Source organism: Caballeronia sp. LZ033 (assembly GCF_031451265.1).
GTDB lineage: Bacteria > Pseudomonadota > Gammaproteobacteria > Burkholderiales > Burkholderiaceae > Caballeronia.
Window position 1 is genome coordinate 225,424 of the sequence record NZ_JARUXQ010000001.1, and the last position, 110,046, is coordinate 335,469.

At 64.9% G+C, this 110,046-nt stretch carries 116 protein-coding genes, 1 tRNA gene and 1 pseudogene (2 of these 118 cut by a window edge); 70 read left to right on the forward strand and 48 right to left on the reverse strand.

What is annotated here, in order from left to right; all coding sequences use genetic code 11:
• The 5 genes from QCE62_RS01095 to QCE62_RS01115 form a co-directional block, all read right to left on the reverse strand.
• Positions 1-159: the start of a homocysteine S-methyltransferase family protein gene (locus QCE62_RS01095; protein ID WP_309913349.1), read on the reverse strand. The gene continues 900 nt to the left of window position 1, outside the view; the window shows 159 of its 1,059 coding nt (coding positions 1-159); its start codon is at positions 157-159; the stop codon falls past the left edge of the window.
• Positions 160-393: 234 nt separating this feature from the next.
• The gene (locus tag QCE62_RS01100) at positions 394-651 is read right to left on the reverse strand and encodes a DUF3567 domain-containing protein (protein WP_309807037.1); all 258 of its coding nucleotides are present in this window, start codon (positions 649-651) and stop codon (positions 394-396) included.
• 133 nt (positions 652-784) lie between these two features.
• Positions 785-1,573 carry an alpha/beta fold hydrolase gene (locus QCE62_RS01105; protein WP_309913351.1) on the reverse strand — a complete coding sequence of 263 codons (789 nt, stop codon included), beginning with the start codon at positions 1,571-1,573 and terminating at the stop codon, positions 785-787.
• Positions 1,574-1,702: 129 nt separating this feature from the next.
• A complete protein-coding gene (locus QCE62_RS01110; RefSeq protein WP_309913353.1) occupies positions 1,703-2,911 on the reverse strand; it encodes a DUF3108 domain-containing protein in 1,209 nt (402 codons plus the stop codon).
• A gap of 119 nt (positions 2,912-3,030) precedes the next feature.
• Positions 3,031-3,864 carry an IclR family transcriptional regulator gene (locus QCE62_RS01115; RefSeq protein ID WP_309913357.1) on the reverse strand — a complete coding sequence of 278 codons (834 nt, stop codon included), beginning with the start codon at positions 3,862-3,864 and terminating at the stop codon, positions 3,031-3,033.
• Between the two features lie 89 nt (positions 3,865-3,953).
• On the opposite strand from QCE62_RS01115, the gene QCE62_RS01120 reads away from it, so the two are divergent.
• From QCE62_RS01120 to rfaE2, 7 genes are all read left to right on the forward strand, one after another.
• The gene (locus QCE62_RS01120) at positions 3,954-4,940 is read left to right on the forward strand and encodes a fumarylacetoacetate hydrolase family protein (RefSeq protein ID WP_309913361.1); all 987 of its coding nucleotides are present in this window, start codon (positions 3,954-3,956) and stop codon (positions 4,938-4,940) included.
• 111 nt (positions 4,941-5,051) lie between these two features.
• Complete coding sequence (locus tag QCE62_RS01125) at positions 5,052-6,218, forward strand: ABC transporter substrate-binding protein (RefSeq protein ID WP_309913363.1); 1,167 nt, start codon at positions 5,052-5,054, stop codon at positions 6,216-6,218.
• A gap of 19 nt (positions 6,219-6,237) precedes the next feature.
• On the forward strand, positions 6,238-7,065 hold the full coding sequence (locus tag QCE62_RS01130; RefSeq protein ID WP_309913365.1) for an enoyl-CoA hydratase/isomerase family protein: 828 nt from the start codon (positions 6,238-6,240) through the stop codon (positions 7,063-7,065).
• A gap of 46 nt (positions 7,066-7,111) precedes the next feature.
• On the forward strand, positions 7,112-7,867 hold the full coding sequence (locus QCE62_RS01135; RefSeq protein ID WP_309913368.1) for a PhaM family polyhydroxyalkanoate granule multifunctional regulatory protein: 756 nt from the start codon (positions 7,112-7,114) through the stop codon (positions 7,865-7,867).
• A gap of 392 nt (positions 7,868-8,259) precedes the next feature.
• The gene (locus tag QCE62_RS01140) at positions 8,260-9,192 is read left to right on the forward strand and encodes a MerR family transcriptional regulator (protein ID WP_309913370.1); all 933 of its coding nucleotides are present in this window, start codon (positions 8,260-8,262) and stop codon (positions 9,190-9,192) included.
• Between the two features lie 464 nt (positions 9,193-9,656).
• Positions 9,657-10,535, forward strand: a complete 879-nt coding sequence (locus tag QCE62_RS01145) for a ferritin-like domain-containing protein (protein ID WP_309913372.1) — start codon at positions 9,657-9,659, stop codon at positions 10,533-10,535.
• Between the two features lie 180 nt (positions 10,536-10,715).
• Positions 10,716-11,198, forward strand: coding sequence for a D-glycero-beta-D-manno-heptose 1-phosphate adenylyltransferase (gene rfaE2, locus QCE62_RS01150; RefSeq protein ID WP_309913375.1), 483 nt, complete (start codon positions 10,716-10,718; stop codon positions 11,196-11,198).
• Between the two features lie 11 nt (positions 11,199-11,209).
• On the opposite strand, the gene QCE62_RS01155 is transcribed toward rfaE2, so the two are convergent.
• The 6 genes and pseudogenes from QCE62_RS01155 to QCE62_RS01175 all read right to left on the reverse strand — a co-directional run bounded on the left by QCE62_RS01155 (position 11,210) and on the right by QCE62_RS01175 (position 13,929).
• Complete coding sequence (locus tag QCE62_RS01155; RefSeq protein ID WP_309807047.1) at positions 11,210-11,449, reverse strand: hypothetical protein; 240 nt, start codon at positions 11,447-11,449, stop codon at positions 11,210-11,212.
• Between the two features lie 29 nt (positions 11,450-11,478).
• Positions 11,479-12,288: a type III pantothenate kinase gene (locus QCE62_RS01160; RefSeq protein ID WP_309913377.1), complete on the reverse strand. Its 810-nt coding sequence runs from the start codon at positions 12,286-12,288 to the stop codon at positions 11,479-11,481.
• Complete coding sequence (locus QCE62_RS01165) at positions 12,285-13,181, reverse strand: biotin--[acetyl-CoA-carboxylase] ligase (protein WP_309913380.1); 897 nt, start codon at positions 13,179-13,181, stop codon at positions 12,285-12,287. Before QCE62_RS01165 ends, QCE62_RS01160 begins: the two co-directional genes overlap by 4 nt.
• Before the next feature lie 52 nt (positions 13,182-13,233).
• A pseudogene (locus QCE62_RS35240) lies at positions 13,234-13,467 on the reverse strand (helix-turn-helix domain-containing protein); the annotation flags it as partial.
• Positions 13,464-13,748, reverse strand: a complete 285-nt coding sequence (locus tag QCE62_RS01170) for a type II toxin-antitoxin system RelE/ParE family toxin (protein ID WP_309913383.1) — start codon at positions 13,746-13,748, stop codon at positions 13,464-13,466. The pseudogene QCE62_RS35240 and the gene QCE62_RS01170, both read right to left, overlap by 4 nt.
• Positions 13,738-13,929, reverse strand: coding sequence for an antitoxin (locus QCE62_RS01175; RefSeq protein WP_309913385.1), 192 nt, complete (start codon positions 13,927-13,929; stop codon positions 13,738-13,740). The genes QCE62_RS01170 and QCE62_RS01175 overlap by 11 nt, the downstream gene beginning before the upstream one ends.
• A gap of 183 nt (positions 13,930-14,112) precedes the next feature.
• Between QCE62_RS01175 and QCE62_RS01180 the strand changes: the two genes are divergently transcribed.
• From QCE62_RS01180 to QCE62_RS01225, 10 genes are all read left to right on the forward strand, one after another.
• Positions 14,113-15,240: an ABC transporter permease gene (locus tag QCE62_RS01180; RefSeq protein WP_309913387.1), complete on the forward strand. Its 1,128-nt coding sequence runs from the start codon at positions 14,113-14,115 to the stop codon at positions 15,238-15,240.
• 6 nt (positions 15,241-15,246) lie between these two features.
• Complete coding sequence (locus QCE62_RS01185) at positions 15,247-16,125, forward strand: ATP-binding cassette domain-containing protein (RefSeq protein ID WP_309913390.1); 879 nt, start codon at positions 15,247-15,249, stop codon at positions 16,123-16,125.
• 54 nt (positions 16,126-16,179) lie between these two features.
• Entirely contained in the window at positions 16,180-17,139 is a 960-nt protein-coding gene (locus QCE62_RS01190; protein WP_309913393.1) for an MlaD family protein, read from the forward strand.
• 13 nt (positions 17,140-17,152) lie between these two features.
• Positions 17,153-17,791: an ABC-type transport auxiliary lipoprotein family protein gene (locus QCE62_RS01195; protein WP_309913396.1), complete on the forward strand. Its 639-nt coding sequence runs from the start codon at positions 17,153-17,155 to the stop codon at positions 17,789-17,791.
• A 49-nt stretch (positions 17,792-17,840) separates the two neighbouring features.
• Positions 17,841-19,004: a VanZ family protein gene (locus tag QCE62_RS01200; protein ID WP_309913399.1), complete on the forward strand. Its 1,164-nt coding sequence runs from the start codon at positions 17,841-17,843 to the stop codon at positions 19,002-19,004.
• A 76-nt stretch (positions 19,005-19,080) separates the two neighbouring features.
• Positions 19,081-19,410 carry a (2Fe-2S) ferredoxin domain-containing protein gene (locus QCE62_RS01205; protein ID WP_309913401.1) on the forward strand — a complete coding sequence of 110 codons (330 nt, stop codon included), beginning with the start codon at positions 19,081-19,083 and terminating at the stop codon, positions 19,408-19,410.
• Positions 19,407-20,033, forward strand: a complete 627-nt coding sequence (locus QCE62_RS01210) for an alpha/beta hydrolase (protein ID WP_309913404.1) — start codon at positions 19,407-19,409, stop codon at positions 20,031-20,033. The genes QCE62_RS01205 and QCE62_RS01210 overlap by 4 nt, the downstream gene beginning before the upstream one ends.
• 417 nt (positions 20,034-20,450) lie before the next feature.
• A complete protein-coding gene (locus QCE62_RS01215) occupies positions 20,451-21,653 on the forward strand; it encodes a D-alanyl-D-alanine carboxypeptidase family protein (protein WP_309913408.1) in 1,203 nt (400 codons plus the stop codon).
• Between the two features lie 27 nt (positions 21,654-21,680).
• A complete protein-coding gene (locus QCE62_RS01220; RefSeq protein WP_309913411.1) occupies positions 21,681-22,592 on the forward strand; it encodes a D-amino acid aminotransferase in 912 nt (303 codons plus the stop codon).
• A gap of 11 nt (positions 22,593-22,603) precedes the next feature.
• On the forward strand, positions 22,604-22,927 hold the full coding sequence (locus QCE62_RS01225; protein ID WP_309913414.1) for a DUF493 family protein: 324 nt from the start codon (positions 22,604-22,606) through the stop codon (positions 22,925-22,927).
• Here QCE62_RS01225 and QCE62_RS01230 read toward each other — a convergent pair.
• Positions 22,911-23,864, reverse strand: a complete 954-nt coding sequence (locus QCE62_RS01230) for a transcriptional regulator GcvA (RefSeq protein WP_309913416.1) — start codon at positions 23,862-23,864, stop codon at positions 22,911-22,913. The two genes, QCE62_RS01225 and QCE62_RS01230, sit on opposite strands and share 17 nt — an antisense overlap.
• A 123-nt stretch (positions 23,865-23,987) precedes the next feature.
• Between QCE62_RS01230 and QCE62_RS01235 the strand changes: the two genes are divergently transcribed.
• The 6 genes from QCE62_RS01235 (at position 23,988) to QCE62_RS01260 (ending at position 31,332) form a co-directional block, all read left to right on the forward strand.
• Entirely contained in the window at positions 23,988-24,314 is a 327-nt protein-coding gene (locus tag QCE62_RS01235; protein WP_309913419.1) for a DUF2917 domain-containing protein, read from the forward strand.
• 89 nt (positions 24,315-24,403) lie between these two features.
• A complete protein-coding gene (gene lipB, locus QCE62_RS01240; protein WP_309913422.1) occupies positions 24,404-25,195 on the forward strand; it encodes a lipoyl(octanoyl) transferase LipB in 792 nt (263 codons plus the stop codon).
• The gene (gene lipA, locus QCE62_RS01245) at positions 25,192-26,193 is read left to right on the forward strand and encodes a lipoyl synthase (RefSeq protein WP_309913425.1); all 1,002 of its coding nucleotides are present in this window, start codon (positions 25,192-25,194) and stop codon (positions 26,191-26,193) included. Before lipB ends, lipA begins: the two co-directional genes overlap by 4 nt.
• Before the next feature lie 454 nt (positions 26,194-26,647).
• The gene (locus QCE62_RS01250; protein WP_309807068.1) at positions 26,648-27,937 is read left to right on the forward strand and encodes a dicarboxylate/amino acid:cation symporter; all 1,290 of its coding nucleotides are present in this window, start codon (positions 26,648-26,650) and stop codon (positions 27,935-27,937) included.
• 45 nt (positions 27,938-27,982) lie between these two features.
• On the forward strand, positions 27,983-29,965 hold the full coding sequence (locus QCE62_RS01255; protein ID WP_404987111.1) for an ATP-binding protein: 1,983 nt from the start codon (positions 27,983-27,985) through the stop codon (positions 29,963-29,965).
• A 32-nt stretch (positions 29,966-29,997) separates the two neighbouring features.
• The gene (locus tag QCE62_RS01260; protein ID WP_309913432.1) at positions 29,998-31,332 is read left to right on the forward strand and encodes a sigma-54 dependent transcriptional regulator; all 1,335 of its coding nucleotides are present in this window, start codon (positions 29,998-30,000) and stop codon (positions 31,330-31,332) included.
• A 56-nt stretch (positions 31,333-31,388) separates the two neighbouring features.
• On the opposite strand, the gene QCE62_RS01265 is transcribed toward QCE62_RS01260, so the two are convergent.
• On the reverse strand, positions 31,389-31,925 hold the full coding sequence (locus QCE62_RS01265; RefSeq protein WP_309807071.1) for a TlpA disulfide reductase family protein: 537 nt from the start codon (positions 31,923-31,925) through the stop codon (positions 31,389-31,391).
• Between the two features lie 55 nt (positions 31,926-31,980).
• Here QCE62_RS01265 and QCE62_RS01270 point away from each other — a divergent pair, with 55 nt between their 5' ends.
• Entirely contained in the window at positions 31,981-32,697 is a 717-nt protein-coding gene (locus QCE62_RS01270) for a hypothetical protein (protein WP_309913436.1), read from the forward strand.
• Positions 32,698-33,074: 377 nt separating this feature from the next.
• On the opposite strand, the gene QCE62_RS01275 is transcribed toward QCE62_RS01270, so the two are convergent.
• On the reverse strand, positions 33,075-34,619 hold the full coding sequence (locus tag QCE62_RS01275; RefSeq protein ID WP_309913438.1) for a YifB family Mg chelatase-like AAA ATPase: 1,545 nt from the start codon (positions 34,617-34,619) through the stop codon (positions 33,075-33,077).
• Between the two features lie 94 nt (positions 34,620-34,713).
• Positions 34,714-34,983: an accessory factor UbiK family protein gene (locus QCE62_RS01280; protein WP_309913440.1), complete on the reverse strand. Its 270-nt coding sequence runs from the start codon at positions 34,981-34,983 to the stop codon at positions 34,714-34,716.
• A gap of 444 nt (positions 34,984-35,427) precedes the next feature.
• On the opposite strand from QCE62_RS01280, the gene QCE62_RS01285 reads away from it, so the two are divergent.
• The 7 genes from QCE62_RS01285 to ptsP (QCE62_RS01315) all read left to right on the forward strand — a co-directional run bounded on the left by QCE62_RS01285 (position 35,428) and on the right by ptsP (QCE62_RS01315) (position 42,919).
• A complete protein-coding gene (locus QCE62_RS01285) occupies positions 35,428-35,766 on the forward strand; it encodes a P-II family nitrogen regulator (RefSeq protein ID WP_014190273.1) in 339 nt (112 codons plus the stop codon).
• Between the two features lie 31 nt (positions 35,767-35,797).
• A complete protein-coding gene (locus tag QCE62_RS01290) occupies positions 35,798-37,264 on the forward strand; it encodes an ammonium transporter (protein ID WP_309913443.1) in 1,467 nt (488 codons plus the stop codon).
• A 312-nt stretch (positions 37,265-37,576) separates the two neighbouring features.
• Entirely contained in the window at positions 37,577-38,866 is a 1,290-nt protein-coding gene (gene gshA, locus QCE62_RS01295) for a glutamate--cysteine ligase (protein ID WP_309807077.1), read from the forward strand.
• 52 nt (positions 38,867-38,918) lie between these two features.
• Positions 38,919-39,875: a glutathione synthase gene (gene gshB, locus QCE62_RS01300; protein ID WP_309913446.1), complete on the forward strand. Its 957-nt coding sequence runs from the start codon at positions 38,919-38,921 to the stop codon at positions 39,873-39,875.
• A gap of 265 nt (positions 39,876-40,140) precedes the next feature.
• Positions 40,141-40,632 (forward strand): PTS sugar transporter subunit IIB, encoded by a 492-nt coding sequence (locus QCE62_RS01305; RefSeq protein WP_309807079.1) that lies wholly within the window; start codon positions 40,141-40,143, stop codon positions 40,630-40,632.
• A 36-nt stretch (positions 40,633-40,668) separates the two neighbouring features.
• Entirely contained in the window at positions 40,669-40,938 is a 270-nt protein-coding gene (locus QCE62_RS01310; RefSeq protein WP_008351787.1) for an HPr family phosphocarrier protein, read from the forward strand.
• A gap of 220 nt (positions 40,939-41,158) precedes the next feature.
• Positions 41,159-42,919: a phosphoenolpyruvate--protein phosphotransferase gene (ptsP, locus tag QCE62_RS01315; RefSeq protein WP_309913449.1), complete on the forward strand. Its 1,761-nt coding sequence runs from the start codon at positions 41,159-41,161 to the stop codon at positions 42,917-42,919.
• A 6-nt stretch (positions 42,920-42,925) separates the two neighbouring features.
• On the opposite strand, the gene QCE62_RS01320 is transcribed toward ptsP (QCE62_RS01315), so the two are convergent.
• From QCE62_RS01320 to gpmA, 3 genes are all read right to left on the reverse strand, one after another.
• Positions 42,926-43,684, reverse strand: a complete 759-nt coding sequence (locus tag QCE62_RS01320) for a molybdopterin-synthase adenylyltransferase MoeB (RefSeq protein ID WP_309913452.1) — start codon at positions 43,682-43,684, stop codon at positions 42,926-42,928.
• A 148-nt stretch (positions 43,685-43,832) separates the two neighbouring features.
• Complete coding sequence (locus QCE62_RS01325) at positions 43,833-45,416, reverse strand: S41 family peptidase (protein ID WP_309913454.1); 1,584 nt, start codon at positions 45,414-45,416, stop codon at positions 43,833-43,835.
• Between the two features lie 327 nt (positions 45,417-45,743).
• The gene (gene gpmA, locus QCE62_RS01330) at positions 45,744-46,490 is read right to left on the reverse strand and encodes a 2,3-diphosphoglycerate-dependent phosphoglycerate mutase (protein ID WP_309913457.1); all 747 of its coding nucleotides are present in this window, start codon (positions 46,488-46,490) and stop codon (positions 45,744-45,746) included.
• A 183-nt stretch (positions 46,491-46,673) separates the two neighbouring features.
• Between gpmA and QCE62_RS01335 the strand changes: the two genes are divergently transcribed.
• The 5 genes from QCE62_RS01335 to QCE62_RS01355 all read left to right on the forward strand — a co-directional run bounded on the left by QCE62_RS01335 (position 46,674) and on the right by QCE62_RS01355 (position 49,561).
• Entirely contained in the window at positions 46,674-47,099 is a 426-nt protein-coding gene (locus tag QCE62_RS01335) for a rhodanese-like domain-containing protein (RefSeq protein ID WP_309913458.1), read from the forward strand.
• Positions 47,096-47,356, forward strand: coding sequence for a glutaredoxin 3 (gene grxC, locus QCE62_RS01340; RefSeq protein ID WP_309913461.1), 261 nt, complete (start codon positions 47,096-47,098; stop codon positions 47,354-47,356). Before QCE62_RS01335 ends, grxC begins: the two co-directional genes overlap by 4 nt.
• Positions 47,357-47,427: 71 nt before the next feature.
• Complete coding sequence (secB, locus tag QCE62_RS01345) at positions 47,428-47,898, forward strand: protein-export chaperone SecB (protein ID WP_309807086.1); 471 nt, start codon at positions 47,428-47,430, stop codon at positions 47,896-47,898.
• Positions 47,899-47,931: 33 nt separating this feature from the next.
• Positions 47,932-48,930 carry an NAD(P)H-dependent glycerol-3-phosphate dehydrogenase gene (locus QCE62_RS01350; RefSeq protein ID WP_309913464.1) on the forward strand — a complete coding sequence of 333 codons (999 nt, stop codon included), beginning with the start codon at positions 47,932-47,934 and terminating at the stop codon, positions 48,928-48,930.
• 64 nt (positions 48,931-48,994) lie between these two features.
• Positions 48,995-49,561, forward strand: a complete 567-nt coding sequence (locus QCE62_RS01355) for an O-acetyl-ADP-ribose deacetylase (protein WP_309913466.1) — start codon at positions 48,995-48,997, stop codon at positions 49,559-49,561.
• On the opposite strand, the gene trmL is transcribed toward QCE62_RS01355, so the two are convergent.
• A complete protein-coding gene (gene trmL / locus QCE62_RS01360; RefSeq protein WP_309913469.1) occupies positions 49,534-50,004 on the reverse strand; it encodes a tRNA (uridine(34)/cytosine(34)/5-carboxymethylaminomethyluridine(34)-2'-O)-methyltransferase TrmL in 471 nt (156 codons plus the stop codon). The two genes, QCE62_RS01355 and trmL, sit on opposite strands and share 28 nt — an antisense overlap.
• Positions 50,005-50,025: 21 nt before the next feature.
• The gene (locus tag QCE62_RS01365; RefSeq protein WP_309913471.1) at positions 50,026-50,766 is read right to left on the reverse strand and encodes a ComF family protein; all 741 of its coding nucleotides are present in this window, start codon (positions 50,764-50,766) and stop codon (positions 50,026-50,028) included.
• A 213-nt stretch (positions 50,767-50,979) separates the two neighbouring features.
• Here QCE62_RS01365 and QCE62_RS01370 point away from each other — a divergent pair, with 213 nt between their 5' ends.
• The 8 genes from QCE62_RS01370 (at position 50,980) to QCE62_RS01405 (ending at position 58,041) form a co-directional block, all read left to right on the forward strand.
• The gene (locus QCE62_RS01370) at positions 50,980-51,960 is read left to right on the forward strand and encodes a methyltransferase domain-containing protein (protein WP_309913473.1); all 981 of its coding nucleotides are present in this window, start codon (positions 50,980-50,982) and stop codon (positions 51,958-51,960) included.
• A gap of 244 nt (positions 51,961-52,204) precedes the next feature.
• Complete coding sequence (locus QCE62_RS01375) at positions 52,205-52,678, forward strand: DUF2244 domain-containing protein (RefSeq protein ID WP_309919523.1); 474 nt, start codon at positions 52,205-52,207, stop codon at positions 52,676-52,678.
• A 68-nt stretch (positions 52,679-52,746) separates the two neighbouring features.
• On the forward strand, positions 52,747-54,375 hold the full coding sequence (coxB, locus tag QCE62_RS01380) for a cytochrome c oxidase subunit II (RefSeq protein ID WP_309807092.1): 1,629 nt from the start codon (positions 52,747-52,749) through the stop codon (positions 54,373-54,375).
• Positions 54,376-54,485: 110 nt separating this feature from the next.
• Positions 54,486-56,099, forward strand: coding sequence for a cytochrome c oxidase subunit I (gene ctaD / locus QCE62_RS01385; RefSeq protein WP_309807093.1), 1,614 nt, complete (start codon positions 54,486-54,488; stop codon positions 56,097-56,099).
• Positions 56,100-56,172: 73 nt separating this feature from the next.
• Positions 56,173-56,313, forward strand: coding sequence for a cytochrome oxidase small assembly protein (locus QCE62_RS01390; protein ID WP_087047888.1), 141 nt, complete (start codon positions 56,173-56,175; stop codon positions 56,311-56,313).
• Positions 56,314-56,322: 9 nt separating this feature from the next.
• Positions 56,323-56,895: a cytochrome c oxidase assembly protein gene (locus QCE62_RS01395; RefSeq protein ID WP_309807095.1), complete on the forward strand. Its 573-nt coding sequence runs from the start codon at positions 56,323-56,325 to the stop codon at positions 56,893-56,895.
• A 5-nt stretch (positions 56,896-56,900) separates the two neighbouring features.
• A complete protein-coding gene (locus QCE62_RS01400) occupies positions 56,901-57,101 on the forward strand; it encodes a DUF2970 domain-containing protein (RefSeq protein ID WP_309913477.1) in 201 nt (66 codons plus the stop codon).
• Between the two features lie 82 nt (positions 57,102-57,183).
• Positions 57,184-58,041, forward strand: coding sequence for a cytochrome c oxidase subunit 3 (locus QCE62_RS01405; RefSeq protein WP_309807097.1), 858 nt, complete (start codon positions 57,184-57,186; stop codon positions 58,039-58,041).
• Between the two features lie 196 nt (positions 58,042-58,237).
• Here QCE62_RS01405 and QCE62_RS01410 read toward each other — a convergent pair whose 3' ends face one another.
• Positions 58,238-58,447: a twin transmembrane helix small protein gene (locus QCE62_RS01410; protein ID WP_309807098.1), complete on the reverse strand. Its 210-nt coding sequence runs from the start codon at positions 58,445-58,447 to the stop codon at positions 58,238-58,240.
• Between the two features lie 159 nt (positions 58,448-58,606).
• On the opposite strand from QCE62_RS01410, the gene QCE62_RS01415 reads away from it, so the two are divergent.
• The 5 genes from QCE62_RS01415 to QCE62_RS01435 are packed head-to-tail and all read left to right on the forward strand — an operon-like array spanning position 58,607 to position 62,693.
• Positions 58,607-59,350: an SURF1 family protein gene (locus QCE62_RS01415; protein WP_309913480.1), complete on the forward strand. Its 744-nt coding sequence runs from the start codon at positions 58,607-58,609 to the stop codon at positions 59,348-59,350.
• Positions 59,351-59,379: 29 nt separating this feature from the next.
• The gene (locus QCE62_RS01420) at positions 59,380-60,045 is read left to right on the forward strand and encodes an SCO family protein (RefSeq protein WP_404987123.1); all 666 of its coding nucleotides are present in this window, start codon (positions 59,380-59,382) and stop codon (positions 60,043-60,045) included.
• Between the two features lie 36 nt (positions 60,046-60,081).
• A complete protein-coding gene (locus QCE62_RS01425; RefSeq protein ID WP_309913483.1) occupies positions 60,082-61,191 on the forward strand; it encodes a COX15/CtaA family protein in 1,110 nt (369 codons plus the stop codon).
• Between the two features lie 9 nt (positions 61,192-61,200).
• Positions 61,201-62,106: a heme o synthase gene (gene cyoE / locus QCE62_RS01430; RefSeq protein ID WP_309807102.1), complete on the forward strand. Its 906-nt coding sequence runs from the start codon at positions 61,201-61,203 to the stop codon at positions 62,104-62,106.
• A complete protein-coding gene (locus QCE62_RS01435) occupies positions 62,103-62,693 on the forward strand; it encodes an SCO family protein (protein WP_309913485.1) in 591 nt (196 codons plus the stop codon). Before cyoE ends, QCE62_RS01435 begins: the two co-directional genes overlap by 4 nt.
• A 33-nt stretch (positions 62,694-62,726) precedes the next feature.
• On the opposite strand, the gene QCE62_RS01440 is transcribed toward QCE62_RS01435, so the two are convergent.
• On the reverse strand, positions 62,727-63,026 hold the full coding sequence (locus QCE62_RS01440) for a YciI family protein (protein ID WP_309913488.1): 300 nt from the start codon (positions 63,024-63,026) through the stop codon (positions 62,727-62,729).
• Positions 63,027-63,219: 193 nt separating this feature from the next.
• Between QCE62_RS01440 and QCE62_RS01445 the strand changes: the two genes are divergently transcribed.
• Positions 63,220-64,038 (forward strand): MetQ/NlpA family lipoprotein, encoded by an 819-nt coding sequence (locus tag QCE62_RS01445; RefSeq protein ID WP_309913492.1) that lies wholly within the window; start codon positions 63,220-63,222, stop codon positions 64,036-64,038.
• A gap of 87 nt (positions 64,039-64,125) precedes the next feature.
• On the opposite strand, the gene QCE62_RS01450 is transcribed toward QCE62_RS01445, so the two are convergent.
• Positions 64,126-65,052 (reverse strand): bifunctional helix-turn-helix transcriptional regulator/GNAT family N-acetyltransferase, encoded by a 927-nt coding sequence (locus QCE62_RS01450; protein WP_309913494.1) that lies wholly within the window; start codon positions 65,050-65,052, stop codon positions 64,126-64,128.
• 319 nt (positions 65,053-65,371) lie between these two features.
• Between QCE62_RS01450 and QCE62_RS01455 the strand changes: the two genes are divergently transcribed.
• From QCE62_RS01455 to nagE, 5 genes are all read left to right on the forward strand, one after another.
• A complete protein-coding gene (locus tag QCE62_RS01455) occupies positions 65,372-66,106 on the forward strand; it encodes a GntR family transcriptional regulator (protein ID WP_309913497.1) in 735 nt (244 codons plus the stop codon).
• Positions 66,107-66,390: 284 nt separating this feature from the next.
• Complete coding sequence (gene nagA, locus QCE62_RS01460) at positions 66,391-67,494, forward strand: N-acetylglucosamine-6-phosphate deacetylase (protein ID WP_309913500.1); 1,104 nt, start codon at positions 66,391-66,393, stop codon at positions 67,492-67,494.
• On the forward strand, positions 67,487-68,494 hold the full coding sequence (locus QCE62_RS01465) for an SIS domain-containing protein (RefSeq protein WP_309919528.1): 1,008 nt from the start codon (positions 67,487-67,489) through the stop codon (positions 68,492-68,494). The genes nagA and QCE62_RS01465 overlap by 8 nt, the downstream gene beginning before the upstream one ends.
• A gap of 12 nt (positions 68,495-68,506) precedes the next feature.
• Positions 68,507-71,104 (forward strand): phosphoenolpyruvate--protein phosphotransferase, encoded by a 2,598-nt coding sequence (ptsP, locus tag QCE62_RS01470; protein WP_309919531.1) that lies wholly within the window; start codon positions 68,507-68,509, stop codon positions 71,102-71,104.
• Positions 71,105-71,189: 85 nt separating this feature from the next.
• Complete coding sequence (nagE, locus tag QCE62_RS01475) at positions 71,190-73,013, forward strand: N-acetylglucosamine-specific PTS transporter subunit IIBC (RefSeq protein ID WP_309913503.1); 1,824 nt, start codon at positions 71,190-71,192, stop codon at positions 73,011-73,013.
• 138 nt (positions 73,014-73,151) lie between these two features.
• Here nagE and rpoH read toward each other — a convergent pair whose 3' ends face one another.
• A complete protein-coding gene (gene rpoH, locus QCE62_RS01480) occupies positions 73,152-74,087 on the reverse strand; it encodes an RNA polymerase sigma factor RpoH (RefSeq protein ID WP_309811346.1) in 936 nt (311 codons plus the stop codon).
• 378 nt (positions 74,088-74,465) lie between these two features.
• Between rpoH and QCE62_RS01485 the strand changes: the two genes are divergently transcribed.
• Positions 74,466-75,032 (forward strand): acyloxyacyl hydrolase, encoded by a 567-nt coding sequence (locus tag QCE62_RS01485; RefSeq protein ID WP_309913506.1) that lies wholly within the window; start codon positions 74,466-74,468, stop codon positions 75,030-75,032.
• Positions 75,033-75,076: 44 nt separating this feature from the next.
• On the forward strand, positions 75,077-75,460 hold the full coding sequence (locus QCE62_RS01490) for a nuclear transport factor 2 family protein (protein WP_309807110.1): 384 nt from the start codon (positions 75,077-75,079) through the stop codon (positions 75,458-75,460).
• A 39-nt stretch (positions 75,461-75,499) separates the two neighbouring features.
• Here the strand turns inward: QCE62_RS01490 and leuA are convergent, their stop codons facing one another.
• Positions 75,500-77,164 carry a 2-isopropylmalate synthase gene (gene leuA, locus QCE62_RS01495; protein WP_309913508.1) on the reverse strand — a complete coding sequence of 555 codons (1,665 nt, stop codon included), beginning with the start codon at positions 77,162-77,164 and terminating at the stop codon, positions 75,500-75,502.
• Positions 77,165-77,618: 454 nt separating this feature from the next.
• Positions 77,619-78,590, reverse strand: a complete 972-nt coding sequence (ybiB, locus tag QCE62_RS01500) for a DNA-binding protein YbiB (protein ID WP_309913511.1) — start codon at positions 78,588-78,590, stop codon at positions 77,619-77,621.
• Between the two features lie 350 nt (positions 78,591-78,940).
• On the opposite strand from ybiB, the gene QCE62_RS01505 reads away from it, so the two are divergent.
• The 3 genes from QCE62_RS01505 to QCE62_RS01515 are packed head-to-tail and all read left to right on the forward strand — an operon-like array spanning position 78,941 to position 80,923.
• Positions 78,941-79,639, forward strand: a complete 699-nt coding sequence (locus tag QCE62_RS01505) for a fumarylacetoacetate hydrolase family protein (protein ID WP_309913513.1) — start codon at positions 78,941-78,943, stop codon at positions 79,637-79,639.
• 10 nt (positions 79,640-79,649) lie between these two features.
• On the forward strand, positions 79,650-80,294 hold the full coding sequence (maiA, locus tag QCE62_RS01510; protein ID WP_309913515.1) for a maleylacetoacetate isomerase: 645 nt from the start codon (positions 79,650-79,652) through the stop codon (positions 80,292-80,294).
• Complete coding sequence (locus QCE62_RS01515) at positions 80,291-80,923, forward strand: LysE/ArgO family amino acid transporter (protein WP_309913517.1); 633 nt, start codon at positions 80,291-80,293, stop codon at positions 80,921-80,923. The genes maiA and QCE62_RS01515 overlap by 4 nt, the downstream gene beginning before the upstream one ends.
• Positions 80,924-80,985: 62 nt before the next feature.
• On the opposite strand, the gene ftsY is transcribed toward QCE62_RS01515, so the two are convergent.
• Positions 80,986-82,236 (reverse strand): signal recognition particle-docking protein FtsY, encoded by a 1,251-nt coding sequence (gene ftsY, locus QCE62_RS01520; protein WP_309913519.1) that lies wholly within the window; start codon positions 82,234-82,236, stop codon positions 80,986-80,988.
• Between the two features lie 259 nt (positions 82,237-82,495).
• Here ftsY and rsmD point away from each other — a divergent pair, with 259 nt between their 5' ends.
• The 3 genes from rsmD (at position 82,496) to QCE62_RS01535 (ending at position 84,064) form a co-directional block, all read left to right on the forward strand.
• Positions 82,496-83,122, forward strand: coding sequence for a 16S rRNA (guanine(966)-N(2))-methyltransferase RsmD (gene rsmD / locus QCE62_RS01525; RefSeq protein ID WP_309913521.1), 627 nt, complete (start codon positions 82,496-82,498; stop codon positions 83,120-83,122).
• 100 nt (positions 83,123-83,222) lie between these two features.
• Entirely contained in the window at positions 83,223-83,729 is a 507-nt protein-coding gene (gene coaD, locus QCE62_RS01530; protein WP_309807118.1) for a pantetheine-phosphate adenylyltransferase, read from the forward strand.
• A 77-nt stretch (positions 83,730-83,806) separates the two neighbouring features.
• Positions 83,807-84,064 carry a YfhL family 4Fe-4S dicluster ferredoxin gene (locus tag QCE62_RS01535; RefSeq protein WP_309807119.1) on the forward strand — a complete coding sequence of 86 codons (258 nt, stop codon included), beginning with the start codon at positions 83,807-83,809 and terminating at the stop codon, positions 84,062-84,064.
• A gap of 15 nt (positions 84,065-84,079) precedes the next feature.
• On the opposite strand, the gene hisC is transcribed toward QCE62_RS01535, so the two are convergent.
• The 8 genes from hisC to QCE62_RS01575 form a co-directional block, all read right to left on the reverse strand.
• On the reverse strand, positions 84,080-85,147 hold the full coding sequence (hisC, locus tag QCE62_RS01540) for a histidinol-phosphate transaminase (protein ID WP_309913523.1): 1,068 nt from the start codon (positions 85,145-85,147) through the stop codon (positions 84,080-84,082).
• Between the two features lie 12 nt (positions 85,148-85,159).
• A complete protein-coding gene (gene pth / locus QCE62_RS01545; RefSeq protein ID WP_309913525.1) occupies positions 85,160-85,762 on the reverse strand; it encodes an aminoacyl-tRNA hydrolase in 603 nt (200 codons plus the stop codon).
• Between the two features lie 125 nt (positions 85,763-85,887).
• Positions 85,888-86,508 (reverse strand): 50S ribosomal protein L25/general stress protein Ctc, encoded by a 621-nt coding sequence (locus QCE62_RS01550; RefSeq protein WP_309811349.1) that lies wholly within the window; start codon positions 86,506-86,508, stop codon positions 85,888-85,890.
• Between the two features lie 155 nt (positions 86,509-86,663).
• Positions 86,664-87,617, reverse strand: a complete 954-nt coding sequence (locus QCE62_RS01555) for a ribose-phosphate pyrophosphokinase (protein ID WP_309807122.1) — start codon at positions 87,615-87,617, stop codon at positions 86,664-86,666.
• Positions 87,618-87,667: 50 nt separating this feature from the next.
• Positions 87,668-87,744 (reverse strand) — tRNA-Gln (locus QCE62_RS01560).
• Between the two features lie 55 nt (positions 87,745-87,799).
• Positions 87,800-88,681, reverse strand: a complete 882-nt coding sequence (gene ispE, locus QCE62_RS01565; RefSeq protein ID WP_309913528.1) for a 4-(cytidine 5'-diphospho)-2-C-methyl-D-erythritol kinase — start codon at positions 88,679-88,681, stop codon at positions 87,800-87,802.
• 29 nt (positions 88,682-88,710) lie between these two features.
• Positions 88,711-89,331, reverse strand: a complete 621-nt coding sequence (gene lolB / locus QCE62_RS01570) for a lipoprotein insertase outer membrane protein LolB (RefSeq protein WP_309913530.1) — start codon at positions 89,329-89,331, stop codon at positions 88,711-88,713.
• The gene (locus tag QCE62_RS01575; RefSeq protein ID WP_309913532.1) at positions 89,331-91,208 is read right to left on the reverse strand and encodes a tetratricopeptide repeat protein; all 1,878 of its coding nucleotides are present in this window, start codon (positions 91,206-91,208) and stop codon (positions 89,331-89,333) included. Before QCE62_RS01575 ends, lolB begins: the two co-directional genes overlap by 1 nt.
• An 84-nt stretch (positions 91,209-91,292) precedes the next feature.
• Here QCE62_RS01575 and mutM point away from each other — a divergent pair, with 84 nt between their 5' ends.
• Both mutM and mutY read left to right on the forward strand, forming a co-directional pair.
• Positions 91,293-92,123 (forward strand): bifunctional DNA-formamidopyrimidine glycosylase/DNA-(apurinic or apyrimidinic site) lyase, encoded by an 831-nt coding sequence (gene mutM, locus QCE62_RS01580; protein WP_309913534.1) that lies wholly within the window; start codon positions 91,293-91,295, stop codon positions 92,121-92,123.
• Between the two features lie 5 nt (positions 92,124-92,128).
• Positions 92,129-93,190, forward strand: coding sequence for an A/G-specific adenine glycosylase (gene mutY, locus QCE62_RS01585; protein WP_309913537.1), 1,062 nt, complete (start codon positions 92,129-92,131; stop codon positions 93,188-93,190).
• 14 nt (positions 93,191-93,204) lie between these two features.
• On the opposite strand, the gene QCE62_RS01590 is transcribed toward mutY, so the two are convergent.
• From QCE62_RS01590 to kdsD, 11 genes are all read right to left on the reverse strand, one after another.
• Positions 93,205-93,846 (reverse strand): LON peptidase substrate-binding domain-containing protein, encoded by a 642-nt coding sequence (locus tag QCE62_RS01590; protein WP_309913540.1) that lies wholly within the window; start codon positions 93,844-93,846, stop codon positions 93,205-93,207.
• Positions 93,847-93,880: 34 nt separating this feature from the next.
• Positions 93,881-94,777, reverse strand: a complete 897-nt coding sequence (gene rapZ / locus QCE62_RS01595; protein ID WP_309807129.1) for an RNase adapter RapZ — start codon at positions 94,775-94,777, stop codon at positions 93,881-93,883.
• A gap of 100 nt (positions 94,778-94,877) precedes the next feature.
• Positions 94,878-95,846 (reverse strand): HPr(Ser) kinase/phosphatase, encoded by a 969-nt coding sequence (hprK, locus tag QCE62_RS01600; protein ID WP_061172712.1) that lies wholly within the window; start codon positions 95,844-95,846, stop codon positions 94,878-94,880.
• A gap of 201 nt (positions 95,847-96,047) precedes the next feature.
• On the reverse strand, positions 96,048-96,503 hold the full coding sequence (ptsN, locus tag QCE62_RS01605) for a PTS IIA-like nitrogen regulatory protein PtsN (protein ID WP_309913543.1): 456 nt from the start codon (positions 96,501-96,503) through the stop codon (positions 96,048-96,050).
• Between the two features lie 388 nt (positions 96,504-96,891).
• Positions 96,892-97,251: a ribosome hibernation-promoting factor, HPF/YfiA family gene (gene hpf / locus QCE62_RS01610; protein WP_309807131.1), complete on the reverse strand. Its 360-nt coding sequence runs from the start codon at positions 97,249-97,251 to the stop codon at positions 96,892-96,894.
• Between the two features lie 181 nt (positions 97,252-97,432).
• A complete protein-coding gene (locus tag QCE62_RS01615) occupies positions 97,433-98,950 on the reverse strand; it encodes an RNA polymerase factor sigma-54 (RefSeq protein ID WP_309913546.1) in 1,518 nt (505 codons plus the stop codon).
• 133 nt (positions 98,951-99,083) lie between these two features.
• The gene (lptB, locus tag QCE62_RS01620; RefSeq protein ID WP_309807133.1) at positions 99,084-99,851 is read right to left on the reverse strand and encodes an LPS export ABC transporter ATP-binding protein; all 768 of its coding nucleotides are present in this window, start codon (positions 99,849-99,851) and stop codon (positions 99,084-99,086) included.
• Positions 99,852-99,862: 11 nt separating this feature from the next.
• Complete coding sequence (gene lptA, locus QCE62_RS01625; RefSeq protein ID WP_309913549.1) at positions 99,863-100,570, reverse strand: lipopolysaccharide transport periplasmic protein LptA; 708 nt, start codon at positions 100,568-100,570, stop codon at positions 99,863-99,865.
• Between the two features lie 29 nt (positions 100,571-100,599).
• Complete coding sequence (lptC, locus tag QCE62_RS01630) at positions 100,600-101,202, reverse strand: LPS export ABC transporter periplasmic protein LptC (protein WP_309913552.1); 603 nt, start codon at positions 101,200-101,202, stop codon at positions 100,600-100,602.
• Positions 101,203-101,206: 4 nt separating this feature from the next.
• Positions 101,207-101,746 carry an HAD family hydrolase gene (locus QCE62_RS01635; protein ID WP_309919534.1) on the reverse strand — a complete coding sequence of 180 codons (540 nt, stop codon included), beginning with the start codon at positions 101,744-101,746 and terminating at the stop codon, positions 101,207-101,209.
• Between the two features lie 20 nt (positions 101,747-101,766).
• The gene (gene kdsD, locus QCE62_RS01640; RefSeq protein ID WP_309913555.1) at positions 101,767-102,750 is read right to left on the reverse strand and encodes an arabinose 5-phosphate isomerase KdsD; all 984 of its coding nucleotides are present in this window, start codon (positions 102,748-102,750) and stop codon (positions 101,767-101,769) included.
• Between the two features lie 161 nt (positions 102,751-102,911).
• Between kdsD and QCE62_RS01645 the strand changes: the two genes are divergently transcribed.
• From QCE62_RS01645 to purU, 5 genes are all read left to right on the forward strand, one after another.
• On the forward strand, positions 102,912-104,906 hold the full coding sequence (locus QCE62_RS01645) for a cation:proton antiporter (RefSeq protein WP_309807137.1): 1,995 nt from the start codon (positions 102,912-102,914) through the stop codon (positions 104,904-104,906).
• A gap of 66 nt (positions 104,907-104,972) precedes the next feature.
• A complete protein-coding gene (locus tag QCE62_RS01650) occupies positions 104,973-105,539 on the forward strand; it encodes an adenine phosphoribosyltransferase (RefSeq protein ID WP_309807138.1) in 567 nt (188 codons plus the stop codon).
• A 1-nt stretch (position 105,540) separates the two neighbouring features.
• A complete protein-coding gene (locus QCE62_RS01655; RefSeq protein ID WP_309913558.1) occupies positions 105,541-106,155 on the forward strand; it encodes a LysE family translocator in 615 nt (204 codons plus the stop codon).
• 18 nt (positions 106,156-106,173) lie between these two features.
• Positions 106,174-107,031: a DUF4743 domain-containing protein gene (locus QCE62_RS01660; protein WP_309913560.1), complete on the forward strand. Its 858-nt coding sequence runs from the start codon at positions 106,174-106,176 to the stop codon at positions 107,029-107,031.
• 31 nt (positions 107,032-107,062) lie between these two features.
• Positions 107,063-107,932 carry a formyltetrahydrofolate deformylase gene (gene purU / locus QCE62_RS01665; protein ID WP_309913564.1) on the forward strand — a complete coding sequence of 290 codons (870 nt, stop codon included), beginning with the start codon at positions 107,063-107,065 and terminating at the stop codon, positions 107,930-107,932.
• Between the two features lie 76 nt (positions 107,933-108,008).
• Here purU and QCE62_RS01670 read toward each other — a convergent pair whose 3' ends face one another.
• Together QCE62_RS01670 and uvrA are read right to left on the reverse strand one after the other, a co-directional pair.
• A complete protein-coding gene (locus QCE62_RS01670) occupies positions 108,009-109,100 on the reverse strand; it encodes a hypothetical protein (RefSeq protein ID WP_309807142.1) in 1,092 nt (363 codons plus the stop codon).
• Between the two features lie 120 nt (positions 109,101-109,220).
• Positions 109,221-110,046: the final stretch of an excinuclease ABC subunit UvrA gene (uvrA, locus tag QCE62_RS01675; RefSeq protein ID WP_309913566.1), read on the reverse strand. 2,048 nt of this gene lie beyond the right edge of the window; the window shows 826 of its 2,874 coding nt (coding positions 2,049-2,874); the start codon falls outside the window, past its right edge — the gene reads right to left on this strand; the stop codon is at positions 109,221-109,223.

A 110,046-nucleotide genomic window follows, 5' to 3' on the forward strand; every position in this document is an offset into this window, starting at 1 on the left:
GAAGCGCTCGCCGCGATAGGCGGCTTCGTCGAGCTTGTAGCGCTGGATCATCGTGCCCATCGCGCCGTCCAGGATCAGGATGCGCTTCTGCAGCAGTTCGGGCAGCACTGCGCCGCGCGTGTAGGCGCGCGCGGTGGTTGGAATGGCGTTCTGGGTCATGACGGACGAGGCCTGCACCAATGGGGAGAGCCTGACATTGTAGCGGCAGCGCGGGGCGGCCGCCCCGGCGCGCCGCGCGCCTGGCGGGGCAGGCCGGGGCATTGTCGGCAAAAAAAGAACCCCGCCGGTTGCGTGTTGCGGGCGGGGTCTTCGGGGAGGCGAGTGTCGCCGGAGCCGCATGACCGTGCGGCGGCGGGCGCGGCCGGCGCGATGCCGGCACGCGCGAACGGCGCATCAGTGAAGCACGACGGGCTGGTTCATCAACATGTCGAACTGGCCAAGGAATTCGTCCACGTCCTCGAGCGACGGTTCTTCCTCGATCAGCTTCTGCACGGTCTCGCGAAACTTGGCGGCGAGCGCGCCGTCGATGAAGATCTCGCGCTGCGTGTTTTTGTCGACGATCTCGTAACCGCCGGCGCGCATCGCGAGGTGATTGTCCTGCGGCGGAAACTCGACGACGCAATAATTGGGGCTGTTGTAGATCATTTGCATGGCGACACTCCTTATTCCTTGATTGCTCCTGCAGCCTGAACCTTAAGTGGAGCGAGAGAGTGGGAATTCAAGGGGTGGCCCCGATGTGATGCCGTGGTATCGAGGCGTTCTTTTGCAGCAGCTACGGTAAGAATCACGCGGAATCGCGTAGGAAATTTCCTAGAAGCGCGCTGAAACGTTGCGATTCCTCGACTGGCGTGAGGTGCGCGGCGTCGAGTGTTTCGAATTGCGCGTCCGGGATCGTGTCCGCGATCACTCTGGAAGCAGCAGGTGTCGTGCCAACATCGCCTGAACCCGCGATAACCAATGTTCGTTTCGCTACGGATGATAATCCCTCGCGGGCGTCGAAACCGCTGACCGCCTCGGCGGCCCGTGCGAAACCCTCGGCTGGCGTACGCGCAATGGTTTCCGCGATCGGCTCGACGACTTCAGGATGGGCTTTCCGAAACCCGGGCGTGAGCCAGCGCTCGAGCGTCGCTTCCACGATACTCGCGGTGCCGTTTTCGCGCACGGACGCTGCCCGTTGCGCGAAGACGGGGCGGGCGTCGTCGGGAATGAAGGCGGGGGCGCCGGCCACGGTCAGCGTGGCGACCTTGTCCGGGTGACGGATGGCCAGCTTCTGCGCCACCATTCCGCCGATCGACAGTCCCACTACATGCGCCGACGGCGCGCCGAGCCGGTCGAGCAGCTCGGCCAGGTCGTCGGCGAGATCGTCGATGGTGAAGCTGTCGGGCGATGCCGTGGTTTTGCCGTGGCCGCGCAGGTCATAGCGCAGCACGGTGAAATCGTTGCGGAAATATCCGGCCATCTGATCCCACACGGACAGATCGCCCGCCAGTTGATGAATGAAGACGATCCATGGGCCGCCTCCTTCGTTGTCGAGAACATAGCGGGTGTCGATGCGATTGATGGTCAACTGCATATCGGCTCCGTCAAGACTGCGGTTTGCGATGTTGTCGAAAGACTGCGCTTTGCTGCGTTCGATGCCTGCGCGCGGAGTGTCGATGTCACGGCGTGTTACGGCCCCCGAACCGCGAACGTTACGTCGGCGTTACGGCTTGGCCGCATCCCGGGCGTCCGGCGCGGATTCCTCTGACGCATCCGGCGTGCCCGCACCGCTGCCTTGATCCGGGGCGGCGGGCGCCGCGAGCTTGCCGGCCCATAGCAGTTCCAGCTGCATGCCGTTCGGCTCGGTTTGCAGAATCCGCACGGGTAGCCAGCCAATCGACGGCGCGAGCCAGATGTCGAGCTTGCGGCGGTCGCCTTCCTTGCGCGGCAGGCGGGTGAAATGGCGGGCGTTGGTGAAACCGCCGCGGGTCTGCACGGTTTCGTCACCGACGGTTTCGATGGACCAGATCTCGCTGCTGTCGTTGTCCGCGACGCTGAATTGCCGGGTCACGCCCGGCTTGTACCGGTCCGGCGCGCCGCGCACGAGGCTCGACAACTGCATGACGACGCTGAAACGGTCCTGCGCGCCGTCGGCGAGCGGCTGCGCTTGCGGCGTTTTGGTGTAGACGATCTGCTTCGTTTCGCGATTGAAAATGGCGACGTCGGCGGCGCGGCGGCCGCGCTGCTCGGAGTACTGCTCCGGCGCGATGCCGAAGCCATCGATATGGCCTTTGCTCGAATACACATACGGACCGACGAAAGGCAGCGGAATCGACACGACCATCTCGTAATGCGGACCGTCGTGGGTCCAGTGGATCGTGCCGGTCTGATTCATCATGCCGTTCACAAGCGTGTCATAGCGCAGCTCGCCGCTGGGCGGAACGTTGAACGTGTCGCCCGAGGCGGGGGCCTGCGCGGCTTGTGCTGACTGCGAGGCCGATGCCGGCGCGGGCGCCGCCGGTTGCGCGGGACCCGACGCGGCGGCCGGCGCCGAGGCCGCCACGCCCGATGCAGCGGCGGGCGCATCGGGTTGCGGTGTCGCCGCGCTCAGGATCGGTGCGGCAGGTGGCGCGGCGGGCGCGGGCTTCGGCGCGGGGGCGACGGGCTTCGGAACGGGTGCGGGCTTGGGCGCAGGCGCCGGCGCAACCGGTTTCGGCGTGAGCAATTCGATCTGCACCGGCGGCGTCTCCGGCGGCGGATTCTCGGGCTGCCGGTTCCGCTCGAACCATCGCACCGCGCTCCAGTGCAGTCCCGCGACGATCAGCACGGCCAGCGCCCAGCGTCCCCAGCGGCGCGGCGCGGCGGACTGCGGGGCGGCATCGGACGGCTCGCCGGCGTTCGGGCGAGGGCGGCGGAACGGAAAGAATGGCATCGGGCGAAGGGTAAGGCGCGCGTATGACAGTCAGCGCACAGTCAACGCAACAAGAAACGCGAAAGGACTACGACACGCGCGACGGAACCGATGTTCCTGCGCCCGTGCCGTAAGCGCACTCAGCGTTCGCCTTCCTTGTACCCCAGTTCGTACGACAGACTGCGGGCGCAGTCGCGCAGCGCGGTATCGATTTCACCGCCCCAGTGCGTGTCGAAAGCGCCTTCGTGCCCCAGCGCGATGAGGCCCAGCGCGAGTTCGCCGGTGGCGTCGAACACCGGCGTGCAGAACGCGTGGATGGTCGGCAGCAGCATGCCTTCGACGCGCGCCGCGCCGTGCTCACGCACCTGGGCCAGCAGCGGCTCGACATCGGCGAGGCGCTGCTTCGTTGCGGCGAGTTCGCGCTCGAGCATCGGCTGCGTCTTGCTGCGCGGCAGGTACGCGGCGAACAGCAGGCCGGTGGCGGACGACAGCAGCGGCATCACGTCGCCGAGCTTGAGCGACGCTTTCGCCGGATGGCTCGATTCCATCCAGTGCACGACCGTCGGCCCCTGATTGCCCCACACCGCGATGCCGACCGTCTGATCCAGCCGGTCGCGCAGTTCCGCGAGCGCGATCCGCGCGAGCCGCACGCCGTCCACGCGCGCGAGCCGCGCCAGACCCATTTGCAGCGCGAAGCCGCCAAGTTCGTAGCGCCCCGACACCGGATCCTGCGACGCCACGCCCAGCCGCACGAAACTCACGAGATAGCGATGCGCCTTCGCCGGACTCATGCCGGCGCGCTGCGCGAGATCGCGCAGCATCATCGCGCGGGGTTCGTTGGTGAGCACGTCGAGCAGACGGAAGCCCACCTCGATCGACTGAATGCCGGAGCGCGTCTTCTCTTCGGCGGTGTCGGGATCGCTGACGTCGAGCGTGTCGTCGTCGTCGGGCGCGGCGGAGCGGGTCGATGGCATGAATAACAAACGCAGGGAAAGCGCGGCGTTGGGGATTCACCATCGTAAAATACATTTCCCCCAACGTCATCCACGTCACTTCCCGCTCTATGAAACTCGCCACGCTGAAGGACGGCACGCGCGACGGCCAGCTCGTCGTCGTTTCGCGCGATCTGCGCACGGCGGCCATCGCCGACGGAATCGTCTCCACGCTGCAGCGCGCGCTCGACGACTGGACTTTCTACGCGCCGCAACTGCTCGACCTGTACGAGGCGCTGAACCTCGGCCGCGCGCGCAACACTTTCCCGTTCGATCCCAAAGCCTGCATGGCGCCGCTGCCGCGCGCGTTCCAGTGGGCCGACGGCTCGTCGTACGTGAATCACGTCGAACTCGTGCGCCGTGCGCGCAACGCCGAAATGCCGCCCGAGTTCTGGACCGATCCGCTGATGTACCAGGGCGGCAGCGACGACTTCATCGGCCCGGCGGACGACATCGTCTGCGCGACGGAATCGTATGGCATCGACTTCGAGGCCGAAGTCGCCGTGATCACGTCGGACGTCCACATGGCCGCGATGCCCGACGAAGCCCTGAAGAGCGTTCGTCTGCTGATGCTGGTGAACGACGTGTCGCTGCGCAATCTGATTCCCGCCGAACTGGCGAAGGGCTTCGGCTTTTTCCAGAGCAAGCCCGCGACCGCGTTCTCGCCGGTGGCCGTGACGCCCGACGAACTCGGCGATGCCTGGCGCGAGGGCCGCGTGCACCGGCCGATGACCGTGCACTGGAACGGCAAGAAAATCGGCCATCCGGATTGCGGCACGGACATGGTGTTCCACTTCGGCCAGCTGATCTCGCACGCCGCGAAGACGCGCAATCTGCGCGCGGGCGCGATCGTCGGCTCCGGCACGATCTCCAACAAGGACGCGACGCGCGGCTACTGCTGCATCGCCGAGAAGCGATGCCTGGAGACCATCGAGCACGGCGCGCCGCAGACGGACTTCATGAAGTTCGGCGACAGCGTGAAGATCGAGATGTTCGACGCCGACGGCAAGTCGATCTTCGGCGCCATCGATCAGGCGGTGGTGCAGCCGGAACACTGAAGCGCCGCGCGCCGCAACGGGTTTCGCCCGATGCGGTGCGCGCGAGCCGCGCCTTACACTTTGCCGGGCTGCTTTCGCAGCGATCAGAACAAACAAGAAAAGGAGACTCGGATGGCGGCAGGCAAGTGGAAGTTTCTGGTGGGCGCGGCAATGACGCTGGCCGCGACGGCAGCCTTCGCGCAAAGTGCGCAGCACGTGAAGATCGGCCTGGTGCTCTCGCTGACGGGGCCGGCCGCGTCGCTCGGGATTCCGGCGCGCGACACCGTCGCGCTGCTGCCGAAGGAGATGGGCGGCCGGCCGGTCGACTACATCGTCCTCGACGACGCCTCGGACACCACGCAGGCCGTGCAGAGCACCAAGAAGCTCATCAGCGAGGACCAGGTCGACGCGATCATCGGCTCGTCCATCACGCCGAACTCGCTCGCGATGATCGACGTCGTCGCGCAGGGACAGACGCCGATGATCTCGCTGGCGTCGTCGGCGAAGATCATCGAGCCCGTCGACGACAAGCGCCGCTGGGTCTTCAAGACGCCGCAGACCGACGCGATGATGGCCTCCGCCATCGCCGAACACGCGAGCAATCACGGCGTGAAGACGCTGGCCTACATCGGCCAGGCGGATGCGCTCGGCGAGACCTTCTATGCCGAAGTCGCGAAGTTCGCCGAACTGCACAAGATCCGCGTGGTCGCGAACGAGCGCTTCAACCGCACCGACCCGAGCGTGACCGGACAGATCCTCAAGATCCTCGCGACCAAGCCGGATGCGGTGGTGGTCGGCGCCGCCGGCACGCCGGCCGCGCTGCCGCCGAAGACGCTGGCGCAGCGCGGCTACAAGGGGCTGGTCTATCACAATCACGGCGTCGGCAACCGCGACTTCCTGCGCGTGTGCGGCGCGGACTGCAACGGCACCTTCCTGCCGACGAGCCCCGTGCTGGTCGCCGCGCAATTGCCGAACGATCATCCCGCGAAGCGCCTCGCGCTCGACTACATCAAACTGTACGAGGCGAAGCAGGGTGCGGGCACGGTGTCGGCGTTCGGCTCGTACACGTGGGACGCGGGCATGCTGCTGAACCGCGCAGTGCCCATCGCGATGAAGGCGGGTGCGCCCGGCACGCCGGCGTTCCGCAGCGCGCTGCGCGACGCGCTCGAAGGCACGAAGCAGTTCGCCGACACCAACGGGCAGGTCAACATGACGCCCAACGACCACATCGGCCTCGACCAGCGCGCGCGCGTGATGGTCGAGATTCGCGACGGCAAGTGGATCTACCAGCCGCGCTGACTCTTCATCTGACAGGATCATGAGCGACCTCTCCATGTACTCGGGCTATCGATCGCTCGAACTGCGCCGCCATCCGCACGGCGTGCTCGAAGTGGTGATGCCCGGCGCGGGCGCGAACAAGAGCGGCCTCTCCACCGCCGACGCCAACATGCATCGCGAACTCGCCGACATCTGGCGCGACATCGATCGCGATCCCGAGACGCGCGTCGCGCTGATCCGCGGCGAAGGCAAGGGCTTCTCGGCCGGCGGCGATCTCGGGCTCGTCGAGGAGATGGCGAACGACTTCGACGTGCGCGCGCGCGTCTGGCGCGAGGCGCGCGATCTCGTGTACAACGTGATCAACTGCGGCAAGCCGATCGTCTCCGCGATGCACGGCCCGGCGGTCGGCGCGGGGCTGGTGGCGGGATTGCTGGCGGATATCTCGATCGCGTCGAAGTCGGCGCGCATCATCGACGGGCATACGCGGCTGGGCGTCGCGGCCGGCGATCACGCGGCGATCGTCTGGCCGCTCCTGTGCGGCATGGCGAAGGCCAAGTACTATCTGCTGCTGTGCGAGCCGGTGAGCGGCGAGGAAGCGGAGCGGATCGGGCTGGTGTCGCTCGCGGTGGACGAGAGCGAACTGATGCCGAGGGCGATCGAAGTGGCGAACCGGCTGGCGCAGGGCTCGCAGACCGCGATCCGCTGGACCAAGTACGCGCTCAACAACTGGCTGCGCTCGGCCGGGCCGACCTTCGATACGTCGCTGGCGCTCGAATTCATGGGCTTCGCCGGTCCCGATGTGCACGAGGGCATGCGCTCGCTGCGCGAGCGGCGCGCGCCGGACTTTCCCGGCGGCGCGCCGTTCTGAGTCTGGGCGTTGAGCGCGAACACACACGCAAAACAAGGAGAGTCAAATGACCGATCATTCTGGCGGAACGCCGCCCTACACGATTCCCGGTTTTCCCGGATTCGGTCAGGCGGACATGATGGGCAAGATGTGGGAACTGATGCGCCTGAATCCGTTCGCCGCCGCGATGCCGGGCGGCGGGCAGGGCGTGGGACCTTCTCTCTCGATGATGTCGGACATGCTCGCGCCGCTCACCAACATCGAGGAACTCGACAAGCGCGTGACCGACATGCGCGCGGTCGAGCAATGGCTGAAGCTCAATCTCAACATGCTGCAGTCGGCGATCCAGGCGCTCGAAGTGCAGCGCGCGACGCTCGCCACCTTGCGTGCGTTCGGCGCGTACGCGCAGACGTCGGTCGAGAGCGCGCAGCAGGCGGCGGAACAGTCGCGCGGCGCGGCTGCCGGCTGGCCGATGGGCGGAGCGTCCGCCGCGAGATCCGAAACGCGAGCGCAGCAAGAGACCGCGCCCCAAGCTCCCGCGGATGAAGAAGAGCCTCGGGACAAGGAACCGGCCGCGCCGCCGCCCGGCTTCGATCCGTCGGGCTGGTGGAATGTGCTGCAATCGCAGTTCAACCAGCTCGCGCATCTGGCAATGCTGCAGCCCGGCATGACGCCGCCGCCGGGTGCGGCGGGCGCGGGCTCGGGCGAGCCGCCCGCTACGGAAGCGGGCACGCAGGCGGCGGACGAGGAGCCGGCGTCGCCGGCCGCAGCGGCGAAGAAGCCGCCGGCGCGGAAAATCCCGCCCAGGAAGAAGCCTGCCTGAGTCCCTGTAGTGGACAATTGATCCGACCAAACGAACGGCGACGCATCTTGCGTCGCCGTTTCTTCTTCCGGTGCTGAAGGCTCTCCAGCGAGACACGCCTTGCGCCGGCTTGCCTGCATTCATCCCGTAGAACACTTTTTGTCCTGCACGCATCCGAACGTCTCCCTGCGTCGTATTGAACACGGCAGCAGGGCGTTTCGACGCAGCCAATCGCGCAAATTCTGTCTATGATGAAAAGTAGACGGTGTTGAACTTTGTCCATGCAGATGGTCGAAAAGGCACGCTATTTCGACCTCATCAGAGTTGCTTCATCCATTTTGTCCATGACAACTTCGCCACAACAAGAATTCGTTTCGAAGCCGCTCCCGGATGGCGCTGGCCTTCCCGAGTCCATGCCACGGTCTGCCGCAGCCGCCGCGGGCGTGGGCATCGGCATTGGCGCGATCGCTCAGGAGATTGGTCTGACCAAGGACACGCTGCGTGTCTGGGAGCGCCGCTACGGTTTTCCGCAGCCCATGCGGTCGCCGGGCGGCGAGCGGCTCTATCCGCAGGAGCAGGTGACCAAGCTGCGGCTCGTCAAGCGTCTGCTCGACGCGGGGCATCGTCCAAGCAAGGTGCTCGGTCAGTCGATCGATACCTTGCAGCACCTCGCCGAAAGCTCAGGCATTGGCCAGGATGCGCCGGACGCCGAACTCGATCATCTGATCTCGCTGCTGCGCGCCAGCAAATACGACGACTTCCGTTTTGGCCTGCTCAAGCGCGCCACCCGCGACGGCCTGGAACGCTTCGTACTGGATGTCGTGGCGCCGTTGTCCGCGCGCGTCGGCAATGCGTGGGCCGCCGGGACCTTGCAGGTGTTCCACGAACATCTGTTCAGCGAATCGATCCAGAGCACGCTGCGCAATCTGATGCGTCCGCTCGCCGAAGCCACGCGCGGGCGCGGCAGCCGTCCGCGCGTGCTGCTCACGACGCTTTCGGGCGAAGGGCATGGCCTCGGCATCCTGATGGCGGAAGCGATGTTCGTGCTTTCCGAATGCGAATGCGTCCAGCTGGGCTTGCAGACGCCGTTGCACGACATCGCGGCCGCGGTCACGGCGCATGACGTGGATATCGTCGCGCTGTCGTTCACGGCGGTGATGCCGGCGCAGTCCGTCGCGAATGGCCTGAACGACCTGCGCAAGCTGTTGCCGCCGCATGTGCGCATCTGGGCCGGCGGCAGCAGTCCCGCGCTGCGCCGCAAGATTCACGACGGCGTGCAGCACGTGACCGGACTCACGCCCATCGACGAAGTGGTCGCCGAATGGCGGAACTCCGCCGTGCTATGATCGTTGACGCTCGTTCAGACGAGCGTCGGCACGCAATGCATGCCGGGCACGGTCGGACTGTCGGGTCCGCGGAGCCAGGCAAGCACGATCGAAGCGATTGCAAGCGTATCCAGTCAGCGTCACGTGAACTGTCACATGGATACGCCATACTGCGTCGCCGGCACGCAGGCGGCGGCAGGCTCGACGCCACTTGACCATACCTCAGGCACAGGTTTCGCTCCTCACCCACGGTAGAACAAGACGTACGACACGCGACATTTGCACGGGGAAGTGCAGTGTTTCAGGCGGGACGCAATGCGTTGCCGCAGCGCAGATCACGGCGCTTCGTTGTCGCTTTTTGTCTTTGGCCGACGGAATCCCGCGTAAAATTGAAAGCTTCGTCGTTCGCGGGCATGGATTCCGGCCTGCGAGAATCGACAGTCATTACAGATATAACGTCGCATAAGTGGCATCAGGGGTGGACAATGAACACCATGCTTTATCCGGAACTGTACAAATCGCTGGAATCCGTCCGTTGGGACATGGAGAAGGACATTCCATGGGACAGGTTCGATGCGTCCCTGCTGACCGACGAGCAGGCCAAGACCATCAAGATGAACGCGATCACCGAATGGTCCGCGCTTCCCGCAACCGAGATGTTCCTGCGCGACAACCACAACGACAGCGACTTCTCCGCGTTCATGAGTGTGTGGTTCTTCGAAGAACAGAAGCATTCGCTGGTGCTGATGGAATATCTGCGCCGCTTCAAGCCCGAGTTCGTCCCGAGCGAGGAAGAACTGCACGCGGTGCGCTTCGAGTTCGACCCGGCGCCGCCGCTCGAGACGCTGATGCTTCACTTCTGCGGCGAGATCCGCCTCAACCATTGGTATCGCCGGGCGGCCGAATGGCATACCGAGCCGGTCATCAAGCATATCTACGAAACCATCTCGCGCGATGAAGCGCGTCATGGCGGCGCTTATCTGCGCTACATGAAGAAGGCGCTCACGAACGCGGGCGACACGGCGCGCGCCGCGTTTGCGAAGATCGGCGTCCTGATGGCGTCGGCGCGTCGCACTGAAAAGCCGCTGCATCCCACGAACCTGCACGTCAATCAGGCGCTGTTTCCGCGCGATACCGTGCAGTCCCGTCTGCCTGACCCGGAATGGCTCGAACGCTGGCTGGACGACCAGATCCGCTTCGACGACAGCTGGGAGCGCAAGGTGGTCGAACGCATCCTGCACAACCTGTCCATTCTGTTCGAGCGTTCGTTCGCTACGGCGCAGGAACTGAATCGCTATCGCAAGGAAGTGGTGCAGCGTCTGCAGGCCGGGACGGCCGGCGGATCGGCTGAACAGCCTGCCTGATTCGTCAGAGACTCCGCATCGCGCAGTCATAGGGGAGCGGCCCGCCGGCACATGTCGGCGGGCCGTTTGCTTTGGGTGTCGCGCACCGTCGCACACTCTCGCGCACTCCGGCGCCACGTCATCCTTGGCAAAGCCGCCGTGGCACAATGCGCGCTTTCAGAAACCCGCAGCGAGCCCGTCATGTCCGCCATCTTCGAACGCAAGATCATCACGCGCGAGGCGCTCGCCGCGCTGCGCCCAGGCTTGACCGGTCCGGTCGTCTTCACCAACGGCGTGTTCGACATCCTGCATCGCGGCCACGTGACCTATCTCGCCGATGCCAAGGCGCTGGGCGCGACGCTCATCGTCGGGGTGAACAGCGATGCGTCGGTGCGCACGCTCGGCAAGGGCGACGATCGCCCGATCAATCACGAAGACGACCGCATGGCCTTGCTGGCCGCGCTGGAAAGCGTGGACTGGGTCGTGAAGTTCGGTGAATCGACGCCGCTCGAATTGATCGGTGTCCTGCATCCTGACGTGCTCGTGAAAGGCGGCGACTACGACATGGACAAGCTCGCCGAAGCGGCGCTCGTGCGCGGCTGGGGCGGCAAGGCGCTGGCCATCGCGTTCGAGCACGACCGCTCGACCACCGCGCTGCTCAGGAAGGTCCGCGCGCAGTCCTGACGCGCCCCGTCTTACTGTCCGAGCGGCGTGGATTGCACATTGGCGGCCGGCGCCGGACCGCCGACGCGCGGCTGGTCGAACGCTTCTTCCGGGTGGATCGGGCGCGTGTTCAGCGCCTCGGGATGCACCTGCTGCAACAGGTGATGCGGCTCGCGCGCGCCCGCGGCGGGCAGCGGCCCCACCATGCCGCGCATCACCGCGAACATCAGCAGGTTGGCGAGTATCAGTAGGGCGATCAGCCAGCGCAGCATTCGTGGGCTCCGTCCGTCGAATCAGCGAATCAGGATGAATGGCGTGCAGCGGCGTCCCGCGCGATGAGCGTCAGACCCGACAGCACAAGTGAATCGTGGCGCGTATAAGGCGCCTCGAGCGCGTCCGCGATTTCGTGCGCCGCGCCGCCGCCGAGCACGAGCCGCACTTCGGCGCGCCAGTCTGCTTTCAGATCGCGCCAGGCACGTTCGATCAGGCTCGCCTGCGCCAGCCGGCAGCCTGCCGAGAGCGCGGCGGCCGTGTCCGTGGCGAACTGGCTGCGGGTCCGTTCCAGCGCGGCCCGCGCGGCGGCGGCATCCAGTGTGGGCAGTTGCGCCGTGTGGCTGCCGAGCGATTCCATCATCAGCGACCACCCCGGCGCGATCAGCCCGCCGGTGAACACGCCGTCGGCGCGCAAGGCTTCGAGCGTCGTCGCGGTGCCGAAGGTCGCGATCAGCAGATGTTCGCCGGGATAGGCGGCGCGGGCGGCGATCAGGCCGCACCAGCGGTCGCTGCCGAGCCGCGAGGGTTCGGTGTAGCCGTTGCGCACGCCGCATTGCTCGGCCTGCGCCTTGACGATAGTGCGCGGAACGGTAGGCCAGCGCGCGTCGATCAGGCGCTGGATACGGTTCTGCACCGGCAAGCCGGCGACGTTGGAGATCCAGACAGCCGACGGCGCGGCGAGCGCGGACCAGGCGTCGAGCGCGGCGTCATCGGCGGCGGTGGAATGGTGCGCGTGCTCGAATGCGCCGTTCGCGAGCGGGGCTCCGTCTGCACTGACGAGCGACCACTTGATGCGGCTGTTGCCGGCATCGATCAGCAAGTACGGCGCAGTGTTCACGGACGCTCCCTCGCGAGCCGCAGCGTGAGTTCGCCGGTCGTGACGGTGCGCGGACCTTCGGGCGCGTCGATCAGCAACTGGCCGCTTTCGTCAACGCCCGATGCAATGCCGCGCGTCACTTCCAGACCCTGGTCGAGCAGCGCGACTTCGCGGCCGGCCCAGGCGTGCGCGTCGAGCCAGCGTTGCCGGAACGGCCGGAACCCTTCGGCCTCGAAACGCGGCAGAGCGGTGTCGAGCGCGTTGAGCAGGGCCGCGAGCGTCTCGGTCAGATTGGCGTCGGGCCATGCGCGCGCGAGGGCGGCCGGCGCGGCGCCGGGCGTGGACGACGAGGCCGCCGCGGACGACCGGTTCGCGTCCTCGACCTGGGTGGCGAGTTGTTCGGCGCCGTGCAGGTTCGTGCCGATGCCGATCACGACGGCCGTGGCGCCGGGCGTGTTCCACGCCGTTTCGATGAGAATGCCGGCGAGCTTGCCGTCATCGAGCAGGACGTCGTTGGGCCACTTCAGCGCGGGGCGCGCGGACGGCGTGAGCGGCAGGCGCGAGAGCGCGTCGAGCACGGCGGTGCCGATGGCGAGACTCAGCCCGGAGAGACCTTCGACCGGCCGCTTCAGCACGCAGCCGACCGACATCAGCAGCGCGTTGCCCGGCTCGGCGAGCCACGCGCGGCCGCGCCGCCCGCGTCCGGCGGTCTGCGAATAGGCGACGCGCACGCAGGGCGCCGGTGTGCTGTTGCGGGGCAAGGCGCGCAGTTGCGCCATCAGGTCGGCGTTCGTCGAGCCGGTTTCGTCGACGATATCGATGGTCCAGTCGCGGGCGGGACGCTCGGCGAGCGTCGCCAGCCGTGTGAGGTCGATGCGCCAGGGCGCGTCGGGGGCGAAGGGAGTCGGGTTCATGGTGGCTATTGTAGCCGCGCGCCACGCGCCGCCACGGCCGGAACGCTAATACGAAAGCGATGCGCAATGTCTTGCCGCAGGCCGCCGCGTACTTGCGGAGCGTGGCGATGGATGGCGAATGTGTTTCGCTGACCAGCAGGCTTCCGAGGTCCGCGACTGCCCACCCGGTCATGCCCATACGTTCCCCAATCTGCGCTTGATCGAGACCGGCTTCCCGGCGAGCTTGCAGGAGAGCGTCGCGCATTTCATGCCCAGCGTTCGGGATTTGATTCGCGAAGGCAGTCAATTTTCGTTCTCGCGGGGATAACGGATTCGGGCATGCAAGACGTTCAGCACGGTGACGCGGTCGCTGACTCGATTAATCACGAGGTAATTCGGGTGGACGACCATTTCACGTGTGTTGGGAACGCGTCCAGAGCGATAAATGTAAGGATTCTCGGCCAAGGTGATGACGGCTTCCCTGATCAATTCAACCAGGCTTTCAGCCGCCCCCGGGTCACGCTCTTCGATGGATTCGTAGATTTCCTTGAGCCGCCTGCGTGCGCGCGGCCTCCAGTCAACGAGCATGCCGAGCCTTGCGCTTCGCAACGATCAATGCGTCCATTTCCGCGAACACCTCGTCGTGCGGAATGGACGGTGCGGCCTCCGCAAGTGAAGCCTCATTCTCCTCGCGGAACCATTTTTGATAGCGTTCGGCGTCCTCGAAGGACTCGAATTCAGAAATACGCGGATCCAGTTTTCCGTCCATGTCATGCACCCCCGAATTGGTGAAGTCATCATAGCGCGACGCCTTGAGCGCATGGCAAGCCGAATTTTCCCAGTTTCACGCGTCATGCGATGGGTGCCTGCAAACCCCCATCCCGCGTCCCCAAACCAACCTTCGCTACAATGTCCCTTCACCCTTAACCGCGTTTTACCGCGCCATCGATCCTTGGACTTCGACACGCCGCCGCGCCTGAGAGTGGAAGCCGGTCAGCAGGGCAAGGTGGTCCGGCTCTCGGGTCAGTGGACCGCGCTCGCGCTCGCGCGCGACCGGGCCAAGAGCGGCGTCACGCGGCGGCTGCGGGCCATCGGGCGGGAGGCGATCGGCGAATGGGACTTGCTGGCCATCGAGCGTCTCGATCACGTCGGCGGCCAGGCGCTCTGGCGCATCTGGGGCCGCAAGATGCCCGCCGCCGTCGAACTCTCCGACACCCAGCGGGAGATCTTCGAGCGCGTCGCGCTGCTCGACGCCGAGCGCGAGGAGCCTGAACCCGTCGATCGCATCGATCCCGTCACGCGGCTCGGCCAGCTGATCTTCACGTTCTTCGACCACCTGCACGGCGGCCTCGCGATGTTCGGCGCCTTCGTGCTGGACCTGTTCGGTCTCGTGCGCCGTCCGCGCCGTATCCCGTGGACGGAAATCTCCGCCAACATCTACAGCGCCGGCGCCCAGGCGCTGCCGATCACCGCGCTCGTCGCGTTCCTGATCGGCATCGTGCTGAGCTATCTGTCCGCGCAGCAGCTGCGCGCGTTCGGCGCGAACCAGTACATCGTCAATATCCTCGGCCTCTCGGTGATCCGCGAACTCGGGCCGGTGCTCTCGGCCATTCTGGTCGCCGGCCGTTCGGGCTCCGCGATCACCGCGCAGATCGGCGTGATGCGCGTCACCGAGGAACTCGACGCCATGCAGGTCATGGGCATCCCGCACGGCCTGCGGCTCGTGCTGCCGCGCGTGATCGCGCTGGGCGTCGCGATGCCGCTGCTCGTCATGTGGACCAACATCGTCGCCCTGCTGGGCGGCGCGCTCGCCGCGAAGCTCGTGCTGTCCATCGACATGAATTTCTTCATCCGCTCGCTGCCCTCCGTCGTGCCGATCGCCAATCTGTGGATCGGGCTCGGCAAGGGCGTCGTGTTCGGCATGCTGATTGCGCTGACCGCCTGCCATTTCGGTTTCCGCATCAAGGCGAATTCGCAGAGTCTTGGCGAAGGCACGACCACGTCGGTGGTAACGTCGATTACCGTGGTAATCCTCGCCGACGCCGTGTTCGCCATCCTGTTCCAGAACGTGGGGCTGTAGACGCACATGTCCACGACGCTCGCCACCGCCGTCCGCCATCAGCCGCCGCCCGTCATCGCGGAGCCGGTGATCGAAGTGCGCGACCTGACCAAGCGCTACGGCCGCACGGTCATCCACGAGCATCTGGACCTCGATGTGCGGCGCGGCGAGATCGTCGCGCTGCTGGGCGGCTCGGGTTCGGGCAAGACTACGCTCGTGCGGCAGATGCTCGGGCTCGAAGCGCCGACGTCGGGCACCATCCGCGTGCTCGGCGAAGAGTGGACGCGCATGGACGAGGACACCGCCAAGATGCTGCGCTCGCGCTCCGGCATGATGTTCCAGCAGGGCGCGCTGTTCTCGTCGCTGACGGTGTACGACAACATCGCGCAGCCGTTCCGCGAACTCGGCAAGATTCCCGAGGACCTGATCCGCGAATTCGTGATGCTCAAGCTGGAGATGGTCGGGCTGTCGTGCAAGCACGCCACCAAGATGCCTTCGGCGCTGTCGGGCGGCATGGTCAAGCGCGTCGGCATCGCGCGCGCGATCGCGCTCGAGCCGGAACTGCTGTTTCTCGACGAACCCACGGCCGGCCTGGATCCGAAGGCCTCGGACGAGTTCGTCGATCTGATCGCCACGCTGCATCGCGCGCTCGGCCTGACCGTCGTGCTGGTCACGCACGATCTCGATACGATGGTGGCGCTGTCCACCCGCGTCGCCGTGCTGGCGGACAAGCATGTGCTCGTCGCGGCGCCGGTGGAGGAAGCCTGCGCGGTGGATCATCCGTTCATCCGCGAGTATTTTCTCGGCCGGCGCGGCCGCCGCGCGCTGCAGGCGCTGCCGCCGGAGCGCCGCGCGAAGCTGCCCGCGGCGGCGCTCGAGGACGCGCCGATCACCGTCAACAAGTAGCCGCATCACGCATGGACGAAGCCGGCGCCGCCGCGAAGTCAAAGGAACCTGCCGATGGAAAACAAATCACATGCGTTCTGGACCGGGCTGTTCACGATCGCCCTCGTGCTGGCCATCGCGTTCGCCGTGTTCTTCTTCAACGTGGATCGTACGGTGCGCGTGCCATACGACCTGATCGCGCGCACCAACGTGACCGGCCTCTACACGGATGCCGCCGTGCGCTATCGCGGGCTCGGCGTGGGCAAGGTGCAGTCGATCAGCTTTGACAAGGCCCATCCGGGGCAGATCCGCATCCGCATCCTCGTCGACCAGAACGCGCCGATGACGCACTCGACCTTCGCCACGCTCGGCTTCCAGGGCGTGACGGGCATCGCCTTCGTGCAGCTGGATGACACCGGCAAGGACACGAGCCCGCTGGCTTCGTCGGCGCAGCACATCGCCGAAGTGCCGATGCATCCCGGCCTGTTCGAGCAGTTGCAGCAACGCGGGGACGTCATTCTGAAGCGCTTCGAGCGCCTCTCCGAAGACGCCGACAAGTTCCTGTCCGATGACGTCCGCAACCAGTTGATGGCGACCACGAAGAGCCTGCAGGGCGCGGCGGACGGCATCGCGACGCTCGCGAGCCAGGTGCAGCCGGCGACGGCGCAACTGCCGCAGACGCTCAAGCAGCTCGACACCACACTGGCCTCGACCAATCAGCTGGTGCAGAACCTGAATCGCCCGGACGGTCCGCTCGTCACCAATCTGAACAAGGCGGGCAAGGCCGCCGCGGACGCGAGCGCCTCGCTCGCCGACATGAACGAATCGCTGCGCTTCGTGACGGCGCGAGTGGGCTTCGAGGCCTTACCGCGCTTCTATTCCTTCAGCGACGACGTGAGCGCCGCCGCGCGTTCGGTGGACCGCGCCGCCGATGCCTTCAGCACCAATCCGCGCAGCGTGCTGTTCGGCGCGCCGAAGCAGGCGCCGGGACCGGGCGAGGCGGGTTTCACGTGGCCCGCGCAGCCCGCGCATTGAGTGAGAGAACGACATGCCAGACATCGACACGAAGACCGCCTGGGTGACTCGGCTGTGCATCGGCGTGTGCGCCTGCGTCGCGCTGCTGGGGGGCTGCGCCTCGACGCCGGACGCGCTGCCGGATGCCCGCTACGACCTGGGCGCGCTGCGGATCGGGAATGCGTCGGCGGGGGCGTTGCCGCTGCCGCCGGTCAAGGTGCTGGCCGTGGCCGCGCCGCGCAATCTCGAAACGGACGCGTTCGCCTATCGCCTGAGCTACGTCGACCCGCAGCGCGTCGCCACCTATTCCGACAGTCACTGGACGATGCCGCCGGCGCGCCTGCTGACGCAGCGCCTGCGCGACGCGCTCGCTGCGCGCGGTCAGATCCTGTCGGGCGCCGATCCGGTGCGCGCCGTGCCGCTGCTCGAAGTCGAGCTGACCCGCTTCGAACAGGACTTCGATGCGCCGGAGCAGAGCCATGGCGTCGTCGACGTGCGCGCGACGCTCACGCAGCAGGGCCGCGTGGTGGGCCAGCGCAGCTTCAGCGCCAGCGTGCCCGCGCGCAGCGCGAATGCGGCGGGCGGCGCGCAGGCGCTTGCTGCAGCCTCGGACGATGTGATCGCGCAGGTCTCCGCGTGGCTTGCCGCCCAACCGCTCGCCGCCGCGCGATGACGCGCGGCGGTCCGCTCTTCCGCCCAGCACGGAGGCATCCGGGCGGCTCATGACGATCAAGCAATGGCAGCGCCGCCCGTCGGCGTTTTCCCGGCAGGCGCTCGCCGCGTATGCGGCGCTCGTCGTGTATGGCTCGCTGTATCCGTTTTCCGGCTGGCGCTCGCTGGGCCTGAGCCCGTTCGCCTATCTCACCGATCCGCTGCCGCAATACCTGACGGTCTTCGACGTCGTCACCAACGTGCTCGGCTACATGCCGCTCGGCGCGCTGATCGTGCTCGCGCTGTATCCGCGCTGGCGCGGCACGCTCGCGGTGGGCGCGGCGCTGGCGGGCGGCACGCTGTTGTCGGGCGCGATGGAGGCCATCCAGACCTATCTGCCGACGCGCGTCGCCTCGAACCTCGATCTCGCGGCCAACGCGTTCGGCGCGCTGCTCGGCGGCGTGCTGGCCGCGCCCGCGACGAGCGCGCTGCTCGACCGCGGCCTGCTGCGGCGCATCCGCTTCACCTGGTTCGAGCGCGACGCGGCCTATGTGATCGGGCTGACGGCGCTGTGGCCGTTCGCGGCGATGTTTCCGGCGCCCTATCTGTTCGGCGGCGGCGATCTGCCGCGCGTGCTGTGGGACACGCTCGATCCGGCGATGCAGGACGCGATCCTTGCGTGGACGCCCGTCGCCTGGGACGTGGAAAGCTGGCCGGACCGGCTCGGCGCGCTGCTGCCCGACGACGCCTGGGAGGCGCTGATCACGTCGAGCAGCCTGTTCGGCGCGCTCGTGCTGGCGACGCTGCTGACGCGCACCCGTGCGCCGCGCATGCGCCTGATGCTGGGCCTCGTCGCGCTGACGCTGTTCGCGAAGGCGGGCGCGACGTTCCTGCAGTCGCGCGCCGGCCTCACCTTCGACTGGGCCACGGACGGCGCGCTGGAAGGCGTCGCCATCGCGATGCTGACGGCGCTGCTCTCGGTGTCGCTGCCGCGCGGCCTGCGCGCAGCGCTCGCGGGGGCGGCGCTGCTGATGTCGCTCGCGCTCGTCAACCTGCTGCCGGTGAATCCGTACTTCGATATCGTCCTCGCCGACTGGCGGCAGGGCCGCTATGTGCATTTCAACGGGCTGGTGCACTGGCTGTCGTGGGTGTGGCCTTACGCGGCGCTCGGCTGGCTCGCTTCGGCGGCGGAGCACGCGTGGCTGGCGCGGCGGCGTGCGCAGCGCGGGCGCTGAGCTTGGGTGGAACCGCCCGGAGCGGGCACGAACATCGCTGGCTATAATCGGCCGATACTCTCAGCGTGCCAGACTCATGGATTCCTTCTACAAGTATCACGTGTTCTTCTGCCTGAACCAGCGCGAAGAAGGCGCCGCGCGGCCAAGCTGCGCCAACTGCAACGCGCAGTCCATGCAGGAATATGCCAAGAAGCGCGTCAAGAAACTGGGCCTCGCGGGCGAAGGCCAGGTGCGCATCAACAAGGCGGGCTGCCTCGACCGCTGCGAACTGGGTCCGGTCGTAGTCGTGTATCCGGAAGGCACCTGGTACACGTATGTCGATGAAACCGATATCGACGAAATCGTGGACTCGCATCTGGCCAACGGCAAGATCGTCGAACGCCTGCTGATCGATCAACCGGCATGAACGCGCAGACCGAGAAGTTCCTGATCGACGGGCCGATCGGCAAGATCGAATGCGCGCTCGACCAGCCGGACACGGCGCCGCGCGGCATCGCGCTCGTTGCGCATCCGCATCCGCTGTTCGGCGGCACCATGGACAACAAGGTCGCGCAGACGCTCGCGCGCACCTTCGTGCAACTCGGCTACACCACCTTCCGTTCCAACTTTCGCGGCGTCGGGCAGACGGGCGGCGAGCATGACAACGGCATCGGCGAACAGGACGACCTGCTCGCGCTGATCGACCACATGCGCGCGCAGCCCGGCCAGTCCGACGTGCCGATCGTCCTCGCGGGCTTTTCCTTCGGCACCTTCGTGCTGTCGCATGTGGCGAAGCGCCTGCTCGAAGCGGGCAAGCCGATTGAACGCATGGTGTTCGTCGGCACGGCGGCGAGCCGCTGGGAAGTCGCGCCGGTGCCGGAGAGCACGCTCGTGATCCACGGCGAAGTGGACGACACGGTGCCCATCCAGTCGGTCTATGACTGGGCGCGGCCGCAGGAACTGCCGGTGGTCGTGATCCCCGGCGGCGAGCACTTCTTCCATCGCAAGCTGCATATTCTCAAGCGCGTGATCGTCGACGCCTGGCGCTGATCGTCCTTCCCTGCGATGCACTCGCGAGCGCTGCCGCGCAGCGCTCGAAACACTCGAAAAGCGCTGAAGCCGCCTCGGAAAAACGTTAAAACACGCGGCCAGCACGCAGATTCGAAGGAAGACGCAAGCAGCCCGCGCGTATAATGGCGCAGAATTTTTTCGCTGCTCCCGGCCGCACGACGCCTTCCGGCGCGCGTCGCGGCCTTCGGGAACACCGGCTTCCGAGAACCGATTTCGCTTCCGTCTGTCGAACGAGCGCTTTTTGCCGCAGCGCCGCTGCCATGGCCGCTGTCATGGCCGCCGTTATGGCGAAAGGCCCGACCAACAGCGACGGTCTGCCTGTTCAACCCGTGCTTCGCCGATCATCCGATCCCCGATCGCCATCGTCGCAGCCTGCTTTTTCCGCCGATCGATCCTATGCGCTTTGTCCCTTCCGGTCTGTCTCTTCCGTCTGTCTCCGTTTCCACGAAAGCCGCTCTCGTCCTGCCCGCCATGCTGGCCGCGGCGAGCGCGTACGCGCAGGTCCCGCCGCCCGATGTGACGGCGAACTCGTGGGTGCTCGTCGACGCCACCAGCAACCAGGTGCTCGCGTCCGGCAATCCCGACGAACGTGTCGAACCCGCTTCGCTCACGAAGCTGATGACCGCCTACCTCGTCTTCGACGCGCTCAAGGCGAAGAAGATCAACATGGACCAGACCGTCATGCCGAGCGAGGCCGTGCGCCGCGTGAAGACCGACGAGTCGCGCATGTTCATCGAGGCGAACAAGCCGGTCACCGTGCACGATCTCGTGTACGGCATGATCGTGCAGTCGGGCAATGATGCGGCCATCGCGCTGGCGGAACTGGTCGGCGGCAGCGAGAGCAACTTCGTGCAGCTGATGAACGCCACGGCGAAGCGCATCGGCATGACGCACACCAACTATGCCGACGTGAACGGCATGCCGGACGCGCAGCACTACACGACGGCCGGCGACCTCGCGCTGCTGTCTGCACGCCTGATCCGCGACTTCCCCGAGTACTACAGCATCTTCTCGGTGAAGGACTTCACGTACAACAAGATCAAGCAGCCGAACCGCAACCGCCTGCTGTGGCTCGATCCGACCGTCGATGGCCTGAAGACCGGCCACACGAAGGCCGCCGGGTACTGCCTGATCGCTTCGGCGAAGCGTCCGCTGGCGGGCGTGCCCGATGCGAGCCGCCGTCTGGTGTCGGTGATGATGGGCGAGCCGAAAGAGCACAACCGGGTGCAGGACAGCCTGAAGATGCTCAACTACGGCTACACCGCGTACGACGCGCTGCGCCTGTACAAGGCGGATCAGGTGATCGCGTCGCCGCGCGTCTACAAGGGCGCGGCCAACAACGTGCAGGCCGGCGTGACGACGGATCAGTACATCACCGTGCCCAAGGGTCTCGGCGACAAGGTCAAGCCGACCGTCACGCAGGATCAGCTGATCGTCGCGCCGATCAAGAAGGGCCAGCAGATCGGCTCGGTGAAGATGATGGCCGACGGCAAGGAAGTCGCGCAGTTCCCGCTGGTCGCGCTGCAGGACGTGCCGGAAGCCGGCATGGTCGGCCGTCTGTGGGATTCGGCGCTGCTGTGGTGGCAAAAGCGCAAGTAAAGCCGGAACGAACGAGGAGCGGTATCGATGAGCCAGTCTGACGATTTCGATCCCACGGTGTATCTGAACGGCGCATGGGGTCCGCTTTCCGAAGCGCGCATTCCCGTGCTCGACCGGGGCTTCATCTTCGGCGACGGCGTCTATGAAGTCGTGCCGCTCTATGCACAGGCCGCAGGTCCGCGCTTGCCGTTCAGGCTGAAGCAGCATCTCGCGCGGCTCGAGCGCAGCCTCGGGAAAATCCGTATCGGCAATCCGTTCGACGGAGCGGGCTGGCGCGCGCTGATCGACCGCGTGGTTGCCGAGAATCCGGGCGAGGGCGATGCGCTCGTCTATATTCAGGTGACGCGCGGCGTTGCCAAGCGGCGCGGCCATGCGTTCCCGGCGGGCATCACGCCGACCGTGTTCGTCATGCTCGGCAAGCTCGTGTTCCCGAGCCTGGCCGAACGCGCGCAAGGCGCCGTGGCCGTGACCGCCGAGGACAAGCGCTGGCTGCATTGCGACATCAAGTCGACCTCGCTGCTCGGCAACGTGCTGATGGCGCAGCACGCGGCCGAACACGATGCGCTGGAGACCATCCAGCTGCGCGACGGGCTGCTGACCGAAGGCTCGTCGTCGAACGTGTGGATCGTGAAGCAGGGTGGGCTGCTGGGCGCGCCGCGCGGACCGCGCATTCTGGAAGGCATTCGCTACAGCCTGATCGAGACGCTGGCGCAGGACGCCGGGATTGCCTTCGAGGAACGCGACATCAGCGAAGCCGAACTGCGTTCCGCCGATGAAATCATGATCAGCTCCGCGACCAAGGAAGTGATGCCGGTCACGACGCTGGACGGCGCGCGCGTCGGCGACGGCCGTCCCGGTCCGGTCTATGCTGCGCTGTATGAGGCCTACCAGCGGGCCAAGACGCGCGAATTCGCCGACGAGGCGCCGCGCGCGAAGTGAAGGAGAACATCATGTCCGATACGAAACCAGACTCGAAGCCCCAAGCCACCGATCCCACCGACTCCGCCGCGCACAGCGCCGACGAGCTGTTCGACTTCCCGTGCGACTTTCCGATCAAGGTGATGGGCAAGTCGCATCCCGAGTTCCAGGACACGATCGTCGACGTGCTGAAGCAGTTCGACCAGGACTTCGACGCCTCGCGCGTCGAGACCCGGCCGTCGTCGGGCGGCAATTACACGGGCCTCACCTGCACGGTGAAGGCGCAGAATCGCGCCCATCTCGACGACATCTATCGCGCGCTGACCGGCCATCCGATGGTCAAGATAGTGCTTTGAGCTTGCCGGCGGGGGCGTCGCAGACGGCGGGCGTGCGCTCGTAAAGCTGCCTGAACTGCTCGGCCTCGTCGAACACCCAGTTCCTGAATGCCTGCACCCGCGCCGTTCCGAGCAGCGCGGGCGGGCACACGAAGAAATACTTCCACGGGCTCGGTCCGTCCACGTTGAACAGGCGCACGAGCCGTCCCGCGAGAATCTCCTGCATCGACAGCGAACGGCGCACGAGTGCGATGCCCTGACCGTCGATCGCCGCCTGCAGCAAATTCGACGAATCCTCATACAACACGCCGCGCTTCGGCTCCGCCAGGTCGGTGAGCCCGGCCGCGTCGAACCATGGGCGCCACAGTTCTTCATCCGAGCGCAGCAGCGGCAGGCTGGCCAGATCGGCCGGCACGCGCGGCAGGTCGCCGCCGCGGAAATTCGGCGAGCACGCCGGAAAGAACACTTCGTCCAGCAGTTCCTCCGTATGGATGCCGGCGTACTTGCCGTAGCCGAAGCGGATCGCGACGTCCACGTCGTCGCGGTTGAAGTCGGTGAGCGCGTTCGTCGACAGCAGTTCGAGGTCGATCTCCGGATGCTTCTCGATGAAGCGGCCCACGCGCGGCGTCAGCCAGCGCGCCGCGAACGACGACAGCATCGACACGATCAGCCGCCGGTCGCGGTCGCCCGAGCGGATGCGGCGGGTGGATTCCGCGAGCGCGAGCAGCGCCGCGCGCACTTCGGCGGCGTACTGCCGGCCGCGATCTGTGAGCCGCACGCGCTTGCCGTCGCGGGCAAACAGCGGCACGCCGAGCTCGGCCTCCAGCGCGCGAATCTGATGACTGACGGCGCCGTGCGTGACGAAGAGTTCGTCGGCGGCGCGGGAAAAACTCTCGTGACGCGCGGCGGTCTCGAAGGCGCGCAGGGCGTTCAACGCAGGAAGCTGTCGCAGGTCCATATGCAGGGTCGCCGGGTCCGTTGTCAAATTGGCTCACATAGCGGTGAAAATTGATCGTTTTGCCTGATGCCTTGCCACGCCTAGGATTGTAGTCATCGAAACGTTCCTTTGGCGGAGTCGGTCATGCGAGAAATTTCAACAAGCGTCACCTTCGAAATCAAGCCCGGCGAAACCGTGCCGATGCGCATTGCCCGCGGCACACGTCTCGCGGTGCAGGGCAACGCGGTCTGGGCGACGCGCAGCAACGACATCGACGACTACTGGCTCGAACCCGGCGACAGCCTGAAGTTGCGCGAACGCGAGCGGCTCTGGCTGTCGGTGGAGGGCGAACAGCCGGCTTACGTCGTCTTCACGATCGTGCCGCGCTGCGACGAACGCGCGATCCAGTGGCTGTCGGCAGGCATCGAACGGCTCGCGCAGCGTTTCCGGTCCGGCTGGCGCACCGTCTGAAGCGTGCTGCAATTATTCGGATTTGTCATCGCAGGCATGCGAATTCACCATCGGCGGGCATGATCCACTTTCGGTAAACTACCGGGATCATGTCCGCCACACCGCTCGCCCTCCCACAAGACACAGCCGACACGTCCGACACCGCCCTCGAAGCCGGTGAATGGCCGGTCACGCTGCGCTGGCTGGGGCTCGAATCCTACGATCACAGCTTCGACGCGATGCGCGCGTTCACCGACGCCCGCACGCCCGACACGCCCGACGAAATCTGGCTCGTCGAACATCCGCCGGTGTTCACGCTCGGCCTGGCGGGCAATCCCGCGCACTTGCTGTTTGCCGACAGCGGTATTCCGCTCGTCAAGGTGGATCGCGGCGGACAGATCACGTATCACGGACCGGGGCAGGTGGTGGCCTATCTGCTGATCGATCTGCGCCGGCGCAAGCTGATGGTGCGCGAGCTGGTGCGGCGCATCGAGGAAGCCGTGATCGAAACGCTCGCGACGTATAATCTCGCGACCGACCGCAAGGCCGGCGCGCCCGGCATCTATGTGGCGCAGCCCTCCGGACGTCCGGAGGCGCAGGGCGCGGTCGGTCGTCTGCGCGAACAGCACGCACTGCATGAGGGCGCGAAGATCGCGGCGCTCGGACTCAAGATTCGCAACGGCTGCAGCTACCACGGCGTGAGCCTGAATGTGAACATGGACCTGCAGCCCTTTCTCGCGATCAACCCGTGCGGCTACGCGGGGCTCGAAACGGTCGACATGGCGACGCTCGGCGTCGCGGCCGACTGGCGCGACGTAGCCTTTACGCTGGCCGAACGGCTGGCGCATCAAATCGGCGGCCTCCCCGCATTTGCCGCTGCAACCACCGGATCGACCGAATGACTGACGCAACCGCAAACCTGGCCGGCGACACCGCCGCTGCTTCGGCCTCTCCCGCGCCCTACGACGCCACCGCGAAGCAGAAAGCGCAGGCCAAGACCTCGCGCATTCCGATCAAGGTCATCCCGATCGAGAAGCTCAAGAAGCCGGAATGGATCCGCGTGCGCACGGCGACCGGCAGTTCGCGCTTCAACGAGATCAAGCAGATCCTGCGCGAGCACAACCTGCACACGGTGTGCGAGGAAGCGAGCTGCCCGAACATCGGCGAATGCTTCGGCAAGGGCACCGCGACCTTCATGATCATGGGCGACAAGTGCACGCGCCGCTGCCCGTTCTGCGACGTCGGTCACGGCCGCCCGGATCCGCTCGATGCCGACGAACCGGCGAACCTCGCCCGCACCATCGGTGCGCTGAAGCTGAAGTACGTGGTGATCACGTCGGTGGATCGCGACGACCTGCGCGATGGCGGCGCGGCGCACTTCGTCGAATGCATCCGGCAGGTGCGGGAGCAATCGCCGGAAACGCGCATCGAGATTCTCACGCCGGACTTCCGCGGCCGTCTGGATCGCGCGATCAACATCCTGACCGCCGCGCCGCCTGACGTGATGAACCACAACCTCGAAACCGTGCCGCGCCTGTACAAGGAAGCGCGTCCGGGTTCGGACTATCACCATTCGCTCAAGCTGCTGAAGGACTTCAAGGCGCTGCATCCGGAAGTGGCGACGAAGTCGGGCCTGATGGTCGGACTCGGCGAGACGGAAGAGGAAATCCTCCAGGTGATGCGCGACCTGCGCGCGCACGACGTAGACATGCTGACGATCGGCCAGTATCTGCAACCGTCGGAGCATCACTTGCCGGTGCGTGCATACGTCCATCCGGATACGTTCAAGATGTACGAGGAAGAGGCCTACAAGATGGGCTTCACGCATGCGGCGGTCGGCGCGATGGTGCGATCGAGTTATCACGCGGATCTTCAGGCGCATGGAGCGGGGGTGGTTTAAGCCTGTTTATGCGCTTCGTGAAAAACCCACGGTTTCCCGTGGGTTTTTTGTTTGGGCGGAGAAAGCCCGGCACGCAACGCATTTGACCGTTGAATCCTGTCCGGATCGCCGGACGCCTTGATTCCGGATTTCCGGAATCCCGGATTCCGCACTTGCCGCAGCGAAAAATAAGCTATAAAAATCAGCGGCTTATAGAGGAATCAATCCTGGCATCACCCTTGCAATCAGAAAGGCACGGCCCATGAGCCGCCCATAAAAGTCAAGGAGACAAGCCGATGACCCCTCTCGCATCCCAACGTCCCTGAATTCGTCGACGAAGCGGCTAAACGCCCTTGCGGCGCGATTCACCGGACGCATCCCTCGAAGCTTCACCGCGCACGGACGAATCCTCCCGCACGTCACGCTCGCCGCTGGCTGACTTCCCGCCAACTGCTGGTTATTGCCTGGAAACATCGTGAAAAAACCTCTCCATAAAATCCTGTACGTGCAGGTGATCGTGGCCATCATCATCGGCATCGCGCTCGGGCACTTCTATCCCGCGCTCGCCACCGACATGAAGCCGCTCGGCGACGCCTTCATCAAGCTCATCAAGATGGTGATCGGTCCGATCATCTTCTGTACCGTCGTCACCGGCATCGCCGGCATGGAAGACATGAAGAAGGTGGGGCGCGTCGGCGGCAAGGCGCTGCTGTACTTCGAAATCGTCTCGACCTTCGCGCTGATCCTCGGCCTCGCCGCGACGCACTTGCTGCGTCCGGGCGTCGGCTTCAACGTCGATCCGGCCACGCTCGACCACAAGGCCGTCGATTCCTTCGCGACCAAGGCGCACGGCCAGAGCACCGTCGACTTCTTCATGCACATCATCCCGGACACGCTGGTCTCGGCGTTCTCGCAAGGTGAAATCCTGCAGATCCTGCTGATCGCGCTGCTGTTCGGCGCGGTGCTCACGCACGTCGGCGAGCGCGGCAAGGTGGTGACGAACTTCATCGAAGGCCTGTCGAGCATCCTGTTCGGCATGGTCGGCATCATCACGAAGCTCGCGCCGATCGGTGCGTTCGGCGCGATGGCGTTCACCATCGGCAAGTACGGCATCGGTTCGCTGCTGCCGATGCTCAAGCTCATCGGCACCTTCTATCTCACCTCCATCGTGTTCGTGGTCTTCGTGCTCGGCGCCATCGCCCGCATGGTCGGCTTCAACATCCTGAAGTTCGTTGCGTACATCAAGGAAGAGATGCTGATCGTGCTCGGCACGTCGTCGTCGGAAGCCGCGCTGCCGCAACTGATGCTCAAGCTCGAAAAGCTCGGCTGCTCGCGCTCGGTGGTGGGTCTCGTGGTGCCGACCGGCTACTCGTTCAACCTCGACGGCACCAACATCTACATGACGATGGCCGTGCTGTTCATCGCGCAGGCGACCAACACGGATCTCTCGTGGGGCCAGCAACTGACGCTGCTCGCGGTCACGATGCTGACCTCGAAGGGCGCGAGCGGCGTGACCGGCGCGGGCTTCATCACGCTGGCGGCGACGCTGGCCGTCGTGCCGACCATTCCGCTCGCGGGCATGGTGCTGATTCTCGGCATCGACCGTTTCATGTCGGAGTGCCGCGCGCTGACGAACATCGTCGGCAACGGCGTGGCGACGGTGGTCGTGTCGGCATGGGAAAAGGAACTCGACCGCAGCAAGCTGAAAGCGGCCTTGTCCCGTGACGTCGACGTGACCGACGTCGAAGAAGCGAAGTCGGTCTAAGCCGGCCCGGGCACTTCAGGCCTCCTTCCTCCGGACGACGTCATCATGCAAGCGGCGAAGCCTCACTCCACGAGCGCTTCGCCGCCGTCGTCTGCGGGTCCGGATCTCGCGGGCGCGTATGCCACAATGGTTGATCCTCTTTCGCGGGACTCAGCCCACGTGACGCGCCGCATCCTCGTGTTCTTCGTGCTTTTCGCGGCGCTCATGGCGTGCTGCGCGCTCACGTGGCACGTGGCCTGGCAACGCGGCACCGACGAATTGCGGCTGAATGCGGCCGCGCGCGTCGATCGCACCACCAATACCCTCAAGAGCACGCTCGACCGCTACGAATATCTGCCGTACCTGCTGTCGCGGCATCCGGTCGTGCAGGACGTGCTCGATCATCCCGACGCGGCGCGCGTCGAACGTGCCGACCGCTACCTCGAAGACCTCAACGCGCGCGCGCACGCCACCGTCACCTATCTGATCCGCGCCAACGGCATCTGCGTGGCCGCCAGCAACTGGAACGGGGCCGACAGCTTCGTCGGCGTGGACTACAACTTCCGGCCGTATTTCATCGACGCGATGAAGGGCGGCGTCGGCCGCTTCTTCGGCATCGGCACCATCTCGACCGAACCCGGCTACTACATCTCGCAGCCGGTGTATCGCGAAGGCACGAAGGAGGTCATCGGCGTCGTGGTCGTGAAGCTCAATCTGGAGTGGCTGCAAGGCGCGGATGCGTCGGAACCGCTCATCGTCACCGACGATCACGGCGTCATCTTTCTTTCGTCGGTGCCGGGCTGGAAGTACCACACGGTGCGGCCGCTGCCGCAGAACGTCGAGGCCTCGGTGTACGCGACGCGCCAGTACGCGCAGCAGGCCATCACGCCGCTGCCGCTCAGCATCGTGAAGACGCTCGAAGGCGGCGCGCAGATCGTGCGCGTGGGCGGCGGCCGCAATGCGCCGGCGTTCCTCGCGACCCATCGTTCGATCGGCGAGCCCGACTGGCAGCTCATCACGATGGCCGCGCTCGATCCCGTAGAAAGCGCCGCGCAGAACGCCGTGATCGTCACCGCGCTCGTATTTGTCTCGCTGTGCCTGCTCGCGTTCTACTGGCGCATGCGGCGCGCGCGCGTGCGCGAGATGATCCGCAGCCGCGGACTGCTGCAGACCGCGTATGCCGAACTGAACCAGCGCGTCGCGGAACGCACGGCGGACCTCTCGCAGGCCAACGCGCAGCTGACCAAGGAAGTGGCCGAACGCACCCGCGCGGAACAGGACCTGCGCGCCGCCCACGACGAGCTCATCCAGGCGAGCAAGCTCGCCGCGCTCGGTCAGATGGCGGCGGGCATCACGCATGAACTGAATCAGCCGCTCGCCGCGTTGCGCAGCTTTTCCGACAACACCCGCGTGCTGATCGAGCGGGGCGAGCAGGTGGCGGCGCGCGAGAATCTCGAAGCGATCGCCGCGCTGACGGAGCGCATGGGCAACATCACGAACCAGCTCAAGCTGTTCGTCACCAAGGCGCGGCCGAAGAACGCGCGCGCCGACGTGGCGCGCGCGCTGCGCAACGTGTTCTCGATGTTGCGTCCGCGCATGAAGCACGTCACGGTCGACATCGCGCCGGAGCTCGACGGCGACAGCCCGCCGCTGTTCGTGCGCTGCGAGGATCTGCGGCTGGAGCAGGTGCTGATCAATCTGGTCGGCAATGCGCTGGACGCGGTGGCGTCGTGCGACCGGCCGCGCATCGTCATCGAACTCGATGCGCGCGCCGGGTCGATCGAACTCACGGTGCGCGACAATGGTCCCGGCATTCCCGCCGACGCCCTGCCGCGCCTCTTCGAGCCGTTCTTCACGACCAAGGAAATGGGCCAGGGGCTGGGCCTCGGCCTGGCGATTTCATCGGCGATCGCGCGCGATTACGGCGGCACGCTGGCCGCGCGCAATCGCGAGGCGCCGATCGTCGCGGACGGTCCCGAGGGCGGCACGCAGGCCGATGCCGATCATTCGCATGGCGCGGAGTTCGTACTGACGCTGCGGCGCGCGTGAACGTGCCGCGCAACCTCTAGCTGGAGCAAGACATGACCACCGGTTTGCAGGTGATCTTCATCGAAGACGACGAACTCGTGCGGCGCGCCAGCGTGCAGAGTCTGCAACTCGCGGGCTTCGACGTGACCGGGCACGGCAGCGTCGAGGCTGCGGAGCGCCTGATCGTCGCGAACTTTCCGGGCGTGATCGTCAGCGACATCCGCCTGCCGGGCGCGAGCGGTCTTGACCTGCTCGCGCAATGCCGCGAACGCGCGCCGGAAGTGCCCGTGATCCTCGTCACCGGTCACGGCGACATATCGATGGCCGTGCAGGCGATGCGCGACGGCGCCTATGACTTCATCGAGAAGCCGTTTGCCTCCGAGCGCCTGATCGAAGCGGTGCGCCGCGCGCTGGAGCGGCGGTCGCTGGTGCTCGAAAACCAGGCGCTGCGGCGCGAGCTGGCGGGACAGAGCCGCATCATCGGGCGCAGTCCGGCGATCGGGCAGGTGCGCCAGCTGATCGCGAACATCGCGCCGACGGACGCGTCCGTGCTCATCAACGGCGATACCGGCGCGGGCAAGGAGCTGATCGCGCGGAGCCTGCACGAGATGTCGCCGCGTCGCGACAAACCCTTCATCGCGGTGAATTGCGGCGCGTTGCCGGAGCAGATGTTCGAATCGGAGATGTTCGGCTATGAAGCCGGCGCTTTCACGGGCGCGCAGAAGCGGCGTATCGGCAAGCTGGAAGCCGCCTCGGGCGGCACGCTGTTTCTCGACGAAATCGAAAGCATGCCGCTCTCGCTGCAAGTGAAGCTGCTGCGCGTGCTGCAGGACGGCGTGCTGGAGCGGCTCGGCTCGAACCAGCCGGTGCGGGCGAACCTGCGCGTCATCGCGGCGGCGAAGGGCGACATGAACGAACTCGTCACCGACGGCACGTTCCGGCGCGACTTGCTGTACCGCCTGAACGTCGTGACCATCACGCTGCCCCCGCTCAACGAACGGCGCGAAGACATCGTGCCGCTGTTCGAGCATTTCCTGCTCGATGCCGCTGTGCGCTACGAGCGGCCCGCGCCGCTCATCACGGATCGGCAGCGCGCGGAACTGATGCAGCGCGACTGGCCCGGCAACGTGCGCGAACTGCGCAACGCGGCGGACCGCATGGTGCTGGGCATTCTCGACGACGGCGGCGCGGCCGCGCTGGAACCGTCGACACAATCGCTGAAGGAGCGCACCGAGCTGTTCGAGCGCGCGGTGATCACGGAAGCGCTGGAGCACTGCGGCGGCGTGGTCGCGGTGGCGGCGGACCGGCTGCAACTCGGCAAGGCGACGCTCTACGAAAAGATCAAGCGGTATGGGATCGTGGTGAAGGGAGAGGCGGCGGAGCGCTGAAAAGAAAAACGCCCGCTGGACTTAAGCGGGCGTCGCATGCCAGGCGGTGGCTCTGCTCAGGCTGCGCTGAGCGCCTTGTCGAGCAGTTGATCCAGTTCCGCGAAAGTCGGCTCGCCGACATAGCGCTTGAGGATCTTGCCATTCTTGTCGATGACGAAGGTGGTCGGCGTCAATTGCACATTGCCGAACTGCTTGGCGACGCTGCCGTCGTCCATCGCCACCTTGAACGGCAGATTGCGCGTCTGCGCGTAATTGGTCACGTACATCGGCGCGTCGTAGTTCATCGCGACCGCGACGAATTCCAGTCCGCGCCCCTTGAACTTGTTGTACGTGTTGATCATGTCGGGCATTTCCTTCATGCAGGTTTCGCAGCTCGTCGCCCAGAAGTTGACGAGATAGACCTTGCCTTTCAGATCGCCCTGAGTGGAGACCTTCTGCCCGGACAGCAGCGTGAAGGTCGCGTCCGGCACCTTCTGCTGGCCGCCGAAGGCGAAGTAGCCGGTGCCGGCGATGACGCCCGCGACGAGCGCCATCGCGATATAACGCAGCGGGCCTTTGGCGCGCCTGGATGAGTCTTGCGTGGCTTGGGACATGTGAACCTCGGATTGCCGGAAACGGCGCCGGAGACTGGCGCGGCCGCACGGGGAAGTGCTGCGTATTCTAGCGCCGTTTTCGGGATGGAGTCGTGACGCGCCGATAGGCCCGGGATCAGCGCGAGATAATGGAGGTTTTCACGCACGAGTTTTCCACGAGTCTTCCATGAAGCGAGCTTTCCCTCTGTCCGGCAGGTTTTCTCTCTCGAATTTCCGCCATACGAATTTCTTCGCTGGCCGGACGATGCGTGCCGTGGTGTGCGCTTCTGTCGCATGCGGCGCGCTGCTGGCCTGCACGCCCGCCTACGACTGGCGCACCATCATGAACAACGACGATGGCTACGAAGTCACCCTGCCTGCGAAGCCGCGTTCGGACGAACGCAAGATCGAAATTGCCGGCCAGGCGATGACGATGCGCATGCAGACCGCCGAGGCCAACGACGCCGTGTTCGCCGTCGGCACCGTGGTGCTGCCAAGTTCGGATCCGGCCCTGCAGCGCGCCGCGCTGGACTTTCTCCAGGCGGGACTGGCGCGCAACGTGAACGCGCGGCCTGCCACACGCGATGCACAGATCGACCTCGCCATGGGCGGCCACGTCCCCGGAAGCGAGATCGAAGTTCAGGGCGAGAGCGGCGCCAAGCGCGAGGCGCGAACCATTCACGCCCGTTTCGTGGCGCGCGGTGCGCACGTTTATCAAGTCGCGATCGTCGGGGACAAAATGCCGCCGGCCGAGCAGTCAGATCAGTTCTTTTCGTCGTTCAAGCTGTTTTAGAGGGAACCCTCGAATTCAGCATTCACTGACATAGGAGGCGCCTTAGTTCCGCTTCCGTACTGAAAGTTCCGTCGCAAGTTTGGAAGCTAATCGACGGATTCATATGGGTTTTTTGCACTATCCACAGTGTCTGTGGATAACTATGTGGAAAACAGCTTACGTTTACGCGCACATGCCCGATTGATGCGGTTTACATTACTTTGCCTGCGTTCGCGGCAAGTTAAATAATTCAATAAAATCAATAGTCTGTGCAGAAACGTTGTTTCCGGGGTTTGATCAGACAAACATCGGTCCCGGATCGCTCCAATGTGCATAAGTCAAGTCTTGACAAGCATGTTTCTGCCTTACGAGCCCCGAACCAGAGCGTTTCAGCCCGCTCAGGCCACCGACAGGGCACGCCGGTATTGCACGGCTTCTGCCACATGCGCGGCGTCGGGCCGGTCGGCGCCGGCCAGATCGGCGATCGTCCGCACGACTTTCAACACGCGGTAGTACGCCCGCGCTGACCACCCGAACCGCTCACCGGCCGCGCGAAGCAGCGCTTCGCCGTCGGCGTCGGGGCGGCAGAGTGCGTCGGCTTCGCGGCCGCTCAGTTCGCGATTGGTCTTTCCCTGGCGCCGCAACTGGATCTCGCGCGCCGCCGCCACGCGGGCCGCGACCGCGGCGCTCGATTCGCCGCGCGCAGGGCTGCGCGCCGACAATTCCGCCGGCGACAGCGCGGGCAATTCGATCTGAATGTCGATGCGGTCCATCAACGGCCCCGACAGCTTGCGCAGATAGCGCGTGGCGACCTCCGGCGAGCAGCGGCAGCGGCCGCTCGGATCGCCGCGCCAGCCGCAGGGACACGGATTCATCGCCGCGATCAGCTGGCACGCTGCGGGAAAGTCGGCCTGCTGGGCGGCGCGTGAGATGGTGATGTGACCGACTTCGAGCGGCTCGCGCAGGGTTTCCAGCACCTTGCGGTCGAACTCGGGGATTTCATCGAGAAACAGCACGCCGAGATGGGCGAGGGTGATCTCGCCCGGTTGCGGCGGATTGCGGCCGCCGACGAGCGCAGCCGAACTCGATGAGTGATGCGGCGCGCGAAACGGCCGTTGCCGCCACTGCTCGGGCGCAAAGCCGATGGAACTGGCGGAGAGAATCGCAGCGGAGGTGAGCGCTTCGTCGTCGCTCATCGGCGGCAGGAGGCCGGGCAGACGGGCGGCGAGCATCGACTTGCCCGCGCCGGGCGGGCCCACCATCAACAGATGATGTCCGCCTGCCGCGGCGACCTCGAGCGCGCGGCGGGCGGCCGGGTGACCGATGACGTCGGCAAGGTCGGGGCCGGGCGCGGCCGTCTGTTCGAGCGATGCGGCCTGCACCGGACGCAGGCACGCGCCGGGCACGCCGTTCAGGTGGGCGCAGAGCGCCGGCAAGTCAGCTGCGCCGAACACCTCGATGCCCGGCACGAGCGCCGCTTCCGCCGCGCTCGCGAGCGGCACGTAGATTTCCGGCACGCGCTCGCCCCGCTCGTGTGCGGACGCATGCTGGCGCGCGGCGCCGCAGACCATGGCAAACGCGCCGCGCATCGGGCGCAGCGCGCCGGTGAGCGACAGCTCGCCCGCGAACTCGCGGGATTCGAGCGATTCAACGGGAATCTGGCCACTGGCGGCGAGAATGCCGAGCGCGATCGGCAGGTCGAAGCGGCCCGTCTCCTTCGGGAGATCGGCGGGCGCGAGATTGACGGTGATCCTGCGTACGGGAAAGTCGAAGCCGCAGTTCTGCAGCGCGGCGCGCACGCGCTCGCGGCTTTCGCGGACTTCGAGATCGGGCAGACCGACGATGGAGAACGACGGCAACCCGTTGGCGAGATGGACTTCGACGACGACTTCCGGCGCGCGCCCAGGAGCGGGCGCGCGGCTGCGTACCACGGCAAGCGACATGATTTCACCTGAAACGGCGCGGCACACGCGCCGGCAACACATCTGGGAACTGACGGCTCGCTGGCCGGGATACGCGGGTGAGGAGTGAGGAGCCTCAGTCCTGCGCGGTGCTGCCTCCGCTCCCGCCAGCAAGACGCTGCTCGAGCTGCGCGACGCGCTTCTCGAGTTCTTCCAGCCGCGCGCGCGTGCGCATCAGCACCTGCGTCTGCGTGTCGAACTCCTCGCGGGTCACGAGATCAAGCTTCGAAAAGCCCTGCGACAGCATGGCCTTCATGTTTCGTTCGACGTCCTTGGCCGGCGAATTCTTGAAGAGATCGCTCATCTTCTGCTGCAGATCGTTGAAAACGTCGTTGGGCTGTTTCATCGTTGCTCCCTTCTTTGCACAGGAATAGTGCATTCATTGTTAGGTCAGTGCCCCGAATAATCGAATGGTCGATTTTGGTGCGTACCGGCTTTGACGCCGCCACGCCTCGGCGCACCTTCAAGGCGCCGCGATTTTAGCGCCGCAGCGCCTCGCGTATCCCGCCCGTGCCCCTTTTTGCGGGACTTCGAGGCCACTCTAGCAATGAACCAACCTCGACGCCAGCAGGCGCGGCGCGCGCTGGCCGTTCGGCCGAGGCTCTGCCCTCGCGTTTCGGAAAATCGCGCAAACCCGCATGAACACTCGCATGGCATACGAGTTGCATAACTGGCGCGACCTTTTCGGCACGCTGCTCCCGGCGGCGTGGACCTGCGGACATGGCGGTAACACCCGGCGCATCCCGCTTCAGAAGGCAACGAAGGATCAGCACACCACCGCGAGGGATACATGAAGCTCATTACCGCAATCATCAAGCCGTTCAAGCTGGACGAAGCGCGTGAAGCGCTCTCGGCCATCGGCGTCTCGGGCATCACGGTGACCGAGGTGAAAGGCTTCGGCCGGCAGAAGGGCCACACCGAGCTCTACCGTGGCGCGGAATACGTCGTCGACTTCCTGCCGAAAGTGAAGATCGAGGCCGCCGTGTCGGATGACATCGTCGACCAGGCGATCGAGGCCGTCGAACGCGCCGCGCGCACCGGCAAGATCGGCGACGGCAAGATCTTCGTCACCGCAATCGAACAAGTTATCCGCATCCGCACCGGCGAGACCGGCGCCGACGCGCTCTAAGAAGAAATTGGCGATAAGAGGAACCAGAAGAATGCGTAATTTTTTGATGTCACTGATGGTGGCGGGCGCGCTGATCGGCGCGAATGTCGGCACCGCTCTCGCGCAGGACGCGTCGGCTCCGGCCGCGGCCTCGGCGCCCGCGTCGTCGGACACTGCCGCCAGCGCACCGGCTTCCGCCAACACGGCGATGGCCTCGTCGGCTGAAGCGGCCGCGGCGGCTTCCGGCGCCTCGGACGCCGCGCCTGCGGCGCCGACCGAGCCGTTCATGGTCGATTCGTCGAAGATCAGCGCGGGCGATACCGCGTGGATGCTGACTTCGGTGGCCCTCGTGCTGTTCATGACGATTCCGGGCCTCGCGCTGTTCTACGCCGGCATGGTCCGCAAGAAGAACGTGCTCGCGACCGCGATGCAGAGCTTCGCGATCTGCTGCCTGATCACGATCATCTGGACCGTGGTCGGCTACAGCATCGCGTTCACGCCGGGCGGTTCGTTCCTGGGCGGCTTCTCGCGCGTGTTCCTGCACGGCATGGCCTACATCAAGGGCGACAAGGCGACGACGCTCACCGTGAGCCACCTCGCCTCGACGATTCCGGAGTCGGTCTACTTCGCGTTCCAGCTGACCTTCGCGATCATCACGCCGGCGCTCATCACCGGTGCGTTTGCCGACCGCATGAAGTTCTCGGCGATGCTCGTGTTCATGACGCTGTGGTCGCTGATCGTCTACTCGCCGATCGCCCACATGGTCTGGGAACCGACCGGCTGGCTCGCATCGGCGGGCGTGCTCGACTTCGCCGGCGGCACCGTGGTTCACATCAACGCCGGTATCGCGGGCCTGATGTGCTGTCTGGTGCTCGGCAAGCGCGTCGGCTACGGCCGCGAAGTGATGGCGCCGCACAACCTGGTGCTGTCGCTGATCGGCGCATCGATGCTGTGGGTGGGCTGGTTCGGCTTCAACGCGGGTTCGGCGGTCGCGGCTGACGGCCGTGCCGGCTTCGCGATGCTCACGACGCAGATTGCCACCGCATTCGCCGCTTTCGGCTGGATGTTCGCGGAGTGGATCACCAAGGGCAAGCCGTCCGTGCTGGGCATCATCTCGGGCGCGGTTGCCGGCCTGGTGGCGGTGACGCCGGCGTCGGGCTTTGTCGGCGTGACGGGCGCGATCGTGATCGGCATCGTGGCGGGCGTGGTCTGCTTCTGGTCGGCCACCTGGCTCAAGCACAAGTTCAACTACGACGACTCGCTCGATGCGTTCGGCGTGCACGGCGTCGGCGGCATCATCGGCGCGCTGCTGACGGGCGTGTTCGCGGTGAAGGACATCGGCGGCTTCGACGGCAGCCTGCTGGTCCAGGCCAAGGGCGTGCTCGTCACGCTGATCTACAGCGGCGTGGTGAGCTTCATCCTGCTGAAGGTCATCGACATGACGATGGGGCTGCGCGTCACCGAAGAACAGGAACGCGAGGGTCTCGACGTCACGCTGCACGGCGAACACGTCGAGTAACAACGAGGTTTGCCGGACGTCGCGAGAGGACGTCCGGCCAGCGCAAAGGTATGAGCGCAGCGACTTTGCCCGCCCTTTCAGGCGGGCATTTTTTTGCCTCGGGCGCGCGTCGGGGTTTCGTCCATGGGAGCGCGGCGGATTGCGGCGCATCGGGCCCGAAAGGCCGGTGGATCAAGCCCGGGAAACCTTGCCAATTGCCGGTTCATCCCCAATTGGGCAAGGCAATTGCTCTACAATCTTCGCTCCCCTGTAACGGCCGGCGGGGGCTTGAGCGCCTTTCCGGTCATACGCAAAACGCACTGCGAGTACTACATGGTTCCGCATTTAGTCACGGCGTTGAATGGCCCGCTGCTCGACCTCGAGCGGAAAATCCTCGAGGCCATGCCCGCCATCGAACGGTGGTTCCGGCTTGAATGGCAGGAGCACACGCCGCCGTTTTACTGTTCGGTCGACCTGCGCAACGCGGGGTTCAAGCTCGCGCCCGTCGACACCAACCTGTTTCCCGGCGGCTTCAACAATCTGCCGCAGGAAGTGCTGCCGCTCGCGGTGCAGGCGGCAATGGCGTCGATCGAGAAGATCTGTCCGGACGCGAAGAATCTGCTCGTGATTCCCGAGCGCCACACGCGCAACGCGTTCTATCTGGAGAACGTCGCGCGTCTCGCGCTCATCATGCGACAGGCGGGGCTCAACATCCGCTTCGGCACGCTCGATGAAAACATTCATGGCCCGGTGACCATTGCGCTCGCGGACGGCCAGAAGATCGTGCTCGAACCGCTCGAACGCACGCCGCGGCGTCTGGGCCTGAAGAACTTCGACCCGTGCTCGATCCTGCTGAACAACGATCTCTCGGCCGGCATCCCGCCCGTGCTGGAGAACCTGCACGAGCAGTACCTGTTGCCACCGCTGCACGCGGGCTGGGCGGTGCGGCGCAAGTCGACGCACTTTTCCTGCTATGACGACGTCGCGAAGAAGTTCTCGAAGCTGGTCGAGATCGATCCGTGGATGGTGAATCCGTACTTCGCGCATGTGGAAGGCGTGGATTACGAGGCGCGCACCGGCGAGGAAGCGCTGGCTGATGCCATCGACGGCGTGCTCAAGAAGATCGCGAAGAAGTATCGCGAGTACGGCATCAGCGAGAAGCCGTACGTGGTCATCAAGGCGGATGCCGGCACCTACGGCAAGGGCGTGATGACGGTGCACGACGCCAGCGAGGTCGCGGCGCTGACCAAGCGCGAGCGCGTCCGCATGAACGACGCGAAGGAAGGCTTGCAGGTGCACGACGTGATCGTGCAGGAAGGCGTGCACACCTTTGAGCGCGTCGAGAACGCGGTGGCCGAGCCGGTCGTGTACATGATCGACCGCTATGTGGTCGGCGGCTTTTACCGGGTGCACGAATCGCGCGAGCGCGACCAGAACCTCAACGCGCCGGGCATGCATTTCGTGCCGCTCGGCTTCGAGCACACGGCGTTGCCGGACACCCACGCGAAGCCCGGCGCCGCGCCGCCGAACCGCTTCTACATGTATGGCGTGGTGGCGCGGCTGGGGCTCCTGGCCGCATCGGTCGAGCTTGAAAAGACCGACCCGGAAGCCATTCAGGTGTGATCGGGCGGCTTGCGGTAAGCTCGCAGGCCGCGCACCGAACCCGCAAATCGTCATGAACATTCTCTTTATCGCCGACCCGCTCGACCGCTTCAAGATCTACAAGGACACGACCTACGCGATGATGGCCGAAGCCGCGCGGCGCGGCCACGTGCTGTACGCGTGCGAGCCGCAGCATCTTGCGTGGACCGGCACGAAGGTCGAGGCGGGCGTGCGGCGCATTGCGATCGTCGGCGACGAGGCGAACAGCGACCGCTGGCCGTGGTTCGCGGCCGAACAGGCCGAGCATCTCGCGCTCACGCATTTCGATGCCGTGCTGATGCGCAAGGATCCGCCCTTCGACATGGAGTACGTGAACGCCACGTGGCTGCTGGAGATCGCCGAGCGTAGCGGCGCGCGCGTCTTCAACAAGCCCCAGGCGATTCGCGATCACTCGGAGAAACTCGCCATCGCGGAATGGCCCCAGTTCGTCACGCCGACGCTCGTCACCCGCGACGCCGCACGGCTGCGCGCGTTTCACGCCGAGCATGGCGACGTCATCCTGAAACCGCTCGACGGCATGGGCGGCATGGGCGTGTTCCGCGTGAAGGCGGATGGCATGAATCTCGGGTCGATCGTCGAGATGCTGTCGGAGGACGGCGCGCGCACGGTAATGGCGCAGCGCTTCATTCCCGAGATCAAGGACGGCGACAAGCGCATTCTGGTGATCGGCGGCCAGCCGGTTCCTTACTCGCTCGCGCGCATTCCGCAGGGCAGCGAAGTGCGCGGCAATCTGGCGGCGGGCGGGCTCGGCCGCGCGCAGCCGCTGTCGGCGCGCGATCGCGAAATCGCGGAAACGCTCGGGCCGGTGCTGCAGGAACGCGGCCTGTTGCTCGCGGGCCTGGACGCCATCGGTGACTATCTCACCGAGGTCAATGTCACGAGCCCCACGTGCTTCCGCGAAATCATGGATCAGACGGGCTTCGACGTCGCGGGCATGTTCATCGACGCGCTGGAGCGCGCGGTTCACTGAGCGGGATACCCGCGTTGAAGCGGGTGAGCAGCGCCAGAACCGAGTCGGGAGAGACTGTTACAATTGGTTCCCCTGCGCTTTAAAGCTGCCTTAAGCTGGCAAGCACAGGGTGGAGTAACAGTATCGAAAGCAACGGGCGCGTGGATTGCATCTATTTGATTTCCATCGTTCCGCGCCCATCTTCTTTGCATGGCCGCGCCGCTCGCGCGCTTTCGAGCGAACTCTGACGATTCCGTCTGATTTTTGCTGAGATTGCATTCCTGACATGGCTGGCATTCTGATCATCGCGCACGCTCCTTTCGCCACCGCGCTACGCGAGTGTATTGCTCATATCTATGGTGGCTTGCCCGCGCGCATCGGCGTCATCGATGTCACGCCGGACTGCGATCCGGTCGAGGTGCGGGCGTTCGCGCGATCGGAGATCGATCGTCTGAAGGAAGACAATGGCGCGATCGTGCTGACCGACGTGTTTGGCGCGACGCCGGCGAACATCGCCGCCAGCCTGCATGATTCCGACGTGCGCGTGCTCGCCGGCTGCAACCTGCCGATGCTCGTGCGCGCCGTCTGCTACCGCGCCACGCCGCTCGACACGCTCACTGAAAAAATTCTCCAGGGCGGCTCCAAGGGCATCCAGGAGCTGGACGCATCCACGCCGATGAACCCCTGCGCGCTCGCCGCGAAAGCCGCCGGTTCGCCCGATCCGGCCTGTTCCGCGAGCGCCGATCTCGAGAACGCCAAGGCCGCCGCCAGCCACTGACGCCGCTCACTTTTTCCACCTAGCGTTCGGAGCATCATGCTGCAACAAGAAACAACAATCGTGAACAAGCTGGGTCTCCACGCACGTGCTTCGGCGAAGCTCACGCAACTGGCGGGCAACTTTCAATGCGAGATCTGGATGAGCCGGAACGGCCGCCGGATCAATGCCAAGAGCATCATGGGCGTGATGATGCTGGCGGCGGGGATCGGCAGCACGGTCACCATCGAGACCGAAGGCGCCGACGAAGCCGAAGCCATGCAGGCCATCCTGGCGCTGATCGCGGACAAATTCGGGGAAGGCCAGTAACACGCTGTCACCCGTCATGGAACTAGCCGAACAAGCCGCGCACCGACGCGGCTTTTTTGCATGTGCGCCGTTTGCAGCAACGGCGGCGCAACCGTGCCGGCCTTGCTGCGACCCGCTGTTCCGGGACTGGACAGCGGATTCGAATTTATAATGAGCGAGCGGCTGGCGCCCACCGAGGGGCGCCCGAGGGGCTGCGACATCACAACTAGAGGAGGTGCGCGTGTCGTTCACGCTGCATGGAATTCCCGTCTCGCGCGGCATTGCCATCGGACGCGCCTATCTGATCGCGCCGGCGGCGCTCGACGTGGCGCATTACCTGATCGACCCCGATCAGATCGACGCGGAAATCGCCCGGTTTCTTGCGGCGCAGGCCGCTGTCGTCGCGGAACTCGCGGAACTGCGCAGCGACCTCGCCGCCGATGCGCCCAGCGAAATGGGCGCCTTCATCGATGTCCATACCATGATCCTGAACGACGCCATGCTCGTGCAGGAAACCATCGACCTCATTCGTACGCGCCGCTATAACGTCGAGTGGGCGCTGACCGAACAACTGGATATCCTTGGCGGCTATTTCGACGACATCGAAGACGAGTATCTGCGCGAACGCAAGGCGGACATCGAGCAGGTGGTCGAACGGCTGCTGAAGGCGCTGGCCGGCGCGCCCACCGCTGCTTCGCTGGTCGTGCATACGGCCGCGAGCAACGGTCACAACGAAATGATCGTCGTCGCGCATGATATCGCGCCGGCCGACATGCTCCAGTTCAAGACGCAGGCGTTCAAGGGCTTCGTGACGGATCTCGGCGGCCGAACGTCGCACACGGCGATCGTCGCGCGCAGCCTGGGCATCCCGGCGTCGGTCGGCGTGCAGCAGGCGAGCGTGCTGATCCGTCAGAACGATTTGATCATCGTCGACGGCGACCATGGCATCGTGATCGTCGATCCGGCGCCGATCGTCCTCGAAGAATATTCCTACCGCCAGAGCGAAAAGCAACTCGAACAGCGCAAGCTCCAGCGCCTCAAGTTCTCGCCGACCCAGACGCTGTGCGGCACGAAGATCGAGCTGTGCGCGAACATCGAATTGCCGGAGGACGCGAAGGTCGCCGTGGAGGCGGGCGCGATGGGCGTCGGCCTGTTCCGCACCGAGTTCCTCTTCATGAATCACAAGAACCGGCTGCCGGAAGAAGAGGAACAGTTCGAGGCGTACAAGCGCGCGGTCGAGCTGATGAACGGCAAGCCCGTGACGATCCGCACGATCGACGTCGGCGCCGACAAGCCGCTCGATTCGATGAGCGGCGGCGACGGCTACGAAACAGCGCCGAACCCGGCGCTCGGCTTGCGCGCGATCCGCTGGAGCCTGTCCGAGCCGCAGATGTTCATGACGCAGTTGCGCGCGATCCTGCGTGCGTCCGCGTTCGGCCCGACCAAGATCCTGATTCCGATGCTCGCGCACGCGCAGGAAATCGACCAGACGCTGGACCTGATCCGCGAGGCCAAGCGCCAGCTCGATGACGCGGGCATCGGCTACGACCGTCAGGTGCAGGTCGGCGCGATGATCGAGATTCCCGCCGCGGCCATTGCCGTGCGGCTGTTCCTGAGCCGGCTGGATTTTCTGTCGATCGGCACGAACGATTTGATCCAGTACACGCTCGCGATCGATCGCGCGGACAATGCCGTCGCGCATCTGTACGATCCGCTGCATCCGGCGGTGCTGAACCTGATCGCGTTCACCTTGCGCGAGGCGAAGCGCGCGGGCGTGCCGGTGTCGGTGTGCGGGGAAATGGCCGGCGATCCGTCGGTCACGCGGCTGCTGCTCGGGCTCGGGCTGACCGAGTTTTCGATGCATCCGAGCCAGTTGCTCGTGGTTAAGCAGGAGATCCTGCGTTCGAACCTGAAGGCGTTCGACAAGCCGGTCGCGGACGTGCTCGCGGCCTATGAGCCCAATGAACTGCTGGCCGCGCTCAACGTGCTGCAGAAGGTCTGAAGTTCTTCAACCCTTGGAATGCGCGCCGCAGACCGGACAGTCCGGCTGCCGCGCGATCTTCATCGTGTTCCATTCCATGCGCAGCGAGTCGAGCATCATCAGCCGGCCCGCGAGCGTTTCGCCAAAGCCGCCGATCACGCGCAACGCTTCCGCCGCCTGCATCGCGCCGATGATGCCGACCGTCGGCGCGAACACGCCCATCGTCGAGCAGGCAACTTCCTCGAACGCCTGGTCCGGCGGAAACACACACGCATAGCAGGGCGAGTCGGGCGAGCGCAGATCGAAGGTGCTGATCTGGCCGTCGAAACGCAGCGCCGCGCCCGACACGAGCGGCACCTTGTGCTCGACGCAGGCTGCGTTGATGGCGTGGCGCGTGGCGAAGTTGTCGCTGCAATCGAGCACGACCGAGGCGCCGGGCACATTGAGCGCGAGCCACGCAGCGTCGGCGCGCGCGTTCACCGCGATGACATTCACCTCCGGGTTGAGCGCGTTCAGCGTCTCACGCGCCGATGCCACCTTGGGCGTTCCGACCGATCGCGTCATATGCACGATCTGCCGTTGCAGGTTGGTGAGATCGACGGTATCGGCGTCCACCAGCGTGATCCTGCCGACGCCCGCCGCTGCCAGATACATCGCCGCGGGCGCGCCCAGACCACCCGCGCCGACGATGAGCGCATGCGCATCGAGGAAGCGCTGCTGCGCCTCGATGCCGATCTCATCGACGAGAATATGGCGGGAATAGCGAAGGAGTTGATCGTCGTTCATCGAGCTCGCGCCGTGGAATGCGCTGTGAGTGCCGCGAAGGGAACGCCGGTGAGAACGGCGCGCTGGAAGCGAATATTTTAAGCGCACCAAAGACGAAGGGCTTCGCGGAACGATGCCGCGAAGCCCTTCGTGTACGACGCTGAGGCGCTTACTTCGACTGCTGCGCGGTCGGCGAAGAGGCAGGCTGTGCACCCGACGCCGGCGCGGAGCCCGGCGTGGCCGGCAGTGCCGGCGGTGCGACGACCGGCGCCGAAGCCGAACGTCCCGGCTTGTTCTGCGCGAGCTTGCGTTCGCTATACGACTTCGACTCGACCACCGTCTTGCCTTCCAGCTTGTTCAGAGCCTGTTGCAGCATGAAGTCGTCCGAGCTGCCGAACTCGACCGGCTTGCGCTCGCGATCCTTGCGCCGCTGTTCGGGGGTCTTCTTGTCGTTCTGCTCTTCGAGAATGCGCAGTTGCTCGAGACGGTCCGCCTCGCGTTGCTCCTGCTCCTTCTTCTCGTTCGGATCCTGCGTGTTCGCGAGGTGGTTCGAGTAATCCACTTCGCGCGTGACGAGCGCGTCGTCCGGATCGCCGTCCGCGTACTGGTCGACCGGCACGTCAGGACGCACGCCCTGGTTCTGGATCGACTTGCCGCTCGGCGTGTAGTAGTACGCGGTGGTGAGACGCAGCGCGGTGTCCGCGGTCATCGGGCGCACGGTCTGCACCGAGCCCTTGCCGAACGTGGTCTTGCCGACGATCAGCGCGCGATGATGATCCTGCAGCGCGCCCGCGACGATCTCCGACGCCGACGCCGAGTAGGCGTTGGTCAGCACGACCATCGGCACCTTCTTGAAGATTTCCGGCACGTTCTTCAACGGGTCGGAATCGAAGGACGGCAGACGGTAGTTGTCATAGGTGTCGCGGAAGGTCTGCTTCGCGTCCGCGATCTGGCCATTCGTGGAGACGACCACGGAGTTGTCCGGCAGGAACGCGCCCGCGACGCCGACCGCGCTCTGCAGCAGACCGCCGCCGTTGTTGCGCAGGTCGAGCACGAGGCCCTTCAGGTTCGGTTGCTGGCGCGCGAGGTCTTGCAGCTTCGCGGCGAGGTCCGGCACCGTGCGTTCCTGGAAGCTCGTGATGCGGATATAGCCATAACCCGGCTCGGGGATCTTCATCTTCACCGACTGCACGCGGATCACGGCGCGCGTGACGGTGAGCGGGAAGGTGCGGTCGTCGCTCTTGCGGAAGATGGTCAGCGTGACCTTGGTGCCCGGCTCGCCGCGCATCTGCTTGACGGCCTTGTCGAGCGTCATGCCGCGCACGGGCTTGTCGTTGATGCGCGTGATCAGGTCGCCCGGACGGATGCCGGCGCGGAACGCGGGCGTGTCTTCGATGGGCGAGATGACCTTGATGAGCCCGTCTTCCGACGAGATCTCGATGCCCAGCCCGGCGAAGCGGCCCTTGGTCTGTTCCTGGAGTTCCTCGTAGTCGGTCTTGTCGAGGTAGGACGAGTGCGGGTCGAGGCTCGACACCATGCCCTTGATGGCGGCGGTGAGGAGCTTCTTGTCATCGACGGGTTCGACGTATTCGTGCTTGATCTGACCGAAGACTTCGGCGAAGAGCCTCAGCTGGTCGAGCGGCAGAGGCGACGATGCGGCTTGTTGCGCGAAGGCAGAGATCTGCAGGGTTGCCAGTGCGCCGGCAGCAACGCCAACGGCGACCAGGCTGAAGTTTTTCAGGTTCTTTCGCATAGAGGGGGTGCGGTCGGAATCGGATGGGCTGCATCGTGGTGACGGGCCAGTATACCTGCTCGTCTCAAATGGCGACTTAATCGCAACTTAAATGCCCGGGGCTCGCATGCCCACCAGCAGGGGATGAGCCCGGTCATGGACGTTGCTGTCGATGCGGCCCGCGAGGCGTCAGCGGGGCGTCATGTGCGGGAAGGGGCGCGCCCCTCGCGAAATTGCCTCTGCCTGCGCGATGCGCGCGACGCGTGCGATGCGTGAGATAAGCGCGACGCGCAGGCCAGTTCGCGAGCGCCCGGCCGAAGCCGGGATTGCCGGCGAACCCCGTGCGCGTCAGCCTGCCTTGCCCTGCTTGGCGACGGCTGCCTGCGCGGCGGCGATGGCTTCCGGATCGCCCAGGTAGTAATGCTTGATGGGCTTCAGTTCGCTGTCCAGTTCATAGACGAGCGGCACGCCGTTCGGAATGTTCAGCCCGACGATGTCCTGATCCGAAACGTTGTCGAGATACTTGACCAGTGCGCGAATGGAATTGCCGTGCGCCGAGATCACGACCTGCTTGCCCGACTTGATGGCCGGCGCAATGGATTCGTTCCAGATGGGCAGGACGCGCGCAACCGTGTCCTTCAGGCATTCGGTGAGCGGCAGTTGCTCGCGCGGCACCTTGGCGTAGCGCGGATCGTTGAACGACGCGCGCTCGTCCGACGGCTCCAGCGCGGGCGGCGGGGTGTCGTAGCTGCGGCGCCAGACGAGGACCTGATCGTCGCCGTATTTCTTCGCGGTCTCGGCCTTGTTGAGGCCCGCGAGCGCGCCGTAGTGGCGTTCGTTCAGGCGCCACGAGTGCACGACCGGGATATACATCTGGTCCATTTCGTCCTGCACGTGCCACAGCGTGCGGATGGCGCGCTTCAGAACCGAGGTGTAGGCAATGTCGAACGCATAGCCTGCTTCCTTCAGCAGCACGCCGGCCTGGCGGGCTTCGCGGTTGCCCTGCTCGGTCAGGTCGACGTCGACCCAGCCGGTAAAGCGGTTTTCCTTGTTCCACGTCGATTCGCCGTGGCGGATGAGCACTAGCTTGTACATGATTTCGGTCGGTCAGTTGGAAAAGCGGGTGCGCCGATCGCACCCCGTCATCCTGCCTGCGCGCGCGTCGCGGCGCCATTGGCCGAATGGCAGAGGCCATCGCGGGAAACGGTTATTTTATAATGCGCCGATTGCCCTCATTTCTGTTTCTCCCTTTTTCACTCAATTTCGGCGGCCCTCGACGTGAAGTTTTTCACTGAATACCAGAACATCGCACTCATCGTCATCGCGCTCGTGTCCGGCGCGCTGCTCCTGTGGCCGGCCATCATGCGGCGCGGCCGGGGCGGCATTTCCGCCGCCGAGGCCACCACGCTGATCAACCGCCGCAATGCCGTCGTAGTCGACCTGCGGCCGGCCGCGGAATTCGCCAACGGCCACCTGCCGTCCGCGCGCAATCTCGAAGTGTCCGAGCTCCAAGCAAAAATTGGCCAGATCGCAAAGAATAAGAGTAATCCGGTCGTGCTCGTCTGCCAGACTGGTCAACAATCGCAACGTGCGAGCCGCAGCGTGTCCGAAGCAGGCTACGCCGAAGTCCATGTCCTGGAAGGCGGCGTCGATGCCTGGCAGAAAGCCGGCATGCCGGTGGTGAAACAAGGAGCAGCGAAGTGAAGAAAGTCGTCATGTACAGCACCGTCGTGTGCCCGTATTGCCAGATGGCCGAACGTCTTTTAAAGTCCCGCGGGGTCGAAGCCATCGAGAAGATCCTGATCGACCGTGAACCCGGCCGCCGCGAGGAAATGATGACGCGCACCGGCCGTCGCACCGTGCCGCAGGTGTATATCGGCGAAACGCACGTCGGCGGCTACGACGACCTTTCCGCGCTCGACCGCCAGGGCGGCCTCGTGCCGCTGCTCGAATCGGCCTGAAGCAGCTCGCATTCCGGCGCGCGGGCCATCCTGACACCGCGCGTCCATACCGAATCACCTAGGAAATCACTATGTCCGACGAGAACAACCAGCCGTTTTTCAACATCCAGCGCATCTATCTGAAGGACATGTCGCTCGAGCAGCCGAATTCGCCGGCCATCTTCCTCGAGCAGGAAATGCCCTCGGTGGAAGTCGAAGTCGACGTGAAGGCCGACCGTCTCGCGGAAAGCGTGTTCGAAGTGCTGGTGACGGGCACCGTCACGGCCAAGGTCACGAGCAAGGTGGCGTTCCTGATCGAAGCGAAGCAGGCAGGCATCTTCGACATCCGCAACATTCCGGCTGAACAGATCGACCCGCTCGTCGGCATTGCGTGCCCCACCATCCTGTTCCCGTACCTGCGTTCGAATATCGCCGACGCCATCACGCGCGCCGGTTTTCCCCCCATTCACCTCGCGGAAATCAACTTCCAGGCGCTGTACGAGCAACGCATGGCCCAGCTCGCCACGGCGCAGGAAGGCGCGGCGAACGGCGCCACGCATTAAATTCCCGCGACTTCTGCCGACCGGAGCCGGGCAATGAAAGTAGCCGTTCTTGGCGCCGGCGCGTGGGGCACCGCATTGGCGGGCCACCTCGCGGAGCGGCACGACACGACCTTGTGGGCGCGCGACGCCGCGCTCATCGAATCACTCTCCCGCACGCACGAAAACACGCGCTATCTGGCTGGCGTGCGCTTGCCGCCGTCGCTGGCGTTCGAGACGGACCTCGCCGCCGCGCTGCGGCACGCGTGCGCGGATGACGCGCTCTGCGTCGTCGCCGCGCCGGTCGCGGGGCTGCGCCAGTTGTGCCGCGCCATGCATCGGGAAGGCATCGTTCCGGCGCATGTCGTGTGGCTCTGCAAGGGCTTCGAGGCCGACACGCAGTGCCTGCCCAATGAAGTCGTCGCGGCCGAACTGCCCGGGCACAGGAGCAACGGCACGCTGTCCGGCCCGAGCTTCGCGCGCGAAGTGGGGCAGGGCCTGCCGGTCGCGCTGACGGTCGCGAGCGCATCGGCGGAACTGGCCGCGCGCACGGTTTCGGCGTTTCATCACGGCGCCATGCGCATCTATACCGGCGACGATGTCATCGGCGTGGAAGTCGGCGGCGCGGTGAAGAACGTGCTTGCCATCGCCACCGGCATTTCCGACGGCCTCGGTCTCGGCTTGAACGCGCGCGCCGCGCTGATCACGCGCGGGCTGGCCGAGATGTCACGTCTGGGCGTCGCGCTCGGCGGGCGGGCGGAGACCTTCACGGGCCTGACCGGTTTGGGCGACCTGATCCTCACCGCAACGGGCGACCTGTCGCGCAACCGTACCGTCGGCGTGCAGCTGGCGAGCGGCCGCACGCTCGACGAGATTCTCACGGCGCTCGGCCACGTCGCGGAAGGCGTGCGTTGCGCACGCGCTGTTCTGGCGCTCGCGCAGTCGCGCGGCATCGAGATGCCGATCACGCAGGCGGTATGCCGTGTGCTCTTCGAGCAGGTAGCGCCCCGCGATGCCGTGCAGGCGCTGCTCAATCGGGACGCGAAGGCGGAATAGGTCCGCGCAGGACCGGACAGGCGCGTCGTCAGAGTCGCTGAAGTCCACGAACCGGAGGCGCGCCATGGCCCAGCTCGAAGCCCGAAAGGTCGACATCACGACGCTGCAAGTCGATGCCATCGTCAACGCGGCGAACAAGTCGCTGCTGGGCGGCGGCGGTGTCGACGGTGCGATTCATCGCAAGGCGGGGAAGAATCTGCTGCGCGAATGCGAAACGCTCGGCGGCTGCGAAACCGGCGACGCGAAGCTCACCGCGGGCTACGGCCTGCCGGCGAAACACGTGATTCACGCCGTCGGGCCGCGCTGGAGCGGCGGCAACAAGAACGAGCCCGAACTGCTTGCAAGCTGTTACCGGCGCTCGCTCGAACTGGCGGCTAAAGCTGGCTGCGAGTCGATCGCGTTCCCGGCCATCAGTTGCGGCATCTATCACTTTCCCGTCGAACAAGCCGTGCCGATTGCCGTGCGCACGGTCATTCAAACCCTGTCCGCCGCGCCTGGCATCAAGCACGTGATCTTCGCCTGCTTCCAAGACGACATGCTCGCGCGCTATCAGGCTGAACTCCAGGCCGCACTCCATTCCCAACTCCGGTCCGAACCCGACCTTCAGGCACCGCCTTCGAAACCGGCCTGACGCCAGGCCTCGAACGTCACGATCGCCACCGAATTCGACAGGTTCAGGCTGCGGTTGCCGGGTCGCATCGGCAGGCGCACGCGCTGTCCGTTCGGAAAGCGTTCGAGCAGCGCAGGCGCGAGTCCGCGCGTTTCGGCGCCGAACACGAACCAGTCGCCGGGTCTGAACGCGTGATCGAAGAACGGCGTCGAGCCGCGCGTCGTGAACGCGAACATGCGCGCCGCATCCGGCGCTTCCTTCCCGATGAACGCGTCCCAACTGGCATGCACGTTCATCTCGGCGTACTCGTGATAGTCGAGGCCGGCGCGACGCATCTTGGTGTCGTCGAGCGGAAAACCGAGCGGCTCGATCAGATGCAGCCGCGCCCCGGTGTTGGCGCACAGGCGGATCACATTGCCGGTGTTCGGCGGGATTTCGGGTTCGACGAGTACGACGTTGAACATGACTGTCTGAAGATGAAATGGTTAATCCTGCGGCGTGCGCAGCGCCACGAAGTTGGTGACGCGGCGCGCGCCGGCTCGCTTGAGCGTGTGGGCGAGCGCGTCGAGCGTCGCGCCCGAGGTCATCACGTCATCCACCACGCCGACGTGCAGGCCGCGCACCGCTCGCGAAACCGAAAACGCCTCGGCGACATTGCGGCGGCGTGTCTCCTGATCGAGCCGCGACTGCGCCGGCGTGTGCCGGTTGCGCAGCACGAGCGCTGCATCGCTTTGCACGCCCATCAGGCGCCCGAGCGGACGCGCGATCGCCCAAGCCTGGTTGTAGCCCCGTTCGACGAGCCGCTTGCGCGACAATGGCACCGCAACGATCACGTCCGGCCGGGGCAGGCCGCTGTCCTCGAACGCGCCATGCAGATGCCGCGCGAATGCCGGGGCCGCCGCGAGCTGGCCGCGAAACTTGAGTCCGACGGCCAGCGTATCGAGCGGCGCGCGATAGTCGGCGAGCGCGAGCGTATCGTTGAAGGAAGGCGGTTTGTCGAGACACGCGCCGCAATGACAACGCGCATCGTCGCCGCGGCGGCGGAGCTGAAACAAGGTCAGCGGCAGGGCGCACGTGGCGCAGCGCATCCGCGGCTCGTTCCAGACTTGCGCATCGCATCCCGGGCACAGCAGGCTTTGCGACAAATTGCCGCATAGTGCGCACTGACCCGGCAGCGCAGCCGAGACGAGGCGCTTCAACGCTGTGCCGAATGCGCGCAGGCGCATGATGCCGCTGACAGCCGGCGAACGAGGCGATTGAGACGAGGGACGAATCGTGTTGGCGTTCAAGGCCGCTTGCCCGGAAAAATGATGGCTCGACCCGGCTGCTTGCACGCAATCGTCATGCGTCTCGCGGCCTTTATGCCTCGTATCAGCACTTCGCATGGGTCGTTTTAGAGACGACCGAGTATACTTCGCACTCTTCGCAAATAGATCGACATGTCCCCAACCTCCTCCGAAACCAGCCGTCCGGCCTATGATTCGCGCCGTTTGCGCGCGATCTTCGACGACCGCGCCGCTGCCTTCGACGAGGTCGCATTCCTGCCGCGCGAGATCGCCGGACGGATGCGCGAGCGGCTCGACTACATCAAGGTCGCCCCGCTGCGCGTACTCGACGCGGCGTGCGGCATGGGCGCCGATCTGCCCCGTTTGCGGGAACGCTTCGCCGAAGCTTCGGTGACAGGTGTCGATCTTTCGTCTGCAATGCTCGCACGCGCGCACGCCGCCGAGGCCGCCGATGGCGATGCCGGCGCAGGCTGGCGCCGCTTCCTCCCCGCGACACTCGCCAAGGCGCTCGGCGCGCGCGGCCCGCAACTCGCTCAAGCCGATTTCTCCGAGTTGCCGTTCGCATCGGGCGCATTCGAATTGCTCTGGTCGAATCTCGCGCTGCACTGGCACGCGCGCCCGGATCTCGTGTTTCCGGAATGGCAGCGCGTGCTGAAGGTGAACGGCCTGCTGATGTTCAGCACGTTCGGCCCCGACACGCTGCGCGAGCTGCGAGCCGCGTACCGCGAAGCCGAGCGCACGCTGGGTCTCGCGCCTGTGCCGCACACGATCGATTTCGTCGACATGCATGATCTCGGCGACATGCTCGTGGAGAGCGGCTTCGAAATTCCGGTGATGGATCAGGAAGTCCTGACCATTACCTACAAGTCCCCTGAATCCCTGTTGGCCGACGTGACACGGTGGGGCGCGTATCCGTTCGTCCGGGTTTACGCGGCGGGCCGCGCGGATCCGCAAGCCGTGCGCGGTGCGGTGCATCAGGCGCTGGAGGCGCTGCGCCGCGACGACGGCACCATTCCGCTGACCTTCGAGGTGATCTACGGCCACGCGTGGAAGGCCGTGCCGCGCACCACGGCGGAAGGACACGGCATTGTGCGGCTCGAGGATATCGGGCGAGGACCGAAACGGAAGTTGTAGGGAGAAGCGCCGAGCCGTAAATAGGGCTCAGGTTATGTCTGAAATTTGCGTGGAAAAGCTGCGCAAAAAGGTGCGTCAAAAGGGCGCAGAAGCTTGTGGCGCTTGGCTTTCCAGCGTTACGACCCTTGCTTGTGGATGCCCCTCAAGACGCCTATAATGCGTCAGTTTGTCGCCCGGGCTGACACAATTTTGGGCGAAATCCGAGCAAAAGTATGCGATTGCGTGCGGATTGATGGAGGCAGCGATGCAAGCCAGCCAGACGCTGACGGATACCGAGCCGGTCATCAAGGACTGGCTCATGAAGCGCAACTGTTCGGTATCGCCGCGTCAGTTCGTGGGCTTCTATCTGTCGCTTGCGTTGTTTTCGCTGGCAATCGCAACGCCGCTGTTCCTGAATGGCGCCTGGCTGGTGCTGCCGTTCACCGGAATCGAACTGACGGTCACAGGCATTGCGTTCGTGATTTACGCGCGTCATGCGGTGGACTACGAGCGAATCCGGCTGTATCAAAACCGGTTGTTGATCGAGCAGATGAACGCCGAAGAGCTGACGCAGTTCGAGTTCAATCCGCGTTGGGTGCGGGTCGAAGCGGGCGCGACACCGAGAGAACCGCTCACGATCACCTCGCGCGGTCAATCGGTGAAAATCGGACAACACCTTGCACAGCATCGTCGCCAACACTTTGCTGCCGAGCTGCGGGCCTCGCTGAGATGTCTTTGAGATGTCTCTGATGCGCGCCTGCGAGAGGAGCCGGCCGATGCTTGATGCCACGGGGGTCGAGGGTTTGAATGGAAAATTTGGGTAAGGATGCTATGAAAACAATCAAGCGAGCCCTCTCGGGCGTGCTGGCGGCAGGCGCACTGCTTTCCGCCGGCGCAGCCCTGGCGGTCGAAAACAGTCCAGGCGGTCCCGCTGTCAACGAGATCAACTTTCAGCCGCCCGTGACGAAGATCGCCGAGGAGCTCTACGGCCTCCATATCTTCATGCTCATCATCTGCACCGTCATCTTCGTTGGCGTGTTCGGGGTGATGTTCTATTCGATGTTCGTGCATCGCAAGTCGAAGGGCTTCAAGCCCGCCAATTTCCACGAAAGCACCACGGTCGAAATCATCTGGACCATCGCGCCGTTCATCATCGTGATCCTGATGGCGCTGCCCGCCACCAAGGCGGTCGTCGCGATGAAGGACACCTCCAACGCCGACCTCACCGTGAAGGTCACCGGCTATCAGTGGAAGTGGGGCTATGACTACGTAAAGGGTCCGGGCGAAGGCATCAGCTTCCTGTCCACCCTGTCCACGCCGCGCAGCGAGACCAACGGCCAGAAGCCCATCTCCACGCTGTATCTGCAGGAAGTCGACAACCCGCTGGTCGTGCCGGTCGACAAGAAGATCCGCATCATCACCACGGCGAACGACGTCGTGCACTCGTGGTATGTCCCGGCCTTCGGCGTGAAGCAGGACGCGATCCCCGGCTTCGTGCGCGACACCTGGTTCAAGGCGGAGAAGGTCGGCACCTACCGCGGCTTCTGTACGGAGTTGTGCGGCAAGGAGCACGCGTACATGCCGGTGGTGGTGGAAGTGCTGTCCACCGACGACTACGCGAAGTGGGTCGACGGCCAGAAGAAGAAGATGGCCGCAGGCCAGGACGATCCGCTCAAGACCTACACGAAGGATGAGCTGATGGCGCGCGGCCAGCAGGTCTACACGTCGAACTGCGCGGTCTGCCATCAGCCGACCGGCAAGGGCGCGGGCCAGTTCCCGGCGCTCGACGGCTCGAAGATCGCGAACGGTTCGATCGCCGAGCACCTGAATCTCGTGCTGCACGGCAAGGGCGCGATGCCTTCGTGGCAGGGCGTGCTGAACGACGTCGAGATCGCCTCGGTCGTGACCTTCGAACGCAATAGCTGGAGCAACCACACCGGCGACGTGCTGCAACCGAAGCAGGTCATCGACGCCAAGGCCGGCAAGATGCCCGAGGGCGGCGGCACGGCAGCGGCGGCATCGGCATCCGCTCCGGAGGCAGCGAGCGCCGCGCCCGCCGCGGCCGAAGCGAGCGCCCCGGCGGCATCGGGCGCGGAAGCCGGCAGCGCGACGCAGGCCGCCGGCCTGCCCGCCAGCATCTATTTCGAGACGGGCAAGGACACGCTGCCCGCCGACGCGAAAAACGCGGTCGACGCCGCAGCGGCCTACGCCAAGGCGCATCCGGACGCGAAGATCGCGTTGTCCGGCTTCACCGATGCCACCGGCGGCGCCGACCTGAACGCCGACCTCGCCAAGCGCCGCGCGCAAGCCGTGCGCGATGCGCTGAAGGCAGCGGGCGTAGCGGAAGACCGTATCGTGTTGAAGAAACCGGAAACCATCACGGGGGGCGCCGACAACAAGGAAGCCCGTCGCGTTGAAATCAGTCCGGCTGCTTGACGTGCCTGGCGTGCTGTTTTCCTTCGCCGCATCGGAAGATGCATATAAGCAACGGAAAACCACGCGTCATTGCCAAGTGCCCCGAGTATTCGCTTTAGGAGATGATTGTCATGTCTAGCATCGGACACGATGTAGGCGCAGGCCACGACCACGCGCACGATGACCATGCGCACGAGCTGCCGCATGGCTGGCGCCGCTGGCTTTTCGCCACCAACCACAAGGACATCGGTACGCTGTACCTGTTGTTCTCCTTCATCATGTTCCTCTCCGGAGGCGTGATGGCGCTCGGCATCCGTGCCGAGCTGTTCGAGCCGGGCCTGCAGATCATGCGCCCCGAGTTCTTCAATCAGCTGACCACCATGCACGGCCTCATCATGGTGTTCGGCGCGATCATGCCGGCGTTCGTCGGGTTCGCGAACTGGATGGTGCCGCTGCAGATCGGCGCATCGGACATGGCGTTCGCGCGGATGAACAACTTCAGCTTCTGGCTGCTGCCGGCCGCCGCCGTGCTGCTGGTCGGTTCGTTCTTCGCACCGGGCGGCGCGACCGCCGCGGGCTGGACGCTGTACGCGCCGCTCTCCACGCAGATGGGCCCGGGCATGGACTTCGCGATCTTCGCGGTCCACATCATGGGTGCGTCGTCGATCATGGGCGGCATCAACATCGTCGTGACCATCCTCAACATGCGCGCGCCGGGCATGACGCTCATGAAGATGCCGATGTTCGCGTGGACCTGGCTGATCACCGCCTACCTGCTGATCGCCGTGATGCCGGTTCTGGCGGGCGCCATCACCATGGTGCTGTTCGATCGTCACTTCGGCACGTCGTTCTTCAACGCAGCGGGCGGCGGCGATCCGGTGATGTACCAGCACATCTTCTGGTTCTTCGGTCACCCCGAGGTGTACATCATGATCTTGCCGGCGTTCGGGATCGTGTCGCAGGTGATCCCGGCGTTCTCGCGCAAGCCGCTGTTCGGCTATAGCTCGATGGTGTATGCAACGGCATCGATCGCGATCCTGTCGTTCATGGTGTGGGCGCACCACATGTTCGCGACCGGCATGCCGGTGACGGGCCAGCTGTTCTTCATGTACGCCACGATGCTGATCGCCGTGCCGACGGGCGTGAAGGTGTTCAACTGGGTGGCCACCATGTGGCGCGGCGCGCTGAGCTTCGAAACCCCGATGCTGTTCGCGATCGGCTTCCTGTTCGTGTTCACGATGGGCGGCTTCACGGGCCTGATCCTCTCGATGGCGCCGCTCGACATCCAGATGCACGGCACCTACTACGTGGTGGCGCACTTCCACTACGTGCTGGTGGCGGGTTCGCTGTTCGCGCTGTTCTCGGGCTGGTACTACTGGGCGCCGAAGTGGACCGGCTGGATGTACAACGAGATGCGCGGCAAGATCCACTTCTGGGCGTCGATGATCTTCTTCAACATCACGTTCTTCCCGATGCACTTCCTGGGTCTCGCGGGCATGCCGCGCCGCTATGCGGACTACCCGGCGCAGTTCACCGACTTCAACCAGATCGCGACCATCGGCGCATTCGGCTTCGGCCTCGCGCAGGTGTACTTCCTGTTCGCGGTCGCGCTGCCCACGTACCGTGGCGGCGGTGAGCTGGAGAAGGCGAGCGACAAGCCGTGGGATGGCGCGGAAGGCCTCGAATGGACCGTGCCGAGCCCGGCGCCGTTCCATACCTTCGAGCATCCGCCGACGGTCGAGTAATCAGTCTGAATGCTTCGCGGGACGGCTCTCTTGAGCGTCCCGCGAATCGAGAGCAAGGAAAGCCAAGGAAAGCATGGCCCCGGATCCACAAAAAAGACGCACGCCCGAAGAAATCCGCGCGGGCAACAAGCGGCTCGGAATCGTCATGGTGTTGATTGCCGCCGTCTTCTTTGTGGGTATCGTCGTCAGGCAGTACCTGTTGTCACGAGGGTAGGAAAGCCAAGTGTCTGCTCCGCAGGAAAATTCGCATGTCGACCGGTCGTTCAACCGGTCGATGCTCGTCAAGCTGTTCGTCGTGGCCGCGCTGATGTTCGGCTTCGGCTTCGCGCTGGTGCCGATGTACAAGGCCATCTGCGAAGTCACCGGCATCAACAACCTCGTGCAGCGCGACGTCAGCGCGCGCGAGGCGAAGAACACGCAGGTGGATGCGAGCCGCACGGTGTCCATCGAGTTCGATGCGAACGCACGCGGTCCGCTGCAGTTCAAGCCGGAGCAGAACACGCTGGACATCCACCCCGGCGAAGTGATGACGGTGATGTACCAGGTGACCAACCAGCAGGGTCGCACGGTGAAGGCGCAGGCCATCCCGAGCTATGCCCCGAAGCAGGCCACCGAGTATTTCAACAAGATCGAATGCTTCTGCTTCACGCAGCAGACGCTCGGCCCGAACGAAACCAAGCGCCTGCCGGTGGTGTTCGTCGTCGACCCGAAGCTGCCGAAGGACATCAGGACGATCACCCTGTCGTACACGTTCTTCGAGCTGGATGCGCCGAAGACGGTCGAGAAAGGAACCTGACGGCCATGAGCGCGGATTCGCCGAAGGGTGGTTTCCTCAAGCTCATGAAGGCCGTGTTCTGGTCGTTCTTCGGCGTACGCCGGCGCGCGGACCTGGAAAGCGACGCGGCCCAGCTGAACCCGCTGCATCTGATCGCGGCAGGCATCATCGGCGCGGTGCTGTTCATCGTCGTGTTGCTGCTGATCGTGCGCGCGGTAGTGGGATAGACGGAACGCCGGGACGTGGCCCAGCCATGCGTCCGGCGGGAAAAGAAAATTCAAGCAACTGGATCGAAGTGGAGAATCAACAATGAGCGGTCAAAACGAGAGCCCGTACTATTTCGTGCCGCATCCGTCGCGGCATCCGGTGATGGCTGCAACCGGCCTGCTGATCATGCTGGCGTCGCTGGCATCGTGGGTGAACGGTCATAGCTTCGGGCCTGCGGGCACGTTCATCGGCCTGCTGTTCGTACTGTTCGTGCTGTGGCACTGGTTCGGCGACGCCATCTCCGAATCCGAAGGCGGCATGTACGGCAAGCGCGTGGATGTGTCGTACCGCTGGAGCATGAGCTGGTTCATCTTCTCGGAAGTCATGTTCTTCGCGGCATTCTTCGGCGCGCTGTTCTATGCGCGGCAGATCGCGCTGCATGAACTCGGCAGCCTCGATTACAAGCTGATCTGGCCGGACTTCAGCGCCGTCTGGCCGAACAACGGTCCCGCCGCGCTCGTGCCGCATTTCCGCGCGATGGTGCCGTGGCCCCTGCCGACCATCAACACCGCGCTGCTGCTGTCGTCCGGCGCGACGCTGACGGTGGCTCACCACGCGCTGCGTGAAGACCATCGCAAGAAAGCGATCATCTGGCTGGGCGCCACCGTGCTGCTGGGCCTGATCTTCCTGTTCTGCCAGGGCTACGAATACTTTCACGCGTACAACGAACTGAACCTGACGCTCAATTCCGGCGTGTATGGCTCGACGTTCTTCCTGCTGACCGGCTTCCACGGCTTCCACGTGTTCCTCGGCGGCACGATGCTGGCCGTGGTGATGATCCGTCTGATCCGCGGTCACTTCACGGCGGAGCATCACTTCGCCTTCGAGGGCGCCGCGTGGTACTGGCACTTTGTCGACGTCGTGTGGCTGGGTCTGTACGTCGTCGTCTACTGGCTGTAAGAAGACTGGAGCGGACCGGCGCGCTGCGCCGTCCGCGATGCGCGACCGGTGGCAACGCTGGTTGAAGAGAGCATAGAAGCAGTGACCTACACGCCGCCCTCGAAGTCCACAGGGGCGGCGTTGTCGTTTGAAGCGCAGTGAGCAGGACAGGCACGGGGCGCGACAATCCGTCTCGCGGGACCTGCCCGCAACGGCGTTATCGTCCGATCGGCACGCCCGATGATTGAATCCAGCCCATCCAGTGAGCGAACAGGATGAAGAGGAACAGCGAGATGGACAGTCCGACGCGCGCGGCGAGCGACCAGACCATCCGCTTGGTGCGGCCCTTGTCTGTCATCATGAAGTAGAGCGCCGAGCCCAGGCTGCCGATGATCAGGATGAATGCGATAGCAACGAAGATGTGCATGAAACCAGCCAGCGTTGTTTGCTCGTGGGTCCGGTTGGCGGCACTTCAGGCCATGTCAGGAACCACCTTGAGCAGTATGGAATCGAAACATCCCATTATCTCACTCGACGGATTGCGCCGTGCGCCGCTCAAACGGATGCCGGCGGTAAGGCTTGCCGCATGAAGATTCGTTTCTGGCCCACGCTCCTCATCCTGATCGTCGTCGCGGTGACGGTGCGGCTGGGCTTCTGGCAGCGCGACCGCGCTCATCAGAAGGAGGCGCTCAACGCGCATATCCTCGCCTTCGAGCATGCGCCGGCGCAGACAGTCCGCGTCGAGCCGCTGCCGCTGAAGTCGATCGAATTCCATCGCGTCGAGGCGCGCGGGGAGTTCATGCCGGAACGCGTCGTGTATCTGGACAATCGTCCGTATAACGACCAGCCGGGCTTTTATGTCGTGATGCCGCTTAAACTCGAGGACGGCGGCTACGTGCTCGTGAATCGCGGCTGGCTGCCGCGCAATATGGCGGATCGCACGGGCATCGAGGCGTACGACACGCCGAAAGGGGTCGTCGACGTGCAGGGCATCGCGCGCGCCAATGCGTCGCAGGCTTTCGAACTGGGTCATGGCGGCTCGGCCGCGCACAAGGAGATCCGCCAGAACCTGGATATCCGCGCGTATGCCGCAGAAACCGGTCTGTCGTTCCAGCCGTTCGTGATCCAGCAGACCAACGACACCGGCGACAAGCTCGTGCGTGACTGGCCCGCGCCGACCTTGGGCGTCGAGCGCAACTATGGCTACATGTTCCAGTGGTGGGGCATGGCGGCGGCGGCGGTCGGCTTCGGCCTGTACGCCGCGCGGCGTGCCGCGAAGAAGGGCACGACACGCGACACACTCGACGAAGAAGCCGAACACCACGCCTGACAACCGAAGAACCGAGGCACGTTTCATCGATGCAAACACAACGCTCCACCGCCGCCGACACCGATCCCGACAAGACCCCCCGCGCCCGGCAACGCACGGCCAGACAAGGCTCCTGGACCAGCGGACGCTGGATGCTGGTCTTGCTGGCGCTCGTGTGCGCGGCGCCGGTGATCGCGTCCTATCTGATGTACTACGTGTTCAAGCCGGCGGGCGGCACGTCGAGTTACGGCGCGCTGGTCGAACCGCAGCGGCCGATTCCTTCGCAACTGGTCGTGACGAACGAGCAGGGGCAGAGCGTGCCGCTCAAGTCGCTCGAAGGCAAATGGCTGATGATCACGGTGAACGGCAGCGCGTGCGACGAGCAATGCGTGACGCGCCTCTACTTCATGCGTCAGGTGCGCGTGCTGCAATCGGGCGAGCGCGAGCGCGTGGTGAACGTCTGGCTGCGTACCGATGACAAGCCGGTCTCCGACGTCATCAAGGCCGCCTATCCGCAACCCGACACGCGCATGCTGGTCGCCGACGAGAAGGCGGTGGCCGCGTGGCTGCCCGTCGATGACGGCACGAAGCTCACGGACCACATCTATCTCGTCGATCCGAACGGCAATCTGATGATGCGTTTCCCGAAGAACCCCGATCCGAAGAAGATCAACGGCGACGTGGCCAAGCTGTTGAAGTGGTCGCGGATCGGTTGATGGGCGCCTGATACTGAAGTGCAAGGGTAAGAGAGCATGTTCCTACTGCAACTGGGGCTGATCGGCGTGTGCATCGCGCTGCTGCCGCTGTCCTACGTGTGGGTCAAGGCTGATGACAGCAAGTTTCGCAAGCTCGTCTGGCTCACGACTTTCCTGACGCTCGACCTGATCATGTTCGGCGGCTTCACGCGCCTGACCGATTCGGGCCTCGGCTGTCCCGACTGGCCGGGCTGCTACGGCACGTCGTCGCCGTTCATCGCGCATGCGCAGATTGCCGCCGCGTACCAGGCGATGCCGACCGGCCCCGTCAGCATGATGAAGGCGTGGATCGAAATGCTGCACCGTTACTTTGCGATGGCGATCGGCGTGCTGATCATCGCGCAGACGATCATCGCGTGGGCCGCGCGCATCAGGAAGCGGCCGCTGCACGTGTCGCCGTGGTGGCCGACCGGCATCCTCGCGCTGATCCTGCTGCAAGGCGCGTTCGGCGCATGGACAGTCACGCTCAAGCTGCAGCCGGTGATCGTCACGACGCACCTGCTGCTCGGCCTGGCGCTGCTCGGCGTGCTCGGCTGGCTGGCCGCGCGCATGACGCCGATTCCGTCGCTCGACACCGCCGCCGCGCGCTGGATGCCCGCCGCGATGTTCGGCTTGCTGTTGCTGATCGTGCAGATTGCGCTGGGCGGCTGGGTCAGCACCAATTACGCGGTGCTCGCGTGTACCGACTTCCCGCTGTGCAACGGCCAATGGATTCCGCCGATGAACTTCGAGCACGGCTTCCATCTGTGGCGCGCGCTCGGCATGACCGGCGACGGCGACGTGATCTCGCAGGACGCGCTGGTCGCGATCCACTGGACGCACCGCACCTTTGCGATCGTTGTGGTGTTGTACCTGCTGTGGCTTGCAAGCCGCCTGCGACGATTCGAATCGCTGCGCAAGCCCGCGAATGGCGTATTGTTCGTGATCGTGATCCAGTTCCTGACCGGCCTCTCGAACATCGTGCTGCAATGGCCGCTGCCCATTGCCGTCGCGCACAACGGCGGCGCCGCGATCCTGTTGCTGCTACTCGTTATGCTAAACTTTCGAATCTCTTCCAGCCGTCCCGGCCGCGCCACGCTTCCCGCGCGCGACGTCGTTTCAGCGTGACTCCACATCATGGACAGCACGACTCTCAACTCCCCCATCGGCAGCCGCGCAGCGCAGTATCTCGCGCTGACCAAGCCGCGCGTCACGCAACTCGCGGTGTTCTGTGCCGTCATCGGCATGTTCCTGTCCACTCCCGGCATGGTGCCGTGGGACAAGCTGATCGGCGGCGCCGTCGGCATCTGGCTGCTGGCAGGCGCGGCCTTCGCCATCAACTGTCTCGTCGAGCAGAAAGTCGATGCCAAGATGCGCCGCACTGCATGGCGTCCGTCCGCGCGCGGCCAGATCACCACGGCGCAGATCCTGTGGTTCTCGGCGGTGCTGGGCGGCATCGGCATGTGGACGCTCTATCGCTTCACCAATCCGCTCACGATGTGGCTCACGCTCGCCACCTTCGTCGGCTATGCGGTCATCTATACGCTGCTGCTCAAGCCGTACACGCCGCAGAACATCGTGATCGGCGGCGCGTCCGGCGCCATGCCGCCCGCGCTCGGCTGGGCCGCGGTGACGGGCGCCGTGCCCGGCGACGCGTGGATTCTCGTGCTGATCATCTTCGTCTGGACGCCGCCGCATTTCTGGGCGCTCGCGCTGTATCGCCGCAAGGACTATGAGAACGCCGGCCTGCCCATGCTGCCGGTCACGCATGGCGAGAAGTACACGCTGCTCAACATCTTCCTGTACACGCTCGTGCTGTTCGCCGTCACGCTGATGCCCTACATCTCCGGCATGAGCGGCGTCGTGTATCTGGCGAGTGCGATCGCGCTCGGCGCGGGGTTCATCGGCTATGCGTGGAAGATGTACCGCGATTATTCCGATGCCCTCGCGCGCAGGACCTTCCGCTATTCCATCGTGTATCTGTCGCTGCTGTTCGGCGCGCTGCTCGTCGATCATTACGTGCGCACGGTGATCGGGGCATGATGGCCGGTCTGCGTCGTCTGTTCGCGCTGCTGTTCATCGCGGCGCTGCTTTCCGCCTGCGAGAAAGCGCCCGATTTCAAGAATCTCGACATCACCGGCAACAAGCAGTTCGGCAGCGCCTTCTCGCTGCCCGACACGCACGGCAAGACCCGCACGCTCGGCGATTTCAAGGGCAAGGCCGTCGTGCTGTTCTTCGGCTATACGCATTGCCCCGATGTCTGCCCGACCACGCTCGCCGAACTCTCGCAAGCGCTGCAGCAACTCGGCGACAAGGCGCAGGACGTGCAGGTGCTGATGGTGACCGTCGATCCCGCACGCGATACGCCTGAATTGCTGGGTCAATACGTGGCGGCCTTCAATCCTTCGTTCATCGGCCTGAGGCCTGATAACGACGCGCAGCTCGCGCAGGTCGCCAAGGACTTTCGCGTGTACTACGCGAAATCGGCGGGCAAGACCGCCGACGACTACACGATGGATCACACCGCTGCCAGCTACGTCTTCGACAAGGACGGCAAGCTGCGTCTCTTCGCGCGCGACGGCCAGGGCGTCGAGCCCTGGGTGCACGACCTGAAGCTGCTGATCGACTGAACCTGCAAACGGCCCGCTCGACGGGCCGTTTTCTCATGCGTCGGAAGAAGGCTCCGGCAGGTTCAGCCCGGGCGCAAGCCGCGTGGCCTTGAACTCGGTGATCTCGTAGTGCGCGAGATTTTGCTGCGTGAACGGGTCCTCGGCGATGATCGCGTCGAGCCGCTCACGTTCGATGTTCGACGCCAGGATCACGCCGCCCTCGCGCGGTACCTTCGGCCCCGCGATGACGAACACGCCCGCCGCGAAATAGCGTTCGAGAAAGAGCCGGTGAGCGTCGAGTGCGTCGTCGATTTCGGCCAGCGCGCCGGTATAGCGCAGGTTGATCAGATACATGTCGAGGCTCGTCTCCTTTGAATGCGCAATGGTGATCTTCTGTCGCGATTCTAGCTGCGTCGTGATGCACGTGATAAAGACATGAGCAAACGGTATTTCGACTTGCACCAGCGCTGTGCGAACATCCGTCACCCTGGCGCGTCACTCACCGGCGCCTACCTGCAAGCCACGCATCATCGAAACAAGGAACACCATGCAGCGCAGAAATTTGCTCAAAGCTCTTACCGCCCTCACCGCCCTCACGTCCGCCGCTTTGTTCGCGAGCGCCGCCGCGCACGCGGATGACAAGGTCATCAAGGTCGGCACCATCAGCGGCCCCGACGCGCAGATCTGGCAAGTCGTGCAGAAGGTCGCGAAGCGCGAAGGGCTGAACGTGAAGGTCATCGAGTTCAACGACTACGTGCAGCCGAACGCCGCGCTCGACGCCGGCGATCTCGACGCCAACAGTTTCCAGCACCAGCCTTATCTCGACAGCCAGGTGAAGCAGCGCGGCTACAAGATCGTCAGCGCGGGCCTGACCTATATCTCGCCGCTCGGCGTGTATTCGAAGAAGCTCAAGTCGTTGAAGGACTTGCCGCAGGGCGCGAAGGTGGCGGTGCCGAATGATCCGTCGAACGAGAACCGCGCGTTGCTGCTGTTGCAGACGCAGGGCGTGATCAAGTTGAAGGCGGGCGCCGGCACGAACGGCAACAACGCGACCGCGCTCGACGTGGCGGCGAATCCGAAAAAGATCAAGCTGGTCGAACTCGATGCAGCGCAGTTGCCGCGCACGCTCGCCGACGTCGACGCTGCCGTCATCAACACGAACTTCGCGCTTGCGGCAGGCCTGCAGCCGACGAAGGACGCCATTGCGCTCGAAGACGTGCATAGCCCGTACGCGAACCTGATCGCCGTGCGCGCGCAGGACAAGGACCAGCCGTGGGTGAAGAAACTCGTGGCCGCCTACCAGTCCGACGACGTGCGCCAGTTCCTGAAGAGCGAGTTCAAGGGCTCGATGGTGCCGTCGTTCTGAGGGCGCTCGAAGGCTCGACGCCTTCGCCCGTCATTGCCAGCGACGGCGTCCTGCGGGACGCCGTTGTGCCTTTCACGCCGCGCCGCTTCATTCGACAAACAGCTGCTGCAATTCGCGTTGCCAGATCAGGGTGGTCGAATCGTCCTGCACGGGCGTGAAGCCGGTATGCAGGAACAGTCCGCACAGATCCTCCTGAGCCTCCTCGAGACGGCAGATCACCTGTCCATAGCCGGCGCCGTGCGCGAAGTTGGTGGCGGCGGCCAGCATCCGTTCTCCAAGCCCGCGACGGCGCGCGCCCGGCTCGACGAACAACATGTCGATGCTCGCCTGCGTGTGCGACGCCTCGGTCAGCATGGCTGCGCCGATACGCGTGGAATTGTCCTGCTCCGCCACCCAGCAGGCGATACGCGGTGTGTTCGCCTGCATGGCCGTCAAAAAGCGCGCGACCAGTTTCGCGGCGAACGCCTCGTGCTGCAACTTCGGCCGTCCGGCCACGGAAAGGTGTGCATGGCGCTCGATCATCCAGCCGAAGTCGCCGCCGCGTGGACCACGAAGACGCGTCTCGACATCAGGACGCGCCGGCGACAGCAGGCGTTCGACATCCGCCATGGCCGAGCACAACTGCTCGATTTCGGCGCACGTGAGCTTCTTCAGCAACAACGCGGTGTCGCCGGAAACATGCAGGTCGATTTCATCGACCTTGGCCTTCGCCTCGGGTGTGATTGACAGCAGATGAGCGCGTCCGTCCGCCTCGTTCTTGCGGCGCGCGATCAGTCCGAGCTTCTGGAAGTTGCTGATCAACCGGCTGAGATAGCCGGTGTCCAGTCCAAGATTGCGCGACAGGTCCGCGGCCGTGCTGGCTTTGTGCTGCGCCAGCTCGTGAAGGATGCGAATCTCGGTAAGGGAAAGCGAACTCTTGTGAAGCCGCTCATGGAGCGCGCCGGTATGGCGCGCATAGAAGCGGTTGAAGCGACGCACTGCTTCAACGGCCCGGCTCGGATCTGGATGGCCCATCGCGTAGTCTCTCAAAAATTTTTGATTGAATTTAGTTTTGAATCCGAATTAGCGACAGCATTGTGCCAAGAAGGATTGGTCATGCGAATACGAAAATGCCCGAAAGTTGAATGAATTCAACATTGCAAACCACTTGTAAAAGTGGAATGCCGATACGGGTAAATCCTGATGTTCGTCAAATTCGAAAAAATGCGAAAAAAATCATTTAACTAATTGATTTGAAACAGGTTATATCGCTATCGCAGGGGCGTTGAACAAGCGTTGACTGGTATTATGTTGGTTATATAATGGGCTCCGTTCAAGGTTTTCGGGAGCCCAGATGGGTGACGATTGGCAGGCATTGACGCCGGATGCACAGAGCGCAACGCCGCTCTACCTGCAGCTTGCGTCGCGTCTTGCCAGCGCCATTCATGCGGGCACCTGGAGCGCAGGCGAGGCGTTGCCGGCGGAGCGCACGTTGTCGGAAGCGGTGGGCGTGTCGCGCATCACGGCGCGCAAGGCACTGGCGCTGCTGGTCGAGCAAGGCCTGATCCGGCGCGCACGCGGTGCCGGCAGTTTCATCACGCCACGCACCGAAGATCCGCTGTCCCGTCTGACCGGCTTCACGCGAAAAATGGAGCAGCGCGGCTTCAGGTCGGATTCGGTCTGGCTGGATCGCAGACTGCGCACAGCGAATCGGGAGGAAACGGTGCGTCTGGGTCTGTCTCCGGGCGCGGCCGTTGCGAGCCTGAAGCGTCTGCGCCGTGCGGACGGCATCGTGATGGCCGTGGAGCAATCAACCTTGCCGGTGGCCGTCGTACCGGACCCGGACGCAATCGGGCTGTCGCTGTATCGCTATCTGGAGGAGCGTGGACTGTCGGTGGTGCGCGCGTTGCAGCACTTTCGCGCGGTGAATGCGAGTGTGGACATCGCCCGGCTGATGGGTGTCGCGCCGCGCGCCGCCTTGCTCGTGATCACGCGGATCGGCTATTCGGCGGATCAACGCGCAATCGAACTGACGGATACCTATTGCCGCGACGACTACTACGACTTCGTCGCGGAACTGCACCGATGAATTCCCGGTAGCGCAATCACCCGCAAGCCCCGCATCACCCGCAAGCCCCGCATCACCCGCAAGCCCCGCATCACCCGCAAGCCCCGCAACACCCGCAACACCCGCAAGCCCCGCAAGCCCCGCAACACCCGCAACACCCGCAACACCCGCAGCATCAGCAACAAAGAACAGAACGAGAGGACCCAAGGAAGCCGTTCGCCTTTCCATCCGATGGAAGCCTGCTCGCAGCAGGGCGCGGACGACACTGAACCTCATTCAAGCATCGCGTACTTCCAGAGAACTTCATGCTGAAAGGAAACATACTCACGACCGACGGCTGGATCCATGGCTCGGTGCGTTTCGAGAACGGCCGCGTGACGGCGCTCGAAGGGCATATCGTCGATCCGCTCGCGAACGATGCGCCATACATCCTGCCGGGCTTCATCGACCTGCACGTGCATGGCGGCGGCGGGCGCGACATCATGGAAGGCGGCGACGCCGCCGACACCGTGACGCGCCAGCACGCGCAACACGGCACGACGAGCCTGCTCGCCACGACCATGACCGCGCCGCGCGACGAACTCATGCAGGTCGTGGCCGGTCTCGGCGAACAGGCGAAGCGGCGCGCGGCAGGCGGCGCACGCGTGCTCGGCGTGCATCTCGAAGGGCCGTACATCAATCCCGGCAAGCTGGGCGCGCAACCGGACGCGGCTGCCGTCGCGGTGCGCAGCGAGGTGCTGAAGTACCTCGAACTCGCGCCGATTCGCGTGGTGACGATCGCGCCGGAAATCTCCGGCCATCTCGACATCATTTCCGACATGGCGGCGCGCGGCGTACGCGTGCAGCTCGGCCATTCGCTCGGCACCTATGACGACGCCGTCAACGCGCTCAAGCACGGCGCCCGCGGTTTCACGCATTTGTTCAACGCCATGTCGCCGCTGCATCACCGCGATCCGGGCATGGTCGGCGCGGCGCTCGCGCATGCCGAATACGCCGAGCTCATTCCCGATCTGCTGCACGTGCATCCGGGCGCGATCCGCGCCGCGCTGCGTGCGATCCCGCGCCTGTATGTGGTCACCGACAGCACCTCGGCGGCGGGCATGCCCGACGGCGAATATCGCCTGGGCAGCCAGCATGTGACCAAGTGCATGGGCGGCGTGCGTCTCGCCGACGGGACGCTTGCCGGCAGCACGCTCACCATGGACCAGGCGCTGCGCAATCTCGTCTCGCTGGGCATTCCGCTCGCGGACGTCTCGAATCGCCTGTCGCGCTATCCCGCCGATTACCTCGGACTCGAAGATCGCGGCCGCATCGCGCGCGGCGCATGGGCCGATCTCGTCGTGCTCGACCGGGACCACGCGCTGACCGCCACGTATGTCGAAGGAGAATCCATTGTCGAATATGCTTAACGAAGCGCTGGAAGCCGCGGATGTCGTCGCGGCCCAGCTCGCCGATACCTCGCGCGTCGAGACGCTCGCCGTAAAACTGGCGGAGCAGCCGCGTCACGTCGCGCTGACCGTGGCGCGCGGCAGCTCGGATCACGCCGCCAGTTATTTCGCAAGCCTGACCATGAGCCGCCTCGGCGTGCCGGTCGCTTCGCTGCCGATGTCGGTCGCCACGCTGCAACAGGCGCCGCTGCGCGTGTCGGGCCAATTGGCCGTCGCGTTCTCGCAGTCGGGCAAGAGCCCGGATCTCGTCGGCACGATGCAGGCGTTGCGCAACGCCGGCGCCTTCACGGTCGCGGCCGTCAATGTCGAAGGCTCGTCGCTCGAAAGCGCCTGCGAATACTTCCTGCCCTTGCTCGCGGGTCCGGAACTCTCGGTGGCCGCGACCAAGAGCTACATCGCGATGCTGTCGCTCTCGGCCATCGTGGTCGCTCACGTGCAACGCGACGCCGAACTGCTGAAGGCGCTCGAATCCCTGCCGGACGCACTGCGCGCCGCGGGCCGGCTCGACTGGACGCGCGCGGTGACGGAGCTGACGAACATCGACCGGATGATCGTGATCGGACGGGGTCTCGGTCTCGCGATCGCCCAGGAAGCCGCGCTCAAGCTCAAGGAGACCTCGGGCATCCAGGCCGAGGCGTTCTCCAGCGCCGAAGTGCGTCATGGTCCGATGGAAATCATCGATCGCGACTATCCGCTGCTCGTGTTCGCGCCGCGCGGACCGGAGCAGGCAGGTCTGATCCAGCTTGCCGCCGACATGCGCGCACGCGGCGCGCGCGTGCTGCTCGCCGCGCCGGACGACGTTGCGGATGCAGAGCTGCCGCTCGTCGCCACGGATCATCCGGCGCTGGATCCGATCGCCGCGATCCTTTCGTTCTATGTGATGGCCGCGGGTCTGGCCGCCGCGCGCGGGCGCAATCCCGACGCGCCGCGCCACCTGAACAAGGTCACCGAAACCCATTGAGTGAGAAAGCCGATGCGCCGTGCCGAGGAGTCCCTGTTGAATCATTCCACCGATAACCCGAGCGATGTCGTGCTGCTCGCGCCGTTCACCGGCCCGATCGTCCCGCTCGCCGACGTGCCGGACCCCGTGTTTGCGCAGGGCATGTTCGGCGACGGCATCGGCATCGATCCGCTCGACAACGTGCTGGCCGCGCCCTGCGACGGCACCGTGACCCATCTCGCGCGCACCCATCACGCGGTGACGCTGCGCACGAAGGAGGGCGCGGAAATTCTCGTGCATATCGGCATCGACACGGTCGAGCTGGGCGGCGATGGCTTCGCGCCGATGGTCGAGCAGGGCGCCGAAGTGCGCGCCGGCCAGCCGCTGATCGAGTTCAACGCAGATTTTGTCGCGCAACACGCGCCCAGCCTCGTGTCCGTGATCGCCATTGCCAACGGCGACGCGTTCGATGTCATCGAGCGCGCCGGGCGCGGCGTGCTGAAGTCCGGTGCGCGCTTGCTGGTTCTCCGTGCGAAAGCCGGCGAGCGGGCCGAGACGGCGCGTTCCGGTGCGCTCGTCATGGAAGAGGCGCGCCGCCGCCTGACGCTGGCGAGCGCGGGCGGTCTGCATGCGCGGCCGGCGGCGCGGGCGCGCGAGGCCGCGCGCGGTTTCGACGCCAAGGTGGAAGTGCGTTACGAAGGCAAGAAAGCGCCGGTGGAGAGCGTGGTCGGCTTGCTCAGCCTCGGTGCGGGCGAAGGCGTGACGGTCGAACTGGTCGGCATCGGCGCGCAGGCGCAGCAGGCCGTGGATGCGGTCGCCGCCGAATTGCTGCGCGAGGCGCATGGCGAAGTCGAGAAATCGCGGGCGCAGACGCGTTCGCCGGCGCCTGTCGCGTCGGCTGCGCGGACGGCCGACGCGGGCCAGCCGCTGCCGCCCAACACGCTCGCGGGCGTGTGCGCCGCGCCGGGCATCGCGGTCGGAAAGCTGGTGCGATGGGACGACCAGGACATCGTGCCGCCGGAGCAGGCGAGCGGTTCGTCGGCGGCGGAAAGCCGTGCGCTCGATCGCGCCATCGCCCAGGTCGATGCCGAACTCGGCGAGACCGTGCGCACTGCCTCGCAGCGCGGCGCGGTGGGTGAGGCGGGGATTTTCGCGGTGCATCGCGTGCTGCTGGAAGACCCGACTTTGGTTGACGCCGCGCGCGATCTGATCAGCCTCGGCAAGAGCGCGGGCTTTGCGTGGCGCGAAGCGATCCAGACGCAGATCGCGTTGCTCTCGAACGTGCAGGACGATCTCCTCGCCGAGCGCGCCGCCGATCTGCGCGACATCGCCAAGCGCGTGCTGCGCGCGCTCGGGCTGACCAATACGGCGGCAGCGGAACTGCCGCCGGAAGCCGTGCTCGCGGCGACCGAATTCACCCCGTCCGACCTGGCCTCGCTCGACCGCACGCGCGTCACGGCGCTCGTGATGTCGCGCGGCGGCGCAACTTCGCACGCGGCAATCATCGCGCGGCAGATCGGCATCCCGGCGCTGGTCGCCATCGGCGATGCGCTGCACGCCATTCCGGAAGGCACGCAGGTCGTCGTCGATGCCTCGGCGGGCCGCCTCGAGCATGCGCCCACCGACGTCGATGTCGAACGCGCCCGCGCCGAGCGCGATCGTCTGGCCGGCGTGCGCGAAGCGAACCGCAAGCTGTCGCAAGAGGCGGCCTCGACGAAGGACGGCCGGGCGATCGAAGTCGCCGCCAACATCGCGACGCTCGACGACGCGAAGGCCGCCGTCGAGAACGGCGCCGACGCCGTCGGCCTGCTGCGCACCGAACTGCTGTTCATCCATCGCCAGTCGGCGCCCACCGCCACTGAGCACGCGGAGAGTTATCAAGGAATCGTCGACGCCTTGCAGGGCCGCACGGCCGTCATCCGCACGCTGGACGTAGGCGCGGACAAGGAAGTCGACTACCTGACGCTGCCGCCTGAGGAAAATCCGGCGCTGGGCCTGCGCGGCATCCGGCTCGCACAAGTGCGCCCCGATCTGCTCGACGACCAGTTGCGCGGCCTGCTGGCCGTCAAGCCGGCGAGCGCGGTGCGCATTCTCCTGCCGATGGTCACCGATTCCGGCGAGCTTCAGCGCCTGCGCGCGCGCATCGACGAACTGGCGCGCGAAGCGGGACGCACGGAGCCGGTGGAAGTGGGCGTGATGATCGAGGTGCCGTCGGCGGCGCTGCTCGCCGACCAGCTCGCGAAATACGCGGACTTCCTCTCCATCGGCACTAACGATCTGACCCAGTACACGCTCGCGATGGACCGCTGCCAGCCCGATCTCGCCGCGCAGTCGGACGGTCTGCATCCGGCTGTCCTGCGCCTCATCAAGACGGCGGTGCAGGGCGCGGAGAAGCACGGCAAGTGGGTCGGCGTGTGCGGTGCGCTCGGCGGCGATCCGGTTGCGGCGCCCTTGCTCGTCGGCCTCGGCGTGACCGAACTGTCGGTCGATCCGGTGTCGGTGCCCGGCATCAAGGCGCGGGTGCGCAATCTCGACTATCAGCTTTGCCGTCAGCGCGCCGAGGATTGCCTCGCGCTCGAATCGGCACAGGCAGTAAGAGCGGCAAGCCGCGAGATCTGGCCGCAGGACTGATCGTCCCTTGCGGTCCGTCGCGCGCACGCCATTTTTGGCCATCCCCGAAGCAGTAACGACAAGACCTATATTTTTGGAGAACCCGATGGACGCCAACCCGTTTGCGAAAATGCAGCGACTAGGTCGCGCGCTGATGCTGCCGATCGCCGTGCTACCGGTGGCCGGCCTGCTTCTGCGGCTCGGCCAGCCCGATGTCTTCAACATCAAGATGATCGCCGACGCCGGTGACGCCATCTTCACGAATCTGCCGCTGCTGTTCGCCATCGGCGTGGCGGTGGGTTTCGCGAAGGACAACAACGGCACGGCGGGCCTGGCCGGTGCGATCGGCTATCTGATCGAGATCGCCGTGATGAAGGACATCAACGACAAGCTCAACATGGGCGTGCTGTCGGGGATCATCGCCGGGATGGTGGCCGGCTATCTGTATAACAAGTACAAGGACATCAAGCTCCCCGAGTACCTGGCGTTCTTCGGCGGCAAGCGCTTCGTGCCGATTGTCACGGGCGTCGCCTGCCTGATACTCGGCATCGTGTTCGGCTATGTCTGGCAGCCGGTGCAGGCGGCCATCGACAGCGCGGGCAACTGGCTCACGACGGCCGGCGCGCTCGGCACCTTCGTGTTCGGCGTGCTGAACCGGATCCTGCTCGTCACGGGCCTGCATCACATCATCAATTCGCTGGCCTGGTTCGTGTTCGGTTCGTTCACCCCGCCCGACGGCGGGGCGATCGTGCATGGCGACCTGCATCGTTTCTTCGCCGGCGACAAGACCGCGGGCGGCTTCATGACCGGCTTCTTCCCGATCATGATGTTCGGCCTGCCGGCCGCGTGCCTCGCGATGTTCCACGAAGCGCCGAAGGAGCGCCGCGCGGTGGTGGGCGGCCTGTTGTTCTCGATGGCCCTGACCGCGTTCCTGACCGGCGTGACCGAGCCGATTGAATACAGCTTCATGTTTCTGGCGCCGGTGCTGTACGGCATCCACGCCGTGCTGACGGGGCTGTCGCTTGCGATCTGCTCCGCGCTCGGCATCCATCTGGGCTTCACGTTCTCGGCGGGCGCGATCGACTACGTGCTGAACTACGGGCTGTCGCAGCGCGGCTGGCTGGCGCTCGTGATCGGCGTGATCTATTTCGTCATCTACTACGGGCTGTTCCGCTTCTTCATCCGCCGCTTCAACATGGCGACGCCGGGCCGTGAGCCGGCCACGACCGACGCTGAAACCGATGCCATGCAAACGGTGGAAGGCGGCCTGATTCCGCCGCTGCCGGGCACGGTGGCCGCGTCGGCCGCGAGCTCGCGTGCCGCGAAGTACATTGCCGCGCTGGGCGGTGCGTCGAACCTGACGCTCGTCGATGCCTGCACGACGCGCCTGCGTCTCTCGGTCGTGAACTCGGAGAAGGTCTCGGAAGCGCAGTTGAAGACGATTGGCGCGCGTGGCGTGCTCAAGCGCGGCGCGACCAACGTGCAGGTCATCATCGGGCCGGAAGCGGATCTCATCGCCGATGAAATCCGCGGTGAACTGGAGCATTCGTCGGAGCGCGGCGCGACGCCGGCATCGTCGGCGCCGGCGCAACCGGCGGCGGCTGTTGTGGCATCGGCCACGGCTACGGCTACCGCGACTTCCGGCGATCAAACCGCCGGCCCGCTCGATCCCGATCCGCTGCGCTGGCTCGCGGTGTTCGGCGGCGCGACCAATGTGGCCTCGCTCGATGCCGTCGCGGCGACGCGCCTGCGTGTGGTCGTGCGCGATCCTTCGTCGGTGGATCGGCAGCGGCTGTCGGCGCTGGATGTGGCGTGGGTGTCGGCGGATACGTTCCACATTGTCGTGGGCGCGGCGGCGCAGCGTTATGCCGCGCAGATGTCGACGCGTCTGTCGAACAATGGCGGCGGCGCGGCGCCCCTGCCGGCGTGATGCGGTGATGGAGCTGTCGTAACGTAACGGCGCCTGCGGGCGCCGTTACTTATGCTGCATTCGGAGCAAGAAAAAAGAAAAGGCCGGCCGTCTTGCGACGGCCGGCCTTGCAGTTTCTGCTTAAGGCATAGTCAGGCGTTACGCGTAGTCGTGCAGCGCGGAACGCATCTTCTTCATGGCGCTGGCCTCGATCTGGCGAATGCGCTCCGCCGAGACGCCGAATTCATCGGCCAGTTCGTGCAGCGTCTTGCCGCCCGAGCCGTCGTCCTGCACGTCGAGCCAGCGCGCCTCGATGATGCGGCGGCTGCGCTCGTCGAGCGACTCCAGCGCGTCGGCCAGGCCGTCGCTTTGCAGCTTGTCGAACTGGCGCGCGGCGATCACGTTGGTCGGCTCGTTGTGCGAGTCAGCCAGATAGGCGATGGGCGCGAACGCTTCCTCGCCGTCTTCCACCTGGCCTTCGAGCGCAATGTCGCCGCCCGACAGACGCGTTTCCATCTCCGCAACTTCCTCGCGCTTCACGTTCAGTTCGCTCGCGAGGCCTTCGATCTCGTCCGGCGTGAATGCCGCATGGCTGGTCTTGTGGCTGCGAAGATTGAAGAACAGCTTGCGCTGCGCCTTCGTGGTTGCGACCTTGACCATGCGCCAGTTGCGCAGGATGTATTCGTGGATCTCGGCCTTGATCCAGTGCATGGCGTACGACACCAGGCGCACGTTTTGCTCCGGGTCGAAACGCTTCACGGCTTTCATCAGACCGATGTTGCCTTCCTGGATCAGGTCCGCGTGCGGCAGGCCGTAGCCAAGATAGTTGCGGGCGATCGACACGACCAGCCGCAAGTGCGAAAGCACCAGCTGGCGCGCGGCGTTCAGGTTGCCCTGTTCGCGGAATTCGGTGGCGTACTGACGTTCCTCTGCTTGCGACAGCATCGGAATACGGTTCACTGCTTGTATGTAGGAATCGATGTTGCCGATCTGGCCGGTCAACATCGACGACTGTGCGTACGTCAGCGCGCCTGCCGAAGATGCCTTGGCAGGTGCCGAGCTCAGTACATTCGGAAGGGTCATCGCATTGGACACGCTCATAAGCTCCTTAATCAACAATTGCTGTTTGCCTTGGCCTTCTGTTGATTCCGGCCGCGGCAAGTCAAGCACGATATTAGCACTCCGGTTCAACGAGTGCTAAGTGTTAGAGGGGAGGGATATGCGGGAGTTCCCACAAATGCTATCAGAGTTGCGGGTTTAATAGGACAGACTGTTGCGGCGTACAAGGTCAGACTTACCGATATGGGCGGCAGTGTCGAATGTATTTCCAGTTTGAACCTGGCAGACGAAAGATAATTCAACGAAAAGTGTAAGGCAGCAGCAAATCCTGCAATTGTTTTAAAAGGTCTCTAGAATCCGCCAGACGACTGTCGTCTCGTGAACCCGCCTGTCATCGGAGCATATGGGGTGCCCATGCATAAAAAAAAGAGTTCCTGGCTGAGTCCGCTGTCCCGTCTGGCAGTCTGCGCCGCATTCGGCCTGGCCTCGGCTGCCGCGCATGCTGACCGGTTCGGCGTGCAGTTTGCCGGCGGCGTCGCGGATCGCGACATCAAAAAAGCCGATCTCGGCCTGGTCTGGGATCCCGGCCTCACCTGGTGGGAAATCGGCGGCTTCCATTTTACGGTCGTCGGGGAGGGCCACGTGTCGTACTGGCATACCACTGAAGACAATGCCGTGCACCCGAACATCTGGGAATTCGGTCTGACGCCGGTGCTGCGTTTCGTGAAGAGCTCGGGCTATTTCCGGCCGTTCATCGAGGCGGGCGTGGGCGTGCGGCTGCTGTCGCACACGCGGATCACGCAGGACTTCACGGTGTCCACCGCGTTCCAGTTCGCCGACATGGTCGGCGTCGGCATGATCTTCGGCGAGAAGCAGAACTATCAGGCGGGCTTCCGCTTCCAGCATCTCTCGAACGCCAGTATCAAAGAGCCGAATCCTGGTATAAATTTCAGCCAGCTCTATCTGCAATACAACTTCTGACGAGGCGCCGGCGCAGCGGTTCCTCGACTCAAGAGGACCGACAGATGCCGGCGAAAACCATTGAGGCCATCCGCGGCCTCGAGCGCGACCGCTTCCGGGCCATGGTCGAAGGCGACGGCCCGGCGCTCGACGCGCTGCTGGCCGAGAACGTCTGCTATGTCCACACCAACGGCAAGCGCGAAACCAAGCGCCAGTTCATCGACGCGATCACCGCGGGCCGGCGGCGGTATCGGCAGATCGAGATCCAGTCGCAGGACGTCTTCGCAGCAGGCCGCGACACCTGCCTGGTGTCGGGGCGGGCGCTGATCGAAATGGAATCGAAGAACGGCGCGCTGCTGTTTCCCATCGCCTACACCGCGGTCCACGTCCAGAGCGAAGGGCAGTGGCAGCTGCTGGCGCTGCAGGCAACGCGCGTTGCACTTGAATAGCACTCGAATAGCTGCGCGCGCCGCCCCCTCCACCCGGCGTTACGCCGTCTCCACCGTCTCGTCCTGCCGTTCCACCTGTCCGACGCGCTTCGAGCGGTTCACCGCGCTCACGACCGCATCGGCGACCGCCAGCGCCGGATTCGCATGCACCGCGACGCCGAAACGCGTCTGCCCGTCGCCGACCCGGCAGCCGACGAACGCCGCCGTATCGCCGCCCGCCGTCACGGCCGTTTCAAGCCAGTTGACGCTGGCCTCGATGCCCAGCACCGACGCGACCGTCCGCGCCCACGCATCGCCGCTCGCCGCATTCGAGGCGCTCGCCGCGCCCGGCACCGTGACGCGCTTGCCGAACACCGACAACGTCGCTGCGTCCACGCGCGACACCGGCCCGCCCGCGTCGAAATACTCGCGCTTGAAGAGTTCGCAGATCGCCTCGCCGCCGATTTCCGCGCCCGAGGCATCGGTGACCTGCTGCACGGCGTGGCTGAATTCGATCTGCACGCGGCGCGGCGGCGTGAAACCGAGGCCGCGTTCCAGCAGATAGGTCGCGCCGCCCTTGCCGGACTGGCTGTTGACGCGAATCACGGCGTCGTAGCTGCGGCCGAGATCGGCGGGATCGATCGGCAGATAGGGAATTTCCCAGACGGTGCCCGGCTCGCGCTGCGCGAAGCCCTTGCGGATGGCGTCCTGATGCGAACCCGAAAACGCGGTGAACACGAGGTCGCCGGCATACGGATGACGCGGATGCACCGGAATCTGGTTGCAGCGTTCGACCAGCCGGCGTACGGCGTCGATGTCCGAGAAATCGAGGCCCGGATCGATTCCTTGCGTGTAGAGATTGAGCGCGAGCGTCACGAGATCGACGTTGCCGGTTCGCTCGCCGTTGCCGAACAGGCAGCCTTCGACGCGGTCCGCACCCGCCAGCACCGCAAGTTCCGCGGCGGCGACCGCCGTGCCGCGATCGTTGTGCGGATGCACCGACAACACGATGCTGTCGCGGAAGCCCATGTTGCGGTCCATCCATTCGATCTGGTCGGCGAAGACGTTGGGCGAGGCGGCTTCGACCGTGGCAGGCAGGTTCACGATCATCTTGTGATCGGGCGTCGGCCGCCACATCTGCGCGACGGCGTCGCACACCTCGCGCGCGTACGGCAGCTCGGTCATGCTGAAGGTTTCGGGCGAGTACTGATAGGTCCAGTGCGTGCCCGGCCGGGTGGCCGCGCATTCCTTGATCATGCGCGTGCCTTCGACCGCCAGCGCCTTCACCTCGTCCTTCGACTGGTTGAACACGATCTTGCGGAACGACGGCGCGATCGCGTTATAGAGATGCACGATCACCTTGCTCGCGCCTTCGACCGCCTCGAACGTCCGTTCGATGAGTTCACGCCGCGACTGCACGAGCACTTCGATGGTGACGTCGTCCGGAATGCGTTTTTCGTCGATCAGCTTGCGGACGAAATCGAAATCCGTCTGCGATGCCGAAGGGAACCCCACTTCGATTTCCTTGAACCCGATCTTCACCAGCATCTCGAAGAATTCGAGCTTGGCGGCGATGCTCATCGGCTCGATCAGCGACTGGTTGCCGTCGCGCAGGTCGGTGCTCATCCAGATGGGCGCGCGTTCGATCGTGCGATTGGGCCAGCGGCGGCCATTGAGGCGGACTTGCGGGAACGGGCGGTATTTCTCGGCGGGGCTCGGCATCATGATCGTCGACCTCTTTTCGGACGGTTTGCGTAGCGCCTGCGAGAGCGGCCGGCACCGGCGGCTGGCCGGGCACGGCGGGATGCACGAGAAACCGGGCGGCGCGCGCGTTCGCGTGGATCACCAGCGATGGTGACGCCTGCGACCAACGTGAACGTGCGCGAAGCAGCGTGCATGTGACCCTCGCGTTTCCGTTTCGCGGGATGCGCGAACGAAACACTGACGACTACAGGTGGTGAGAAAGGAACTGCGGGAACGGCGAAAAACGGGCGGAGGACCGGGCGCCTTGCGACGCACGGCGCTACGTCTGGCGACTTACGCTAGACGTAGCGATAGGGGCCGCGCTAGGCGGCCCGAAATAATTCGGAGGGAGGTGTTCGGGGTGAAGCTCATGCGCTCGACTTTAAACCACCGTTGAATACCGTGTCAAATGGCGATCCCGATGAAGCCTGGCCGCTCAGGCGGTCCGGCGCACCACGTCGCTGATCACTTCCACCTGCCGAGCGACCGCCGGCGGCACCGGAATATCGCCGCGCAGCACGCATTCGGTCCAGCGCGCGGTGGTCGCCGCGTCCAGCGCTTCGGGCAGATCCACATGCGGCGCGTGCGCCTGCGAATGCTCCGGGGAGAGCAGCGTTTCGACGCGGCCGTCGTGGAACCAGTCCACCTGGACCTGACGGCGCGTGTCCGCGACCGCCTCGCCTTCCGTGCCGCGCGCCAGCAGCGCACCGCCCGCCGCGGCTTCCGGATGCGCGGTGAACAGGCCGGTAAGGCTGTCGCGATATTCCGGATGCGTGTAGTTGACGAGTCTCAGCCCCGGTTCCGCGAACGGCTGGAGAATCTTGACGAGCGTATGGGTCGAATTGCGCACGCCCATCCGGCGCCGCAGCGCCAGCAGCCGCGCGAGCTTCGGCGCGAGCACGTTAATGGGCGCGAACGCCAGGCGGCGCGAGGCGAGACTGTCTTCGATTTCGTCGTGCGAAGCGGCATGCGCGATGCCCAGTTCAGCAAAGATTTCGGCGCTGGTGATGCGGCCAGGATCGTCGCTGACGCCGTGCACCAGTACGGGCACGCCCTCGCGCGCCAGCAAGTGCGACAGCAGCGGCACGAGATTCGGGGTCTTGCGCGCGCCGTTGTAGCTCGGGATGGAAACCGGCCGCGCGTGTTCGCGGCCATCCTGGACGTGCAAGGGCTCGAACGACCGATGCGCGGCCGCCAGCATGGCATTCAGTTCGGCGGACGTTTCGCCTTTCACGCGATACGCGAGCAGCACGGCGCCGAGTTCGAGCTCGGGCACGCGCTCGTCGAGCATGGCTTCGTAGAGTGCGTAGGTGTCGTCGTGCGAGAGGGCGCGCGCGCCGTTCGGTCCACGGCCGATTTCCTTGATATAGCGTGCGCAGGGGAAGACGGGAAGAGCAGAGTCGGTCATCGGAGAGGGGCGCGGGCCGGGCGCTCACGTGGGTGTTCGGATGCGTCTTTGTGAGCGATGCCGCCGCGCATTTTCAGGGTGCAGGAATAACATTCAGTACCGCATTTGGCGGGCGTACGCAAGTTGCGCCAGCCTTCTGTCAGACGTGCCATTCGTCTGACGGCTTGCCGCCATCCTGATCCGGCACGCGTCGCGCCAGCGCGCCGAAAGCTCTGAAAGCCGCGCCGCACAAGGCGCACCGGCCTCGCCACGAGTTGCGCGGGCACGTTAAACTCCTTCTTCTCACGCAGCGTGCGGCCGAACCGCGCGTTCAAGCTTTGCCAATCCAGAATCAGCACCAGGAGAGCGGGATGACTTATGTGTTTCCTCCGGCGTCGGCCGCGGCCGTGCCCGTCGACGGTTCGAACGAGCAGTTTCCCGTGCGCCGCATCTACTGCGTCGGACGCAACTACGAGGCCCATGCGCGTGAAATGGGTCACGACCCGGATCGCGAGCCGCCGTTCTTCTTCAGCAAGCCGGCCGACGCCGTGCTGAATGTCGCGCCCGGCGCTACCGGCGAGTTGCCCTATCCGTCACAGACCAGGAACCTGCATTTCGAGATGGAACTGGTCGCGGCGATCGGCAAGCAGGGCAAGGACATTCCCGCCGAACGCGGGCTCGATTACGTCTACGGCTACGCGCTCGGCCTCGACATGACGCGCCGCGACCTGCAGGCCGAAGCCAAGAAGCTCGGCCGTCCGTGGGACACCGCGAAGGGCTTCGACCACTCCGCGCCGATCGGCCCCATTCACCCGGTGTCGAAGGTCGGGCACCTCGAAAAGAGCGCGATCTGGCTGACCGTCAACGGCGAGGAAAAGCAGCGCTCGGATATCTCTCAACTGATCTGGTCGGTGGGCGAGACGGTGGCCTACCTGTCGACCCTGTTCGAACTGTTCCCCGGCGATCTCATCTTCACCGGCACGCCCGAGGGCGTCGGCGCGGTCGTGAAGGGCGACTTGATGAAGGGCGGCGTGGACGGCATCGGTGAATTCTCGGTGCGTGTGGTCTGAGCCCGCGGCCATGAAGCTCTACAGCTATTTCCGCAGTTCGGCGGCGTATCGCGTGCGCATCGCGCTGAACCTCAAGGGGCTCGACTACGAGTACGCCGCCATCCATCTGCTGCGCGACGGCGGCGAACAGCTCAAGGCCGACTATCGCGCGGTGAATCCGGACGGCATCGTGCCGGCGCTGGTCGATGGCGACGACACGCTCACGCAATCGCTCGCGATCATCGAATATCTGGAGGAGACGCATCCGGAGCCGCCGCTGCTGCCGAAGCATCCCGCCGATCGCGCGTTCGTGCGTTCAGTGGCGCTGCAGGTCGCGTGCGAAATCCATCCGCTCGACAATCTGCGCGTGCTCAAGTACCTGAAACACCAGGTCAAGGTGCCCGAGGAATCGAAGGATGCGTGGTACAGGCACTGGGTGGAAACCGGCTTCGCATCGTTGGAACAGCGCCTCGCTGCGGACCGGCGCGTCGGCGCGCTGACCTTCGGCGACACGCCCACCGTTGCCGATCTCTGCCTCGTGCCGCAGGTGTTCAATGCGCGGCGTTTCGGGATCGACGTGAGCCGTTATCCGACCATCGAGCGCATCGCGGATCACGCGGGCACGCTGGATGCCTTCGCCCGGGCCGCGCCGGCGCAGCAGCCAGACGCCGAATGACGGCGGCGGTTTCGGCCGGGGCGTTGCCGGGATTCCTGTCGGGCGCGGGACTCGGCGCGAGCCTCATCATGGCGATCGGCGCTCAGAATGCCTTCGTGCTGCGGCAAGGGCTGAAGCGCAGGCATGTCGGCGTCGTCGTGACGATCTGCGCGGCGATCGATGTGCTGCTGATCGCGCTGGGCGTCGGCGGCATGGGCGCGCTCATTTCGCAGGCGCCCGTGCTGCTCGACGTGATCCGCTGGGCGGGCGCGATCTTCGTGTTCCTGTACGGCGTGCGCGCGTTCCTCGCGGCCTGGCGCGGGCCCGGACATCTGCATGCCGCGGACGGCGAAACGCAGACGGCGCTCGGCGCGGCGTCGACGGTGCTCGCGCTGTCGCTGCTCAATCCACACGTTTATCTCGACACCGTCGTGCTGCTGGGCGGCATCGGCGCGCAGCGCGGCTGGCCCGGCAATGCATGGTTCGCGGCGGGTGCCATGTGTTCGTCGATTGTCTGGTTCACCGCGCTCGGCTATGGCGCGCGCTTGCTGGAGCCATGGTTCGAGAAGGACGTCTCTTGGCGCGTGCTGGACGTGATCGTGGGCTGTGTAATGTGGTGGATCGCGGCGTCGCTGCTTCTCGCACGATGAATCGCCCGATGAAAAAAGGGCGTTCGCATCGAACGCCCTTGTTCTTTCCGCAGACCCCGCATTCAACCCAGCAATGCGTCCGCGAATTCCTCCGCGCTGAACGGCTGCAGATCCTCGACCTTCTCGCCCACGCCGATGAAATAAACCGGAATGGGCCGCTGCCGCGCGATGGCCGCGATGATGCCGCCCTTCGCCGTGCCATCCAGTTTCGTGACGATCAGGCCGGTGAGGCCGAGCGCGTCGTCGAACGCCTTCACTTGCGCGAGCGCGTTCTGGCCGGTGTTGGCATCGATCACGAGCAGCACTTCGTGCGGCGCATCGGGCATGGCCTTCGCGATCACGCGGCGCACCTTGCGCAGCTCTTCCATCAAGTGCAATTGCGTGGGCAGGCGTCCGGCGGTATCGGCCATCATGACGTCGATCTTGCGGGCGCGCGCCGCACCGACCGCGTCGAAGATCACCGCGGCGGCATCGCCGCTTTCCTGCGCGATCACGGTCACGTTGTTGCGTTCGCCCCAGACCATCAGCTGCTCGCGCGCGGCGGCGCGGAAGGTGTCGCCGGCGGCCAGCAGCACGGACTGGTTGAAGCGCTGCAGATGCTTCGCCAGCTTGCCGATACTCGTCGTCTTGCCGACGCCGTTCACGCCCGCGATCATCATCACCAGCGGCTGTGCGCGGCCGAGCATCAGCGATTTTTCGAGCGGACGCAGCAGATCGATCAGCAATTCGCGCAGGGCAGCCTTGACCTGCGACGCCTCGGTCAGACGTTCCGAGCGCACTTTCTCGCGCAGGGATTCGAGCAGGAATTCGGTGGCGTCGATGCCGGCATCTGACATCAGCAGCGCGGTCTCGAGTTCTTCGTACAGATCCTCGTCGATCTTCGCGCTGACGAAGATGCCCGTCAGGTTGGAGCTCGTCTTCGACAGGCCGTGACGCAGGCGCGAGAGCCAGGACTTCTTCGCGGCGGGGTCGGCATCGGGCGGCGGGACGATTTCCTCGCTCGCCTGATCCGTTTCCGGGCCGCGCGACCATTGCGACTGCGTGCGGCCTTGCCAGTAGGGTTTTGCGTCTTCGGCGTGCGCTGACGGGACAGGTGCAGGTGCGGGCGTAGGTGCAGGCGCAGGCGCGGGCGCAGTAACAGGCGCTGGTGCCGCAGCAGGCTCGTCCTGTGCCGCTTCTTCCGCCGCGAGCGCTTGCCGTTCGAGCTCGGCGTCGGACACTTCTTCCTCGCCGGACGCCTCGGGCGACAAGTCCTCGGGCGTGTCGAGCGGCTCGTCAGCCGGCTTTTTGAATTTCTTGAAGAAGCTGAACATGGGTGTGTGGCGATGATGCGCGCGTCATCCGTCGGCCTGTCAGGTGCGCCCGCCGGGCGCCTCGCCGGCAAGCCCGCGCGAAGGAATGGAAGCCGCGTATTTTATCAGGCGCGCGGAGCCCTTTCCGGGGCGCAAGCGCACGGTTCGCGGCACTGCGGGCCGCTGTGGTAACGTGGGCGCTCGATGCGCACGAAAACCAATCGCGAACAATCGCAATCCAGACGAAAACTGCGCGCCCGGAATCGAATCCCGTTGCCTCATGCCTCGCTCCCCAGCTACCCGCTCCGTTCTGCCCAGCCATACGCCCTCGCGCGGTGGCAAACCTCACACCATCCGCATCATCGGCGGCGACTGGAAGCGCACGCCGCTGCCGGTGCTCGATCTCGACGGCCTGCGTCCCACGCCCGATCGCGTGCGCGAGACGCTCTTCAACTGGCTCGGCCAGGACATGAGCGGACAGCACTGTCTCGATCTGTTTGCCGGCAGCGGCGCGCTCGGCTTCGAAGCGGCGTCGCGCGGCGCCGCGCGCGTGCTGATGGTCGAGCGCAACGCCAAGGCCGCTGCCCAAATGCGCGCGAACCAGGCGAAACTCGGCGCACGCAACATCGAGATTGCCGAAGCCGATGCGCTGCGCCTGGCCGCGAGCCTCGCGCCCGGCAGCTTCGACGTCGTCTTCCTGGATCCGCCATTCGGCGATCATGCGCTGCTCTTGCGCGCGCTCGAAGTGGCGGCGCCGCTCGTCAATGCCGATGGCGCGCTTTACGTCGAGTGCGGCGATTTGCTGGATGTGTCGCAGATCGAAGCGCTGGCCGGCTGGTCGGTGGTGCGTGACGGCAAGGCGGGTGCGGTCCGCTATCATTTGCTGCGCCGCCAAAATGAGGAATAATGCGCGTTCCCCAGACTGGCGCAGCCGGTGATGCGGGACGTGAAGCAGAACAGGTCGTCGCAAAGACGCGGCCCAAGGTCAATTGGAAGAGGAGAAGCCCATGGTTGTCGCCGTGTATCCGGGAACGTTCGACCCGCTGACTCGCGGGCATGAGGACATCGTCCGGCGCGCATCCAGCATCTTTGATCAGCTCGTCGTGGGCGTGGCGGACAGCCGGGCGAAGAAGCCGTTTTTCTCGCTGCAGGAAAGGCTGGATATCGCGCACGACGTGCTCGGTCACTATCCCAACGTGCAGGTGAGCAGCTTCACCGGATTGCTGAAGGACTTCGTGCGCAAGAACAACGCGCGCGTCATCGTGCGCGGCCTGCGCGCCGTGTCGGACTTCGAATACGAATTCCAGATGGCCGGCATGAACCGCTACCTGCTGCCCGATGTTGAGACGATGTTCATGACGCCGTCGGATCAGTACCAGTTCATCTCGGGGACGATCGTGCGCGAGATTGCGCAGCTGGGCGGCGATGTCAGCAAGTTCGTGTTCCCGTCGGTGGAAAAGCGGCTGACCGACAAAGTGGTTATCCTGTCTCAAAAGGATTCCGCGGCGCCCTGAAGCGCCGGACCCGCCACCCGGATGACCGGGCGCGCGGGTTTCATGCCGGTGCGAGAACCGGCGCAAGAGAGTGAAGCATGTCTTTGATCATCACCGACGAGTGCATCAACTGCGACGTTTGCGAGCCCGAGTGCCCGAACGACGCCATTTCGATGGGTCCCGAGATCTACGTGATCGACCCGAACAAATGCACGGAGTGCGTCGGCCACTATGACGAGCCGCAGTGCCAGCAGGTCTGTCCCGTCGAATGCATTCCGCGCGATCCGGCGCATGTGGAAACGCCGGAACAGTTGCTCGTCAAATACCGCGCGTTGATGGCGGCGAAGGGCGAATAAGCCCTTCCTCCACGTTCAGCCCATCACTTCGTTCAAGGCCGCGACGAGCGCAGCGCATTCAGCCGGCGTGCCGATCGAGATCCGCAGATGCTGGTCGATGCGCGGCAGCCTGAAGTGACGCACGAAGATCTCGCGAGTCTTGAGCGCGGCGGCGAGCGTTGCGGCGTCGTGCGCGGGATGCTTCGCGAACACGAAATTCGCAGCCGACGGCAGCACGCCGAAACCCAGTTCCTGTAGCTGAGCCACGAGCGTTTCACGGCTCGCCACGACCTTCGCGCAACATTGTTCGAACCACGACGGATCCTCGTAGGAGGCCTGCGCGGCGACTTGTGCAAGCCGGTCGAGCGGATACGAGTTGAAACTGTCCTTCACGCGCGTCAGCGCTTCGATCAACGCCGCATCGCCGAATGCAAAGCCCACGCGCATGCCGGCCAGCGAGCGCGCCTTCGACGTCGTCTGCACGACCAGCAGGTTCGGATAGGCGTCGATCAGGCTCACGGCCGATTCCGCGCCGAAATCCACATACGCTTCATCGACGATCACCGGTGCGTCCGGATTCGCCTTCAGCAGCACCTCGATCTCGGACAGCGGCAAGGCGCGGCCGGTCGGGGCGTTCGGATTCGGCAGCAGCACGCCGCCGCTCGGCGCACGGTAATCGTCCACGTCGATGGCGAAGTCCGCGTTCAGCGGAACCGTCCGGTACTCGACGCCGTACAGCTGCGCATACACCGGATAGAAGCTGTAGGTGATATCGGGGAAGGCGATCGGCCGCTCATGCTTCAACAGCGCCTGGAACGCATGCGCCAGCACTTCGTCCGAACCGTTGCCGACGAACACCTGCTCGACGCGCAGACCATGATGCCGCGCGACGGTTTCACGCAGCGCGCGCGCGGCCGGATCGGGATACTTGCGCAACGACGCGCCGTCCTCGCCGAGTTCGCGGCGAATCGCCTCAAGCACGCGCGGCGACGGCGGATAGGGATTCTCGTTGGTATTCAGCTTGACGGGATGCGCCAGCGCGGGCTGTTCGCCCGGCACATACGGCGTCAGTCGATGAACGATGTCGCTCCAGAAACGGCTCACGGTCGGCTCCAGTCAGGGGTTACGGTGCAGGTTCATCATCGCGCGCTCGGTTTCCCCGGCGACGACGAAAGGCATCACGGCGAGCGCGCGCTCGATCGACTGATCGATCACGTCCTGCTCTTCGCGTCGCGGCGGCTTCAGCACGAAGTTCGCGACATCGGGCTTCGCGCCCGCGCGCGCGCCTTCGGGAATCAGATCGCGCGGATGCCCGATGCCGATCCGCAAGCGCCAGTACTGCTGCGACGACAGATGCGCGGAGATGTCCTTGAGGCCGTTGTGGCCGCCGCTGCCGCCGCCGAGCTTCATCTTGACGGTGCCGGGCGGCAGGTCGAGTTCGTCGTGCGCGACGAGGATGTCATCGGGCAGGATCTTGAAGAACTGCGCGAGCGCGACCACCGATTGCCCCGAGCGGTTCATGAAGGTCTGCGGTTCCAGCAGATGCACTTCGTGGCCGTGCAGGCGTCCCTTGCCGTAGAAACCGTGGAAGCGGCGTTCGTCGCGCAGCGTGGCGCCGGCGTCGCGTGCCAGTTGGTCGACGAACCAGAAGCCCGCGTTATGCCGCGTCGCGGTGTATTCGGCGCCTGGATTGCCCAGGCCGACGATCAGCTTGATCATGTCGAATCGGCGCAAGCCCGAAGGCCCGCTCGGTCAGAAGCCAAAAAAAACCCGCCGGGCTTGCGCACCGGCGGGTCACGTCGACCGCCCTTGCGGACGGATCGAGAGGATAGCGATAAAGACGCTTATTCGGCAGCCGGCGTTTCGCCTTGAGCTGCTTCGCCAGACTCTTCCGACACGACGGCAGCCGGAATGGTCGCTGAAGCCACCACCGGGTTTTCTGCGTCGACGGCGATCGTCAGGCTCACGCCCTTCGGCAGCGCGATGTCCTTGGCGTGCATCGTCTGGCCGGCTTCGATCTTGGCCAGGTCGATTTCCAGGAACTCAGGCAGGTCTGCCGGCAGGCATTCCACTTCCAGTTCCGTCACGACGTGGCTGATCACCGCGCCCGACAGCTTCACGGCCGGGTTGGTTTCCTGGTTCATGAAGTGCAGCGGCACCTTGGTGTGCAACTTCTTGTTCGCGTCAACGCGTTGGAAGTCCACGTGCAGCACGTACTGCTTGAACGGGTGGTATTGCACGTCGCGCAGGAGAACCTGTTGCGACTTGCCGGCCACTTCCAGTTCCAGGATCGACGAATGGAACACTTCTTTCTTCAGGGCATGCCACAGGGCGTTGTGATCGAGTTCGACCAGTTGAACGTCCGCAGCACCACCGTACACGATACCCGGGGTCTTGCCCGAGTTGCGCAGGCGGCGGCTCGCACCCGTACCTTGCTTGCTACGCTCGAAAGCGACGACTTTCATGTTTGACTCCTCTATCTGCCCGCGACCAGGCAGGGAAACCGGGATCATCGAAAAGGTGTGATCCCACAACAAGCGATGCGAACCTTCGTACGTTCGCATCGATCATGCAAAAAGACGCGAAGCCTGAGGGTTTCGCGTCTTTTCGCCAATTCTGCTTAACCTTCGGCGAACAGCGAGATCACCGAGTCGCCGCGCCGGATGCGGGAGAACGTCTCCGCGAGCAGGCCTGCGCTCGACAGCGGGCGGATCTTCGCGCACGCCAGGGATTCGGCCGAGAGCGGAATGGTATCCGTCACGACGAGTTCATCCAGTTCCGACGCCGTGATGCGCGCCGCCGCGCCGCCCGACAGGACCGGGTGGGTGGCGTAGGCGAACACCTGCTTGGCGCCGCGCTGCTTCAGCACTTGCGCGGCCTTGCACAGCGTGCCGGCGGTGTCGACCATGTCGTCCATGATGACGCAGGTACGGCCTTCGACTTCACCGATGATGTTCATCACTTCGGCGACATTCGCTTTCGGACGACGTTTGTCGATGATCGCCAGATCCGTGTTCAACTGCTTCGCGAGCGCACGCGCGCGCACCACACCGCCGACGTCCGGCGACACGACCAGCAGATGGTCATGATTCTGCTTGCGCAGGTCGCCGAGCAGTACGGGCGTGGCGTAGATGTTGTCGACGGGGATGTCGAAGAAACCTTGAATCTGGTCGGCGTGAAGGTCCATGGTGATCACGCGATCGACGCCGGCAATTTCCAGCATGTTCGCGACGACCTTCGCCGAGATGGCCACGCGCGCCGAACGCGGACGGCGGTCCTGGCGTGCATAGCCGAAGTAGGGGATGGCTGCGGTGATCCGGCCGGCGGATGCGCGCTTGAGCGCATCGACCATGATCATCAGTTCCATCAGATTGTCGTTCGTGGGAGCGCAGGTGGACTGCAGCACGAACACGTCCTTGCCCCGAACGTTTTCCTGAATCTCGACCATGATCTCGCCGTCGGAGAAACGGCTGACCATCGCTTTGCCAAGTGGGATTCCAAGGATTTTGACGACTTCCTGTGCAAGCGCGGGATTGGCGTTGCCAGTAAAAACCATCAGGCCGTCACTGCTCATCGTGCACCTGTCTGCGGCTGGGGGCGAGAGGAAAAACGCGAGAAAAAGAATGGCAGGGGAGGAAGGACTCGAACCCTCGCATGCCGGAATCAAAATCCGGTGCCTTGACCAACTTGGCGACTCCCCTACACTAACTTTGAGTTTCGCCGGGAAGTGTAGGACATGCCCGGCAAAACGAAACCTTATGACGCGAAAGCGAAGAGAGGATGAGAATCCAGACTTGCCGTTACCACACTCTTCCAGCTTGCCGGCAGTTTGACTTGCGCCATTTCTGCTTCGGCTCGGCTGGGGAAAGCGGCAAAAACGCTTGCTCCAGATCCGGTCATTCGCGCTGGCGCGAGACTGGAAAACCACTCGAGCACTTGCGCAACTTCCGCGTACTTTTCTGCAACTACAGCCTGCATGTCATTTCGACCGAAGCTGTCTGGCCAGTTAGTGTCTGACCTTTGCTGTGCAAGAAAGTCCATCATTGTGGCGACTTTCGTATCCCGTGTCAAGCTTTTTTCGGAGAAAATCGCCGCGGTTGGGACGTGGACAGCAGGATTCACCACCAGGAAGAAACGTTGCGGCAGTTTTACTGCTTGCAGCGCTTCGCCCACTCCTTCTGCGAAAGCATTTTGCCCGAAGACAAAAAACGGCACGTCCGCGCCGAGTTGCAGGCCGAGATTCTGCAGAATCTCACGCGAAAGATCAACACCCCAGAGACGATTTAACGCCAAAAGAGTCGTGGCCGCGTCGGAACTGCCTCCGCCGAGGCCCGCGCCCATCGGCAGTCGCTTGTCGATCTCGATGTCCACGCCATGCTGCACGCCTGTGTGCTGCTGGAGCAGGCGGGCGGCGCGCACCACGAGGTCGTCGGATTCGGCGACGCCCGGCACGTCCGTCTTGCGGTGGATGACGCCGTCATCGCGCCGCGTGAAGTGCAGGCGGTCGCCCCAGTCGAGCAGCTGGAAAACCGTCTGCAACGAGTGATAGCCGTCCGGACGGCGTCCCGTGATGTGCAGGAAGAGGTTCAGCTTTGCCGGCGCGAGACAGTCACGGAGCGAATCGTGGGTTACGGACATGCGGTGTATTCAAACAAGGTGCGGAAACGTTACTGGTCGAGCACCAGCTTGATGTCGAGCGGCGGTTCGCTGCGCGAGAGATTCACGCGCTTGACGCCGGTGGCGGGCGCGTCGGCATAGGCCAGATAGTCGATCGTCCAGCCGTCCTGCTTGATCTCCTTCGGACGGCCGTTGTTCGCCTCGGGATCCAGCGTGGTCTGCGCGCGGGAAGTGGGCGCGGCCGACGGCTGCAGCCAGTAGCGCAGACCTTCCACCGGCAGCGCGAAGCCAAGCGTGTTCTGCATGAGCTGCGACACGTTGTCGGCGCTGGCGGGCTGCCGGTTCGGCAGTTCGAGCGTGGCGAGCGACGGTGACGACGTCACGATCGCCATCGTCTGGCCGAGCGGATTGCGCAGTTGCAGCGTGACGGTGTCGCCGGTTTCCTGCCAGTCGAAGTTGCCATACGCGTTGCGCTGCACGCCGTTCTGGTCGTTGTACTGCACCGAGAAGCGGCCGTGGTACTCACGGCTCGTCTGCGTCGAGAGGGACGTGCTGGCGTTGGAGGTCGTGGGAAGCCGCGGCTGGAGCGCGCAACCGGACATCGCGAGTACGGTTGCGAGGCCGAGCGCACCGCGTCGAAGGGATGCGCCGGCGAGAAAGTCGAATGCCATCAAAGATCGTTCACCTGGAGTCGTTTGAGCGTTTTGACGAGCGTGTCGTTGTCCGGTTCGAGTTTTTGCGCCTGGCGCCACGTGGCGCGCGCCTCGTCCTGCTGCCCGGACTTCCACTGGACTTCGCCCAGATGCGCGCCGATCTCCGCGTTCGGCTGAATCTTGTACGCGCTCGACAGGATCTTTTCCGCTTCCGCCGCATTGCCCTGACGGAAGCGCGCCCAGCCGAGGCTGTCCATGATGAAGGCGTCGTTGGGCGCGAGCGCGACCGCTTTCTCGATCAGCTTCACGGCTTCGTCGAGCCGCTGGTTGCGATCGACCAGCGAATAACCGAGCGCGTTGTAGGCCTGCGGATTGTTCGGCTGCGTGCGCATCAGCGTGCGCAACTGCGTTTCCATCACGTCGTAGTGGCCGTTCTTCTCGGCGGCCATTGCGTAGTCGTAGATGAGATCGGGATCATCGGGAAAGGCCGCGACAGCCTTCGCGAGGTTATCTTCCGCTTCCGGATAGCGATGCGCCTCGAACAGAATGGCCGAGTCCGTGCGCGCGAGCAACGCGAGGTCGCGCGGGTCGGAGCTCTGGAGGTTGCCGAGCAGCGCACGCGCTTCATCGACCTTGCCCTGCTTCGCGAGGATCTGCGCGCGCGTGATCTGCGCGGGCAGGTATTGCTGGCTCGTGCGCGGAATGCGGTCGAGCCACTGGCTCGCGACGTCGTCGTTCTTCTGTTCCAGCGCCATCTGCGCCAGGTAGATGTACGCCTGTCCCGGGTCCGCGCCGGGCGTGTTCTCCGCGGCCTTCGCGTACTGGTTCAGGTAATCCTGCGCCTTGTCGAACTGCTTCTTCTGGATGTTGATCAGCGCGAGCGCCATCAGCGGCGTCAGATCCTTCGCGTCGTTCTTGCGCATGATCTCGAACTGCTTCTGCGCGTCGTCGAGCCGGTCGGCCGACAGATACAGCTGCGCCAGCGCAAGCCGTGCATCATGCGACTTCGGGTTCTTGTCGACGTACTTCTCGAACGACGCGATTCCTTCCTGACGTTCCTGCGGACCCATGCGCGCCAGCGTCAGCGCGGCCGGCAGATAGTCCGGCTTGAGCTGCAGCGCTTTTTCGAGCGACGCCTTCGCGCCCGGCTGATCGTCGGCGAGCAGTTGCTGGCGTGCAAGCGCGAGTTGCGCTTCGGGCCGGTCCTGGTCGTTGGCGGTCAGGTCCTTCAGGACATTCAAACCGCCCACCCGATTCGGCCCGCGCGCCAGCAGCGCCTGCAACGACAACAGCGCTTCGCCGCGCTGCGCGGGCGCCACTTTCGCGAGTTCGCGCTCGAGCGTGGGCTTCGCGTCTTCCGGCTTGCCGGCGACGATCTGCAGCGACGCGCTCAGTTGCGACGCGCGCTCCGAATGCGGCGCGAACTGCTGCCAGAGTTGTGCCGATGTGAGCGCGTCGTTCGGGCTCTGGGCGGCGATGGCGATCTCGGTCGCGCGCTGCGCGAAACGCGGGTCGTGCGTGTCGCGAGCCAGCGCGAGATAGGTCTGGAATGCGGGCGCGGGCTGACCGCGCTGCAGGGCGACTTCAGCGGCCAGAACCTGGAAGACGATCTGGCTGGACATCGATACGTTCGGCAGGTCCTGCGTTTCACTGCCGCTGACCGGCGCGGTGAGCAGTTCGGCGGCGTTCTGCGCGTCGGCCTGGTCGTCGCTGCTTGGAGCGGAGGTTGCGCCTGGAACGGGTGAAGCATTGGGTTCCTGAGCGTGTACGGGCGTGAACGCAAGCGCCGACATCGCAAGCGCGACGGCGCCGGCGATGCGCGACATGGGCATGGCGAACGAATGCGCCAAGCCGGCCTGACGCTTCGCAAACAGCTTCATGACGAACGGGTTCATGGAATTCCAGACGATGTTTCGGTCGATTGTAACGCGGTCGCTAAAATACCGGCACAACGCCCCAGCAAGTCTCACTCCACACAAATGCCCGAACTGCCAGAAGTCGAAGTCACCCGCCGGGGAATCGAACCGTATGTCGCCGGAAGGCGCGTCGAGCATGTCGATGTCCGCACGCCGGCCTTGCGCTGGCCGATTCCGGCGCACCTGCCGAAGACGCTCGATCGTCTGAAGATCGAGCGGGTCGAGCGGCGCGGCAAGTACCTGTTGTTCGAGACCGTGGAGGGCTGGCTGATTGTTCATCTCGGCATGACCGGCACGCTGCGCGTCCTGCGTCACACGCCGCGTCCGCCTGACGCCGCGAAGCATGATCACGTCGATATCGTGTTCGACGATTTCATCCTGCGCTTTCGCGATCCGCGCCGTTTCGGCGCGATTCTCTGGCATCCCCGCGCCGATGGCGACGTCTTCGATCATCCGCTGCTCGCGAGTCTCGGCGTCGAGCCGTTCTCGCCGGAGTTTTCGGGCGCGCTGCTGTTCCGGGAGACGCGCGGACGCAAGGTGTCGGTGAAGCAGGCGCTGCTGGCGGGCGGGATCGTCGTGGGCGTGGGCAACATCTACGCATCGGAAAGCCTGTTTCGCGCCGGCATCCGCCCGACGACCGCCGCGGGACGCATCTCGCTCGTGCGCTACGATCTGCTCGCCGACGCGGTGCGCGTGACGCTCGCCGCCGCCATTGAAAAGGGTGGCAGCACCTTGCGCGATTTCGTCGGCAGCAATGGCGAATCGGGCTATTTCCAGCTCGACTACTTCGTCTATGATCGCGCGGGCCTGCCGTGTCACGTCTGCGGCACGCCCATCAGACAGATCGTCCAGGGGCAACGCTCCACCTACTTCTGCCCGCGCTGCCAACGCTGACTCCGATGCTCGCCCTCACCGATTTCTCCACGCGCCTGATCGCGTGGCAACGCATTCACGGCCGCCACGACCTGCCGTGGCAAAACACGCGCGACGCGTATCGCATCTGGCTGTCGGAGATCATGTTGCAGCAGACGCAGGTGTCCACCGTCATCCCGTATTACGCGCGCTTTCTCGAACGGTTTCCTTCGGTGACGGCGCTCGCCGATGCCCCGCTCGACGATGTCATGGCGCTCTGGGCCGGTCTCGGCTACTACTCGCGGGCGCGCAACCTGCATCGTTGCGCGCAGGTCGTCGCGTACGAGCACGGCGGCGCCTTTCCCCAGACCGTGGACGAACTGGCGGAACTGCCTGGCATCGGCCGTTCGACGGCGGCGGCCATTGCGTCGTTCGCGTTCAGTGCGCGCGCGACGATTCTCGACGGCAACGTGAAGCGCGTGCTGGCGCGGGTATTCGGTGTCGAAGGCTTCACGGGCGAAAAGCGCGTGGAAAACGCGCTTTGGACGCTGGCCGAATCGCTGTTGCCGGATGCGGCGAAGCCGGATGAGGTCACCGCGTACACGCAAGGTCTGATGGATCTCGGCGCGACGCTCTGCGTGCGCGGCAAGCCCGACTGCGCGCGTTGTCCGTTCATGGCGGATTGCGTCGCGAAGGTCGAAGGGCGGCAGCGCGAGTTGCCCGCCGCCCGGCCGAAGAAGACCGTGCCGACGCGCAAGACCTGGATGCTGGTGCTGAAGGACGGCGATTCCGTGCTGCTGGAAAAGCGCCCGCCCACGGGTATCTGGGGCGGCCTGTGGAGCCTGCCCGAAGCGGCCGACGAGACGGCGCTCGCGACGCTTGCGCAGCGCTTCGGCGGCGATGAGTCCTTGCAGCGGCTCGCACCGCTGACCCACACGTTCACTCACTTCAAGCTCGATATCGAGCCGCGTATCGGCGTGGCGCGTGGTGCGCCGCTCGAGGCGATGAACGTCGAAACCGTGTGGGCGCCGCTTGCGCGCATCGATGCCTACGGCGTGCCCGCGCCCGTGCGCAAGCTGCTCGACGCGCTGAGCGGTTCGCTGATTTAAGGCGTCACTCAGCGTCAGAGCAGCTGATGGTGCTGCATGTAGTGATGCACGACATCGATGCGCGCGCCGGCGTCCATCAGTTCCATCAGCTTCTGGCGGGCGCGCATCGGGATCGGCAGGATTTCGGAGAGGCGGTTGGACACCCAGGTGGGATCGTCGAACAGGAAGGGTTCGACGAACGGCAGATTCTGCGGTTCGCGCTCCCGGATCGTATCGATGATGCGCTCCAGCACTTCCGCGCATGCGCCGAACTTGGCCAGCGTTTCCGAGCCCTGCAAGGGCTGGTCGTCGCCCAGCAGCTGCACGGTGCCGACCAGCAGGTTGCTCGGCTCGACGCGATGATCGATCAGCTTGAAACGCGCCGTGCCGCGCGCCTGCACGAGCAGCAGGCCGAAAGTATCGACATCGCATTCGGCGATCTCGGCAAGGCAGCCGATCGGCTCCGGCACCGACGGATCGCCCGGCGAGGCAACTTCATGCCCGCTTTTCAGCAGGCAGACGCCGAACGGCGATTGCTCGCGCAGACAGCCGCGCGCCATGTCCAGGTAACGCGCCTCGAAGATCTTGAGCGGCAGCAGCCCGCCGGGAAACAGCACGGTGTGAAGCGGAAACAGCGGCACATCGTCCAGAACCGGATTCGCGGGAATCGAAGACATCGCGTCCCTCCAGGGTGGATCGCCGGCGTGGCGATCAGGTTCGCGCGTGAACCGCGTCGCCATCCACCGGGATGGGCGCGTCACGATGCCGCACGATCACATTGGCCTGGTCGCGAAAACGCGCGGCAAGCGCCTCCGCGATGAACACCGAACGATGCTGTCCGCCCGTGCATCCGACCGCAACGGTCAGATAGCTGCGGTTGTCATCGCGAAAACGTGGCAGCCATTTGCCGACGAACGCGCCGATGTCCTCGATCATCTCGCCGACCAGCGGCTGCGCCGAGAGAAAGTCGATGATGGGCTTGTCGCGGCCGGTGAAGGGGCGCAGCTCGCGGTCGTAGTAGGGATTGGGCAGGGTCCGGACGTCGAACACGAGATCGGCGTCGAGCGGCACGCCGCGCTTGAAGCCGAACGATTCGAACATCAGCGTGAGATCGGCCGCGTCGGTTTCGACGAAGCGCTTGACCCATGCGCGCAGCACATTCGCGCGCAGATTGCTGGTGTCGATCTGATGCCCGTACTCCGCGAGGCCGGCGACCAGTTCGCGTTCGCGCTCGATCGCCTCAGCCAGCGAGTTCAGCAAGCCGACGTCGGCTTCGCGCATCGGCGGACCGGACAGCGGATGACGCCGGCGTGTTTCGGAAAAGCGCTGGATGAGCGACTGCGTGCTCGCGTTCAGGAACAGCACGCGCAGGTCGTATTCTGCCGAGAGCGTGTGGATGATGCTGGGGACTTCATCGAGCGAAAGGCTGGAGCGCGCGTCGATGGCGACGGCCAGGCGGGTCTGTCCTTCCTTCGCGAGATGGGCGGCAAGTTCGGGCAGAAAACGGGGCGGCAGGTTGTCGACGCAGTAGTAGCCGCCGTCTTCCAGCGCGTTCAAGGCAACGGACTTGCCGGAACCGGAGATGCCGGTAATCAGGATGATACGCATGGGAATCGGCTCGTTCGCTTAATCTTAGCACCTGCTCTTGATTCGAATCCGGGCGCGAAATGATCGCTGCGCTCGCTGCAATCTACGTTACGCGACCGCCTCAGATCAGCTTGCCGGGAAACTGGCTGTCCGGATCCTGCATGGCGAGCCGCTGACGATCCATGAAGTCGCGCAAGGTATCGATGCCGCGCAGTTGCAGGATCGTGTTGCGCACCGCGGCTTCCACCAGCACAGCAAGGTTGCGGCCTGCTGCCACCTGGATGGTCACCTTGCTGATCGGCAGGCCGAGGACGTCGACGGTCTGGCTCTCCAGCGGCAGGCGCTGGAATTCACCGTCAGGACGGCGCACCAGCTGCACGATCAGCTTCAGTTTCATCTTCCGGCGCACGGCGGTCTCGCCGAAGATGGTCTTGATGTCGAGCAGGCCCAGACCGCGCACTTCGAGCAGGTTCTGCAACAGCGGCGGGCAGCGGCCCTCGACGAAGTCCGGGCCGAGCCGGACGAAATCGACGGCGTCATCCGCCACCAGGCCGTGACCGCGGCTGATGAGCTCTAGGCCCAGTTCACTCTTGCCGAGACCGGAGTCGCCGGTGAGCAGCACGCCCATCCCGAGGATGTCGATGAACACGCCGTGCAAGGTCGCGCGCGGCGCGAGGATGCGCGACATGTAGGCGCGCAGGCTGTCGATGACCGCCGCCGCCGACATGCGCGTCGTGAATAGCGGCGTCGACGAGCGCGTGCAGCGCAGGACCAGTTCGGGCGGCGCGCCGACTTCGCCCGCGACGACCAGGAACGGCGGTTCGAGCGCGATCAGTTCGGCCATGTGGCGCGAACGGTCTTCGTCGGATTGGCGCTGGTAGTAGTTGATCTCGGCGTCGCCGAGCACCTGGATGCGGTTCGGGTGGATCAGGTTCAAATGGCCGACGAGGTCGGCGCTCGACGTCGCGTTCGCTACGGTTTCGCTCGAGAAACCGCGCTCCCAGCCTTCATGCCCCGTGAGCCAACTGAGCTTCAGAGTGGCGGCGTTGTCGTCGAAAATGCTTTGGGCGTTGATGCTGGACGTATCCATGAGGCCGGAACTCCGTTGGAAGCCGGGAGCAGCCTTCGCTTGACGACGAAGCGGGTTGCTTCGATACGCCGCATGGCGCTGCTTTTGACCGATTGTGCCCCAGAAGCCTGACGTAAGCGAGGCGCGTCCAATGCAGGAGCGGGACGGACGCGAACAGGACGGACACGCTCTGGACGCGGATCCGCCCGGGTCGTGCGGCTATTACGGTTGCCACTGCGTGAGCACTTGATAGAGCGCTTCACGATTTTCTTCCTTGTGCAGACGCTCGCGCGCCTCGCTGTCGGAGAGCAGTTGCGCGATCTCCGAGAGAATTTCCAGATGCTGCTGGGTGGCCTGTTCGGGCACGAGCAGGAAGATCAGGAGGGAGACCGGCTGGCCGTCGGGGGATTCGAACGCGACGGGTTCGGACAGGCGCACGAACGCGGCGAGCGGCTGCTTGAGTCCCTTGATGCGGCCATGAGGAATGGCGACGCCTTCGCCGAGGCCGGTCGAGCCGAGTCTTTCACGAGCGAAGAGGTTGTCGGTGACGATACTGCGGGCGATACCGTTCTGATTTTCGAAGATCAGGCCCGCTTGCTCGAATACACGTTTCTTGCTGGTAACGGACAGTCCGAGAACGACGTTCTCGATGGGAAGAAATTTGGCTAAACGATTCATGTTGGCAGGCTGATGCGTGGCCTGAAAGCTCCTCATCGTGGCTGCTGTCTGAAAGCGCTCACGGCGATGTGAAACAAAAAGTGCGCTGACGGCGGTTCCCTGCAGCGTGCCTGTCGTGTGGCCCCGAAAAATTACCGGACCATTATAGAACAGGCCTTACTGCGATGGTGCGCCGCGCAAACGTACGGTTGGCGATCCAATGTGCAGTACAAAACACTGAAAATCAATGGCTTGGGCGAATCACAGCCAAAATGCAACAAAAAAGCCGCCAGGCAAGGCGGCTTCTGTTCGATGCAACTCCGTCAGGCGCGTGTCAGCAGATTCGAGGTTTTCCTCCAAATGCACCCGCCGTCGTTCGGGCGGCGGGCCTGCGGTGCATCGATCAGTCTTACGGCGACGGCGCCTCGATGCTCTGCGGCTCCGCGTGGTACTTCACTGATTCATGCGCGTGGCCCTGGATCTTGTCCTTGTGCTTGATGACCTGGCGGTCGAGCTTGTCGACCATCAGGTCGATAGCCGCGTACATATCAGCGTCACAACTCTCGATGAAAATGTCCTTGCCCTTGAGGTGCAGGTTGATTTCCGCCTTTTGGCGCTTGTCCTTTTCCCTATGATTGTCGACCGAGAGGACAACGTTGCCGTCGATAACTTGATCGAAATGACGGAGCACCCTGTCCAGCTTCGTGATCACGTACTCGCGCAACGCAGGCGTCAATTCGAGGTGATGTCCGCTGATCTTCAGATTCATAGTTGCTCTCCAAGCTAGTGGCCGTATGCCACGAAGCTCGTCCGATGCCGGTCGCGGTGCGATCCCTCAGCGCTTCAACAGAATGCGCTTGAAAAACGGGTCGCATCGGCCGGCTCGTGCGCGCGTTCGCGGGACGGCCGGTCAACGTCCATCGCAATATGCAATGGACTACAGAGACGGGTCATAGAGACTTGCGCAGATTCACTGCCGGAATTCGGAGCGCTTCGCGGTATTTCGCTACGGTGCGCCGCGCAACGACAAAACCTTGTTCCGCCAGCAATTCGGCGATGCGGCTGTCTGAAAGAGGAGTTTTGGGTTCTTCCGCTCCTATCAGTTGCTTGATGAGGGCCCGGATCGCCGTGGACGATGCCGCGCCTCCTGTGTCAGTCGAGACGTGTGAACCGAAGAAGTACTTGAACTCGAGCGTCCCGAACGGGGTGAGCATGTACTTCCCGGTGGTCACACGAGAAACCGTCGACTCGTGTAAACCCAGCGTATCAGCAATCTCCCGCAAAACCAAGGGGCGCATGGCGATTTCGCCATGTGCAAAAAAGTTCTTCTGACGCTCGACAATAGCCTGCGCAACACGCAGGATCGTCTCGAATCTTTGCTGAATATTCTTGATCAGCCAGCGCGCTTCCTGAAGCTGTTGCCGCAGCGATCCGCTGCCCGGATCGCCCCGGTTGTTGCGCAGGATATTCGCGTACAAATGATTGATGCGCAGCTTCGGCACGATCTCCGGATTCAGCTCGGCCGTCCAGCCGCCGGTGGTCTTCCTGACCAGGATATCCGGCACCACGTAGTCCGCTTCGCTCTTGCCATACGCCGCGCCCGGAAACGGCTCCAGCGACTTGATCAGCACGTGCGCGTCGCGCAGGGCGTCGTCGCTGGCCTTGAGCTGCTTGCGCAGGCGCGTGAAGTCGCGCGCGGCGAGCAATTCGAGATGGTTCGTGACGATGTCCAGCGCCAGCGTCCGCGTAGGTGACGCTTCGAGCCGCAGCAATTGCAGCTTCAGACATTCCGACGCCGACCTTCCACCGACGCCCGACGGATCGAAACTCTGCAGCAACGCGAGTGCCGCGCTCAGTTCGTCGACTTCGACTTCGAGTTCTTCGGGCAGGTCGGCCTGGATTTCGTCGAGCGATGAAGTCAGATAGCCGTCTTCATCGAGCGACTCGATCAGGAACGTGATCAACGCGCGATCCCGCTGATTCGCCGAAGTCATGCGCAACTGCGCGGTCAGGTGGTCGCGCAGCGTGGTGGTGGATTCATGGATCTGCAGCGGCGGGAGATCGTCGTCGTCCGAGGCGTTGCTCGCGCGGCCGTAGTCTTCCAGGTTCCACGAACTCGTATCCGTACCGCCGTCCGAGCCCATGCCGTTGTACTCGTCGACACCCTGAGGCTCGCTGTTTTCCGAGCGTTCGGAACTGGAGGTGCTGGAGGACGAGCCGTTGCTCATCATCGAGTCGCCGGGCGCGCTGGAGGACGCGGGCGCTGCGATCAGCGAACCGTCCGCCGCCACCCGCAGCGGGCTGGCGATCCAGTCGTCTTCGTTCTCGAGGAGCGGGTTCTGGGAGATCGCCATGGCGACCTCCTGCTGCAATTCGAGCGTGGACAACTGCAGCAGCCGGATCGACTGCTGCAGTTGCGGTGTCAGCGCAAGATGCTGCGAGAGGCGGAGTTGGAGGCTGGCTTTCATGGCAAGGTTTTCTTCATTGTAGAGAGTTTGCCACGCGCGCGAAACCTCGCGGCGAATCCAGAATGACGCGTGCCGCCCCGAGGGCGGCACGTAAGTTTTGCTGCTTGCGCTTCATGCTGCGCACGTGATGCGGTCACATGCGGAAGTGTTCGCCGAGGTACACGCGCCGCACGTTCTCGTTCTCGATGATCTCGCTCGGCGCACCGGCCGCGAGCACGCTGCCGTCGCTGATGATATACGCGTGATCGCAGATGCCGAGCGTTTCACGGACGTTGTGGTCGGTGATCAGCACGCCGATGTTGCGCTGCTTCAGGAACTTCACGATCTTCTGGATTTCCAGCACGGCGATCGGATCGACGCCCGCGAACGGCTCGTCGAGCAGGATGAAGCTCGGGTTGGTTGCGAGCGCGCGTGCAATTTCCACGCGCCGGCGTTCGCCGCCCGACAGCGACAGCGCCGGGTTCTCGCGCAAATGCGCGATCTGCAGTTCGTCGAGCAGGGCTTCGGCGCGCTGCGAGATGGCGTCCTTGGACAGGCGCTTGCCGGACTCGTCGGTCTGCAGCTCGAGCACCGCACGAATGTTCTGCTCGACCGTGAGCTTGCGGAACACCGATGCTTCCTGAGGCAGATACGACAGGCCAAGATGGGCGCGCTGGTGAATGGGCAGCAGGCTGATCGAGTTGCCGTCGAGGTCGATTTCGCCGGCGTCGAGCGGCACCAGGCCGACGATCATATAGAACGAAGTCGTCTTGCCCGCGCCGTTCGGCCCGAGCAGGCCGACCACTTCGCCGCTCTTGACGTCGAGTGACACGTCCTTGACGACGGTGCGCGAGCCGTAGCGCTTCTTCAGATTGCGGACGACGAGCGAACTCGACTGGCCTTCCGGCTGACGGTGGGGCATGGCGGGCGCGTTCACTGCTGCGGCGTTCCTTGAATGGTGTTCGACGGCGTCAGCGTGGCCGGCGGGCCGTTCAGCGGCGCGGCGCCGCCGGAGCGCGGCGCGAGCATGGCGCGCACGCGGCCGCTCGGATTGCCGGGTCCCGCGACGTCCTTGCCGGCGCTCGCCGTGTAGAAGTCCTTCTGGCCGTCATAGGTGATGACGCTGCCGTGCACCTCGTCCTGTACGTTCGTCAGGCCTTGCAGGCGGCGCACGGTGGCGCGCGTCGTGAGTTTCGTGAAATCGTTCTTGCCGTCGTAATCGATGCGCACCGCGTTGCCGTCGATGTACTCGTTCACGCCGTCGCGCTTCTGGCGGAAGTACGAAAGATTGTTGCCCGTGGAGGTGCCGGTGGCGTACTGATACCCCTGCGGATCCTGCGTGACCTCGACGCGGTCGGCCTTGATGACGATCGTCCCTTTGGTCGCGACGACGTGGCCGGTGAAGATGTTCTTCTGGTTGAGGTCGTCATACGACATGTTGTCCGCTTCGATGTTGAGCGGCTTGTCCTGGTCGGCCTTTTCCGCGTGCGCGGGCGCTGCCGTCAACGCGATCAAGGACGCGAGGGCGGCGCTCAGCACGGCGCCCGGGAGTCGCGGGAAACGCGAGAAGGGGCGCACGATGCTGCGCGCGTGCGTGGCGCGCGCGGGGCCGCCATCAGGACGGGGGAACCTTTCGTTCATGCAGTCACAATTCGGATGGGAGTGCCGGGTCACTTGGAAGCGCCGCCCTTGATGTCCGAGGCGGCGATAGAGCCGCGCACGTTGCCGAAGAGCTTCATTTCCCGGGTCACGTTGTTGTAGTTCATGCCATCGGCCGTCATTACGGACGGGCCGCGCTGAAGTCTAACCGGTTTTTCCGTTTCGATGACATCGTCGTTCACCAGCACGCGAAAATGCTGCGAATCCGCCTGCATCTGCGGATCTCCGTAACCAGCGACGCGCAAGATGCGGGCATTGTCATAGAGATTGACGACCGAGACGTCGCCGTTCACCGTGCCGCGCTGCGCGGTGGCCGTGACCGTCGGCTTCTGCGGCTGGAACATGCGCAGCGCGGGCAGCGTCAGGTCGCTGATTTCGTCGTCTTCATAGTGAACCATCGACTTCGCCGTCAGACGATATTGCGTCGAGCCGGTGGCGTCGAGTTCGGAGACCGAGAAGTTGTTCGCGAAATAATCGGGTGTATGGCGCTTCGGCTGTTCCGGCGCTTGCGCCGCCGGCGGCAGCGTGGCCTGCAACAGCCAGTACGTGACACCCGCGAGCGCGGCCATCGCGAGGAGCGGCAGCAGCGAGGCGAGTTTTCCTGGGCGCTGCATGACGTCAGCCCCCGAGCGCCGCGGCGAGCAGGTCGTCGTAGCGGTGTTGCGCGCGCAGGATGGCATCGCAGACTTCGCGCACCGCGCCATGGCCGCCGCGCGACTGCGCAACCCAATGCACGCGCTGGATCACGTCCGGATGCGCGTTCGCCGGCGCGGCTGCGAAGCCGCAGCGGCGCATCACCGCGAGATCCGGCCAGTCGTCGCCCATGTAGCCGCAGTCGCCCGCCGGGATGCCGGTCTTCTCGAGCAGTTCAGCCAGCGCGACCGTCTTGTCCGCCACGCCCTGATACAGATGCGTGATGCCCAGTTCCTTCGCACGCGCCGCGACGATGCCGGACTGGCGTCCCGTGATGATCGCCGTCTGCACGCCGACCGACTGCAGCATCTTCACGCCGTGGCCGTCGAGCGAATTGAACGACTTCATCGCGTCGCCCTCGGCGGTGAAGTAAAGACTGCCGTCAGTGAAGACGCCGTCGACGTCGAATACCATCAGACGGAGGCGGCTGGCGCGCTCGGCGGCGCTTGCGCCGGCCGACGGCATGGAAGACGGCTGCTGCGCCATCAGATCACCTTCTTGGAAAAGAGGTCGTGCATGTTCAGTGCGCCGATCAGCGTCGCATCGGCGTCGACGACCAGCATCTGATTGATGCGATAACGCTCCATCAGTTCCACGGCCTCGACCGCGAGATGATCCGGCGCGATGGTCTGCGGGTTACGGGTCATGACATCGGCGATGCGCAGCGAACGGAAATCGCCGTCGCGTTGCAGGATGCGGCGCAGGTCGCCGTCCGTGAAGATGCCGTGCACGCGCTGCGCGCCGTCGATCACGGCGGTCATGCCCATGCGCTTGTCCGTGATCTGGAACAGCGCGTCCGAAACGGTTGCATCGAGCGAGACCCGGGGCACTTCGTCGCCGGTGCGCATGACGTCGCGCACATAGGTCAGCAGCCGCCGGCCGAGTGCGCCGCCCGGATGCGAGCGCGCGAAGTCCTCGGGGCCGAAGCCGCGCGCGTCGAGCACGGCGACGGCGAGCGCGTCGCCGAGCGCCATCGCGGCGGTGGTGCTGGCGGTGGGCGCGAGATTCATCGGGCACGCTTCCTTGTCGACGCGTGCGTTGAGATGCATGTCCGCCAGTTGCGCGAGACTCGATTCGGGACGGCCGGTGATGGCGATCAGTTTTGCGCCAAGACGCTTGATGAGCGGCAGAATCGCAACGAGTTCTTCCGTTTCGCCGGAGTTCGACAGCGCGATGAAGATGTCGTCGGCGGTGACCATGCCGAGGTCGCCGTGGCTGGCTTCGGCCGGATGCACGAAGAAGGCGGGGGTGCCGGTGCTGGCGAGCGTCGCAGCGAACTTGCGCGCGACATGGCCCGACTTGCCGATGCCCGACACGACCACGCGGCCGCGGCAGCCGAGCAGGACTTCGACCGCGTTGATGAAGTTTTCGTCGAGAAGAGGAGAGAGGCCGCGAACGGCGTCGGCTTCGATCTGAATTACATCGCGAGCCAGCGCCAGCGCCCGGTCGCCATTGATTTTCGCTATCATGCGCGGAGTATAGCAAAGGCGATTCTCTGCCGCGCCGCCCGGCGCGCCGCGCGCCGCCGCCTATCCGCCCCCGCGAGTCCGGCCGTCCCGGGCTCTTCCAAGACGCCGCAGCGCAAGGTCGCACGCGCTGCCGCACACTGCCGAACGAGGACGCTAGACGGATGATTTCTCCGCTCGAAATGACGTTGCTGCTGCTGCTGTGTTCAGTGGCGGGCGTCGTGGTATTTCGCTATTTCAACCTGCCGCCGATGCTCGGCTATCTGACGGTCGGCATCATCGTGGGCCCGCACGCGGCGGGTATCGCGCCGGATACGGACCGCGCGCAGCACCTCGCCGAATTCGGCGTCGTGTTCCTGATGTTCTCCATCGGGCTCGAGTTTTCATTGTCGAAATTGCGCTCGATGCGGCGCATCGTGTTCGGCCTCGGCGCGAGCCAGGTCGGGGCCACCATCGCGCTGGCCATGATCTTCGGCTGGATCGCGCATTTCTGGATCGAGATGTCGTGGGAGGCGAGCTTCGCGCTGGGCGGCGCGCTGTCGATGTCGTCCACGGCGATCGTCAGCAAGCTGCTCGCCGAGCGGCTCGAACTCGAATCGGAGCACGGCCGCAACATCTTCGGCGTGCTGCTGTTCCAGGATCTGGCCGTGGTGCCGCTGCTCATCATCATCGCGGCGCTCGGCAACGGTAACTCGTCCCAGCTGGCGATGTGGCTGGGCATCGCGGCGGTGAAGATCGTCGTTGCGCTGACCGTGCTGCTGTTCATCGGCCAGAAGTTCATGACGCGCTGGTTCGACCTGGTCGCGCGGCGCCGCTCGCAAGAGCTGTTCATGCTGAACCTGTTGCTGGTGACGCTCGGCGCGGCCTTCATCACCGACAAGTTCGGGCTGTCGCTCGCGCTGGGCGCGTTCATCGCCGGGATGCTGATCGCCGAGACGCCGTACCGGCATCAGGTGGAAGAAGACATCAAGCCGTTCCGCGACGTGCTGCTGGGCCTGTTCTTCGTGACCACCGGCATGCTGCTGAACCCGCGCGTGATCTGGGAGCATCCGTTCCTGGTGCTCGGCTTCTTCGTCGTGCCGATCCTGCTCAAGGCCGTGATGATCACTGCGCTGTCGCGCGCGTTCGGCGCGCCGCAGGGCGTCGCGATGCGCACGGGTCTCGGTCTGGCGCAGGCGGGCGAATTCGGCTTCGTTCTGCTGAACCTGATCCTGGATTCGCATCTGGTCGACTCCACCATCCTCCAGGCGATCCTCGCCGCGATGCTGCTGTCCATGCTCGCCGCGCCGTTCATCATCCAGAACGCCGACCGCATCGTGCTGCGGCTGTCATCGACGGAGTGGATGCTGCAATCGTTGCAGATGACCAAGATCGCGACGCAGAGCCTCAAGCAGAGCGGCCACGTGATCATCTGCGGCTACGGCCGGGCCGGGCAGAATCTCGCGCGCATGCTGGAGCAGGAAGGCATCTCGTACGTGGCGCTGGACCTGGATCCGGACCGTGTGGCGGCGGCCGCGGCGGCGGGCGAATCGGTCGTGTTCGGCGACGCCGGGCGGCGCGAGTCGCTGCTGGCGGCGGGTCTGCATCGTGCTGCGACGGTGGCGATCACGTATGCGAACACGCCGTCGGCGATGCGCGTGCTGCACAACATCCATGAGCTCGCGCCGACCTTGCCGGTGATCGTGCGCACCGTCGACGACGCCGATCTCGAGAAGCTCACGGCCGCGGGCGCGACTGAGGTGATTCCGGAGATCGTGGAGGGCAGCCTGATGCTGGCGTCGCACACGCTGGTGCTGATGGGCGTGCCGATGCGGCGCGTGGTGCGGCGCGTCGAGGAAATGCGCGACGCGCGCTACAGCCTGCTGCGCGGCTACTTTCACGGCGCCGACGATGCCGACGACGACGATGGCCACGAGCAGGTCCGGCTACAATCCGTACCGATCGACGCGAACTCGGAGGCGGTCGGCCATTCGCTCGACGATCTGGGGCTGGTCGGCCGCGGGGTCGAGGTGACCGCGATCCGGCGCCACGGCATCCGGGGTGTCGCGCCCGATCCCGAAACCAAGTTGCGCGCCAATGACATCGTCGTGCTGCGCGGCCTGCCCGAAAAGCTGGCACAGGCCGAGGAACGGCTCTCGCGACATCGCCGGGCGGCGTAATTTCCTTTTGTTGTTCCTTTCTGTCACGGGCGAGCGCGGCCTCACGGCGCGAACACCGGAGAAACCATGTCCATTTCCTCTTCGAACGCCGAGCGCGACGCCGCGCGTTTCATCAAGGAGCGCGTGCGCACTGTCGAGAACTGGCCGCAGGCCGGCGTGCAGTTCCGCGACATCACGCCCGTGCTGCAGGACCGCCGCGCGCTGCGTACGCTGATCGACCTGTTCGTGCAGCGCTATATCGACGAGGACATCAATGTCATTGCCGGCATGGACGCGCGCGGTTTCATCATCGGGCCAATCCTGGCGTACGAGCTGAGCCTCGGCTTCGTGCCGATCCGCAAGCAAGGCAAGCTGCCGTACCGGACGCTGTCGCAGTCGTACGAGCTCGAGTATGGCCGCGCGACCGTCGAGATCCACGAGGACGCCTGCAAGCCGGGCGACCGCGTCGTGATCGTGGACGATCTGGTTGCCACCGGCGGCACGATGATGGCCGGCAAGATCCTGCTCGAACGGCTCGGCGCCGAAGTGGTCGAGGCGGCAGCGATCATCGATCTGCCGGACTTGGGCGGCTCGAAGCTCCTGCGCGACAACGGCGTGCCGCTCTACACCGTGTGCGAGTTCGGGGGACACTGACATGCCCCACTTCCTGCTGTTTCTCGCGGCCTCGGTGGCGATCACCGTTGCGCCGGGACCGGACAACCTGCAAGTGCTCGCGCGCGGCATCTCGCAGGGACGGCTCGCCGGAGTGGTCGCCGCGCTGGGCTTCGCCTGCGGCGTGCTGTTCCACACGACGCTCGCGGCGCTCGGCGTCGCCGCGCTGCTGCGCTCGTCGCCGCTCGCGTTCCAGGCCGTCAAGCTCGCGGGCGCGGCGTATCTGGTGTGGATCGGCATCAAGGCGTTGCGCAGCCATGGTCTCGCCAACGCGCATGCACGTCCGCGCCAGCCGCTTGCAACGGTCTTCCGCCAGAGCGTGATCGGCAATCTGCTGAATCCGAAGGTCACGCTGTTCTTCATCGTGTTCCTGCCGCAGTTCGTCGATCCGCACGGCGCGCAAAGCGTGATGCTGCAAATGTTCGAACTCGGCGGCGTGTTCATGCTGCAGACGGTGGTCGTGTTCTCGCTGTTCGGCATCGGCGCGGGCCTGATCGGCGCGTGGCTGGCGCGCCGGCCGCGCGTCGGCGTGTGGCTCGACCGCCTCGCCGGCGTGACCTTCATCGCGCTCGGCATTCGCGTCGCGCTGCGCGACTGACCCGCTTATTTCTCGCTCATGACCCTGCCCGCCATCCACGCGGCGCGCCGTTTCGACGCCGCCGCGCACACTCCATTCCTTATCGGCTCTGAACGAGTCGGCTGGATCCGCCATGCCGATGTCGCCGCGCTGCGCCGCTGGCCCGAAGTCTTCCAGTTCGACGCCGCCTCGGTACGCCTGCAACCCACGCTCGCCGATGTGAATTCACGCAGCGCGGCGCTCGGCGCGGTGATCGGCGCGCTGTACGCCGAAGGCAAGATTCCCGGCTGGCGCGACGAAACCTACGCGATCCGCAATGACTTCGACGCCGCGCCGCTCGCGTTCATCGAACGCGCGGCGTCGCGCTTCTTCGGCACGATGACCTACGCGGTGCATCTGAACGGCATCGTAAAATACGCGGACCGCGCGCCGGAACTGTGGATCGCGCGCCGCAGCGACACCAAGGCGACCGATCCCGGCATGCTCGATAACGTCGTCGCGGGCGGCATCGGCTGGGGGCTCGGTCTGATGCCGACGCTCGTGAAGGAATGCTGGGAAGAAGCCGGCATGAGCGCGGAACTCGCCCAGACGGCCGAGCCCGGCCGCACGCTGCACGTGCTGCAATCCCTGCCCGAGGGCACGCAGGCCGAACAGATCTTCGTCTACGACCTCTTGCTGCCGCCCGATTTCGCGCCGCGCAACCAGGACGGCGAAGTCGGCGAACACCGGCTCGCGCGCATCGGCGAAGTCGCGCGCTGGATAGAAGAGGGCGCGTTCACGGTCGATGCCAGTCTCGCCACGCTGGATTGCATGCTGCGCCGCCAGTGGATCGACGAGGACGCGTGCGAGGGCATCGCCGCGCTGTTCGCGCCGCCCGCCGCAGACCGCGCGCAGTGAACATCAAGAATCCAATGAACGAGGACAGGTCATGTCGACCGAACATAGCTTTTATCTGAAACTGTCGTGCCCGGATCGTCCGGGAATCGTCCATGCCGTGTCAGGCTTCCTGTTCAATCTCGGCGCCAATATCCTCGACTCCGCGCAGTTCGGCGACAGCCGCACCGGCGAATTCTTCATGCGCGTGCATTTCCAGGAAGTCGGCGGCGATCCGGGCATCGACGCGCTGCGCACCTCCTTCAGCACGCTCGCCGACGAGTTCGGCATGCGCTGGGAGCTGCATGACGCGTCAGTGAAGCCGCGCGTGGTCATCATGGTGTCGAAGATCGGCCACTGCCTGAACGACCTGCTGTTCCGCTATCGCACCGGCCAGCTGCAGATCGAGATTCCGGCGATCGTGTCCAATCACAAGGATTTCTATCAGCTCGCGGCGAGCTACGACATTCCGTTCCATCATCTGCCGCTGCTGAAATCGACGCCCGAAGGCAAGGCCGCGCAGGAAAAGCGCGTGCTGGAAATTGTCGAGCAGCACAACACCGATCTCGTCGTGCTCGCGCGCTACATGCAGATTCTTTCGCCCGAACTGTGCGACCAGCTCGCCGGCCGCGCGATCAACATCCATCACTCGTTCCTGCCGAGCTTCAAGGGCGCGAAGCCGTATTACCAGGCGTTCGACCGCGGCGTGAAGCTGATTGGCGCGACCGCGCACTACGTGACGTCGGATCTCGACGAAGGCCCGATCATCGAGCAGGAAGTGGAGCGCGTGGACCACAACATGACGCCGGAGCAACTGACGGCGATCGGCCGCGACGTCGAATGCGTGACGCTCGCGCGCGCGGTGAAGTGGCATGCGGAGCATCGCATCCTGCTCAACGGACACAAGACGGTCGTGTTCCGCTGATTCGTCCTCAGCCTCAGAAAGCACAACGCCCGCAAGAGTCAAGTCTTGCGGGCGTTGTCTTTTTCGGGCTCGGGTATTACACGAGCCGCAGATAGATCAGCTCGCGCTTGATGTAGCCGTAGAAGATCGGCGCGGCGATCACGCCTGGAATACCGAAGGCGGCTTCCATCGCGAGCATGGCCAGCAGCAGTTCCCACGCGCGCGCCTCGATCTGGCCGCCGATGATGCGCGCATTCAGGAAGTATTCGAGCTTGTGGATCAGGATCAGGAACGCGAGCGACGCCACCGCCGTGCCGAACGACACCGACAGCGAAATACCGACGATGATCGTGTTCGAGATCAGATTGCCGATCACCGGCAGCAGGCCGACGATGAAGGTGAGCAGGACGAGGGTTTTGGACAGCGGCAGCCGTTCATGGAACAGCGGCAACGCGACCAGCAGGTACAACGCGGTGAAGACGGCGTTGATCGCCGAGATCTTGATCTGGGCGAAGACGATGCGGCGGAAGGCGTCGGAGAAGCGCGACACGCGTGCGACGAGCGCGGTGGACAGCGGCAGCCGATGGTGCGTGGTGCGCGGCGCGCTGACCGCGATGATCGCCCCGACGATCATGCCGATCACGATATGCCCGAAGCCGCGCGCCATTTCCTTGCCGCCCTGCTGGAGCATTTCGGCGTGCTTGTGCATCAGCTCGGTGGCCTTGTCCTTCATCTGCCCGGCATCGACCGGAAGGTAGTTCGCGAGCCAGTCCGGCACCGAAAGACGCGCGCTCGACGTGATGCTCATCAACTGGTCGAGCAGTTTTTGCAGGCTCGGGAAATCGTGCTCGAAATGCTGGATGGTGGCCATGGTCGCGCCGGTCAGCGCGCCGACGATGATCGCCGAGATCAGACCGACCGCGATCAGGCGCGCGCCGCGGCTCACGACATGACGCTCGATCACCGGCGCGATCATGTGAACCAGCTGGAACACCAGCATGCCCGCGAGCAGCCCGCCGAGCAGTTGCAGCTTGAGTGTAAAAAACAGTGCCGCGAGCGCCAGCAGATAGCTGCCGATTTCGACCGCCGACAGCTTCGGCAAACTCATGTCGCTCGTCAGCCTGACGTGGCGCGTGGGCAGGTCCCGGACCCGCGCTTCCTCGTTGGCCGCTTCGTTGCGCTTCGCCATGACTGCGTTCCTTATCCCCTGCTGCTTACGACGGTTGTCCGCGCCGCGGCGTGCGCGGCTGATTCGACGGCCTGTTGCGCGAGCGGCGCGGCCCCCGGCGCCGTGGCCCGGGGGCGAAACTCACGCCGCCGATCTGGGCCGTTGCAGCAAAGGTGCCAGGTACCTGCCGGTAAAACTCGCCTTCGACTTCGCGACCTGCTCGGGCGTCCCCTGGGCGATGATCTGCCCGCCGCCCGCGCCGCCTTCCGGACCGAGGTCGATGACCCAGTCGGCGGTTTTGATCACGTCGAGATTATGCTCGATGATGACCACCGTGTTGCCCTGATCTCGCAAGCGGTGGATCACTTCGAGCAGCAGCGCGATGTCATGAAAGTGCAATCCCGTCGTGGGTTCGTCGAGGATATACAGCGTCCGACCGGTGTCGCGCTTGCTCAGTTCCAGCGAAAGCTTGACGCGCTGGGCCTCGCCGCCCGACAGCGTGGTCGCCGACTGGCCCAGCCGGATATAGCCGAGACCGACATCGAGCAGCGTCTTCAGCTTGCGCGCGACCACCGGCACCGCCTTGAAGAACTCGTGCGCCGCTTCCACGGTCAGGTCCAGCACCTCGTGGATGTTCTTGCCCTTGTACTGGACTTCCAGCGTCTCGCGGTTGTAGCGCTTGCCGTGGCAGACGTCGCAGGGCACGTAGACATCGGGCAGGAAGTGCATTTCCACCTTCAGCACGCCGTCGCCCTGGCAGGCTTCGCAGCGTCCGCCCTTGACGTTGAACGAGAAACGGCCGGGATCGTAGCCGCGCTCCTTGGCCGCCGGCACGCTCGCGAACAGTTCGCGGATCGGCGTGAACAGGCCCGTGTAGGTGGCGGGATTCGAACGCGGCGTGCGGCCGATCGGGGATTGATCGACGGCGATCACCTTGTCGAAATGCTCGAGACCTTCGATCGATTCA

What these genes read in the sequence shown, in the direction of transcription:
- QCE62_RS01100 (WP_309807037.1), bottom strand. Translation starts at nt 651, where the DNA reads ATGCAAATGATCTACAACAGCCCCAATTATTGCGTCGTCGAGTTTCCG.
- QCE62_RS01105 (WP_309913351.1), bottom strand. Translation starts at nt 1,573, where the DNA reads ATGCAGTTGACCATCAATCGCATCGACACCCGCTATGTTCTCGACAAC.
- QCE62_RS01110 (WP_309913353.1), bottom strand. Translation starts at nt 2,911, where the DNA reads ATGCCATTCTTTCCGTTCCGCCGCCCTCGCCCGAACGCCGGCGAGCCG.
- QCE62_RS01115 (WP_309913357.1), bottom strand. Translation starts at nt 3,864, where the DNA reads ATGCCATCGACCCGCTCCGCCGCGCCCGACGACGACGACACGCTCGAC.
- QCE62_RS01120 (WP_309913361.1), top strand. Translation starts at nt 3,954, where the DNA reads ATGAAACTCGCCACGCTGAAGGACGGCACGCGCGACGGCCAGCTCGTC.
- QCE62_RS01125 (WP_309913363.1), top strand. Translation starts at nt 5,052, where the DNA reads ATGGCGGCAGGCAAGTGGAAGTTTCTGGTGGGCGCGGCAATGACGCTG.
- QCE62_RS01130 (WP_309913365.1), top strand. Translation starts at nt 6,238, where the DNA reads ATGAGCGACCTCTCCATGTACTCGGGCTATCGATCGCTCGAACTGCGC.
- QCE62_RS01135 (WP_309913368.1), top strand. Translation starts at nt 7,112, where the DNA reads ATGACCGATCATTCTGGCGGAACGCCGCCCTACACGATTCCCGGTTTT.
- QCE62_RS01140 (WP_309913370.1), top strand. Translation starts at nt 8,260, where the DNA reads ATGCCACGGTCTGCCGCAGCCGCCGCGGGCGTGGGCATCGGCATTGGC.
- QCE62_RS01145 (WP_309913372.1), top strand. Translation starts at nt 9,657, where the DNA reads ATGAACACCATGCTTTATCCGGAACTGTACAAATCGCTGGAATCCGTC.
- rfaE2 (WP_309913375.1), top strand. Translation starts at nt 10,716, where the DNA reads ATGTCCGCCATCTTCGAACGCAAGATCATCACGCGCGAGGCGCTCGCC.
- QCE62_RS01155 (WP_309807047.1), bottom strand. Translation starts at nt 11,449, where the DNA reads ATGCTGCGCTGGCTGATCGCCCTACTGATACTCGCCAACCTGCTGATG.
- QCE62_RS01165 (WP_309913380.1), bottom strand. Translation starts at nt 13,181, where the DNA reads ATGAACCCGACTCCCTTCGCCCCCGACGCGCCCTGGCGCATCGACCTC.
- QCE62_RS01170 (WP_309913383.1), bottom strand. Translation starts at nt 13,748, where the DNA reads ATGCTCGTTGACTGGAGGCCGCGCGCACGCAGGCGGCTCAAGGAAATC.
- QCE62_RS01175 (WP_309913385.1), bottom strand. Translation starts at nt 13,929, where the DNA reads ATGGACGGAAAACTGGATCCGCGTATTTCTGAATTCGAGTCCTTCGAG.
- QCE62_RS01185 (WP_309913390.1), top strand. Translation starts at nt 15,247, where the DNA reads ATGTCCACGACGCTCGCCACCGCCGTCCGCCATCAGCCGCCGCCCGTC.
- QCE62_RS01190 (WP_309913393.1), top strand. Translation starts at nt 16,180, where the DNA reads ATGGAAAACAAATCACATGCGTTCTGGACCGGGCTGTTCACGATCGCC.
- QCE62_RS01195 (WP_309913396.1), top strand. Translation starts at nt 17,153, where the DNA reads ATGCCAGACATCGACACGAAGACCGCCTGGGTGACTCGGCTGTGCATC.
- QCE62_RS01200 (WP_309913399.1), top strand. Translation starts at nt 17,841, where the DNA reads ATGACGATCAAGCAATGGCAGCGCCGCCCGTCGGCGTTTTCCCGGCAG.
- QCE62_RS01205 (WP_309913401.1), top strand. Translation starts at nt 19,081, where the DNA reads ATGGATTCCTTCTACAAGTATCACGTGTTCTTCTGCCTGAACCAGCGC.
- QCE62_RS01210 (WP_309913404.1), top strand. Translation starts at nt 19,407, where the DNA reads ATGAACGCGCAGACCGAGAAGTTCCTGATCGACGGGCCGATCGGCAAG.
- QCE62_RS01215 (WP_309913408.1), top strand. Translation starts at nt 20,451, where the DNA reads ATGCGCTTTGTCCCTTCCGGTCTGTCTCTTCCGTCTGTCTCCGTTTCC.
- QCE62_RS01220 (WP_309913411.1), top strand. Translation starts at nt 21,681, where the DNA reads ATGAGCCAGTCTGACGATTTCGATCCCACGGTGTATCTGAACGGCGCA.
- QCE62_RS01225 (WP_309913414.1), top strand. Translation starts at nt 22,604, where the DNA reads ATGTCCGATACGAAACCAGACTCGAAGCCCCAAGCCACCGATCCCACC.
- QCE62_RS01230 (WP_309913416.1), bottom strand. Translation starts at nt 23,864, where the DNA reads ATGGACCTGCGACAGCTTCCTGCGTTGAACGCCCTGCGCGCCTTCGAG.
- QCE62_RS01235 (WP_309913419.1), top strand. Translation starts at nt 23,988, where the DNA reads ATGCGAGAAATTTCAACAAGCGTCACCTTCGAAATCAAGCCCGGCGAA.
- lipB (WP_309913422.1), top strand. Translation starts at nt 24,404, where the DNA reads ATGTCCGCCACACCGCTCGCCCTCCCACAAGACACAGCCGACACGTCC.
- lipA (WP_309913425.1), top strand. Translation starts at nt 25,192, where the DNA reads ATGACTGACGCAACCGCAAACCTGGCCGGCGACACCGCCGCTGCTTCG.
- QCE62_RS01255 (WP_404987111.1), top strand. Translation starts at nt 27,983, where the DNA reads ATGCAAGCGGCGAAGCCTCACTCCACGAGCGCTTCGCCGCCGTCGTCT.
- QCE62_RS01260 (WP_309913432.1), top strand. Translation starts at nt 29,998, where the DNA reads ATGACCACCGGTTTGCAGGTGATCTTCATCGAAGACGACGAACTCGTG.
- QCE62_RS01265 (WP_309807071.1), bottom strand. Translation starts at nt 31,925, where the DNA reads ATGTCCCAAGCCACGCAAGACTCATCCAGGCGCGCCAAAGGCCCGCTG.
- QCE62_RS01275 (WP_309913438.1), bottom strand. Translation starts at nt 34,619, where the DNA reads ATGTCGCTTGCCGTGGTACGCAGCCGCGCGCCCGCTCCTGGGCGCGCG.
- QCE62_RS01280 (WP_309913440.1), bottom strand. Translation starts at nt 34,983, where the DNA reads ATGAAACAGCCCAACGACGTTTTCAACGATCTGCAGCAGAAGATGAGC.
- QCE62_RS01285 (WP_014190273.1), top strand. Translation starts at nt 35,428, where the DNA reads ATGAAGCTCATTACCGCAATCATCAAGCCGTTCAAGCTGGACGAAGCG.
- QCE62_RS01290 (WP_309913443.1), top strand. Translation starts at nt 35,798, where the DNA reads ATGCGTAATTTTTTGATGTCACTGATGGTGGCGGGCGCGCTGATCGGC.
- gshA (WP_309807077.1), top strand. Translation starts at nt 37,577, where the DNA reads ATGGTTCCGCATTTAGTCACGGCGTTGAATGGCCCGCTGCTCGACCTC.
- gshB (WP_309913446.1), top strand. Translation starts at nt 38,919, where the DNA reads ATGAACATTCTCTTTATCGCCGACCCGCTCGACCGCTTCAAGATCTAC.
- QCE62_RS01305 (WP_309807079.1), top strand. Translation starts at nt 40,141, where the DNA reads ATGGCTGGCATTCTGATCATCGCGCACGCTCCTTTCGCCACCGCGCTA.
- QCE62_RS01310 (WP_008351787.1), top strand. Translation starts at nt 40,669, where the DNA reads ATGCTGCAACAAGAAACAACAATCGTGAACAAGCTGGGTCTCCACGCA.
- QCE62_RS01320 (WP_309913452.1), bottom strand. Translation starts at nt 43,684, where the DNA reads ATGAACGACGATCAACTCCTTCGCTATTCCCGCCATATTCTCGTCGAT.
- QCE62_RS01325 (WP_309913454.1), bottom strand. Translation starts at nt 45,416, where the DNA reads ATGCGAAAGAACCTGAAAAACTTCAGCCTGGTCGCCGTTGGCGTTGCT.
- gpmA (WP_309913457.1), bottom strand. Translation starts at nt 46,490, where the DNA reads ATGTACAAGCTAGTGCTCATCCGCCACGGCGAATCGACGTGGAACAAG.
- secB (WP_309807086.1), top strand. Translation starts at nt 47,428, where the DNA reads ATGTCCGACGAGAACAACCAGCCGTTTTTCAACATCCAGCGCATCTAT.
- QCE62_RS01350 (WP_309913464.1), top strand. Translation starts at nt 47,932, where the DNA reads ATGAAAGTAGCCGTTCTTGGCGCCGGCGCGTGGGGCACCGCATTGGCG.
- QCE62_RS01355 (WP_309913466.1), top strand. Translation starts at nt 48,995, where the DNA reads ATGGCCCAGCTCGAAGCCCGAAAGGTCGACATCACGACGCTGCAAGTC.
- trmL (WP_309913469.1), bottom strand. Translation starts at nt 50,004, where the DNA reads ATGTTCAACGTCGTACTCGTCGAACCCGAAATCCCGCCGAACACCGGC.
- QCE62_RS01365 (WP_309913471.1), bottom strand. Translation starts at nt 50,766, where the DNA reads ATGCGCCTGCGCGCATTCGGCACAGCGTTGAAGCGCCTCGTCTCGGCT.
- QCE62_RS01370 (WP_309913473.1), top strand. Translation starts at nt 50,980, where the DNA reads ATGTCCCCAACCTCCTCCGAAACCAGCCGTCCGGCCTATGATTCGCGC.
- QCE62_RS01375 (WP_309919523.1), top strand. Translation starts at nt 52,205, where the DNA reads ATGCAAGCCAGCCAGACGCTGACGGATACCGAGCCGGTCATCAAGGAC.
- coxB (WP_309807092.1), top strand. Translation starts at nt 52,747, where the DNA reads ATGGAAAATTTGGGTAAGGATGCTATGAAAACAATCAAGCGAGCCCTC.
- ctaD (WP_309807093.1), top strand. Translation starts at nt 54,486, where the DNA reads ATGTCTAGCATCGGACACGATGTAGGCGCAGGCCACGACCACGCGCAC.
- QCE62_RS01390 (WP_087047888.1), top strand. Translation starts at nt 56,173, where the DNA reads ATGGCCCCGGATCCACAAAAAAGACGCACGCCCGAAGAAATCCGCGCG.
- QCE62_RS01400 (WP_309913477.1), top strand. Translation starts at nt 56,901, where the DNA reads ATGAGCGCGGATTCGCCGAAGGGTGGTTTCCTCAAGCTCATGAAGGCC.
- QCE62_RS01405 (WP_309807097.1), top strand. Translation starts at nt 57,184, where the DNA reads ATGAGCGGTCAAAACGAGAGCCCGTACTATTTCGTGCCGCATCCGTCG.
- QCE62_RS01410 (WP_309807098.1), bottom strand. Translation starts at nt 58,447, where the DNA reads ATGCACATCTTCGTTGCTATCGCATTCATCCTGATCATCGGCAGCCTG.
- QCE62_RS01415 (WP_309913480.1), top strand. Translation starts at nt 58,607, where the DNA reads ATGAAGATTCGTTTCTGGCCCACGCTCCTCATCCTGATCGTCGTCGCG.
- QCE62_RS01420 (WP_404987123.1), top strand. Translation starts at nt 59,380, where the DNA reads ATGCAAACACAACGCTCCACCGCCGCCGACACCGATCCCGACAAGACC.
- QCE62_RS01425 (WP_309913483.1), top strand. Translation starts at nt 60,082, where the DNA reads ATGTTCCTACTGCAACTGGGGCTGATCGGCGTGTGCATCGCGCTGCTG.
- cyoE (WP_309807102.1), top strand. Translation starts at nt 61,201, where the DNA reads ATGGACAGCACGACTCTCAACTCCCCCATCGGCAGCCGCGCAGCGCAG.
- QCE62_RS01435 (WP_309913485.1), top strand. Translation starts at nt 62,103, where the DNA reads ATGATGGCCGGTCTGCGTCGTCTGTTCGCGCTGCTGTTCATCGCGGCG.
- QCE62_RS01440 (WP_309913488.1), bottom strand. Translation starts at nt 63,026, where the DNA reads ATGTATCTGATCAACCTGCGCTATACCGGCGCGCTGGCCGAAATCGAC.
- QCE62_RS01445 (WP_309913492.1), top strand. Translation starts at nt 63,220, where the DNA reads ATGCAGCGCAGAAATTTGCTCAAAGCTCTTACCGCCCTCACCGCCCTC.
- QCE62_RS01450 (WP_309913494.1), bottom strand. Translation starts at nt 65,052, where the DNA reads ATGGGCCATCCAGATCCGAGCCGGGCCGTTGAAGCAGTGCGTCGCTTC.
- QCE62_RS01455 (WP_309913497.1), top strand. Translation starts at nt 65,372, where the DNA reads ATGGGTGACGATTGGCAGGCATTGACGCCGGATGCACAGAGCGCAACG.
- nagA (WP_309913500.1), top strand. Translation starts at nt 66,391, where the DNA reads ATGCTGAAAGGAAACATACTCACGACCGACGGCTGGATCCATGGCTCG.
- QCE62_RS01465 (WP_309919528.1), top strand. Translation starts at nt 67,487, where the DNA reads ATGCTTAACGAAGCGCTGGAAGCCGCGGATGTCGTCGCGGCCCAGCTC.
- ptsP (WP_309919531.1), top strand. Translation starts at nt 68,507, where the DNA reads ATGCGCCGTGCCGAGGAGTCCCTGTTGAATCATTCCACCGATAACCCG.
- nagE (WP_309913503.1), top strand. Translation starts at nt 71,190, where the DNA reads ATGGACGCCAACCCGTTTGCGAAAATGCAGCGACTAGGTCGCGCGCTG.
- QCE62_RS01485 (WP_309913506.1), top strand. Translation starts at nt 74,466, where the DNA reads ATGCATAAAAAAAAGAGTTCCTGGCTGAGTCCGCTGTCCCGTCTGGCA.
- QCE62_RS01490 (WP_309807110.1), top strand. Translation starts at nt 75,077, where the DNA reads ATGCCGGCGAAAACCATTGAGGCCATCCGCGGCCTCGAGCGCGACCGC.
- leuA (WP_309913508.1), bottom strand. Translation starts at nt 77,164, where the DNA reads ATGATGCCGAGCCCCGCCGAGAAATACCGCCCGTTCCCGCAAGTCCGC.
- ybiB (WP_309913511.1), bottom strand. Translation starts at nt 78,590, where the DNA reads ATGACCGACTCTGCTCTTCCCGTCTTCCCCTGCGCACGCTATATCAAG.
- QCE62_RS01505 (WP_309913513.1), top strand. Translation starts at nt 78,941, where the DNA reads ATGACTTATGTGTTTCCTCCGGCGTCGGCCGCGGCCGTGCCCGTCGAC.
- maiA (WP_309913515.1), top strand. Translation starts at nt 79,650, where the DNA reads ATGAAGCTCTACAGCTATTTCCGCAGTTCGGCGGCGTATCGCGTGCGC.
- QCE62_RS01515 (WP_309913517.1), top strand. Translation starts at nt 80,291, where the DNA reads ATGACGGCGGCGGTTTCGGCCGGGGCGTTGCCGGGATTCCTGTCGGGC.
- ftsY (WP_309913519.1), bottom strand. Translation starts at nt 82,236, where the DNA reads ATGTTCAGCTTCTTCAAGAAATTCAAAAAGCCGGCTGACGAGCCGCTC.
- rsmD (WP_309913521.1), top strand. Translation starts at nt 82,496, where the DNA reads ATGCCTCGCTCCCCAGCTACCCGCTCCGTTCTGCCCAGCCATACGCCC.
- coaD (WP_309807118.1), top strand. Translation starts at nt 83,223, where the DNA reads ATGGTTGTCGCCGTGTATCCGGGAACGTTCGACCCGCTGACTCGCGGG.
- QCE62_RS01535 (WP_309807119.1), top strand. Translation starts at nt 83,807, where the DNA reads ATGTCTTTGATCATCACCGACGAGTGCATCAACTGCGACGTTTGCGAG.
- pth (WP_309913525.1), bottom strand. Translation starts at nt 85,762, where the DNA reads ATGATCAAGCTGATCGTCGGCCTGGGCAATCCAGGCGCCGAATACACC.
- QCE62_RS01550 (WP_309811349.1), bottom strand. Translation starts at nt 86,508, where the DNA reads ATGAAAGTCGTCGCTTTCGAGCGTAGCAAGCAAGGTACGGGTGCGAGC.
- QCE62_RS01555 (WP_309807122.1), bottom strand. Translation starts at nt 87,617, where the DNA reads ATGAGCAGTGACGGCCTGATGGTTTTTACTGGCAACGCCAATCCCGCG.
- ispE (WP_309913528.1), bottom strand. Translation starts at nt 88,681, where the DNA reads ATGTCCGTAACCCACGATTCGCTCCGTGACTGTCTCGCGCCGGCAAAG.
- lolB (WP_309913530.1), bottom strand. Translation starts at nt 89,331, where the DNA reads ATGGCATTCGACTTTCTCGCCGGCGCATCCCTTCGACGCGGTGCGCTC.
- QCE62_RS01575 (WP_309913532.1), bottom strand. Translation starts at nt 91,208, where the DNA reads ATGAACCCGTTCGTCATGAAGCTGTTTGCGAAGCGTCAGGCCGGCTTG.
- mutM (WP_309913534.1), top strand. Translation starts at nt 91,293, where the DNA reads ATGCCCGAACTGCCAGAAGTCGAAGTCACCCGCCGGGGAATCGAACCG.
- mutY (WP_309913537.1), top strand. Translation starts at nt 92,129, where the DNA reads ATGCTCGCCCTCACCGATTTCTCCACGCGCCTGATCGCGTGGCAACGC.
- QCE62_RS01590 (WP_309913540.1), bottom strand. Translation starts at nt 93,846, where the DNA reads ATGTCTTCGATTCCCGCGAATCCGGTTCTGGACGATGTGCCGCTGTTT.
- rapZ (WP_309807129.1), bottom strand. Translation starts at nt 94,777, where the DNA reads ATGCGTATCATCCTGATTACCGGCATCTCCGGTTCCGGCAAGTCCGTT.
- hprK (WP_061172712.1), bottom strand. Translation starts at nt 95,846, where the DNA reads ATGGATACGTCCAGCATCAACGCCCAAAGCATTTTCGACGACAACGCC.
- ptsN (WP_309913543.1), bottom strand. Translation starts at nt 96,503, where the DNA reads ATGAATCGTTTAGCCAAATTTCTTCCCATCGAGAACGTCGTTCTCGGA.
- hpf (WP_309807131.1), bottom strand. Translation starts at nt 97,251, where the DNA reads ATGAATCTGAAGATCAGCGGACATCACCTCGAATTGACGCCTGCGTTG.
- QCE62_RS01615 (WP_309913546.1), bottom strand. Translation starts at nt 98,950, where the DNA reads ATGAAAGCCAGCCTCCAACTCCGCCTCTCGCAGCATCTTGCGCTGACA.
- lptB (WP_309807133.1), bottom strand. Translation starts at nt 99,851, where the DNA reads ATGCCCCACCGTCAGCCGGAAGGCCAGTCGAGTTCGCTCGTCGTCCGC.
- lptA (WP_309913549.1), bottom strand. Translation starts at nt 100,570, where the DNA reads ATGAACGAAAGGTTCCCCCGTCCTGATGGCGGCCCCGCGCGCGCCACG.
- lptC (WP_309913552.1), bottom strand. Translation starts at nt 101,202, where the DNA reads ATGCAGCGCCCAGGAAAACTCGCCTCGCTGCTGCCGCTCCTCGCGATG.
- QCE62_RS01635 (WP_309919534.1), bottom strand. Translation starts at nt 101,746, where the DNA reads ATGCCGTCGGCCGGCGCAAGCGCCGCCGAGCGCGCCAGCCGCCTCCGT.
- kdsD (WP_309913555.1), bottom strand. Translation starts at nt 102,750, where the DNA reads ATGATAGCGAAAATCAATGGCGACCGGGCGCTGGCGCTGGCTCGCGAT.
- QCE62_RS01645 (WP_309807137.1), top strand. Translation starts at nt 102,912, where the DNA reads ATGATTTCTCCGCTCGAAATGACGTTGCTGCTGCTGCTGTGTTCAGTG.
- QCE62_RS01650 (WP_309807138.1), top strand. Translation starts at nt 104,973, where the DNA reads ATGTCCATTTCCTCTTCGAACGCCGAGCGCGACGCCGCGCGTTTCATC.
- QCE62_RS01655 (WP_309913558.1), top strand. Translation starts at nt 105,541, where the DNA reads ATGCCCCACTTCCTGCTGTTTCTCGCGGCCTCGGTGGCGATCACCGTT.
- QCE62_RS01660 (WP_309913560.1), top strand. Translation starts at nt 106,174, where the DNA reads ATGACCCTGCCCGCCATCCACGCGGCGCGCCGTTTCGACGCCGCCGCG.
- purU (WP_309913564.1), top strand. Translation starts at nt 107,063, where the DNA reads ATGTCGACCGAACATAGCTTTTATCTGAAACTGTCGTGCCCGGATCGT.
- QCE62_RS01670 (WP_309807142.1), bottom strand. Translation starts at nt 109,100, where the DNA reads ATGGCGAAGCGCAACGAAGCGGCCAACGAGGAAGCGCGGGTCCGGGAC.